We start from the raw sequence: 102376 nt of genomic DNA on the forward strand, positions 1-102376 counted from the left end.
CGCCTGGAACGGAAAGCGACGGTTGTCAGGGGTTCCCCATTTATTCTCCAACCAGAAAGGGACTATCACAGAAAATCAGTTTTCACTGACTTTCTGGACAGCCCCTTTTTTACACTTGACCCACTAATGAAAAAACAAAGTATATTACTATTAGAAAAATCACTAGCGAAAGCACTGTAATATACTTAAGGAAACCTTTTTCCTTGTTTTTAATAGCTACAATTCCCATCGAAAACCCTACTATATAGAGTAAAATCCCGATAAAAAATGTATACCAATTCATCAAAAATGGTATATTAAGAGGAGAAAAAATAACCGTAGAAAGAAACAATCCTACTACTAACATTAATGACCAGATATTATTCATACTTTTCCCTCCCTGTTACGTAGCTGTTACGTGGAATTCAACAGCCCATTAAATAAATTTGCTCCATTGTGACAAGTAAAAAGAAAAAGTCTTGTTCATTAACATCCCATTTTCTATTAAATCATTTGTATTCAATGAGACAAGCTTAAGTAGTAATGCCGTAAAATAGTTTTTCGTATTCAGACTATAACATATTTTCAAAATTAATTATTGCTCGTCGTATGTGTGGTGTACCCTTATATCTCTTTTGACATTCGGCACAATGATGTAATGATAGATGGCAATTCATATGTCACAGCCATAAAATGGATGCTCCTTTTAAATTTATACTCCGGCTCCCATGCACAATCTATATCCTCTTTCCTCTCATAGCACATATCCATCTTTTTCAATCAAATCTTCTATTACTCAATCTTAACGAAACGCTCCCAATCATAATTTAACGTTTTATTAATAGGTAAATCTAAATAGGCCGTCATGATTTGCCCAACAATCAACGGAGCAAAGGCGAGCTTTTTTGGTCCCTTTGAATTAATCCACTGCCATAACACGGGTGGTAGGATCGAGTTCACAACACCACAGAGCTTTGCATTTCTATTGTTTTTTCCCAATTTAATAAATTCTTAGTCTTTGCTACATTAAAGTTGTAATTGAAAATGACTAAGAAAAGAGGAGATGCAATGAAGAAACCGTTCAAACTGCTCGCGGCAATGGCAATTGTAGCAAGTATGTTCATGCCGGGAGGAGAGGTATTTGCACAAGACAGCCTCGACGATTTTAAAGAGGAACAGATTAAACATCGGGGCGAAACGTTCCGGGTACTGATCACGGCAAATTCTGAGCAAGAAGTGCAGCAACTGCAACAAAGCTTTGAGTTACGCAATGAATTCGAAGACCATTCTTTCACTGCAGATGTGACAGAAAAAGAATTTCAAGCTTTGAAAAACATGCCTCACATTACTGTAGAAAAGGTGGAGATCCTTTCCATTCAAATGGAACCATCCTCTTTGATAGTAAGTGACGAAGTAGATGCGGCGGCAGCAAGCCAATCTGTTCCTTGGGGAATAAAGGCGATCTATAATGACAATAATTTAACTTCAACGAGCGGCGGCTCCAATATACGAATCGCAGTGCTTGATACGGGGGTTAATGTTAATCATAGCGACTTGTATTACACCTCCGAACAGTGTAAGGATTTCACACAACAAGCTCCAATCGTAAACAATACATGTACCGACCGCAATGGACATGGCACTCATGTAGCCGGAACCGCTTTAGGTGATGGCGGAGACGACAAGAAAGGTGTTTACGGAGTTGCTCCAAACGCAAAGCTTTGGGCATATAAAGTTTTGAACGATAGCGGAAGCGGCTATGCCGATGATATTGCAAATGCAATCCGCCACGTAGCAGATCAGGCATCTTCGCAACGTGTGAAAGCTATCATCAATATGTCCCTCGGCTCGAATGGAGAAAGTTCGTTGATTACAAATGCGGTCAACTACGCAAATGATCGTGGCGTATTAGTTGTCGCGGCTGCAGGAAATGATGGCTACTCCCCAGGTTCAATCGATTATCCCGCAGCATTACCATCAGTTATCGCAGTAGCGAATCTTGAAAATCGCTTAGAAAACGGCACATTCCGAGTTGCCAATTCTTCATCCCGTGGATATACAAGTAGTGCAGGCGACTACGTCATCCAAAGAGGAGATATTGAATTGTCTGCCCCAGGCACATCCATCTTCTCAACTTGGTACAATGGCGGGTATGCTACAATTAGCGGAACATCAATGGCGACGCCACATGTTGCAGGACTGGCAGCAAAAGTTTGGGCAGAAAATCCAAGCTTCACGAATGCACAGCTGCGTGCAAACTTACAAAACCGGGCGAAATCTTATGATATTCTTGGCGGCTATTACGCAGGAATAGGAGATGATATCGCTTCTGGGTTTGGCTTTGCAAGAGTACGTTAATCATAACTTTCAATCAATTCCCATATATTAGGCACGAAAACAGTCCCTCACTCCCCTGGGACTGTTTTCTCATGTATTCAGCAAGAAGACATGGTACCGTTTGAATAGCTACATATCAAAGGGGTGACGAATTTGAATGTTGGATCCATCCTAAAATATTACCGCATGAAAAACAATCTGACTCAAGCTGAACTTTGCGATGGGATCTGTTCTGTCTCCCATTTAAGTAAAATCGAGTCAAATAAATACATTCCTCACAGTGAAACACTAAATGAGTTATTTAATCGGATGGGCATTGAGTGGCAGCAGGAAATGGATATATACGAAATGTGGAATGCAAAATTGGAAACCTTTATTTCCTATTCCGTTTACTACGATTTAAAATCGATGGAAACGCTGTACGAAGAGCTCGACAAAAACGAAGAGTATTTCCAATCAACGGATTTAGTAAATCGGTACGAGCTGTATAAATTGCGCTTTTATTTATTCAAACAAGACGTACGACGCGCGAAACAGCAAACAACAATTCTAAAGCGTTTGGAGCCATCATTCAACGACTATGAAAAAAACGTCTCCGAAGTCATTTACTTAATGTATGATATCTTCTCACAAAACATAGAGAGTGCGGAAAAACGGCTTGAGCAAATTAGAGAATCCAAAGAAAGGATTCCGTACTTGTTCGAAGGAGAACTGTTTTACCAAAAAGCCTACTTACTGCATATGAGAACGTTGTATGAAGAGTCATCCTATTATGCCGAATTGGCCGTTGATCATTACAAGCAGACTTGTAATTACATCCGTTTACTGCATGCGCAAATCTTATTAGCGATCAACTACACGCATCGGGATTTCATTTTGCAGGCAGATGACTTATTTAAAATCGTGCTTCGGAATTCCAAAATGATGGAAATTGATTCGCTGTATCAAGGTGCTCTTTACAATTATTCTGTTCTCCAAAACAGAAGAGGACTCCATCATTCTGCACATGAGCTTTTATCGGAATTGAAATCAATCGTTGAACCTGACACTGACTATTACAAATCCGTTCTGATTCATTTATTGCATACATCTGTTGAAGCAGAAATGGATATTTCATCTTTGCTTGCACATTTAGAAGAAGCAAACGATAGGAAAAAAGATCCGTATACAACAATCCAAATTACGTACTTTAGAAAGATGAAATTATCCCAACAAGAACTTTTAGATTATTGCGAACAAACTGCATTCCCTTTTTTCGTCAAACATGGTTATATAGGAGAAGCAAGAAGCATTGCTTGGAAACTAGCAAACTATCATCGCTCACTCGGAAATTACGAAAAAGCTGATGAATTTAGTTTGTATCACTTTGTGAAAGGAGATGAAAAATCGTGAAACGAAAGCTTTCCATCCTTTTGCTTGCTGCTATGTTTACCGCAAGCGTCGGTGCGAACAGCGCAATGGCTGCAGTAGAGCCGAACGACAACGTATCCACAACTGCAAAAGGCAAGGACAATATGCATCCCCCATCCATCCTTCCACCACAAGTATAATGAAAAGGTGTTCCAACCGTTTGGACTTGGAACACCTTTTTTAATGTGTGCAACTGATCTACCCAATAATAACTAACCGACTGCTTCTAAAACATGCCGAACCTCCTGTTTTATCCTACATTTGAAACCCATTCAGAAATTCTTCGTATGACAATCAAAAGGGGGGATCCGATGAAGAAAATTTTCAGTTTTGTTTTACTGCTGTTCCTATTCTTTCCTGCCAACGCAGTTGCGAAATCGTTCACGGTAGATCAAGTGCAAATACGGGGCTGGGTGCAATCGGACGGAGACATGTTAGTCAATGAAGTGTTCACATATACATTTGATGGCTCATTTTCAAGGCTAACACGTTCATTCCCCGAAAAGCATATTGGGCAAATTACAAACTTTGAAGCATATATCCTTAATGATCCAAATCCAGTTGTCGGGGAAATTGATGGTTCTATCTTGTCGCAAGTGGACGTTACTGTTAAAGGCAATACTTATTCAACTTCTATTCGAGCAAAAAATGAAACGCTGTCTGTCCTCTATTCTTATAAAATGAAAAATGCAGTAACGTCTTACGATACATATAGCGATCTTGCCGTCACTTATTTTGAAGATGGCGAAAATCACGATGAAGACTACAATGAACTGCATATTTCATACGCATTGCCCGGTGATGTCGGGAAAGATCAAATTTATGGGTTTATCCATGACCGTAAAGGAGTCGTGGATAAGGTTTACCGCAACGGCATTTCATTTTATACAGCGAAGTCGATTGCGTACACAGATACTAAAACACGGATGTTTTTCCCATCGGCCATAATGAGCGAGCAACAGAAGCTTCCCGCACCGATTCCAATCGAGGAAGCGATCAAGCAAGAACAAGATACAATCGATAAGAATTCTCTTCGATGGTCGAACATTCCTGTTGCGATAAAATTGGCGGATGGATTACAAGTGGCATTCATCGTACTGATCGTTATAGCTCTTTTAATGAGACAGCGGTTGATTCCTTTATTCGGGAACATTGAACTAGTTTTGCAGACAGACCCGATGTATTTGGCATTTGTCGATCAGAATGGGAAATTCAATAGAAAAATCTTTCTATCCGGCTTATTTTCGCTCGTTGAAAAAGGGCTTGTCAAAGTTGAAATGGCTGATTCGGCAACGCGTTTTCAAGGTGAGAAAGACGCGCCCGAAAAGACTTTAGTCTTTCATCTTCAACAAAATGAACAACTGAATCATTCAAAAGAAAAACGTTTGCCGCATGAACAGTATTTAATCACTTGGCTGTTCAAAGGGCGTGCTGGCTATCGCAAATTCCATTTGCATGATATGGCAGGACCTTCAGTTGAAAAAGTAAAAGGAAGTCATGCGCAAATACGTAAGCAAATGAACTTCCAACAAAATCACGAAGAGTGGCATCGGATGGTACTGAAACTTATGAAAGAAGCCGGAGCACTATCGACAAGGCTCTCAAAAGGATTGAAATTGTCGGTCTTTTTCCTAATCACAATGATTATGACATTTGCATTTTACGCGGACGGAGCAGGTGCCTTAGGAATTGCGTTTCCTGCTATTGTCACTACCATTGGGACTTTTTTGTTTATCGCGAATCCCGGCAAAAAGTGGCCTGCAGTCGTACTTTTTATTGGATTGTTTTTTACAGGTGCACAAACCGCGGACGAAGACTTGACGAACGCGACTCTATTTGCACTCATCATAGGTGCTATACTCTACCCTATTATCCCAAAAGCAATTCCAAGTTCATTGACAGCATACTATACAAAAATGAGCATTTCGAAATTTAGGCTACGGACGAAATTCGGCATTCCACCCCACCTTCCAAAGGAAGACATCGACCGCTGGATCGCGCGGGCATATTTGCTGAATAAATCGAAGAAAAAACTCCCGCAACTAAGCGGAAGTTTGCCAGACTCATACCCATTGGCTCCGCTTTTCGCATTACAAACAGACCCGCTTCACTTCGCTTATTCAACTTGGAGCCCTGCCTCTTCATTCGGAAGCAAAGGCGGCAGTGGCAGTTCCTCTGATGGCGGAGGTTTTTACTCCGGTGGAGGAGATGGAGGAGATGGCGGCGGTGGAGCAGGTGCAGATTAAACACGGCAAAGCACCAGATGCTCGCGATTGCAACTCGCAAGTATCTAGTGCCTTTTACATTTATAGTACGATAGGATTATACCTTATGCGCAAAAATCGTTCAAAAATGGATTAACGAATCCACTTACGCATAAATTAACCGCAAAACGTATATGCCGCTTCCAATCAGCATAACGAAATACACAAACGCATAAACACCTTCAAAAACTCCTAATTCTCGCCACTCACGCATAAACTGCAAATCCGCTAAGCTCAGCCCTATCAAATCCATTCAATCCTTATAAGGATCAAATTCGTTTGCACCAGCCATACAGACCCCGACCGGTTTCAGCACGTGTAACACTTCAATCGTATCTTCATGCGCATCCAATACGGATTGCAATTTCCGATAGACGAATGGACTTTCATCCGTTCCGCCTCCGCGCAGCTCCACACCGAATTTCTTCACCGCTTCATCCATTTGCTGCTGGGAAATTTGGCCGCCAGTACGGACTCGCTTCTTCCAATTCATCTTTCCAGCAGCCTGTGTCCTGCTCATAATTCGGCCTGCTCCGTGGACTGTGCTGTAAAAAGCATTTTCATTTGCCGCATTATCCTTCCCTTGAACGATTACAGAAATATCGCCCATGCTACCGCCAATGAAACATAGTTGTCCCGGTGCAGACGGTGTCGCCCCTTTTCGAACAACAATCCTTTCTTTGCCAAAATGAGTTTCCTTCCACGCATAATTATGATGGTTATGCACTTCGAACTCAGTTGTTGCCCCAAGAATGCTCAACACTTCGTCAATCACAGCATCCATTCCTGCATACGCATATTTGCCTGCCAACGTCATCGCTCGGTAATAAAGATCGCCAAGCTCCGTTTCCAAATCAATTAGCGTTGGTGGCTGCTCCATGCTCTCGCCGGGCGCTTTATCAGAAAAGCCTCTGCCGTTCGCCAAATTTAAAAAGCCGCTTGCTGTCTTATGGCCGAATCCTCTGCTTCCAAAATGATTCGCAATCCAAACGTCTCCCGTTGCCTCTTCCACTAAAACATCGACAAAGTGGTTGCCCGCTCCGACAGTGCCAAGCTGATCAATCGCTAACTTTTTCAAACGGTCATGCTCCTGTTTGCCGATCTGTTCAAAAACATTCCAGTCGGGATCATCAAAAAGTTCGTGATCCATCCTCTTTTTGTTTTTCCTGCCTACGCCAAATGAAATCCGTTTCGCCATTTCATCCATCAATAAAGGCAAATCATCCTCGATATCTTTATACTGCAAATTTGTACGGACCGCTTTATTTCCACAAGCGATGTCGTAGCCGACACCCGAGGGAGAAATTTGTCCATCATAGACGACTACGCCGCCAACCGGCTGACTATAGCCGTAATGACCGTCAGCACAGAGCACGCCTCCTGCCACATTGCCGACAGATAGACAATTATCAAACTGCCGTATTGTTTTTTCATCATGATCTCCAAAAATTATACGATTCAAGAAAAAGAACTCCTTTCCTTTGTAAAGCATATCGTTCGGCTAACTTCCGTTAAATTTAGTGCAATGCAAGCTGCCTAAGAAAAGTATCTGTAATTACAATTCTAAAAAGGGATTGTATCTCTCTGTAACCTCAACTTAGGTCTTCGTATGTCCACTTTCAGCAACCCACAGCTCCTCCCCCTATTTACTTCGACACTATGCTTCAGCTATTCTGATTCAAGTAGTCAGCTAGTTCGCTTATACTGTTTGTTTAGGAACAAATACAATCATTCAAAAACCTCCGTAAAAACACAAGATAGAAGCCGATTCAATCGGCCTCCATAAGATTTCAATTCAATAATGCTGTACGAATCGTTTACTGTACAAGTTCCGGCATTTCTGCAACACTATTTTCCATATCATATATTTCACGTAATGCATCAAAAAACAACTCTGGCTGGTCCATCATCGTCATATGCCCCGCATTCGGTAAAATAGTAATCTTTTTATTTGGAGCTTCAATTTCGTCAAGATATTTTTGGGCAATGACATATGGTGTTTGCCAATCTTTCCCGCCTAAAATATAGTAGATCGGAACTTCAAATACCGATGGTTCATCACGCAAGTCATAATCACCTAAAAACTTATGCACCTCACCATTTGCTTTCGAGATCTTCATGAAAGCGATAATATCCGACCATTTGAAAATGGGACTTTTAAATACGGTGAACCAAATTGACATATCCATTTTCATCCCTAAACCATACTTGCCTTGCAACTTTCTCACCTTATTGACCTTTTTCAAAAATTCCTTATCAAATGTAACTTTACTGCCGGGATATTCGCCTACAGAATCAAGTTTCTTCAGCGACTTTCGATCATCCGCCTGAATAATCAATTCACGAACTTTGTTATAGCCGACTTGCTCATTTTCCACCATGCTAATAACCTGCCCTACACCGATGTAATAGTCCACTTCATCAGGATATTTGCGAATAAAGAGCGTGCCTAACACACTTCCCCATGAATGGCCTAGTAGCACAATCTTGTTTTTACTATATTTTTTCTTCAAATGCTGGATCACTTCAAATAAATCCTGCAGCATCAACTCAGCAGTCGGTAGCTTATCGGGATTTTTCATCAACGTTTTCCCCGCACCACGCTGATCCCAATGGACAACTGTATAAAGCTCTTCCCATTTTTCCTGAAATGCTTGCGCAAGCAATGATTCAGCTGACCCAGGCCCGCCGTGCAAAAACAACATGACAGGGTGATCATAATCTGTTCCTGAATGAAACAAAAATTGTTCAATACCATTTATCATTACATATTCTGTTAAATAAATCGAACGCCCTAATTTATTTTTCACCTATCGACCCTCCATTTTTAAACATTCACTAAGAAATAAATGACTGCAGGATATCCGACTTTCAGCTTTTCATTCAAACACGATCCACCGAATACTATGCAAAGATTTATAAAATGAGGACATCAGGAGTTCCTTCAGAATACCCTAAAGGAGCAGGAAAATAAGGAGAGAAGCATATTGCAGATTCATGTTGTTAAACAGGGGGATTCATTATGGGCCATTGCCCATCAATATGGTGTTACGGTAAATCAGATTGTGACAGCGAACGAGTTGGAAAACCCGAACGCGCTCGTCGTAGGGCAAGCACTTGTCATTCCGACTGTCTCCCGATCGCGCGGCGCAAAGCCAGTCATTGACGTCAATGCTTATACAATTAATACCGGAGAAACAGGAGCAAGGGAAATTCAAGAAGTAGGCCGTTACTTAACGTATTGGATGCCATTTGTTTATACCGTGAAGGAAGATGGCAGTTTATCTGCGCTCGATGATGAGGAAATGCTTAAATCTGCGGCAGCAGAACGAATTGTGCCAGTCATGGCGATCACAAACTTCAGCGCCACAGCTGCCGGATCTGACGTCGCCCATACTGTCCTTTCAAGTAATGAACTTCAAGAAAAGCTCATTACGAATGTGCTCGCTGTTATGAAAGAAAAAGGCTATCAAGGGTTAAACATCGACTTTGAAAATGTATTCCCTGCCGACCGAAGACATTACAATCAATTTTTACAGCTTGCGGTCGATCGATTGCATCCGCAAGGGTATTTCGTTTCGTCGGCTCTCGCTCCCAAAACGAGTGGCGAACAAAAAGGGCTGCTATTTGAAGCGCATGATTACGAAGCTCACGGAAGAATCGTCGATTTTGTTGTACTCATGACATACGAATGGGGCTATCGAAAAGGACCTGCCCAAGCGATTTCGCCTATTAATGAAATCAAACGGGTCCTTGACTATGCAGTCACCGTCATCCCACGAGACAAAATTCTATTCGGTTTTCAAATTTATGCGCGCGACTGGCTACTCCCTTTCGTTCAAGGCGAGGAAGCCGAAACATTCAGCGCACAGGAAGCCGTCCGCCGAGCGATTCAACATCAAGTCGCCATTCAATACGATCCAGTCGCACAAGCCCCGTTTTTCCGTTATACCGATGCAGAAGGGCGCACCCATGAAGTGTGGTTCGAAGATGCCCGCAGCGCACAAGCAAAATTTGACATGGTGAAAGACTATAAGCTTCGCGGCATTAGTTATTGGGTATTAGGCTATCCCTTCCCTCAAAATTGGCTATTGCTTGGCGATAATTTCACAATCAGGAAACGAGCTTAATCGAAAACAAGAAGTTCTTAGGGTACGTTGTTTAAAATGACATATCTTATCTACTACTTGGGTACAAGGCCTCCGTTCAATTAATAGATGTTGAATCGTTCAAATGATCAAAATCTGTACTTACGTTGCACACCCTTTATTCCAATCCTCTTTGTACCTTTTCTTCGAGCTACAAGCTAAGAGTAATCCAAAACAACCTTTTTACATCGTTCACATAAATAAGCATCAACATTGCTAACAAGAAAACGGCTTTGTTTTGATAATAAAACAGAATCCTTTATGAAACTTGGCTCAATTATCGCCTTTGACACTCTCGGAACCCAAGCAAGCCTCGTTCCACTTTGGATATATCCTTTTTTCATTTCACCTTCACAAAAAGGACATTTGAAATTCTGAACATGATTTTCCATCTTCATCCCCTATTTTCAAATAAAATCAAAATGCGGATTTTGCAATTAGAGCCCCAAATTCTTTTAACCACCATAAAGGCACCGAAAATCAAGGTGCCTTTACGTTTGTATCGTCTCCATCTTAATTTACTTTTTCGTAAACCCCTTCATTCACATAATAAAAGAAATTATCATCAGACATGAGCAAACGCCACTCCTTTTCGTAATCGCCCATGGCTGCATCGCGGTACATGAGCAGCTGTCCTGTTTCCGTTGCTAAAAAGTATTCATCATCACTTTCTGTATCCTTGTAATGGTCTCCTTGGAATACCTCCGAAACTTCCTCATACTTGTTACGATCCGTACCAATGAGAATTGCTACTATTTTTTCATCCACACAACTAATCGTCATATCAGGTTCCGGAAAATAGTAAGCACTTTCCGGCTCCTCATCTAACATTTCCGAAGCTCCCCATATGCTTTCAGCCTTTGAAAGAGAATCTCCCAACGTCAACCCGTAAAGGAATAAATTGCCGTTTTCCGCAAAAAAGAGCGGTGGCTTTTGTTCCGTTTCCGATTCTTGCCCTTCATCCTCCTCTGACTGATTCTCCTCCTTCCCATCCTCTACTTCCACACGATGTGGTTGCTCGTTTTCCTTCTCATTCGGTTCCTCTTTTAGTTGTTCTTCCGTACAGCCCACGGTCAATAATGTTAAAGCTATTACCATAAACGACAGCATGCATTTCATTGAAAACATCCTTTCAACAGTTCGTAAAGCTATTGCCTTGTTAACAGAAAATATACAGGAGTTCTCCTTTATTATCAAACTATTTAGGAACTAATTGTTTCGGTAATACTTCTCGTCCTCTAAACAGTTTGGATGTTTTTCTACCTTCCCCATCTCATTTGGAAACTTGATATGATTTTCAACCGCTTCACTTACCTTCTCCCAACTTTGATGTTTATTAAACAAACTGACAGGGTAGAACCTAAACATTGAAAGAGTATGAGAAGGAATGAACAGAACACTGTTTTCTCTTTCTTTCAACTTCTCTATACCGGCGTTTTGTGGCTACATAATTTGCACAATGAAGCTTACCGATTTGTTTGCGAGGAGGAATGAATTACTAAAACTACAGCTTCACTTCCATTCAGAGGTCGTTTGATGGGCAAGTTGGTCGTTCCCTAACGCTCCAACATCTTGGCTTATGGGAAATTTGCTTGTCGTATGCGCGGAAAATCCGTCGCAACACGGCAGCAACTATCAGCATTTATAAATACCGCAGGAAACTTGCGGAAGACAAATTTAAAAGGGAAAGGTTGATTACTATGAATCTTGCAGCGATCGGAGTACCGGGACTTATTATTATTCTTGTCATTATCCTTATTATGTTCGGACCACGCAAGTTACCAGAAGTAGGATCTGCTGTCGGAAAGACATTGGCAGAATTCAAGAAATCAGCGCGAGAAGTTTTGGATGACGAGAACAACCAAGATGATGTAGACGCCAAGAAAACGTCTACTATCGAAAAGTAGGTGAAAATATGGATCCATACCGCAATCACAACAAGAAAATTGGTAGCCCATTGAATAAAAAGCAAGCGAAAGATTCGGCGCCTTCCGAGTCTTCTGCCCATGCCTCAGTCAATGAAAAGGTAGTGGACCCACCGACCGAAAAGACAAAAAAGCAAAATGTACGACATCATACGGAAAAAGAATCTGTTGACGAAACGGTTCAAGAACCGACATTCATAGAGCATGTGAGTGAATTGAGAAAACAACTCATTAAAAGCGTCGCTGTATTCTTATTGTTTTTCATAGCGGCCTTCAGCACAATCAATATATGGTTTCCATACATTACGCGTGGCCATCAATTAGTCGTGTTGAGCCCAATGGAAGTCATTTCATTTTATACGACGATTTCCGCCGCATTGGCGTTCGGATTGGCAATTCCGTTCCTCTGTCATTTTCTATGGCAATTCGTGAAGCCGGGCTTGACAGAAAAAGAAGGTCATTACCTCAGTTTGTATTCGCCCTTTATCCTTTTATTATTTTTAGCAGGGCTCGCTTTCGGATATTTTATCGTCAATCCACTAAGCTATAATTTCTTAGTAAACCTCGGAAAAGCAAATTTCGACATGATGATTTCGGCAAAAGAGTATGGTCGCTTCCTAATGCTGACGACAATGCCGATTGGACTGCTGTTTGAATTACCGCTGGTCGCGCTATTCTTATCCTCTATCGGCATTTTGACATCCAATTCGATGAAAAATCTCAGAAAATGGTCGTATGTACTATTGGCAGCTGTCTCTGCTCTTATTACGCCACCCGACTTCATTAGCCAACTTATCATACTTATTCCAATGATCGTCCTCTATGAAGTGAGCATCTTCCTCGTTACCCGAACCGAAGCCCGAATCACTTCAAATCATGTTGCATCTTAAAAATTTCATTGTCAATGGAAGACGCCAGACTCCCACCAATCGTCAAAGGGAATCTGGTGTTTTTCTACATTGCAATGAATCTGCTTTCACCTGTCTTTTGGCACATTGAAGAACATTCCTATTCCTTCGCCTTTCTCTCACCAATTGTAAGTCCGCCAAATACGCTGAGCACCAGCCTACCAACACAGTTCAAACTATGTCTGCTCCATTCATCATATAGATTCGAAGTTTACAAAGCTGTATAATGTATCTATCTGTCTATTTCTAAAAAAACAGAAAACGTCAGTTGAACGAGGGGGAAAATAGATGGTTGCGCATTTAATTTTATATATGATCGAGAAAGTCGGGATCATATTGATCGTCGCTTTTCTCTTATCTCATATGAGGTCGTTCCGTCAAATTTTCCATGAAGACAATACGAAACTTGAAAAAGGCGTGCTCATTTGCCTGTTTGGCGGATTCGGCCTCGTCAGTAATTACACCGGGATCGAAATTTTTCAAGATACGATTTCCAATCAAGGAATTCTTCTTGATATCGAGCCGGAAAATGCGATCGCCAATACGAGGGTGATGGGGGCTGCGATCGGTGGACTGCTTGGAGGGCCGGTTGTTGGGCTTGGGGCTGGCTTGATTGCAGGCATCCACCGTTATACATTCGGCGGATTCACCGCTTTCGCCTGTTCTCTTGCTGTTGTAATTGCGGGCGTGGTGGCCGGCTATGCGGGACGCTATCGTCTGAAACACGGAAAACGGATTACAGCGTCCTTCGCGATTAAAATCGGAATGCTGCTTGAAGCGCTGCAAATGGTCCTCATCCTTCTCCTTGCCAAACCGTTTGAACAAGCGTGGCATTTGGTGAAAATCATCGGGCTCCCGATGATTACAATTAACGGGTTAGGGATTCTGTTATTCATGCTAATCATGCAATCCATTTTGAAGGATCAAAATAGAGCACGGGCAAATCAGACGAGCCTCGTTTTCTCCATTGCGGAAAGGACATTGCCCTATTTCAAACAAGGGTTGAATGGGGAATCCAGCAAAGCGATCGCCTCCATTCTTTTGGAAAGCACTGACGCCGATGCGGTGGCCATCACGGACACTAAGCGCGTCTTGACCCATGTCGGCGTTGGCACGGACCATCATATACCGATGGGCGAATTAATTACCCAGTTGACAAAAAACGCTACTGAGAAAGGGCAAATTTGTGTAGCACATACTAAAGAGGAAATTAATTGCAACTCGCCTAATTGCCCGCTAAAAGCCGCCATCGTATTGCCCTTGAAAGTGCAGCAAAATACAGCAGGCACCTTGAAAATGTACTATGCAGATCGCTATAAATTAGACGCCGTCCAACAGCAAATGGCTGAAGGTCTTGCGAATTTATTTTCCACACAACTGGAGCTCTCCGAAATGGAGACGCAAGCTAAATTGCTGCAAGATGCGGAAATTCGGGCATTGCATACACAAATCCATCCACATTTCCTATTCAATAGCTTGAATTCAATCTCTGTGTTGTGCAGAACAGACCCTTTAAAAGCGAGAGATCTAATGCTGGAGCTCAGTTCTTTCTTCCGCAGCAACCTTCAAGGAGCTCGCCAAATGTTTATCCCTTTAGAACAGGAGCTTGAGAATGTAACAGCTTATCTTTCTTTGGAAAGTGCTCGATTTCCCGATAAATATGATGTCAATATTACAGCAGATGACACTTTACTGGATGCCTATATACCACCTTTCCTCCTACAGCCATTAGTTGAAAACGCAATTCATCACGGATTGGCAAAAGGAAAGAATAAGGGGACGATTTCTATTAACATTACAGAACAGAACGGCAATATAGAAATCATCGTTCAGGATAATGGGAAAGGCATTGCACGAGACAAACTAACTATGTTAGGCAAACAAACTGTCCATTCTGACACTGGTGCTGGCACGAGCATTGCCAATATTAGCAAACGATTGGAAGGCCTTTATAATGGCCAAGCTTCCATCTCCATTCAAAGCCACTCGCGCACTGGAACTGCAGTATTCATTTCCATTCCACTGCATTTTAAAGGAGGGAACATGGCAATTGCTGAAAGTATATATAGTTGAAGATGAACCGTTAGCAAGAGATGAATTGCGATTCCTCCTTACAAAGTATGCATTTGTGGAAATTGTGGGAGAATCGGAAAATATGAAGGCGGCCCGGGAAGACATTGCAGCTTTGCAACCGGATCTTGTGTTCCTTGATATCGAGTTAGCCGATGGCAATAGCTTAACTCTCGCAAAAGATTTGCAAACGATTCTGCCAGCTCATGCGGCCATCGTCTTTGCGACAGCCTATGATGAGTACGCACTTAAAGCATTTGATTTGAATGCGGCCGACTACATTTTAAAGCCGATCGCTGAAGCCCGGCTTGAAAAGACGTTGAACAAAGTGAAAGCAATGCTCGACAGACAGAAATCAAATCGGTTTCATCCGCCTCGACAGGAAGCTGGCCATAAATTGGTCGTCTCCGTTGAAGAGCGTATTGTACTTTTGGAGCCAGAAAAGATTTTATATATCGAATCGAACGGGGGAAAATGTATGATTGTCACTTCCGATCAACGTTTTGAAGTAAAAGAGTCGTTAATCAATATGGAAAAGAAGCTGATCGATTTTACTTTCATGCGTGTACACCGCAGCTTCCTCGTGAATATGCAACATATTTGCGAAATCCATCCATGGTTCAACGCAACTTATAATTTAGTTATGAAAGACGATTCTCGAGTTCCCGTCAGCCGCTCTTTCGTCAAGGACTTAAAACAATTGTTCGAATTTTAAGTGCTTTATGCATTTCATATTCGTTTTCTTGCATTCTATGACGGATTCCAAGCAATTCATTTCGAAATCGCTTACATTCTCTTATTTACCAGTAGAATCATAGAAGGCAAAATAAGAGAGGAGATGTTAAGTACATGAATGGAATCACAATTGTTATCGGGTCTGTCTGTATATTGCTAATCGCCTACAGATTATACGGTACGTTCATGGCAGCGAAAGTTTTGAAGTTAGACGATCGACAGCCGACACCCGCACACACATTGGAAGATGGCAAAGACTATGTCCCGACGAATAAATGGGTAACGTTCGGGCATCACTTTGCTGCCATTGCAGCTGCCGGCCCACTTGTCGGTCCAATTTTAGCAGCACAGTTCGGCTATTTGCCAGGCTTGATTTGGTTATTGGTCGGTGCCGTAATTGGCGGTGCCGTCCATGACATCGTCGTCCTTTTCGCTTCCATGAGGCAAAACGGACAATCGTTGTCGGAGATTGCAAAAAAGGAGTTAGGACCGGTAGCAGGATTTTGCACAGGTTTAGCTATGTTATTTATTATTACCATTACGATGGCCGGCCTTTCATTAGTCATTTTAAATGCATTGAGCAACAACCCGTGGGGAACGTTTTCTGTTGCAGCAACAATTCCGATCGCGATGGGAGTTGGCTTGTATCATAAGAAAACAGGCAACTTAAAGCTTGCGACAACGGTCGGGTTCATCCTTATTTTAGCGGCAATTGCTGTGGGGCCAAGCATTCAAGGAACAGCTTTGGGCGACTTTTTAACATTGGAGCCGAGCACAATTGCCCTTGCACTGCCGATCTATGCTTTTTTCGCGGCCGCGTTGCCAGTATGGCTATTGTTAGCGCCGAGGGATTACTTAAGCACGTTCTTAAAGTTAGGAGTATTTTTAGCGTTAATTGTAGGGGTATTCTTTGTTAATCCTACTGTTCAATTCCCGGCATTCACGGAATTTATTAACGGCGGTGGACCGATTATTGCTGGCCCGGTATGGCCGTTCGTTTCCATTACAATTGCGTGCGGAGCCATTTCAGGATTCCATGCCTTCATCGGTTCCGGTACAACGCCTAAAATGATCAACCGTTGGAGCGATATTAAAGGGGTAGCGTTCGGTGCGATGCTCGTTGAGTGTTTAGTTGCCGTCATGGCTTTAATTGCAGCTGTATCGTTAATGCCAGGCGATTACTTCGCGATTAACTCGACTCCAGAAAAATTTGCAACGTTAGGAATGGAAACTGTCCATTTGGATCAATTGAGCAATGAAGTCGGAATGGACTTGGAAGGTCGAACAGGCGGCGCGATTTCACTTGCAGTCGGCATGACGTATATTTTTACGGAAATTCCTTTCTTTAAACATTTGGCGACCTTCTTTTTCCAATTCGTCATCCTATTTGAAGCCATCTTTATCTTAACTGCAATCGACTCTGGCACACGGGTTGCACGTTACTTAATTCAAGACTTCATCGGAAGCTTTATCAAACCGTTGAAGAATCTCAACTCGACACCTGCCAATATCGTAGCGAGTCTATTAGCTTGCTTCATGTGGGGGTACTTGCTCTACACTGGCGACATCAGTTCGGTTTGGGCCCTCTTCGGCGTATCGAACCAATTGATGGCTTCCATCGGATTAATTATCGGCGCAACAGTCATCTTAAAAATCGCGGATAAGCGTATCTATGTGTTAACTTGTCTCATTCCACTTGCATACCTTTACATATCCGTAAACTATGCAGGTTTCTGGATGGTGAAAAACGTCTATTTAAACGAGGCCAATGCCGGCTACAACGTATTGAATGGAGTCTTATCCATCATCATGTTAGTGTTAGGCGTTGTCATTATCGTAGCAACCGCTCTTAAATGGAGCAAACTGTTGAAGTATCCACAAAACGTATTAACGGATCGTGTCAGAGCAGGCACACTTTAAAGATGCCTAAAGTAATCGTAATGCAAAGAGCCAACCGATGTTCATAAGGTTGGCTTTTGGCATTTAGAAAACGCATTGTTTTGCCAAATGTGAATGCGGACTTTGTAAAATTTCAGGGATAAAATGCAGAGTGTAAAATAGGCAAGCATGATAACGATGGACTTTGTGTTGACAGACACCCTCCCCCTATTTCCTATATAATAGGACAGAACTGATCAATAGGAGGAATAACGATGGAATCCAACAATATCGACAAACACATCATTCAAAAATATAAAGATGACGAAAACCTGATGATCCGCCTTTTTGTGCAATGGTGTGCGAATCATGAGCTTGATCCACAAGCGCTTTACCAAAAAGCATATCCAGAACAACCTGCAAATCTTGCATTATTGGAAGTAATTGAAAGTGATGAAGGATTTGATGAATTCCATATCGACAACGAAACGATGCTTGACGTACTTCAACTATTCGGCAATGAAGACCTCGCATTTACTGTCGCTGAGGAAATTCAACGTTTGGAGAAATAACAGTCAAAAGGCAATTTGACCTAACTGCAGCAAGTAAATACATAACATTAGACCCCCGATTTCCAACGTGATACATAGTACCTATTGAATATGGTTCACCTTCCAATAATTAGCTATACTGTCGTGGGAGGTGAAATTTATGAATTATGAAAGTACAATGACTTCTTCGTTAGATCGTAATATAGAGAATAATGCGTATGCTGGTTTTTGGATCCGATTCGGAGCATCCTTAATTGATGGCATCGTCTTAGCGATTCCGCTTACAATTCTTGCTATGATTTTCATTGGCGTTGCTACTGCAAGCGGATCCGACGCATTGGCTGTTATTCTACCTTTGCTCTTGTATATAATTATCTTTGTCACAGCCGCTTTATATTACGTTCTTCTCACGAGCAGTAAATACCAAGGGACTGTTGGAAAAATGATCGTCGGCGTGAAGGTTGTTGACCCTGAAGGCAATCGGATTGGGAAAGGCCGTGCGTTAGGTAGATTCTTTAGCTATTATTTATCGGGCATGTTTTTTAGCATCGGTTATATCATTGCCGGGTTCACACCTAAGAAACAAGCGTTACACGATTATATAGCCTCGACTTATGTTGTAAAGAAATAACGATCACCACTGCTCAGCTTGTCATTTTTCAAGCAAAGCTGAGCAGTCACTAACAAAAAAGACTGTAGGCAAAGTTAAAATCTTTTTCTACAGTCTGCAGGCTTTTTCAAGTAGTTATTCATCCTTCTCCAATTCGGCGTACCATTTCTCTTTCCACGCTTCCACTTTTGCGTCGATTTCATCTCTTGCCTGTTTCGCTTCTTCACTCTTCTGCTCTTTTAATTCATTGAAATGCACGGACCTCAGCTCACCCATTTCCTTAGATAGCTCAAGCACCTCGTTCGCTAGTTCATCCTCAATGAGCTCCTTCTTTTTCAACAAATAAACGGCATCGTTGATTCGCGTAGTCTCTCGGTCGGAAATATTTTTGAGCGGTTCGTGGATAGCAATAAGCGCCTCCTTTTGATGGACCAAATCTTGCAACATGACGCCTTGCTGGCTCATCACTTGCATCATGCTTGGCTTCCATTTCTTAATGAGGACCCCTTCAAATTCGGAAGGATTCCGCACCGTCGCATATTCACCGCCGCCTGCCTCCGCCACTGTTTTCAACTCATTTTGTCCTTCATCATCAACGTCGAAGCCAATTATATTCACCTTCGCCTCAATGTCGCTATCATGCAGCTTTTTCGCTGCAGCAACAGGATCTCCGTCACAAGTTTCTACACCATCACTTACGATATATACAATATTCCTGTAATGCTCTTTATCATAGGATGAAAGATACTCATGCGCCGTTTCCATCGCTCCGGCTAGTGGCGTCCAGCCACTCGCTCCAAAAGAATCCATCGCTTTTTGGAATGAACCCGCCTCATATGCACCTAACGGATAAACTTCTTCGATCGAACTACAAGAAAGCTGTTTATCCGCCTCCGTCCCGGCACCTTTATGGCCATACGCAAATAAGGAAACATTGACATCATCGGACAGCTGGCCAGTAAAATCTTCAATCGCCTGCTTCGCAAGTGCCATGCGCGACTCGCCACCAATTTCCGCCTTCATGCTTCCACTAGCATCCATCAAGATGACGACATTCGTCTTTTGTCTTTTCGCAATCTCAATTTCGTCCTCGCCTTCTGGCAACTCAGGCATGACATACCCATGAGTATACGATGACAACTGGTCATAAAATGTAGCATACTGCCCCGAACCTAATTGATAAACGAGATAATCATAAACTTCATCTGCGTTCAAATCCGTATGTTCCTCGAAATAGGCAGGTAGCTCATCCTCCATAATTCCTTGAAACGTATCTTCATAGAAGCGATGATAATAAACCCAATCGACCAACCGAGCTGCCTCCACATCCGGCTTCATATGCGCTTCCACCAATTTCCCGGCAGGTTGTAAAATCATATCCTCTATCGTACGCGCCGCCACAGGGATTTGCTCATCTGCAGCTGCCTTCGTTTCTTCATCCGGAATCGAGCCCTCCGACTCCACTTCAGGTTCAGGCTTTTGCTTTTCACTGCATGCCGCAAGCATCATAAGGCATGCAACGATCATTGCAACATATTGATAATGTATCCGCTTCACCAAATCCACTCCCTTTGACAGAACTATCTGTTATACGATAATGAACCGTAACCGTTCCTATGTATAAACACCTATATTATGGAATAGGCCGTTCCATCCAGTTATATTCGGCATTTTCCTGAAAAAACATTCCCCCAAATGCCTATTTGCGAATGAAAGCGCTCATAAAAGCTCGTAAAAACGTAGAACTCTCACGCCCCACGCATAAATCCAAACAACTACTTATAAATTAATGAACACACGCATAACTGCTCACAGAAACGCAGAACTCCCACACCCCACGCATAAAAACAACCAACAACTCATAAATCAATAATTACAAGCATAATTGCCCACGAAAACGCAAAACTCCCACACCCCACGCATAAATCCAAACAACAACTCATAAATCAATAATTACAAGCATAATTGCCCACGAAAACGCAATACTCTTACTCCACACGCATAAACACAACCAACAACTCATAAATCAATAATTACAAGCATAATTGCGCACGAAAACGCAATACTCTCGCACCCCACGCATAAACACAACCAACAACTCATAAATCAATAATTACACGCATAATTTCCCACGAAAACGCAAAACTCTTACGCCACACGCATAAACACAACCAACAACTCATAAATCAATAATTACAAGCATAATTGCGCACGAAAACGCAATACTCTCGCGCCCCACGCATAAATCCAAACAACAACTCATAAATCAATATTGACAAGCATAATTGCCCACGAAAACGCAAAACTCTTACGCCACACGCATAAACCAAAAAAGAGACTCATAAATAAATCGATACACGCATCACCCACCCGTAAAAATCCATTATTATATGAAATCCATGCCACGAAAAAACAGCAGCCCTCTCCACTTCAATCAGAGATAGCTGCTGCTATTGAAGAATTTTAAATTGCATTCGCATCCGGCACCTTATAAATTGCCTTCTTGTTATATTCAACATATTTCATAAACAAAGCACCTAAATACCTTGTAGCCTTTACAGCCAAAGGCAATAGCGCCATGCCAATGAATAAGAGTACAACGCTAAAAACCGTTTGCAAAACACTAAATGGTTGTAAACCAATTACGTTTGACAACAATAATAAAATTGGCGATACAGCAAATGAAACGACAATCGTCCATAGGGAAAATAATAATCCTGCTACTGCAATGGCCACTCCAGAAAATAAGACAAGATTAAAAAATATCACGCCAAACAAAGCGAAATAGTTAATATTCTTCACCGAACTCCCTCCCTATCGTTATATTAATTATAGGCTACATTCGAAAATAGTATTCGGACTTTAGTCTGATTTCGTATAAATGAAACTGTTATCTCAATAAACAGTCTATACTTTTCTACATTTATAAATGATGCTTCCCTACTCTATATTGCATCACTTCAAACTGATTTTAAATCAGATTCGTTACTAAACCTTAAGGGAGTAAATTAGATTTATCAATTATTAACACCTCACCCTTTTATGGTCAACTTGAAGTGTCAGTCAAGAAATGTGTATACAAGTTAGAATGTCACAAAACAGCTCCCTATCTCGTTATATGGGAAACGAGATAAGGAGTGATCATTATGACAATACGAACTTGTGTAGTTGTAGGTGGCGGATATGCAGGTATCCATGCATTAACATCCATTCAAAAATATGTTACAAAATCTTCCAAACAGAAGCTTCGACTAATATTAATTGATAAGAATCCGTATCATTTACGAAAGGTTTTACTTTTTAGGCCGGCAATTGGGGTAGAGGAAATAACAATTCCTTTAAAAGAACTATTTCCAGAAGGGGTTGAAATAGTTCAGGCTACGGTAAAAAACGTTGAGGCGGAAAATAAAAGTATTCATTATCAAGACAATTTGAGCAAGGAGCATATACTTACTTATGATTTCCTCATCCTCGCTGTAGGCAGTAGTGTTCGCAAACCAGATCCTTCACAAGGTGGCATCGCTTTAACTGATATAGAGTCCGCAAGAGAAATCCAAAAGAAGTGGCGTTCCAATCTTCACAAGGCAAAAAATGAACAAAATCCGGTATTGCGGTCTTCCCTCATGACAATTGCTGTAGCTGGTGCTGGCATTAGCGGCATAGAGACATCTGCTGAACTATCATATTATGTCCGGGCAGATGCAAAATCGTTAGGACTTGACCCTAATGAGGTGAAGATCGTTCTTTTGAACTCGCATCATCGACTCTTTCGGGAAGGGCCGACTAAAGTAGGGGATGTATTAGAACAAGAGCTTGTAAAGAGAGGCGTAACAATTAAACACAATTGTAAAGCGTTAAAGGAAGAAAACGGCATCATTACGCTTTCGACTGGTGAAACGTTACCACTTGGTCTATGCATCTGGACATTGGGACTTGTGCCAAATCCATTTGTCAGGAAATTGGGGATGCCTCTCACTGATGAAGGGTGCGTAATCGTAGATGCAAGTTATCGCGTAACGGGATTTCAAGACGTATACTGTATTGGAGACTGTGCACAAATTGTTGATCCGATTAGTGGCAAGAAGGATGGTAAGACATGCAAGGAAGCTTCCTCACAAGCCTCTCGACTTGGCCGTATCCTATTGGCGGATTGGAAAGGCGCACAGGCACCTTTGCATAAAAGTTATATGGATTTCTACTGTATTAGTCTTGGTCCGGGATATGGCATTGCATGGTTCCGTAGATGGGGGCTATCCATTACGGTATCTGGGATAGTAGGTTGGATGATTCGAAAGTGGACATGGGATATTGCAAGTTTGATTAAAAGATAGACAGGTCGTGGGAATAACTTGAGACATGATGAAATTGAAAACTATTATATTCAATATAGAAGACTTCTTTTCACGTTGGCTTATCAATTAACCGGCTCTGCTGTTGATGCAGAAGACGTGGTACACGATGTTTTCCTGAAATTACATGACGTGAAACTTGAGTGTCTCGTTGAGCCAAAAGCCTACTTATGTAAAATGGCTACAAATCGCTCTCTGGATGTACTAAAATCCGCTAGCCGAAAGCGTGAACAGTATGTTGGTCATTGGCTGCCGGAGCCCATTCGTTTATCAGATGATGAACTGGTGGAATCAGTTATCCAAAATGATCTATTATCGTATGCAATGATGATTGTGCTTGAGAAATTGACACCTATAGAACGGGCAGCATTCGTACTGCATGAAGGGCTCTCTTTTAACTACTCGGTAATTGCAAAAATCATCGGTAAAAGTGAAGTGAATTGCAGGCAGCTTGTCAGTCGTGTTAGAAGAAAGATAGGTGTTCATGCCAATGGTCCAATTCATGAGGAAGCAATCGATAGAAAATGGATTGAACGGTTTCTTTCAGTCCTTGAACAAGGAGATATGAATCAAGTCATTTCCATGTTAGCAGAAGATGTTACGCTGATTTCCGATGGAGGTGGAAAAGCGTTGGCAGCTATTCATCCGATTCAATCGAGTAACCATGTTGCCCGGTTCCTTTTAGGGATTATGAGAAAAGCGTCAATAGGTAATGGTAATGTCGAAATTACAGAATTGAATGGTCAAGTCGGCATTATTTACCGCAACGATCAAAAAGTCGACACCGTTGTATTTATGCACGTTCAGAAGAAAGTCGTTCGCAACTTTTACTTCATTAGAAACCCAGACAAATTGAAGCATCTTTAAAAGAAACAGTGAGTGTTGTACAACATGTCAAAAATGAAAATGGAAGCGGCATCCTCGAAAACGGAACAAAAGCACCAATCTCCTATCCGTTCACATCCCGCTTCCCGCCACTCCCCTTAAATCTGCAACAGCTCTTTAATATCCTCCTCTGTCAACGAACCAACGCCCGCGTCATCCTCACCGAGGATTTCTTGAATCAAATTCTTCTTCCGCTCTTGCAATTCATTCATTTTATCCTCAATTGTTCCCCTTGCAACAAGCTTAATGACTTGAACGGCTTGTTTTTGTCCGATTCGGTGTGCGCGGTCGGCGGCCTGTTCTTCGACTGCGGGATTCCACCAAAGATCATACATAATGACGGTGTCCGCCCCTGTCAAATTCAACCCGGTTCCGCCTGCTTTCAAGGAAATGAGGAACAAATCGCGCTCTCCGGCATTGAACCGATTGCATAGCTCCAACCGTTCTTCTGATGGCGTTTGCCCGTCTAAATAAAAATACGGTGTTCCGTCCATCGCCAAGTCCTTGCCGATCATCTCAAGCATTTTCGTGAACTGCGAAAAGATGAGCACCCTTCTTCCCGCTCGCTTCGCTTCCTCGATGAGCTGCTTCAGCTGTTCAAATTTCGCTGAGCTTCCTTTATACCCATCTACGAACAATGCTGGGTGGCAGCAAATTTGGCGCAACCTCGTCAGTCCCGCCAAGATTCGTATTTTATTTTTCCGCAGTGTGTCCTTATCCAAATGCCGCAATGTATCATGCCGCAGTTTCGCCAAATAGGCCGCGTAAAGCTTCTTCTGTTCCGGCAGTAATTCCGTTGACTCCATCAATTCGATTTTATCCGGAAGCTCATCAAGAACATCTTCCTTCACCCGTCTTAATAAAAAAGGACGAACACGGCGAGCAACCGTTTTTCTTGTAAGCTCACTAAATTGCTGAAGTCCACCGAACAATTCCGGAAAAACGACATGGAAAATCGACCATAATTCCTCTAACGCATTCTCGATCGGCGTTCCTGTCAAAGCAAATCGATGAGTCGCCTGCAGCTTTTTCACTGTTCGCGCCGTTTGGGTGAACGGATTTTTAAAAGCTTGTGCCTCATCAAAAAACACTGTATGGAAGTCCTGCTTTTCATACCATGCAATATCTCTCCGAATTAACGGATAAGATGTGATCCAGACATCCTTTCCAACCGCATTAGCCTGTCGTTCGAATCGCTCTTTTTTAGTGCCATCCAAAACGATCGCATTGACGTCAGGAGTGAATTTTTTCAACTCACTTAGCCAGTTGTACGTTAAAGAAGATGGGCAAATGATCAATACCGGCCGTTTTTCCTCTCGAATCTTAGGAAGCTCGGACACGATGAACGCGATGCTTTGCAACGTCTTGCCAAGCCCCATATCGTCAGCTAATACACCGCCGACTCCGAATTCCGCGATTGTTTTCATCCATTGGTAGCCGATTTTTTGATAGTCCCTTAACACCGTTTCCAATTGCGCGGGCACTTCCACCCCCGAGTTTTCAGGGCTTTGCAGTCGTTCAAGGAATGCTCGAGCCGATTCCTCCACGGAAAAAAGTTCGTCTTTGTGAATGGTTTCTAAAAAGCGGATACCACGTACAATCGGGACATTCAACCCTTTTTCCAAGTCCTCAAGACTGCCCGGAACTTCATTCAAAAAGCGTTGGATTTCTTCAAATTCCCTTGTCTCCAATGAAAGAAGGGCACCGCCTCGCAATCGGTAATACTTCCGCTTTTCCTCCAATGCTTTAAGAATGCCGCGAATCTGATTGTCAGGGATGCCATCCATACTGAATTTGAACTCCAGCCAATTCGTCCGTTCTTCGTACGCTTTGACGCGAATACGCGGTTTAGGAGCTTCTCTGAAAATCCGAACTCGAATCGAAGTCGTTGCATACACATGCACTAATTTTTCTAACTTCGGGAGAATGTGATAAAGAAACTCATATTCCAATTCCTCATTGTGCAAAACATACCCTTCATCGGTCTGAGCAAATGAACTTTCTTCCATTAATCGCAAAATTTCTTTTTCCTTTTCCAAGTCTCGTACTAGTACAGAGCCCGACGGTTCATCACGCTCCGTCAAAGGATTGATTGCGATATGATCGTATTGGAACTCGAGGCTTGCCAATAATTTATTGTTCACCCGGTCAAGGAAGAGTTTCGCCTTTAGCGGTGATTTTACAAGCTTGTCTAAAACCGTTTCATCCAACTGCACTTCGCCGATCCGCCGCAAGCCGGGAACGACCTTCTCGATGAAAAAGCCGATTTGTTCAGTGGAGATTGGTAAATGACGGGTCCCTGACGTTTCGACCATCCGCTTCAAATCAGCAAGTCGTTTACAATCCTCGCCGCTCATCTGGAACAATCGCCCGTCAGTCAGGCAGATCCCATAAGCTGGCAATACTTGCACATAGCCTAACCCATCCATTTTCAACGAGTGACCGTGTCCCGGGCGATTTTCAAAATGAAATCGGACAGGCAATATGTCATCCGTTACTTGGAAAGCCGTTTGTTTGCCGCCGCTTCGCAATGAAACACTCTGTGCTTCATTCAAAACCTGCAAAAGCCTTGGCCATGATGAAGGAGGGATGATCAGTGTATCTGAACTGATTGCGCGATGCCGAAAAGCTTTGCTCCCATGATGAATGTCAATCAGTTGCCGGAAGACAGCATCTGCTTCATAGCTGAAGCATTGAAGTTTAGCATCAAACGTGAAAGCTGGTGTCAGCTTGCTCACCCGCCCTTCATTCACATCCTCCAAAAATTGTTGAATATCCTCCACTGGATCGTTCTCCACTTGCAGCTCAATGCCAAGCATAACTTCCTTCGACACGGCAACAGGGCGCAATATAAACGCCAGATCGACAACTTCCCTATTTTCAAAATGCAGCTGATGCCCGCTTGACCTCGGTTTCTCATTGAAAAGGGAGAGCAATCCTTCCGTCAATTGCTGTTCACTGACAGGCTCCCGCCGTTCATTGATGGCAATTAAAACAGCCGCCACATGCTGGCATTTATATCGATAGAAAGGAAGATCAGGACAACTGCATTCCGTCACTAACTTATCATTTTCCAAGCCGACCGTTACATGAAATTTCTCTTTACCAGACACAACCGCTTTGCAACGCTGATCACTATATTGTTCAATTATGACATGCCCCGCGCGGTTAAACATTTCGCCACGTTTGAAAGAGACGGCGCCGCACAGGCTCATAATTTCCTTTTCTGTTACATGAATACTCAATTAGCTTGCCTCCTTATCGGCAGCAGTATCGATCTAAACAATTTATATACACTATCTTATCATTTCTGCAATTAACTCAAGCAGTAAAATTAATCCTTCTCGTGCTTCCGCTCCGAACCTGTGATAAAAACTTGAAACAAAAACCAATCCACTCGGCGCATAACAGCCGTGAACAGCTCATTTTCATAGTCAAAACGCATAACGACATAGGAAGGGCGAATAAACAGCCCTTTTCTCATAGAAAAAACCACCTAATGTTGCTCATTAGATGGTTTCTACTTGCACACTATATCGTTACATTTTCATCCGTGACATCACTTTTGGACAGTGTCTCCTGTTTCTCCTTGCAATGAAGTGCTGCAATATAGCCGAATGTCATGCCTGGGCCGATCGTTGCGCCGGGTCCAGGATACGATTCGCCCATGACGGCTGCCGAGCAGTTGCCGCAAGCATACAACCCTTCGATCGGAATACCGTCTTCTTTTAATACACGGGCATACTGATCAATGACGACCCCGCCTTTCGTTCCGATGTCACCCGGATATACTTTTAATGCATAAAAAGGCGCTTTGTCAATCGCATCTAAATTGGGATTGTCCAATGTCGGGTCGCCATAATATCGGTCATGCTCCGTTTCGCCTCTGTTGAAATCCAAGTCTTTGCCCGTTTTGGCAAATTCATTGAAACGTTCTACCGTCTGTACTAAATTTCCTGTCGGTATATTCATCTTCTCTTCTAAACCGGCAATAGTATCGCTTTTCAATACGACATCATGATCGTAATACGCTTTCGGGAAGTCCTGTCCCGGGAAAAGGCCTGCAAAAAGATGCCTTTTCTTCGCTTTATGGTCTAAGATGATCCATGAATGGATTGCTTTTCCGCCTGTTCTTTCATGATGCTCATACATTTTATCGACAAACTCATGATACGGCGTCGGCTCGTTTATATATCGGTTTCCATCTTGGTCTGTAATGATCATCGAAGGAATCGCCCTATCAGCAACTAAGAAAAAAGGTGTCCCCGTATGATCAATGATGGACGGCGCCCCCCACACTTTGTCCATAAATCCAAGCTTCGCACCCAATCTTAATGCAGGAGACAGCAAATCACCAGTTTGCCCTTCCGGCGAAGAAGTCCAAGCCTGATCCGTCGGAGCCGGAAGATACTTCTCGCGATATTCCTGCTTCCTCGAAAAACCGCCTGAGGCAAATATGACACCTTTATTTGCTTTCACATTCGCTTCCTTGCCGTCTTTCATAATTTTAATGCCAACAACCGCTCCGTCCTCAACAACGAGATCAACAAACGGGCTATTTAGCCAAAGCTCGCCTTCTAACTCCTTATAAGCTAAAGCAAGCCTTCCAATTAAAGCTTGGCCTAAAGAAGAATAACGGGTTCTGAATATCAAATATTGCACAAGCCTCCAGCCTAACGTCAAACTCCTCGCCTTGCCTTTCCAAGTTCTCGTTATCATATTAACATGGCGGAAATCTTGTCCCGTCATGACAAATCCCTTCGTATCCATCGCCGGAGGCTTCATCAATTTCCGCCAGTCTCCAAGCTTGTTCAAGTTGAAAACCGGGGGTTCGATTGAACGACCTTTCCCTTTTCCGCCCTTCAATTGCGGGTAGTAATCTGAATAATCCTTTGCATACGAAAATCTTATATGCTCCGAAGTGTCATGCATGTAATCCAACATTTCTACACCGCGCCTTAAATACGTCTCTTTCATCTCGTCCGAAGTTTTGTCCCTGACCGTCTCATCCAAATACGTTTTCGCATCCTCAAAACTATCCTGTACACCCGCCTCTTTCAAATACCGATTGTTCGGAATCCAAACGCCTCCGCCAGAAAGCGCCGAAGCTCCTCCGAAATATTGCTCTTTTTCAATTAATACTGTTTTCAAACCTTCTCTTTTTCCTGTAATCGCCGCAGAAAATCCCGATGCCCCAGAGCCTACTACAACCAAATCGTATTCATAATCCCACTCCACGAAAAGCCCCCCAGACTGTTTTCAATTTCGTATTGAAGATTTCCCTAACGTTCTGCCTGCCGTTTAATAGTATGTATTCCTGGTGCTTTTTATTATCCTCATCATTTCAAACACGCAAATAGAACGCTCCCGCTCATACAATTTCCCTCTTGTTTCTTGCAACTGCCATTCGATTTATACGTTAAATTCCTACTCGTAAAGCGAAAATAAGCAGTACACATCCCCTTTCATTCAACAAAATAACACCCTCTTCCAAAACTATTAAATATTCATTATTCAGACTATCACTATTAATGTATCACATATATTCCTAATAGTCTTTCTTTTCAATGAAATATCAGTGCCATGTAAGACGCTCCTTTCGTACCAAAAAAGCGTTAGATCCCCGTAATAAAGGATCTAACGCTTGTCATTCTATTTATCGATTATCAATGTTTTCCGGATACATATCATGCTGCATAAGCCGGTTTTTCGCCATCTCTTCAAACACTGTGCCAGGCTTTCCGTAATTGCAATACGGGTCAATGGAGATGCCGCCGCGCGGAGTGAATTTTGCCCACACTTCAATATACCGCGGGTCCATCAATTCAATTAAGTCTTTCATAATAATATTTACACAGTCTTCATGGTAGGCTCCATGATTCCGGAAACTGAACATGTATAATTTCAATGACTTGCTTTCGACCATGCGCACATCCGGAATATACGAAATATAGACGGATGCGAAATCCGGCTGTCCCGTCATCGGGCAAAGACTTGTAAACTCAGGAATATTGAACTTTACAAAATAATCGTTTTCTTGATGCTGGTTTTCAAATGTTTCAAGCACTTCCGGATTGTAATCATAAAGGTATTCCGTATTTTGATTTCCAAGCAGCGTAAGATCTTTCGTATCACTTTGTTTCATTCGATTTGTCCTCCCTTATCGTGTTGCCCGCACTGTTTGCGGAACTGTATCGTTAACGTCTGATATATTCGGTTCATAAATGCCCAATTTCATAACAAAATGTCTAATGCCACCGGCTACGACTAGTTGCATAAGCGTTTTCGCTACCCACTGTCCCGCAATCGCATACGGAACGAGCTCCCACGGAACAAACTTGAGACCTAAAGGACCGATTCCGATAATGACGAACACGGCCGAATCAAGAAAGCCGGCAATAACGCCCGAATACATGACACGCTTCACAAAAGGAAGCTTAAAACGTGTATAGATTTCCGTATCAACCGTTTCAGATATAATAAAGCTTAGAGTCGATGCAAATACGACCCATAGCGCGTCGCCAAGCAAGTGGCTTGTAATCGCAGACAATGCAAGCGCAGCGACAATCCACATATACGTTTTCGCGCGGCCGTATCGATTTTGGACCATATCCCGCATAACGAGCGTCAATCCAATGAATAGTGTTCCATAAGGTATGATGAATAAGCCTAATTCAAGCGGCGCAAATTTCGCTGTAACCACATTGGCAGCTACAATTGAAAGCATATAAATAAGAATTCTAAGCATATATACGGCCCCCTGATAGGTAAGCTTCAAGACCGTTCTTTCGTAATTTGCATGAAGGACACTCCCCGCATCCATCACCGATGATTCCGTTGTAACAAGTCGTCGTATTCGTTCGAATATACTCCAACATGCCCATCATATCCGCCATTTCCCATACATCCGCCTTCGTTTTCCACATTAACGGCGTATGGATCTCAAATCTTGTATCCATCGCAAGATTCAGCGTCAAATTCAAGGATGCAATAAAATCATTCCGGCAATCGGGATAACCGCTGAAATCCGCCTCACTGACACCCGTAATGATATGTCTCGCTCCAATACGCTTTGCGTAAATGGCAGCGAAAGATAGGAAAATATGATTTCTCCCTTCGACAAACGTATTCGGAACTTCGCCCGCCTCGTCAATCTCCATTTCACTTCGGGTCATGGCATTCTCCGTCAGCTGATTCAGCAAATTCAAATCCATGATCGTCTGGCGAACGCCTAAATCCTCAGCAATCTTCTTCGCCGAACCTATTTCCGAACTATTTCTTTGGCCATACAAAAAAGTGACGGCTTCAACTTCGTCAAACGTCTCCAATGCCCAAAGGAGACACGTCGTTGAATCCTGCCCGCCACTAAATACGACTACTGCCTTTTCCATATGTACTTCCTCCCTAGTTTTTATTATAGAGGGGATGGTTTCGAACCCTCTCACTATGAGTATACATAGTTTTGTCATTTGAAGATACCGTTTGTTGGCACGACATGATGATAGACAGTATTCGCGTGTACTGTTCAGAGTTAAAATTAGGTTGGCCATCAAACTTAAAAGCACCTCTGAACTAGATCGCAAACTCACCCTTCAAGCTTTACAAAAGGAGGCTACTCCTACTGGAATAGCCTAATAGATCGAAGATAGTTTCATCAGGTTTTCACTTATAGAATGAGCCTCGCCACCATTTCATCTTCCTCTTCATCCATGCCGATCTCCCGAAAACCAAATTTCGCATAAAGATGTCGAGCAGCCTCGTTTTCAGGGGCGTAAGAAAGATAGACAGCGCTTGCTTCTCCTTGAGGATATGACCGAATATACTCAAGAACCTTTTGAAAAGCTTTCGTTCCAATCCCTTTGTTTTGGTACCGCCGATCGATCATGAAACGGAGGATTCCATAAGCTTCTTCTTCGCCATACTCATTTTCTTCTGCGGTGTCGTGATACACCATTACAAATCCGATCATCGTTTCATCGTCATAAATTGCAAAAGTCATTGCCGGCAATTCATCATTTAGCAAAGCAACATATGATTGCGCAAGACTATAGACATTCGATGCCAAGAAGCCTTTCTGTTCCTCTGTTAACTGTAACTGAATGCACTCATCAAAATTCTCCCAAGTTATGTTACGTAATTCAATCATCATGTACCTCCTGTATGTGTTGTTTTTATTGCATACGTGAAAACAAACAACGCAGGAGGTCCACGTGAATAGTTTTAAGCTCAATTCGTCTTAAACACTATAATTCCCGCCTCTCTACTATTTGATTTCATTTTGAAATTTGCCTCAATAAAAAGACCACATCTCGTCTTTTCGATCTTTCAGCTCTTTCAACACAAACGCCCGGTACTCGACCAATTCTGGAAACTGATAAAAGAAGTTAATCTTTTCTTCTGCTACCGTTTGTGGACTGTCATTGTACGGCGTTAACATAAAATGAGAGAAAGACTCTGCAATGTCTTCATATGGTCTTACCGTAGCGTAAGTTGTCACAAAGGATTCCTTATGCTCTTCATAAAAAGCAATTCTCTCCTCAACAGTCCCATAACCAGCATGAAGCCACTGCTCCTCATAACCCTTCCAAAAAGAATGATAAAAAAGATTCATATAACTGTTAGCGTTATAGCACTCCTCGTACCGTTGCAAAAAGAATTGATCTGCTGGACAGGTATCCGAATTGACAAGATTCTCTTGATTCATTGTCAGCAAATGGCCATACTCATGAATCAGTGTGGCTACCGTGTCGAATTGAAACCACCGTCCAATCCAGTTAGAAGGCATCCCCAATTTCCCCTCTTTTACAAAAACATGCGGGTACACATCCTCTCGAAAATCAAGGACTTGGAAATTTACTTTATTTCGATCGTACAAGGTATGCACAAGATCAGGGATACCTTTGAAGATGCTCATTTCTTCACCTTTTGTCAAAATAAGTTCATCTTCTATAATTTCATAGCGAGCAATAATGAGATCTTCATCTTCCCAATCAAATTCGGCAAGAGAATTTTCATCTTCTTCCGTGCCTACATCCAGGTACCACATCTCGTTTGATCTTTCAATTCCTCTTCTAAAGTCAGTAAAATGCTCGCTTCCGTATGTATCTCCTAAATCACGACATTCCCATATCGTTTTGCAGATCTCCGAATCAATTGGCTGCGACCAGTACTCATCAACTACTGTTTCATCTTCTTGATGAGCCTCGACCTCTTCAACTTTTTCCGTCTCCACCAAATCAGCAACCGCCTTCTCTTCCTCCTCACATCCAGCAAGTAAAACCACAAACGCAACGAATCCTCCTATAATCATCCTCTTTACCATTCCCATCTCCATCCCCCCCGATTCCTTTTATAAAAACGACAAGATTGCGTTAATAGCCATATATAAATTGTATACGGATAATTCTGACAAAAGTTTTGAAATGTTAAAAAGGGAATAGTTAAATATGTTAATCTCTACAAGAAAAAACATGGCTCACCTTTACACGGCCCGCAAGATGTACTTTTTTTGTCATGCGCTTCATAACCTCGTTAGTAGTAACTATCGTAAGGAGTGTTTTCAATGAGAAAAATAATGGCAGCAATAATGGTACTCATACTTGGTTGTTCATATGCTTTTCCTCTGCACACTACCGTAGCAGCGAAAACCGAAATGTATGTCAATGCGAAAAATGATATTATTCTGCGTGTAGAACCAAAACAAAATGGTAAAAGGATTGGTACAATTACTAATCACTCAAAAGTAACCGTATTGTCTTCATCAAACGGATGGTCCTATGTACAAAGTGGAAAAAGCAAAGGATACGTGTACACGTCCGCTTTATCGAAACAAAACCCGCAAGCCGCACTAACGACTATCACTGGTGGCCTAACGCCTAAAGATGGTCTGATCCTTACGTATGAACCATCGTTCTTAGAAAAGAAGAAAGAGACATTTCATGTGGAAAAAGAAGATGAATACACGTACTTATATAATAAAAAGAGTCATCTTTATCCGGATTTATCGAACTTTACCTACATCGAAGACGGAAAAAGACTGCTTATGGGTGTATCGAGTTCCGACTTCATCTTCGTCAACGTTCCCTTGCCATTAAAACAAGGAGCTTACACAGTAGATTCTTCTATGATGTTTGAGGAGCAAAAGGTTTTGGTTGAAAGCACAACGAAAACGATATCCGTGAAAGCGGGTACATTTAAAAACGTTGTCATCCTTCGTTATCCAAGTGGCTCGAGAGTTTACTTCGCAAAGGGAATCGGAGTATTAAAAATTACTGGTAAAAATGGCGAGACTTTTACGGAGTTGGTGTCTGTGAAGGAAGGAAAATAAGATCCCTACAAAAGATCGACTTGCAGGAAAACAACCCATCTTTGAGCAGCTTTTGAATAGACTAAAAATAATTTGAGGATGTTATGTTCAATAGATGAGCATATATCCTTTTTTCTTTAACATGTTTGATTTGTTGTTTAGATATTGAACATATAGTTTAATATGTATACCATAAAAGGGAACGTATGTTTTTAACAGTTGACGTAGCCTACAGCGAGGGATGTATGGAGCATTACTATGATTTTAGGGGGGAATATGAGGGTACAAGAGGTTCTCATAGAGAATACAACGAAACAAGTAAAGTGAGAAATGAATGAAAACAACAAGGATGCCCTTATTACATCCCTAAAAAGAAAAAATCAAAAGCCGAAAGAGAAAAACAAGCAATTTAGAAATCAACTGAAAGTAGCTTATGCAAATGTTTATAAAAAGTTATAAGGGAGACAACCTTTTTTCTCCCCATCTTCTTTAACTAACGAGGCAGGTTAGATGAAGAAGGGATGATAGTAACTGAAGAGGACAAACTAAACCTAAATATAATTTAGGGTGATGAAATTGGATAAAGGTAAACCTCTTCTATTGGTTTTATTTAACATACTAATTTGTGGATTGTATTATGGAACAGTAAATGCAAAAGTGAACGATACTACTCCTTCCTTTGAGGAAAAAATTATTGAAGGCAAACAACTCACTCCTTTAGAAAGCCAATTAATGTCTTTTCTGAATGGTTTGATGGTAGGCGAACCGAAACAAGCCGTTGAATTGTGGATAGTAGGCGTAAATAATCGAAGTGGTTCTGTTCAATATGCGATGTTGTCCCCTTCACTTCGAAAACAATCAAGGAGTAAATTTGAGGAAACTCACTGGATAACAGGTCAGTCAAGCCCATCGGTTACAAACTTTCGTATTACCAAAGTAGAAAAGCTTAACGAATCCAAAATGCGGTATACCGTTAAATACGATTTATGGGCATCATATGGAGATTTTGGAGGCGGGGAGAAGATTATAATCGTGGAAAAGAATTTAGAACCATTTAAAGAGTATTGGTTTATTTCATCAATAACAACGAAATTTAATCCATGGGAAGCGTTTACCCCAGCCGAGACAGTTTTAAAATGAAAACATTGCAGTTAACAATCAAATAAAAGGCAAAGTTTGTGAATAAATGTACTTAAACTAACGGGCTGCTCTAGTTGAAAAAGAAAGGACATAACTTATTCAGACTGTAGACAAAGTATCTTTTTACTTTGTCTACAGTCTTTTTAAGGTTTGTAGTCATGAGATAGGTGCTTGCCCAGCTTGGCTTGAAAACGCTTGTCACGTGGAAGGCAGTCTAAATTCGCGACGTCCTGTCGCAACGACTGCATGACCTGCATCGTGCAGGCCCGCGCGAAGTTGAGCGAAGACCCGAATCGAACTTAAGGTTCATGAGGGGACGAGCGAGACGAGCAACGCAGTATGCGAGCGTTTGTCAACAAGCTGAACTTATTAGTCATATATAATATGTTATGCCCTTTAATTTATTTTCCTTTATTAAATTTTGGTCTTGATAACTTAGCTCAAGGATGGGTTATTTTGATTTCTTATCGCAATCTTCGGATTGGATGTATATACAATTGTAGTAAACAGGCGGAATAATTTCCTGTACAGGTACCCGAATTCTCTACTGAACAGGTAAAAATGCCACTTGCCAGATTCCTTCTTCGTTTCGAATCAGAGAGAAGCCGGATTTCTCTTCGCGATCACTGTTTGGGTAAAATTCAATATATCCCTCGTATTCACCCGTTTGGACAAAAGACCCTTTTTCGATATTCCGAAATGTTTGCAGTATCTTTTCTGGTGTTCCGCGATCGGATAAAGGGATTTTTTCATCCTCTTCCTTGCTCCATAAAATATGATCCTCCCTATCCGTGTAAAGTGCGTAAACCGTTTCAAAGTCTTGGTGGTAACTGGCGTATACATATAATTTTGCAATGCTAATTGGCTCCAAACCGGTTAACTCATTGACATCTTGGTTGAGCTTAAATCGATCATAAACCTTCTGCTCGAAATTAAATAGACCTGTGACGCTTTTAAACTTTTTCACCCACTCACTGTCATTCCAAATATCCGGATCGTCAATCTTTTGTTGATCGCCACGTACTACGTAATCATACGTATCTTTCCCACCTGTATACCAATCGACAATGGCCAACTTACCATCAATGTTCCGAAGTAAAAATTCAGTGACCTCCCCATATCCACCTCCATGATGCTTTTGGATTGCGACAGGGACTTCCAAATACAGATAACCTCCCTTTTCATCGTCCGAAAACTTCACTTCCCAATCGCCAATTTCAAGGCGTTCCACCTTGCTGTCCAAGGAGCCATACTTCTTGTATTCAGATTCGACCTTCGTTTGCATGTACAGTTTAAGGTTCTCGTTTCCGATAAACTGATCAAGGTCAATATCCGTGCCGTTCCAAATTGCATTGTAATAGTGCGTAAGCGCATCGACACACAGTTCATACGCTGTTTCAGCATCTAACATGGATACTTCATTTTCATTCTTCGCAGCATATACGGGATTGGCTTGCATCCCCTCCCGACCATGATTTGGTGGAATTTCCGTAGTAATAGGACCATTCGGTTCAGTTGCAACCGGGCTTTCGCTTCCTAATTTTTCCGACGCAAAATAAATACCCGCCGATGCCAATACAGTGAACAGCAACCCACCAACCAATGTAGGCAGAAGATAAACTTTTTTCGGCTTATGAATCTCTTGAAAGACCGCATTCTTATTCTTCTCCGTGAACTGTGGATTTTTAAATACAGTCGCATCTAACGACTTTTTAATATCCTTCATAGGATCTTTCAAGAAAATCACTCCTCTCCATGTTCTTCAATAATGCTTCCCGTCCTCTCCTCAAACGGGTTTTGACTGTATTTGGATTGGACTTTACTACATAACTGATTTCCTCAATGGACAGATCATCATAATAAAAGAGCAAAATGACTTCTTTGTATTTCATCGGCAAAGATAGAACAAGTTGCGCCAACTTTTCATTTTCGCTTTTTGTAATAGAGGCAATTTCGGGCGATGGTTGGCCAGATTTTTGATTATAAAATACATCATTATTTATGATCACTTTCTTGAACCATGAAGTCCTTAAAACGTCTTTGCACCGATTCACAGTGACTCTGTATAGCCACGATTCAATGGAATTTAGCTCCAACGCTTGATGACGTTTCTTATAACAGGTGAGAAAAACATCTTGTACGACTTCCTGCGCTTTCCCCCAATCTTTCAAATAGCTGAAAGACAGCTTCGTCAAGCGTTCGCCAAGTTCATCCATCAATTCGGATAGCCATCTCTCTTCTTCGGAATGATTACCGGCACTTTTAATAAGCATCTCCACTCCCACCAACCCTCACTAAAAAAACATTCTCACCTCTAAGACGAGTGCAAAGGTACATAAAGTTTCAAAATTGACCGATGTATTAAAAAACATCTTTTTTCTTGATGAACGAAAAAGATGTTTTCAGTTCTATATTCAACAATTCGCCATGCCTAAATTCCCACGGTACTCGTTGAATGAGTCGCAAACAGCAACATACTACCGAATAAACCTTCTACACTTTCAATAAGGCGATTAGGAAAGAAGTATGGACACGAGTTCGTTTAGTCTTTATTCTATTAATGATGCAGGACTGTCCGAATTAAAATAAAAGCGGCACAAAACAAAAACGTCTGAGAAACGACATCGTCAGTACAACGACAAGCTTCTCAAGAAGATGAAAAAATATAAGGAGGGAAACCGACTTGTCAAAACGTGCAGTATTCTAAAAATAAAATAGACATTTGTACGTTTTGGCAATCGATTTAATATGACGCAGAATAAGATCAGTGTAATAGTAGAAGATATTAAAGAAGAAACACCCTTCGTCAAGTCTTTTAAGCTATCCTCTAATGATGGCTATGAGTTGCCTATCTTTAGTGGAGGTTCATACATCACTACATATATCGATCTTCCGAATGGAGAAACAATGGTACGCACGTATTCACTCATTAACAACTCCAAGAAAACAGGATACTATCAAATTGCTATTCAGCTTAACGAGGCGTCAAAAGGAGGTTCTTTTTATTGGCATCATCATGTAAAAATCGGTGACTGCCTACAAATTAGTTATCCAAGTAATTATTTTCTCCTTAGCTTCCAAGCGAAGCATCATGTGTTTTTTGCAACGGGTATTGGGATTACTCCCTTTCTATCGATGATCGAAGAAATTGAACACAATAAAGAAACGTTTGAATTGCACTATGCGGCCAAATCCGAAAATAGCTGTGCTTTCTATCAATTCCTGAAATCCAATTACCCGGACCAAGTGCACTTCTACTTTTCTGAAGAGGGAAACAGAATGGACAAGGACTTGCTAACAAACCTTCCCATTGACTCACATGTTTATTTTTGCGGAACGGAGGAAATGATAAATGAATTTTCCCAAACCGCAAAAGCGTTAGGTTACCCGGAAAAAAGTATCCATTTTTATTGATTGTCAACTCCCCCTACAGTTTCTTTGTATTCGCGAAAACACACAATAGCATCTCGAACGATTGGACAGTTTACTTACGGAATCGTGTCTCTGAAAGATAGAAAGAGAGGACAATTTTTTCATGAATGGTGTTTTGGACTTATGCCGATTATCAGGTTTATCAAATGAACAGCGTAAAATCATTTTAAGTGTGGCACAAAACCTTCAACTCATTGCTGATATTTCACAGGCAGATTTATTTATCGATTGTCTTTTGGAAGAGGAAAATGCGGCTTTAATAGTCGCGGAAGCGAAGCCTGCCACTACTCCATCTTTGTATCAAAAAAGCTTATTAGGGCAAATAGCGTATGAAGACATGGAACCAGGTGTATTCTTTAGTTTAAAGACCGGAAAGCCAATATCCGGTTCAAGAGGAATCACAGAGGAATCCGGCGTGATGCAGCAAGACATTGTCCCAATCAAGGACTCAGCCGGTGAGACGATCGCAGTTTTAATTAAAGAAAAAGACATCTCACGGGAAGTGCAGCAAGAAAAAAATCTCGGAAAGCTGATGAAAACAACCGAAGCTATTGAAAAGCAAGATGTCATTAAATCCATTATCGTTCAGGAAATGCATCACCGGGTTAAAAATAATTTACAAGTTATTTCAAGTTTACTCCGCTTACAAAAGCGGCGAACGACCTCGGAAGAAGTAGCGAATGTATTTCAAGACAGCATTTCCCGCATTTCAAGTATGGCCTTAGTTCATGACTACTTGGCGCAAAGCGGAATTGATGAAGCCGATGTCAAAACGTTAATTAAGCAAGTTGCATCATTGCTCGTCACTTCTTCCACCACTCCCGATCAAAAAGTAATCGTATCAGTCGAGGGGGAATCAGTATTCTGTCCATCGGATAAAGCGACAGCCGTTGCGCTCATCGTAAATGAATTAATACAAAATAGTATAAAACATGCCTTTCTTTCACGCGAAGAGGGACAAATTGATATTACAGTAACCCTTCGCAAACAGATGGTTACGATTATCGTAATGGATAATGGCTGTGGAATCGGTGATTCTTTTTCACATAGTGAACCATCCTCTTTAGGATTGCAATTGGTTGAAATGTTGGTCGAAGAAAAGCTGCAAGGCGTATTTGCATTCCTGCACTCTGAAGAAGGAACAAAAGTATCCATAACTTTCCCGTTAATCGGGAGCCAAGTATAATGGTTTGACGATATCTTTTTACCGATTGAGGATAAGGTTGTTAATAGGCTTGTAGGCAAGCGCTCTTTTTAGTGTTTGTCTACAATTAACTGCTCTTTTTCTTTCATGAAAAGACAGGTATTCACAGCGACAATCATGTAAGATATTCCCAAATTGTAAAAAATGGAGGTTAACTCTTTCAATCCTTTATTTTTTAAAAATAAAATTTGAACCGTAACTTGTCAATCTTCTATAAAAACAGTTACAATATGAGGATTTCCGGTAAACCTTTTCTTTTAAGTAGTTCGTATAAATTGCATTAGCAGACTTGCTTCTCCAGACTTCACAAAAATAGTAATGATTTGATTTACATGCTTTATTTGAAAAAAACACTATTTGCAAATTCAACAATAGTAATGTAAGATGAAGAGGATTAAAAACAAAATGATAATTGAGGCAAAGGCGCCTTTCACGTCCTAAAGAACTATTTTTTTAGGTTTACGTGAAAGCGCTTTTTTTCGTTATCTTTTTACATCTTAAAACTCCCACCTCTGAAGGTGGCACTAACGCCAAGGTGTAAATAGGTAGCGTTATTTATACATAAGGGGTGTTGAAAAAGTGAAATTGTCTTGTGTAATCAAAGGTACACACTATTCGTTTACGTCTGTAAAAGACGTATTGGCAAAAGCAAGCGAACCGAAATCGGGTGATGTCATGGCGCGGGTAGCAGCAGGATCATCGTTAGAGCGCATGGCAGCTAAAGTAGTGCTCAGCGAAATGCAGCTGAAAGATATTTATGAAAACCCGGTCATTCCGTACGAAACAGACGAAGTGACACGTCTAATTTACGATGATATTAGTGAGACGATTTACAAAGAGATCCAAAATTGGACAGTTGGAGAATTAAGAAATACGATCCTTTCCTATGAAACAGGCACAGATCAACTTGTGAAACTTTCAAGAGGATTGACAAGTGAAATGATTTCGGCTGTCGCCAAGCTCATGTCGAGTATTGACCTTGTATTGGCATCACAGAAAATAAGACCTCAAGCTCATTGTAACACTACAATCGGGGAGCCGGGCCGCTTAGCATTCCGCTGTCAGCCCAATCATCCAAATGATGTGCCGGAAGGAATCTTGTATTCCTTGAAAGAAGGTTTGTCTTATGGAGCGGGTGATGCGGTGATCGGCATTAATCCGAATGTGGACACGGTCGAGTCGGTCAAAAGACTCCTAACCTTGTCGCATGAATTTATGGAACAATGGAAAATACCGACGCAAAACTGTGTGTTAGCCCATATAACGACACAAATGGAAGCTTTAAGACAAGGTGCACCTGTTGCACTTATGTTCCAGAGTTTAGCCGGTACACAAAAGGGTAACGAAGCATTCGGTATTTCGAAGAGCATTATTGATGAAGGCTATGAGATGATGGCTCGCTATGGTACATCTGCTGGACCGAACTTTATGTATTTTGAAACTGGACAAGGCTCAGAAGTATCGCTAAATGCGGATCACGGTGTTGATATGCAGACGCTTGAAGCAAGAACGTATGGCTATGCACGCCACTGGAAGCCTTTCATGGTAAATAACGTTTCCGGATTTATTGGACCAGAAACTCTTTATGACGGACGCCAGTTAATTCGAGCGGATCTTGAAGATTTATTTATGGGTAAATTGCACGGCTTGCCAATGGGCATCGCGCCAACGTATACGAACCATATGGATGCCAATCAAAATGACCAGGAAGTGGCCGGCATGCTAACCGCATTAGCAGGAGCTAATTTCTACATGGGTGTGCCAGGTGGAGATGACGTCATGCTGAACTATCAAGATACAAGCTATCATGATGATGCAAGTTTGCGTGAGCTTCTTGGATTGCGCCCGCTTCGTGAATTTGAAAAATGGATGGAAAATATGGGCCTAATGGAAAACGGCAAACTGACAAAACATGCAGGAGATTTATCGATCTTTGGCTAAAGGGGTTGGGGTACAATGGATATTCAAGAAATTGTTCGAAAAGTAGTAGAAGAACTGTCGAAGGAAAAGGAATTACCAAAAAACAATGTTGTACAAACGCAAGAGTCGGAAGGTACGATTAACTTTCCAGAAGAACGGATAATGGGAGTAGAAGAACCGAAAAACGCTGCTTCTATTAAAAGAGCCCAAAGTATTTCACCTGCCCGAATCGGAATCGGCCGATCGGGAACCCGTAAGAAGACAACAAGCTATTTGCAATTTTTAATTGACCATGCCGCTGCACAAGATGCGGTTCTAAAAGACGTAAGTGATGATTTTCTTCAAGAAATGGGTTTGCATAAACTGAACACACAAGCTCAGGACATGAAGACCTACTTAATGGACTTGGATGCTGGCCGTAAGCTGTCGGAGGAATCCGTATCATGGCTGAAGGCAAATGCCGACAAAGGAAAAGATGTCCAAATAATTGTATGTGATGGCTTAAGCTCCTCGGCAGTAGAAGCTAATATAAGAGACTTGCTCCCTGCTTTAATGCAAGGGTTGCAACTAAAAAACATTAGCGTTGCCAAGCCGTTTTTTATTAAGCGGGGGCGTGTATGGGTTCAGGACGAAGTAGCATCTATTGTCGATTGCAAGCTTGTCATTTCATTGATCGGCGAACGTCCTGGATTAAATACCGATGAAAGCTTAAGTGCATACATGATCTACCGACCGAATGAACAAACGGTCGAGGCAGATCGGACGGTTATTTCGAATATACATCGAGACGGCCTAACGTCAGTTGAAGCAGGAGCACATTTATCCGAGTTGATTGAACAAATGCTATTGGCCGAGTGTACTGGGGTTGCTTTTGCCCGGAAAAGCGACAACAAATGAAATTGATTTGTTTGATCACGGCGGACGCATAGCTGTTTAAAACGATATTAGAAAAATATTGAACTGTTTGGAGGAAGCGACGATGAATCATGAAGGTACAGCATTAGGAATGATTGAAACAAAAGGGCTCATCGGCTCAATTGAAGCAGCCGATGCAATGGCCAAAGCAGCAAATGTTAACCTAATTGGAAAAGTGCACGTAGGTGGCGGGATTGTTACGGTCCTTGTCCGAGGTGATGTAGGGGCTGTAAAAGCAGCAACGGACTCCGGAGCCGCAGCAGCACAACGTGTAGGAGAGTTACTATCTGTACACGTCATTCCAAGACCGCATAATGAATTAGAAATGATTTTGCCAAAAGGACAAAACTAAGCAGGATCCTTTAGAAAGGCGTGAACGATATGGAGAGGCAACAGATTGAACAAATCGTCGCTGACGTGTTGACGGAACTCAAAGAGACTACAGTCCCTGTGTCGCAGCATAGCATGATTCCTGTTTCAGTTTCAGCTCGCCACGTTCACCTGTCCCCTCAGCATATTGAAGCACTATTCGGCAAAGAATATGAGCTGACGAAACAAATGGATTTGTCCCAACCAGGTCAGTTTGCGTCAAATGAAACAATCATCATTGCGGGGCCGAAAGGGAGTCTTCAACACGTACGTGTCTACGGCCCTTCCCGCAGGTCGACACAAGCTGAAATTAGCCGGACCGATGCCATAAAAATCGGCATTCGACCGCCAATACGTCAATCCGGTGATATTGCAGGATCCGCTCCATTTACCCTCATCGGTCCAGCTGGAAGCGTCTCTCTCACCGAAGGCTTACAGATTGCCCAAGCACATATTCATATGTCTCCTCGCGATGCGCAAAACTTCGGCGTAACGAACGGAGATTTCGTGTCCGTCGAAATTCGCGGTGAACGGCCACTTACAATCCACCAAGTGCTCATTCGTGTGTCCGATCGCTTTCGCCTTGAAATGCATATCGACACCGATGAAGCCAATGCAGGATTTATTAGATCCGGTGCTCCGGGACGGATTGTTCCCGGTCAAGCGGTTGACCGTTTGCGTTGGTGAGAAAAAAGCTGAAAGAATAGCGCTTTCTCTACTCTTAACCGAATACTGATTTTCCGGGGGCTTTCCAAAAGGTCAGGCATAATAGACTTTATGGGAAGCCCTTGTAAAATTGCGGGTCTTTATTCATTTATAGAGTGGAAATAGTAGAGGGGATATACGCTCATCCATTATTGTTTTGCATAGAGTCTACTCTTCTTCTAACAAATCAGTATTGTACATTTGAATTTCCTCTTTCAAACTACCGCTTCATTTAAAACCTCAACCATTCAAGCAATTCTCTCCCGAACAGCTACGTATTCCGCGACAGACACCAACTCATCTATCGTTACTTTCAACTCTTCGGTATTCTCCGTATTCTCAACAGGCATATTATTGCAAGGCGTTTTTTTCTTTATAGAATTTTTTTCATAGTAATTTCATTTCGCCATATAGAACTGTTCAATAAAACTTGCTGTCAGTAAAGGACTGCAAATGTTCTGCCTTAAGACGCTTCCTCTCACTTTTATCTTGAACCAAGGGTCCCGACTTCATATTCCCAATTACCTGCAAATAGCATTTTACTTTACCTTATTTCAACTTACCTACCTGCAATAAAAGGTGATTGCCGGTAATAAGTCGTTTCGTTAATTTGGGCAATTAGAAAACGAGCATTGTCACCATTTGTTATTTTGCTCCCTGGCATATCAATCAAGTTTTCTCTGACCTCTCCTTTTCCTGATCCTTCGACGACGAATGGCAACCGGACAAGCGTCCAATTCAAGTCGGTTTGCTTCAAAATCTCGTGTTCTTTTCGTTTATCGAGGATCATTTTCGCAAAGCAAACTTCAAATAGTTTAGCCCCCATTCGATTCATGATGCTTTTGCGGTCTCCTTCAATCGTAAGCGATCCACCAGTCACTCCGATATAACGTTGGATTCCCTGTTCTTTCATGTTAGTAAGAATGAGTTGTGTCACTTCACTATAGTATGGATCCGCCTTCGCAGGTTGCCCAAATGCGTTGATGACTACCTCACAGTTGTGAATTGTCTTCTGTATCGATTTGGTATCTAGTGCATCACCGACGATAAGTTCCATACCATCTCGTCTCACTTGGATACGATCTGGATTCCGCACAAGCATCCGTACGGCGTATCCTCTTTCCAATGCTGTATCCGCTATGTATTTCCCCACTTTGCCTGTTCCGCCAATTATCGCAATGCATTTTTGTTTCAATATAGTTCCCCCTTACTCCAAACTTTTAAAAAACGGAGCCTCTCAAAACGTAACCATTTGCTTCACAAGCAATCGCCTTCTCTTCTCCCTCATCCCGCAAGTAAACTACAATAACTGCAATCCCCCTCCGACGCTCCCATTAGAAAGTGCCGAGGCTCCACCGAACAGTTTCCCCTTTTCAATTAAAACCGTTTTCAAACCTTCTTTTTTACCTATAATTGCCGCAGAAAAACCGACACACCTCAACCTGAAAGCACCCCTTTTCTATTCGTTTTCATTATCCGAACAGAAAGTTTACCACCATCCCACAGCGGTTTTTTCCAAAAAGACGGTTGCCCGATCATTGCACTCAATTCCTATAGGATTATAATTACATTCGCCGTCATGTTATAATTACCCTTTAAATGAACGCCCAATTTAGATAACATTCGATTGTATGTAATTGCAAGTTCCCTTCCAATGGAATTAGCTATCAAATTATCCATTGCGACTTTCATCTCTCAGCATCCTCTATATTCTCAACAGACATTGCCTTAAAAGTCGCTCTCTATCATCCTTCCCTTTCCAACACCAGCAAGAAAGTCGACAGCTTCCTTATGATTTTTATAATGAGCCATCCCCTTCTCATTCAGCTCATTATTTTGAACCAACTGATCCTCTAAAATATCGATGTAATAGGAAATGAAAGAATGCACGTCGGGATGCATATACTCTTTATTCGCATCCGTCATATTGTTAAGGATGTCCAACACATCCGAATAGCCAAGCATCAAATAGTCCTCATGCGTAGGCTCCTCATCCTGCAACGTCAAAAACACCGGAATGATTTTATAGCCATCATAAGCCGTCCGAACAAACTTGATATATTCCTCAAGCTGCCCCTCCGATTCATTGGACCAAAACTTGTTTTCAATCAAAACCGCAACTTGATGCAAATCGGAGACAGCCAACAAATCGATCCGCTTTCGGTTAGCTGTCCCCAACTCCTTATACACAACAAGATCATGGTACGAATGACGGCTCAACTGTAAGACATCATAATTCGCAAGTTTATCCTCATCCTCATAATTGGCAGGATTGACAAAGACCTTTGCAATAAGCTTCTTCATGAAATACGAGCCCAAGTCATGATTCTGCTGCGGATCCATGAGCCACGCCAACACATTGGAATGGCGAATCTCATAATTATCGACTTGCAGCACTTTGAACGGATTGAAACGGTTGAAATGGTTATGTAAATAGGTAAAATCCTGTGAATCCTCGATGAGGGAAAGGATTTGTTGTTGGTGGTTGGGCATAGGGTTTCCTCCTGAGTCAATTGATTTGGAAAAGTACATTTATTGTAATGAAGAAAAAACTGCATTATACTAAATAATAACAAACATATACTAAAAAGGACCACCCAATGCGTCAACATCAGGCGGTCTGTAAAGTGTAATAGCAGGTTCCCTTCAAGGGGGATCAGCTCGAGTATGATAATAATCCATCCATTATGAGCGGACACTCAAGGATGGATTATTTTTTGTTGTTGAACGACAGGGTGAAAGGAACCAGGTTCTAAAACAATTCAAATTTCATTGAGAACCTGGTACTCAAAACACTTACCTAAAGCTACACGATAAATGCAAAGTATAGGATAAATAACAAACAAAGCACATACATAATTGGATGAATTTCTTTATGCCGCTTTTGTGCTACGAAACAAAGTGGATATAGAATAAAGCCAAATGCAAGGCCCATTGCCACACTAGAAGTGAGGGGCATCATGATAATGGTTAAAAAGGATGGAATCACAATTTCCAGCCTGCTCCAGTCTATTTTTCTTATTTCCATTGCCATTAATGCTCCGACAATAATTAACGCAGGGGCTGTTACTTCCAATGTAATAACAGATAATATCGGTGAAAAGAATAAAGCAATCGTAAAGCAAGCAGCAATAACGACAGATGTAAAGCCTGTTCTACCACCGACTGCAATGCCAGCAGAAGATTCAACACTCGTCGCAGGTGTGGATGTTCCCAATATAGCTCCAACTGCACTAGCTGTAGAATCAGCAAGCAATGCTCTTCCTATATTCGGCACCGTATTCCCTTTCATCATTCCCGCTTGACTGGCCAGAGCAATTAAAGCACCCGCCGTATCAAAAAAGGCAACAAGTAAAAAAGTGAAGATCACTGCCAATAATTCAGGGGTGAACACCTGGTCTAAATGGGAAAACACGACGCCAAATGTTGGTTCCAAGCTCGGTATACTTCCAATGATTTTTGAAGGACCATTTATTAATCCGACCATCATCCCAATAATCGTGGTAATGATCATTCCATAAAAAATTCCTCCACGTATTCCACGTACTAACATGACAATCGTAAGTACCAAGCCAAAAATGGCGAGTAGGGTCGTAGGTGATGTTAAGTTTCCAATCGAAACAAATGTATCAGGATTGGAAATAATAAGTCCTCCATTTTTCATCCCAATAAATGTAATGAAGAATCCGATTCCAGCAGCGATAGCATATTTTAAATCCAATGGGATGATATTAATAATCTTCTCCCGGATTTTCATTACACTTAAAAGCATAAAAATAATTCCTGCAATAAAAACACCGGTCAACGCGACTTCCCATTGTATGCCCATCCCGATACAGACAGAAAAAGTGAAAAATGAATTCAAACCCATACTTGGCGCAATCCCGATTGGGAAGTTCGCAAGCAACCCAATAAGCAGTGTGCCGATAATCGCAGTAAGGGCGGTTGCCGTAAATACAGCCCCACTATCCATCCCAGCTTGGCTGAGGATAAGTGGATTGACGACTAATATATACGCGATGGATAGGAAGGTTGTCACACCTGCGAGTGTTTCCTGCTTATAGGATGTGTTCCGTTCAGCAAATTTAAAAAAGTTTCTCATGTTGTAATCTCCTATTTGCTAAATTAAAGAATGAATAGTCATGGTTTCAAGGACCATTTTTCAGCCAGTTCATACTAGTATGCCCGATAATATAAAAAAACTTTGACCTAAGTGAGGACAAAGTTTTTTCTACAAAAAGGAATAGTAAATTGCATTACTTTCACATTCCTTGTAGACGAGCCATTTATGGTAGCTGGTAGAAACTTTCAAGCCGTATTCTTGAAATTATACAAGGTATTCTATTCTTTTTTTAAAAATAATAGATGAATCATAACAAGTTTAGAATGGAACGTCAATAAACGATTTTTATGTTTAAAATAGGTTCTGAAAAAATTATATCAATGTGAACCTCCTAGAAGATGAGATGCATACGCCTTCATGCATTCATCAAATGACGAGAAACTCGTAGACCTGGATGCCCACTCCGCTTCTACAAGATCCGTCCATCTCACAGCAATTCTACCTTCAACAGGTGTTACATACAATTCTCCCAAGATACCTAGCGAATACCCTTCGTCATCTTCCATAAACACATCGATACGAGCATCCAGCATCCCGTTTACTATTCCCTCGAATCCCTCCGCATTGAAAATAAGCCTGTCTCCTAACCGGCCGTTCTTCGTCAGATTTTCAATCATGAACTTTGTGCGTTGAGCACGGGTTTCGAACGCTTGAATGGAATCATCGCTTTTGTGATAGTAACCATCAGCCATAAGTGACGGGTACCAGATTCTTAAACAAATCGAAATTCGATGATTACCTGGCACTTGAAACGGTGTATTCAGTGCGATCACCGGTTCCAACTTCGCGTATTGAATTCCATCTCGATTTTCTCTTTCCACTTTTCGCTGAGGGCATCTGTATGTAAATAGGAGGAGATTATCAAATGGGAACCTACAAAGCCATTCAAGACTTTGTCAAACAGCATGGAATTTCAATTAAAACGTGTTGGATTGCTCATATGAAAGAAAAGCACGGATAAAATCCTAAGAAGTCACCAAATAGAATTTCCGAGAACTCAAGGAAATACCCTTGACGACCTGATAAGCAAAAGTATATAACCGATGCATTCAAGCACTATAATTTGATTTAAACTATTAATTCCTTCACCACTCGTTGAATCGGTAGACGCGCTCGTTGAATACGATTCCCATTTTAGTAAATCAAAATAATCCATCCTTAATAATGAGTTGCACTTAAGGGTGGATTACTTTTCAGTATTATTTTTGTCGAATTCGATTTCAAATGGTTTTTCTTCACACTCAGAAACATCATACTGATCAATTACCTGATAACTACTAGAGACTTCATCGTCCAAATCAACCTTTTGGGAAGGAGAAGCATATAATGCATCTGAAATTATTTTTAAAAGGTATTTTGGCTCAGGAGATTCTTCTACTGCGGCAAGTACTAATGCACTTCGCAAGTATGCTGCATTCACTGAAAGTAATTGGTCATTAAAATTCAGTCCTTTTGTTTCAGCGAACAGTTTCATAAAAACTGAAAATGTTCGTGTATATCCTTCGCGATACGGATGGACACACCATATTTTGGTCATAAGGTTTGAAAAGTCTTCTACTATTAGAGAGTTTGAATAACTCCATTCTATCCTATTATCCCATTTGAAAATCGATTCCAAATCAGATTTGATTTCTTCCTTATCGCTGTAAATTACAGATAATCCATTTAACACATGTTCGCTTTTATAAATATTAACAGTGCGGAACTCACCTGCCCATGAATATAGATCATAGAAAAGAAAATGATGAATAAGTTGGATACTCTAAAGTTTTTGAAAGTCAATCTCTTCATCAAGAGAAGAAATATCTACAATTCCGGCAATTAATAATTGGGCTTCCACATCTATTAATTCTTGCTCATCTCGAATATCTAATTTGTTAATTAAAATGTTTGTATTAGGATAGGTATACGGATGCATAACTACTGGGAAGACCTTGTATACTTTTTGACAATGGCTTACTTTAATTGACTGGAGGTTAATTCACCATTTTCATACTGCTCTAAGAGTTTTTTTGTAAATGAGCTCGGTTTTCCACCATCAATTCTGCCATACCAACCGCGAAATGGACCTTCTTTCTATGTTCTAAACGTGTCTCTTCTTGCATCTAAACCACCTCGCATTTTAGTTAGTATAACCATTATAACAGCTTTCACGCATCAGAAGTTATGCTGTGCGACTCTTAGATATTGTATTCAAGCCTCTGCCCGATTCGCTAAGCATCTGTAAGAATCTGGAGTTCCTGTGTGGGAACCAAACGTGATATTTAATTATCGTGCAAAGGCATCCTAAACTACCGCCGCACAAACTCAAATATGTTTCCATTTAAGTCGTGCGATGGTAGTTAGCACCATTTTCAATTTAAAATAAATTCATTTGTTCGGTTTCGATGAGCCGTTCCATTGTCTGTGGTTCGAAATCACGCAAATATGCTTTTTTAATATTCTTCTGAGGATTTACGATCTGTTTGCTTGTACCGGATACCTGCCGCAGTCTGCAACTGTAGACAACCGGAAAATAGTCACTTAGAAATTCGCCTTCCGCATGGGCAGTCAGCGTGATGAGCTGGAATCCAAGCTGTTCGGCAATAAAGAAAACCGGTGACAGAACATGTCCGCTCGATGCTTTTCCGAACGGGTTATCCAAAATGACAGTTCGATGTTTTTTCAGATGCGCTTGGATATGCTGCTTCTTCTCTGCAATATAATTCAACAGACCAAGGAACAGTGACATGTTTTTGCTCCACTTCTCACCGCCGGACCAATCATTGGATTCTTCCCAACTGGTTGCGATAGAGGATAACTTATGATCGTTTGTCACTTTATAGCAAGAAATGCGGATCTGTTTGTTTTGCAAAACTACTTGGAGAAGTTGACGGGAGTGCAGCCATTTTTCCAAGTTCTTTCGTATTTTCGCCATATCGAGTCCGTCTTCATCCTGATATGCATCACGTTCCAGCTGACTGAGGATCCAATTCATATGGGATCGCAGAAGACGCTTCGCATCGCTTTCTGTCCATTCCGGAACGGTAATCCGGAAAATCGGCTTTAATTTGTCCTCAATCTTCACTGCAGTCTTCTTCGGAATCAAATGAAGTTCATCACGCAATGCACTAACATGAGTCATCATATGCTTCAAGAATAATTCAAGTTCCTTATCATGCGATTGGATATGTTCATTGGCGTATTGCTCCGCCAGATGAAGGCTTTTCTCCAACAATTGTTTATACGCCAGAACTTCTTCGTAGGTTTCCCTTGAAGTGATCCCCTGCACGGCTGTCTGCTGCATGCGTGCGTCTGAGATGGAGGAGCGGCAGAAATTCACATAGCCATCCCTCTCTTTTTGTACACGTTCGACCTCCTTCGAATAGTGGCGCCCGCTATTATCGAGGCCGGCAAGAAGAGCATCGATGATTTTGCCGCTTTGATAAAGGAAATCGGTTCGTTCCTGCTCAGTAAGAATAGCTGCTTTGACTTGGGAGGAGAGGCACTGGTGTTCACCTGCTTCTTTCTCCAGTTTGCGTATCAGACTGAGCCAATTATCCGCTTTCGATTTCGCAGCATCCTTTTGTTGCAGCGTGGCCTCATTCGTCTGACGGAAAGAGGACCATTCTTCTTGCAGTTGTTTCTGGACGATTGCAAGAGGTTCATGGAATATGACAGGATCTGTAATGTCCCGTTCTTTCGCCTCTACAACACCTGACTGCCTCAGGAAATCATCTCTTTTCTCCGTCTCTGCCTTAAGAACATCTTTACTGGAAGTTTTCAGCTGACTTAAATCACTCATTAGCCGTCGGATTTGTCTCTGGCCATCTTCAGGGAAAAACTCATCTGCCAAGATACCCGGATATTCGTGCTCCAACATCTCGATTTGCCGGTTTGCTTCTGCTAGCTTTTGCTTCATGCTTGTCAGGGAATTTTCAATGTCTGCCCGTTTACTTTGGAGCCCGTCCACTTTTCGTTGAGCAGCATGGAACCGTTCGGTCAATGCCACGATGGAAAGAGTGCAGGACAATGGCCGTTCATCTTTCACCATTTCATACAGATGATGTGAATGAACTTCTTTATCTACTGCAGCCTTAAGGCGAAAGCGTTCACCTTTGCAAGACTCCAATTCGTGTTCAAATTCTTTTACGGTAGACGAAACACGACGAATTTCAGAGGCGATCGTTGCGCGTTTGTTTTGGAGCTGCAACTTCTCCTCTTCGTGCTTTTGCATCTGCTTCTTCTTCTCCATAAAAGAGCGGCCAGATGTTAGTTGACCGTCAATTCCTTTTGATTCATCACGCCAGGAAGTGATATGAGCCAGATTAGCCTCCTGTTCGTGGTCATAGGAAGCCAAATCCTTCTGGATGAGTACGCATTCCCGGTCCAGTTGGAATGCCAGCTGCTGCAGTCTTGCTGTTTTTTGCTCCAGCGACTGCTTTACACTTGCCGGATATCGAGCGATGAATCTTGAGAAATCCGACTGAAGCTGCTTCCACTGATCGATCTCCGAGCCAAAACGATTGCGCTCAGTCGATACCGCCTCCGCCTTCATCTTCAGTGTTTCTTTCCATTCTTCAAAATAACCAGGGTCTACCGCGGATTCGAAATGACCAGGGACAATCCAATCTTTAGACGAATGTCCACCTCCCCGGATCAGTTCTGTCGCTTCGTCCAATGTGAGTACATTTACAGGGACATACAGATCGTCACGCATACGTTCCAGCTGTTCAATCAGTGCCGGGGCATCCTTTCCTGTGGTAATCAATGCGGTGGACCAGAAAGGGTAAGAATTGGCAGCTGCTTGATCGGAAGCTGCGACGTATTCACTTCCCGTCTTCAAATAGCTGAAGTTATGTTTGAGCCGCCGGAGCTGGCCATTCAGGAAGGGATCTGCAAAGAAATTTGACTGACCGTTGTAATCATCATTCAGTCGGTTGGCAAGGCGCTCATCAAGCAGGAACTGCTCATAGCGGCGCCGTTTTTGTTCCATTTCATCTTGCAACGAGTTCCCGATGGAATCTTGCCGGTCATGGACGGATAGGAGGCCTGTCCAAGAGCCGGTAATCGTCTGTAGATTACTGATCAGTGATGCTTCCTCTTCTTTCAGGGTCTCGAGACGGCTGGTTGTTTCGGACAAAGAAGACTTTGCTGCCACCCGCGCATCCTGTTTCTCCTCCAATAAAGCCCTTTTCTGTTCCTGGAAAGCTTTTAAGGCAGTGTTCCGATTTATCGTTTTGACAATCAATTCGTCTAGCTCGGAAGATCTTTCTGTCCATTGCCGGATAAGCGTTTCAATCGGGAGGTCGAAGCCATCCAGATTTAATTCTTTACGGATCCTCTCCTTATCCCCCTGCAAAAGCCGAATGCTTGTTTCTTCCCCTTTTTCTTGCAGTTCCACGTCCTTCAGTTCAGCTTTCAATCCCTCGAGACGTTTTGCTTCCGTAGTAGCCAGCCGTTCATATTGATTGAAACGCAGACCGGCCTCTGCCAATTCTTTATTCAGCTGTTCTTCCCTTCTGGAAAACGCATCGGCAAGCTCCCGTTTCACTTCAGCGAAATCATTCAGGACATTTATCGCTGTCCGGTCGTCATCGATCGCATCCAATTCCCGCTCATATTGCACGATCTGTCTCTCAGCAAATGAATGAGCATCATTTTGCTCAGCCAGCCGAAGCCCGATAAGTCGCCGCTCCGTCTCTTCCACTTTCGAATTCGCATAGGATAAAGCCTGTTTTGCAATTTCGTGTTCCTCTTTCAAAGCATTCAAGGTTTCGCGTTCTTTCGCCAAGTCATACGACTTTTCGCGATGCCTCAGCTCTTTTTCCTGTTCCAGCAAAGAGGAGAGCTGCACATCCAGTTCATCCGAGAGACGGGTATACCGTTCATGTTCCTGTTTGCCGATTTCGTAGAAAGCCTTCGCTTTTTGCTGATTCATCCGATAATCGTTCTGGCGTTTGTCCAATTGTTCGAAGTGCCGCGCGAGCGTATCAACTTGGTGCTGGATCATCCGGTACTCTGTCAGCTGCTCCTGAAACTGTTTATACTGACGGAATGAATCCAGGCGCGCTTCGAAATTTTCCGCAAACCGTCCTGATTCAAATCCTGCCATTGAGTCCTCGATATTCGGGATCAACAGGCGGTCAACAAGCTGGCCGGACGTGTTGCATTGTTCAAAGAAACGTTCCACATCGCCTTCTGCTCCGTTGATCTTCACAATGCTTTCCCATTCGGAAGAGATGATATGGAAGTGCTCCTCCAAATGCTGTTTGTATTTTCCGATCGTATCGAATGTGTGGGCATTCAGATGTTTTCCGGCCATCCGCTGATAGTATTCTTCCATCTCCCCAAGACTCGCCGGACGTTTGCCATGTACGAACGGAAGATCCTCGATGCGGTCTGCGCTTCCCGGTTCGTATTCATGCACATATTTCAGCGAATCCAGTTTCCCTTTCGATACATACAACGTTACACAAGTGAGTGCGTAGCGGCGCGGACGCTCATTTAAAATCCATTCAATCGCGATATGGGCCGGTCCATCTTCCAAATGAAGCGTCTTTTTCATCTTCCGGCCGGCAACTTCGACATGCGGGATGATCGCCTGCAGTACCGTTTGGATGAAGACAGTCTTTCCGCCGCCATTTTCCAGTACAACTGCGCCGTCGTGGCCGTCGAACAGGAAAAGCTCATCATTATATCGTTTATCCCCATTTTCATAGACGACATTTGTGAATCTAATCTTCGAGATTGCCGGCATTGCTATTCACTTCCTCTCCATCGTTTTCAAAACGGTATAGAAAATCGAGAATCCCGCGATTAAATTCAGAATCCATGAAATAACGCTGAACTACGGTCTTCGCTTTCTCGGTAAGTTCAACTTCATAATTGCCAATATCCGCAATGAGCTGCTGATCTACGAGGAAACGCCTCACCGTGTCGAGAAAACTGAGCCGGCTGACCGTATTGCCGGACTGCCGTTTTGCCTGTTCCTGCAAGTCATCCATCTGGTTCCATTTCTCAATAATCATCGGCCAGTTATAGGAAAACTCGGAAGCCAACTCTGCTAAATCCTCTTCGCTATGTTCATTCAAGGCATCGATCCTCTGCTGGACAGCCTGCACCCACTCTGCCATCGGCAAGAAGTCCTTGGTCGGTTCCTTCGATGTGTAGCTATTATAGAACTCTCCGAGCAACACGATCGTTGAGAAATACAGTAAGTACAGATCGGCATTCGTTGCTTGCGTTTTCAAATACGTCTTGCGCAAATATTCATTTGAAACGTGAAAAGGTGAATCCCCGGTCGTCGGGATCATCAGGAGCTCCTGTCCTACTGTGATTAGGTCGCAGTCCACCGTGCGGATAAACTCATCGAGCAATCCCCGCACATCGTCATCCGTCAAGTATGTATGATAATGTTCTGTTCCAGCTTTGCCATCACGAGTCAACAGCCTGAAAATCGAAAAGGCACTTTGTACAGTTGCCGCTTCATATAGCATCATCATCCACCTCCTTGATGGTCAGTTTCATATTTTGGATAGCAAATCGGGAGTGCGGGCGGATGACTTCTGGAAGTTCCTGCACCGTCAGTGTCCGTGTCTCCAAAAGTTGTCGGACTCCATCCAATAAATGAGCTTCACCGTCTGCTGCCTCAATCTCTTGTACGATCGGCGAGCGCTGGTGCAGAAGCAAGAAGAAATCATAATACAAACGAATACTTGTCAATTCGGAATGCCCGGAAGCGAGCAGGTGATCCGTAAACTGTTCCAGCGTGACCGTTCCTTCTTCGCCGATAAAGTCCACCAACAGACGGAAGACAAACGTGTAATGAGTTCGCAAAAGATGCCGGTACTCAGTTTCGTCCGTGTCATCTGCCTCAAGGAATTCCGGCTGCTCCCTTTCTTCACGTTTACCGCGTACTTGCTGAGGAGCGAATAAAGTGAGCGGCGACCAGATCCCGGCTTGTTCAAGGGATAGAAAGGGAGCGAGCAGTCCTTTCATCGACTCCATAGGCAGCGGCGTGCTGATGATACGTGAAGTAATATCCTGATCGAAATTGAAGGAATCGATTCCGACGAAATACAATGCCTCTTGGGCCGCCCGCAGTGCATTCGTCTTCAATGTCGTGCAGGAGTTCAACAGGTTCGTGTGCTGATGGTGGACTTCCTCCAGTCCGGTTGAAATTTGCAGGATCAGCGTGTAAGCCTCTTTCTCCTTTTTTGTGTGATGCTCCATATGGAGAGCCTCTTTCGTCTCTTTGACGAACAGTTGCAGTGCTTGGAATTCATCATGCTCCATACTCAGCCGCAGGAGCATATCGTCGATCAGCCTGGCGTATCGCTTGAAAGTTTCCTCAGAAGTGATGTTCCGTTTCAGTTCGTGGGTAAGCCTGACATTTCGTTCTTCCAATGACTCCACGTCCATCCGCATTTCATTAAGCTGGCGGAGAGCTCCTTTGAACTCGCCCTTCTCCAACTGCTTTCTTAGTAACAGCTGATTGATAGACAATTGAAACTCGCTGTAGAATTCCTTCGTCGCGAAGACGAGTTCGAGTCCGTCATCATCCAGCGTGTAATATTGCGTGTTGGTGGCCATATCAAAAGAACTCGCTTTAAAGAATGAAAATGTCAATGATTCATCAATAAGCGACTCCCAATTAAAATAGGATACCGTGAACTTTTTGCCGGAAGGAGGCCGGAACTCGTTAATAGCTGTCCGGCTAATCAGCTCCCATTTATCCGGTGTGAATGAATACACGGAAGAAGCTTTGTTCATCAAATAGACAGCGAATTCCTTCACTCCCGCTTTCGGGTTCCGGATGAGCTTCTGTTCAAAGAAATAAAGCAGGCACAGCAGGCCAATCCCTTCATAATCGAGCGGTTTCCCGTTATCGTCTTTCAGTTGTTTACGGCTCAGTCTGTCAAACGGTTCAAACAGAGCCCGCCGTGAGAAGCGTTCCGCGTATCCTTTTGTCAGTTCATCGAACTCCATGATAATGACCTCCAGCATGCTTGTAATTCATTCGTCGCAGCAATTTCCTGCGGGTAATAAAGCCCGGCCTCCAAAGAAGTCTGTATTTGATTCGCCAGATGTTCCGAAAAATGACGGGTAAAGGCTTCAAGTGCTTCTTCATTAGGTGTTTGATTTGTTTTACCGGCAGGCGGCTGCTTTGAGAGAGTCAATTCATAGAAGGGCAATGCAGGCTTGACAAGTTCTTTTTTGCTTAGGCGATGCCAAATCGAAATGCCCGCATGGTCGATATCACCAAAATAATGAAAATGATGGTGTGCATCCACCGGCAGCTGATGATGGAAGTTCTCGATGCTTTTAACGATCTTGTTCCCGACTCCATAGATCAGGGTTGTGGTTTGTGTGTCGCGCAAAACAGGCAGCAGAGCTTGATACGTCGTTTTATTTTCTACGATTAAATGATGGAGGTCGGAATCTTGGAGGCATGAAGGATTGATGGCAAACATTAGAGGATCTGCTACAGGCAGAATATAAAGTTTCGTCCATAGACCGATTCTATCTAGCAGTTCCTTTCCTCCAAAATCCGTTATCCATTTCTCGTTTCCGACCAGTTCAAAAGAGCGTTCCGGAGCAGGTACGAAGTTGTCAGGCAACGAATGGTTCTTTAAATAATAGTCGATTTTCTCGATATATGGAAAATCAGCTTTCCAGACCGAGTAAGGCAGCTTCAGATACCGTTCCAGGCCAATGTCGGGATGTAGAATGATTTTGGCATTCACCAATTCGGAATGAAGGTCCTTCTGCAAAGGCTCGATTCGTATCCTATATCCAAGAGCCAGCATCGGATGTTTTCCATTTGTGCCATGAGATTTGATGGGTATCAGTACGCCTTCCGTTTCAAGAGAAAGGATGGTATCCGCAAATTGTGCATATGTATAACCTGAAGGCGACAGATCTTCCAGCTCAGCCAGCCGCAATGTTTTTTTGCTTAGTGTCAGTAAATAATTTTGTATTTCCGTTCGCATGGTTATCACCCCGTTTTCTTAAGTATAACATTCGTGTAAGGCGCGCTATCATGAAAATGTCGTGCAATTTTTTATAAGCGGGACGGCGAACCCATTTCCCAACTGGAGCTGACCGTCACACCATCAAAGGTATCTTTATTCCTTTGTACATATACATTTACATTTGGAACCTAACGAAGTTAAAATTAATTAAACCTCTCCGTATACCGACACGCCGGAAACCCGCTACAGCCGTAAAACTTGCCATACCGACCTGTTTTCAAATGTAGAGTTCCCGCACATTTAGGACAAGTCTTGATGGTGGTAGAAATAACCGATTGGCCAGCTTTTACAGTTTGACGATATTGATCAGCTTGTCGGCAAATTTCGCTTCCAATGAAATCAATTCGCCGCCGAACATATGGAACATCTTCCTCATATATTCCTGCAAATTGAAATAAGGGTCGGGGATAAATTGCTCGTCCCGCACACGCACACTTCGCATCCGGTCCACCCGATATTGCCGGATTTCATCTGCCGGAGGGGAAATAGGCAACCAAATAATAGCGGTCTTTGTTCCAAACGAGACCAAGCGGATGGACGAGATAGTCCTACCCTTCATTGCTTAAATGGAAGTTGAGGTCTGTTCTATAACGGCCGTATTGAAAGGCGACGATGTGTTTGTCGTGGATTGCTTCATGCAGCAGCTGGACGTCGGTTTCATTGCGTGAGATGAATTTTGCAGCACTGATGGCATCCATGAGCAAGCGAAGTTCGTGGATTTCAAACGGCCTGCTGTCATAATAATAGTGTTTCGGCATCCCGGGTTTCTCTTGGTTCGCAGAAACCGAAAAGAACGATGGATTCTTCGCGGACAGCTACATCATCCCGCACCGCCCCGATGCCTACCTGCATGTCCTCCGGGAATTGGCTATGTATATCATGAATCGACAGCATATCATCTTCGTCAGTATAGGTATGCGGATTACTTCGAGAAGATGTTCCCTTGCGCCCTTACCTTTAAAAACAAGGGTGTGCCAACCGTCCATCCGCTATATGTGTCGCTACTATTAGTCTATCATACAGATGATTACTTTCCGATTGGATAGTAAGTACTTTTAAGTCAAAGCATTATGGAAGCACCTCTTCTGCTTGGTAGTGTTTTCTCGACAATCACACTATACCAAAGAATGAGGTGTTTTTTGTATCTAAAAAAGTTTGTCAAGGTTCTTATTGAAATCGAGAAGAACCAAATAGTGCCTACTGCTGGACCTAATTATTTAGGTGCGAAGTTTGAGGTAGTAATATGCAAACTCCGTTTAGTTGTGGTAAACTGAGCATATAATAAGAAAAGACCAGATGCTGGAACATCTGGTCGGTGCAACGGACATACCGCAAGAAGTGCGGTTGACCAGTAATAATGATATTTGCAAAGGAGTAACTGCCCTGCTTACTTGGACGTTAGCGGAGGGTGGTTACTTTTTTCTATTGGTGTACAGAGCAATCATCGCTACAACTGTTGCTGCCGCTGTTGCGAGGAATATTCCAAATTGGAACATCATGTTTATCGCTTCGTATGTCACCACATAAACACCCCCTTTCCAGGGAGTGTCAACCGCCCATCCGCTATATGCCGTTGCTACTATTAGTCTACCATAAAAGAATTTAATTATCGTTTGAATAGTAAGAAAACACTTAATGTCTCCTACACGAAATGATGAAGAAAGGGAAAAGAGTAAGAATCATGCCATTACTCTATGCCGCAACTGCTTCCGGGTAATTAACCGTACCCAAAACTTTCCGGTGCATTGATTCGTTGCATCTTGTCACTTTCAGCTTATCTGCACATCCTTAATGAAGGCATAGTCTCCGGAGCATTTCTGGTTGTTTGAAGTTTTATTGCTAAAGGAGGATTCGAATTGAGTAAGAAACAGGGACGAAAAAAGCAGGCTAAAAAAGAATTGTATATTGCTGAGTATGGTCAGAATGAACATTTCTTTTTCATTACAGGTTTTACAGAAGGCTGCGTTCCGTACGGCGTTACTTGGGAAGAGGCTTATGCGCACGGATTGGTGGAAGAAGACGCACCTTCCGAAGTCAGCAAGAAACGGGATGACACTTTACCATTTTAAAGACTTAGAATAGTTCAATGCTCTCCAGACTACCATAATGTTAGTAGTAAAGAACCCAAACCGGCATTCGTTTGGGTTCTAAAAAACAAGATCTATTCAGCTATTTTAATACCCCTAATTTTGCTTCTAACATCCTTCGGATCATGAGAAACAATGAACGCTTTTGAAAATTGATGATAATATTCATCTTCATGTGCTTTCGGAGACAAGATGATCAGTTTTCTTTGCAGTTTGTTAGCATACAGTTCAAATACAGCGGATTTACGTTTTTCATCAAGTGCACTATCAAATTCATCGAGGACGATAAAGCCGGCTTGGTTTTCCAGGTTTTGCAGCAGTGACAGCGCAAATAGGAGTGAACTTAACGATTCTTCACCACCCGATACACCTTTTCCAACCCGACCGCCTCTCGCTTTCAAGCTGACATCCTCAAACTTTCCTCGATGCCCTTCCTTCCGCACATATATGAACAGTTTGAAAATCGGCCGTCCTTTTTTATCGGTTACTTTTTCGTATTTAATTTGACCTTCGAATTGAAATTCGCCCATATACTCTTGAAATAGCAGGTTAATTTTCGTCACTTGCATTTGGATTGCTGTTTCCAATCTCTGTTCGTTAATAATGGCACGCTCTTCGTTTTCCTCTAGAAGACTTCTTGCAGATTGAAGCTCCTCTTTTTTTCGTTCAAATTCCTGTTCGAGCGTTTGATAATTTACAACGGCATTCGGGTCGATATCCTTTTCGTTTCGAGCATGTTCAAATTCGATCTTTGCCTGGTTCTGTTTCATTTGCAGATCGTATTTTGATAGTTCGATCTGTTCTTCTTGCAACGCTTTCCGTACCAGATCAGGAATCAGCTGTGTTAGTTCAAGCATCTCTTTTTCATAGTCCAAATAACGATCCAATAGGGAATTTTTCTCGTCCTCTTTATCACTTTCCTGTCTACCTAATTGCGCTAATCTACGCTTAGTCGCTACTAACTTATCCTCGAGATCACTCATTTCTCGCTGATGTTTTTGCACAATGCTCTGTATATCATTCAAATTCTTATGGGTAGCTTGAATCGATCGTCGGATTGCTTGAGAATTTTGAACCAGCTGTTTCAGGAGTTTTTCTTGCTCTTGTAAGTGACTAATCTTTTCGGATTGTCTTCCGAATTGCTCGTAGACCTCCATGTACGTTTCAAGGCGCTTGATAGCTTCCTCTTCTTTGTATTTATCTTTCCATAGAGCATCCTTCTTTTCCTCAAGATCTTTTTTGTGTTTTTCCAGTTCACCATGTTCGTTCGCTAAAGAACGCAGTTGATCGATTCGGTATTGATGATCCGCTTTCGTAGATAAAAAAGCTTCCGCGTCAATCACTTTTTGTACGTCTGCGTTCCAGACGCGATACTGATCGTTATCCTTTTCAAACTGTTCTGACAGCTGTTGAATATCATTCCGAATTTCAATGATTTGCCGCTCCAGCGTTTGTCTCCTTTCTGTTAGTGCCCTCTTGCTTAAAATAAACGTATTTTGTTCTTGTGGCCCTCTACTTCCCAAACGATCTATCAGCAACCCCTTATGGATAGCCGGGTAATCCGGGTCAAATAATCTCTCAATCCACCAAAGGACGCGTGCCGCCTGATTTTGCTCATGAACAGATAGATTCTCCTGCATCTCCAAGCCATATTGGGGAAGATTGATAATGGAACGGTCCGGCACCAATTTCTCCAAGGAGACATGATATAAATCATTAATCGGCTTGCAACTTGCTGCTTCATAAAAGACCGTATATTTAATTGCATCAAATAGACGCTCACTTTCAATCGGAAGGTGATCCTGTAATTTCACAAAATGCCTGAGCGGATATGCTCGGATTCCATGTTGCTTAAGATGACGAATTGCCTGGGTTTGCCGTTCTGACTCAACTCGATTTTGGGTTAACATGGAGAACTCCTCTTCCATATTCCCCAACTCTTTTTCCTTTGTAGCCTTCAGTTCTTTTATCTTTTCCAATTCTTTGGATAATCCTGTAATATCCTGTTTCAACTGGTGGCTGGATATGTATCTTTCAATCCATTTTTCTGATTGCTTCCTTTTTTCCTCCCATTGCTGGACAGCAGCATTTAACTCCGCGTGCTTTTGGCGATTTACTTTAAGTACGCCTGCGACAGCTTTCAAATCTTTTTCGACCTCCTGCTCATCCATTTCCAAGTGCTTTACTTTTTCGTTTGCATTCGTCATCTTCTCTTTCGTCTCAGATTCCGTATAGGGCAGTTTTGCATAGGCATCTTTTAGTTCACTTAATTCATTTTGAAGGGCAGACACTTCTTCTAGTATTTTTTCTTCTTTGCCTTCCTCGGTGGACAATTGTTCTTCGTATAATTCGAGTTGCTTTTGTTGCTCAGTTTGCCGTATATTTGCATCCCGAAGCTGTCCCCTAACCCGTTCCAATTCAAAAGTGTCATGTTGTACCTCTTCAGCCACTTCTTCCTGCTCGTTTTTCCGATCTTCGATGTACTTTTCCGCCTCTTCCATGTCCTTCTTAGTGGATAATTGAAGGAGATGTGTCGTGAGCGCATACGATTTTCCGTGTTCCTCAATTCGCTTTTTATTGCTAACAAAGCGATCTCTCTTATTTCGTGCTATGTCTAAATCCATCTCATTAAATTTCTGTTGGCTAGACGCCGTCTGATACGCATCCCGAGCTTCTTTCACGACTTCTAAACTCGTTTCCCAATCTTTTTGGATTCGGTCAATCTTGTGCATTTCACTAAAAATACGAAACCTCTCTTCCGGAGCCATAACCGAAAATTGGTTCACTTCTTGTTGGTACCATATTAAATAGTAAAGATCAGGGTGGATTTTATATTTGAATTCAAGTTCCCTTTTATAAGCTGTGAAATTATTTTTCTTCGCATCCCCTGAGCGAAATGCTTGCCGGAGCTCCAACACGTCTATTTCGTCTCCGTCATGAATTTCATAACGCAGCTTTAGCAGCTCATTCGGGGCCTGTTCGATTAGTAAACGAAATTCGATGAAAAGAGGGGCATCCACTCTGGAAATCCCTTCGTTTTTAAATAACAGATGAATCGCTGCTCTCCAAGTTTCATCAGCACGGAGATTCTGAGATTTCAATCCTTCAATCTCCACTTTGCTGGAGCGTAAAACAGCTCCCATGCAAAACGAAATGGTGGACTTCCCGGCTCCGTTCGGTCCTGTTATTAAAATATGTTCATTCGCTTGATCTAATAACATCTCCTCCGAGCCGTAATCCCGGACTCCCGCAAATTGTAAACGCCATGGTATCAAAGGAACCCCTCCCCTTCATACAAATTATATCTGTTAAAGAATTTCATAACGTCTTCTTTCGATAACTGACTTGAATGACTGAATTCCACCATTCGATGCAGAAACGAATCCGAAAACATATGGACGCCGATTGCTGTTAAACCGTAGGCTTCTTCCTGTTCCGACAATTGGTGGGGTTCGACGGCTCCAATTTTTCGTAATGTATCGATGGCCAACTGGATACGCCTACTGCCTTTTTTCACTTCATGTCCAAATGCCTCTAACAGTTGGGTAAGCAAGGTAAATTCATGTTTTAACACTTCTTGTTGATAAAAAATGAACAATAATACGGCAAGGGATTCTTCCGACAATGTATGGCGCGCTGACCGTGCCGGAACCCGAAGCATAACTACAACTTGATCCCGCTCTTCATCGTAAATAAGACGATAATATCTCCCAACTGCCTGGTTAACACGTGAGAGGAACGAAAAAAAATACGCATCATTTCGAGTAACTTCCAATAACTTTTCTACTTCTTTACGGGATAGCCCAAAATTATTCGCTCGTATTGTTGCACTTGAAGAAAATAGAATGGACATAAATGCTTGTTCCTCTCGAGAGGTCAAAACACTGCGCAACGTTTGGAGACTATTTAATGAAACATCTTCATTATTATCGTTTTTGGATGTTGAATTTTCGATCGTCATCTTCAATCCACTTCCATTCCTTCTCAAATTCAATTACGTCTTGCTTGGATTCCATCCTAACTTTTTTATTGGCCTCAAGCGCTGCTATGCCAAGTAATTGCCGTATCGCATCTCCCCATGAATCAGAGCCCGTTTCAATAATGGCTTCTTCCAAGTCTGCCTTCCCCTTCTCATCCAAGTATCTTTCAATTTTCTCAGTATCGACCGCTGCTTTCGTCATCAGCCAGCTAGCCTCCTCCACCAACTTTTCAATTGACTCCCTATCCACTAGTTCTTCCTTGAACTCAATAACAGGTTCATCGACTATCTCAGATACAACCGGCTCATAGTTTTCCAGAAAATCTATCCCTCGTTCAATTTCGGTAGGTGCTAGAGGACTTGCATATTTGACAGGCATCCAAATTCCATCCAGCTCCTCCCCTTCATACTGACCTTGATCCATAAAACTGAATAATTGATGGGCATTCGGGATTTCGGATTCTAAAGGTGGATTGTACATCTTCGTTATGAACAAACGCACTTTTTCTGGTGAAATGGCAGTCTTTAGGGGCGTTTGCTGGACATTCATGAATTGCAGATATTTATTGATCATACCTATAGATAGACTTGTTCCTTCCGTCATAGCTGCCGTGCCGCTTTGCATCAGATGACTCAGCACAAGGCTGTCTTCAATCGTTTTGAATTGCTTGAGGCGATCATCTAACTTCTGATCCAAATCTTCCATTAACGTATGGATCAGCCGCAATTGAGGCAACGCGTTGCGCTCAGCCAGAAGCTCCAACTCCCGTTCTTTCAACAAGTCTATGGCGTCTCTCACATTACGAATCATGCTAGCAATGACATTTCCTCCCGAAATACCTTTATCATCATAGGCTTCACTAATTTCGGCATCACGTCTTGCTTGGAATAAGGAGCGGCCAATATCGTCTTCTAAATAATAGGCAAGCGAATCATTGGCCAACCGAGTTATTGCATGCATCATCCGCTTACCGACACTCATCATCTTAATTTGGTTCGATTGTTTACTGACCCAGTTATTCGTTGAAAGAATAGTAATGATTTGGGCGACTCGTGACTTAGTTGGCGGATCTCCGTCCTTAAACCTGTCCAAGTAGCGGTAATATAGTGTTTCTGCATTATCAATTGGATCTGAAAGGCCATATGCTTCTTCATGGATCAATTCAATAATCCGTAAAAAACGAAGCATTTCTAACGGCGTGTCGAACACCGCTTCACTTGATAGATCTTTCATCACTCCAGCTAATGAGATAATATCCCTCATAGCACGTGCCATTTCCGGTTGCTGATGATCCGCTTGGAAGATTGAAATTATTGGTTGATTAGCATTTTCCACTCAGCTGGCCCTCCTAAAGTCATTTCCTGTTCCGCGTCATCGAAGCTATTCACCCAAGCCGAATATTCTTCATGATCATAAAACACCTTTCCATCAGTACCTACAAAGCGGACACTTATTCCGGCTACGATGCCGGCTAGCTCCCGTGCAATAACAGTGCCTGCATCATCGTAGTCCACCCAAATCATAATTTGTTCGATGGATGAATTTCTGAACAGTTGTTGAATCATCTTCCTATGTGCCCCTCGGACTTGGCCATCCACACCTATGACAAGAGAGGAAGTTGATTTGATAAATTGCCTTTCTGTTGCCATTCTCGTCAGAATCGCTCTGTTTTCAACGAGCCATAAAATGTGTGCATTCGTTCGATATTCTTCGACTGTGACTGCATTTTCCGTTGTAGCATGCACAACACCGATGGAATACATGGAGAATTCCCCTGTAACGTCCCCAGTGAAGTAAATCGGTACAATTGAGCCTGTACTTACGATTCCGATTTCACTAATTGGTACTTCAATCCATTTCTCAATACGAGTGATAAATGCTTCTCTATATGTATCAAATTCTTTCGAGCCTCCGATTCTTCTATAATAGGTGGCTCCTATTTCTTTATATTCCATTTGCTTTTGCTGCTTTTTCAATTGAAGGAAGGCGATTAGGAAATGGGTGAACTTATAAACACGCTCTTTGCCCCAACCTTCGCTATCGACTTCTTCAAGGGCAAATAACTCCATCTCTTGCATCAATTTTTGCGGTAATATATCTCGTGATGTGCTGATTTCGCTAAGTAATTTTTGAGTAAGAAGTCGATTGGCTTCCGAAGCTTTTTCCAGTTCCCGTCTTTCATACTCATACAAGCCTGCCCCCATGCGATAGACAATTGATGCTGGTGTTCTCCCGTCAGGTTTGAAACGGATTTCCTGAATGAGCCAACCTTTCCGTAAAGCTTCACTTTGCAATTCAGCAGAAATAGGCAATTCAGTTCTTCGTGATTTAGGTTTCAAACCTAGTTGGATGAGTTCCTTAGCCGGAGACATATCATATTCAGGAGATGCTAGTACATTGCCCAATGTCTTAAACGTGCGCGCCGTCCATCTTTGGATTTCCCATTCCTGATCGCCAACTGGATGGATGGTTTCCCCCGCTTTGCAAATAAACGCTTCTAAAAATTCTCTTACCGTTATCATGACTACCCTCCTGCTCCTAAACTATATGATGATTTACATTTATCATAACTGACCGGATAATAGAAGAGGAAGCCAATCAAAATAGGCTGATTGGCTTCTCAATATTCATTATTCGCTTTGATTTAATTCCAAACTCTTCAAATCGTGGATTTCTTAATTCAAACATAATTTCTTCAGTGCCTGTCTGTTAAACAATCATATTAGCTTTTGCTCGAAGTAATTCTTTCGTAGCCGCTTTAGGATTTTCAATGACCATTTATTAATGCAACATCCGTCACGATTTTTTTGTCATCTTCAACATGAAAGTCAAGGATATTTAGTTTTACATATTGATTCGGGTATGAATTACGAACCTCTTCCCACTTCATTTGTAAAGCCCTCCTTGTTTCGTTACTTAGCATTATCATAGCATAATCCGTAGTATGTCTATATTGAATACCGCACAAAATTCCCTATCTGTTACTGAACTAAAAAGAATACCGGCGATCCTTCACTTGAATCATAGGAAACCTTGAAGTCATCCCCGATTTTCACTTGGTTGACGATATATCCTTCGGCTGTGCCGCCATTGAATAGCTCCTTGGATAGCTCATTCGGAATGACAGCCGATGCCCAGTCGTATACTTCCCCTTCATTTGAAACGAAGTTGAAATTCATGCTGCTGAAGTAGAGGCTATCGTCTTCTGTTTCGGACTCTTTCAGAAATCCTTTCACTTTCACTAATGCATATTCGAAGCCTTCATCCGCCGGGTCATTGAACTGATTTTCATTTTGGATGATTGTCCATGCTTCTTCGCCGCGGATTGTTTCGAGAATCGTGATCTCGACAAGGGATGCATAGGAATTGAAGCTGTCATCGTATATATTTTCTTTCACAGTGATCGTATCGCCGAATGGCAGTGGGTTGGAACGCGTGCCGATTGGCTTTTCTTTTTCTTCAACTTCTTCTTGTGCCGTATCTTGAGATTCTGAAGCCACATCCCTATTAGACTTCACTTCTCGAGTATTTTTTTCGTCAATATCCCCACATGCCGCGAGGATTACCAACAATAGCATACTGCACAACATACTTATTTTTTTCATCAATATGCCCTCCTTTTTCTTACTCCTTTATTGTAAGGGCATATGAAGAAGAACCTTTTCGGATATCCACAAAGGTTCATTGATATTGTTCAGATAGCTTCTTCGCTTCTTCTTTCATTCTGCTTACGAGCTGCTGGGGATGAATGACTTTTACATCGCCGCCCCACCGGAGAATCCACCGGACAAGCCCTTCACTCATGGCCACTTGCGCTTTCAATAGAAACGTTCCATCCTCATTGTCTTGGATATTTGCATCCAAACCGAATCGGTCGATGACGATATTGATCAGCTTGTTGGCAAATTTTGCTTCCAATGAAATCAATTCGCCGCCGAACATATGGAACATTTTCTTCGTATATTCCTGCAAATCGAAATAAGGGTCGGGGATAAATTGCTCGTCCCGCACACGAACGCTTCGCATCCGGTCCACCCGGTATTGTCGGATTTCATCTGCCGAAGGGAAATAGGCCACCAAATAATAGCGGTCGTTGTTCCAAACGAGACCAAGCGGATGGACAAGATAGTCCTGCCCTTCATTGCTTAAATGGAAGTTGAGGTCTGTTCCATAACGGCCGTATTGAAAGGCGACGATGTGTTTGTCGTGGATTGCTTCATGCAGCAGCTGGACGGTCGCAACGATTTCAACCGCGTCTTGAGCGGAAGGTTCCGCCACATGCAATTCATTCGTCAATTGCTTTGCCAATCTTCGGCTCGTCAGCTTTCGGATTTTCATGAGCAAACGGTCGGTTTCATTGCGTGAGATGAATTTTGCTGCACTGATGGCGTCCATAAGCAAGCGGAGTTCGTGGATTTCAAATGGCCTGCCGTCATAATAATAATGCTTCGGCATTCCGGTTTTCTCTTGAACGGATGTGACCGGGAAAACGATTGATTCTTCTAATGCGGCCACATCATCACGGACTGCCCCGATGCCGACTTGCATGTCACCGTCGAAATAACTATGTATATCGTGGATGGACAACACATCGTCCTCATCCGAAAACGCTTCTAAAATACGGATCACTTCTAAGAGGCGTTCTCTCGCCGTCAACGGATTCCGGGTCATTGTTCTCACCTTTCTGATGCTGTAGTTTCTTTACATTATACAGTTTGTAAGAACGACCGCTCAATTAGGCGGAGGTCGCTACTGTTATACAATTTCAAAAACCACGAAACTCCATCCCCCTTTCTACGTATACTCAAGTAACCCATTAACAATCATACAACCTGTTTTATTCATAATAGGGGAAAACAAATAAAAAGGGGAATAATGATATGGTGTATGGTTTTTGGATCGTGATCATTTTTACGTTATTGTATGAGCCCATTATTGGATACTTTGATTTTCAAAAGTTTAAAGTGGAAGTAAAAAGAGATGATAATGTACGGTTAAAGTATTATAAAAACATCATCACTACTTTATGGGTTCCTACTGTTTTCATTTTACTGCTTGTTGCCTTTACGGAGCTTACGTTAACAGATATCGGTTTGACTATGCCAAGTTTGAACACAGAGCTTTTAGGGCCGTTCGTTACGTATTTTGCATTTGCAATCGGGCTTCTTTATGCATGTGGAATCTTGTATTATTCAATTGGCTATCATGTTAGTGATAAAATCCGAGAGAAATTGGCGGTGGTAAGGGCGAAACAAATGGGAGAAAGCAGCTATTCAGACATCTTGCCCGTTACACGAAAAGAGAAAAAAGTTTGGAATGCTGTTTCGCTAACGGCAGGAGTGACGGAAGAAATCATCTATCGAGGTTTTCTATTGTTTGCTTTTACCTATCTATTCCCTACAATGTCAATTTGGATCATCGTTATCATTTGTTCCTTGTTGTTTGGTTTGGGCCACACTTATCAAGGGTTCATAAAGGGAGTTCTAAGAACAACTATATTCGGGGTTATATTTTCTATCCTATTTATTGGAATGGGGTCGATTATTCCGCTCATCATCCTTCATTTCCTAATCGATTATATGGCGAAATTAGGAGAGTCATAAAGTGCCTCTGGTTATGCCTATTTCATAGAGACGCAAAAAAGCCAACCGGCAATTCATACGGTTGGCTTTTCATTCATTTTATCCAATAATCAGTGCACAGACGCCAAAACTTCAGACAACCTACCCCATATAAACACTTTCACATGTTCCTTCTGCCGGTTCATAGAAACAATGATTTTTGAATTGGCCAGTAAAAGGTTGCCCGTACCATGTCGGAGGACAAGGCGCGTATGGGTTAAAGTACCACAGGGCGTATTTCGCAGGATGTTGTCTCCAATGCTCCAAATTTTGTCTTGCTAATCTTTTTTCAGAAGACCTCGCTCTTTGATAAAATAAATTTCCCTTCTGAACAGCTTCAAAAGAATAATTTCCTCCTTGTACTTGGAAAATGACATCTTCAATTGATCTTACATCTCTAAAGTCTAAGCAATCCGCGACGGCACGGTTCACAATTACATTGCCAACATATAACATCCCCTGATTTCCTTCACCCTCGGCCTCTGCTCTCATCATCCTTGCCATTAAACCAACGTCTGCATCTCGATATTTCACTCTCGGCATTTTTCCACCCCAAATATATTGTATGAAGCAAAGCCTATCCTTATCACATAAGTATGCAGACAAAGGGCTTTAAATGTATAGTTCGTATTCACCTACTACACCTCACACGGAAAACCGATCATATTTACGTGATAAGTGCACCAACCGCCTTATGGGAGCCTCTTTTCTTACTATGTAATGATGATGCGTTTGACGTTCAATTTCATTTTTTCCGGTAAAGCAAAAGTCGATAGCTTTCGTTGAACTTACGAACATGCTTTTCATCTCTCCCCTACAGGAACTTGCCAAAAATCTCCCCCGGCAATCCTCCAATTTCACAAACCTGTTCCGATGTAAAACCATGCTTGAGCAAGATTTTTCTTGAAGGAATATTGTTCGGGTCGATAACTGCAGTAAGCTTCTTTACGTTTGTCCGCTGTGCCAATTCGATGAGAGCGCCGGCAATGAGAGTGCCATATCCTTTGTTCCAATAGGCTGGCAGCAACATGTACCCGATCTCCGCTTCATCCGGATTGTCTTCATTTACGGTGACATGACCGAGGCCTATATAGTTACTGTCGAACACTTTGTAGGAGCCAAACAACTCGTGTCTACCGTTGCGTTCTAACAGTTTTTGATAGTTCACTTTCGCCTCGTCAATTGGAATCGCCCGTTCCGTAATTTGTGCCATGACCGATTCATCGGATACTAATCCAAAGTACTTCTCAAAGTCTTCATTTGTGTACTTCTCTAATTTCAATTTTTTCAATTTCATCATCCCCTATATCCAATCGCAACATCTTACGCTCTTACATCCTTTATTTCGTTGCTACGCCCTAAATTCCTTTATTCTCTTTAAACAATTGAATGGTCTCATTCCACACAACACATTCTCCTTCCCCGGAATCATGAGCAGAAATGCACGATCGTAACGGCTTCGTATCGCAATGTAAAGCCTTCGCAACGCAACGTAAAGCCTTCGCATCACAACGTAGCTCTCGCGCAACGCAATGTAGCAGTCGCAACACAATCAATTGGCTAGGCCCATTTCGATCCGCAAAGTTATGACTTTACTCGATAATACCCTCTGCAAAATATTGAGTGCTTTGGTTTTATTAAAATCAAAAACGAGTTCACAACATCGGAGGCAGAGATGATTAAGTTGAACCAACTAATAAATAAAAAGAGTGCTTTAAGATCACCTGTTACAAAGAACGAAGCAATCGCCGGAATACATGTTAATCCGATAAAAGGCAAGCTCATAAAGATCCAAAATCTCTTTTTCGAAAGAACTGCATTTGTATGGATCCAAAAATAAATTCCTCTGAACGTTAAGCTCATATCGCCTTTCTTGTTGATGACAACCATATGAAGGGCCTCGTGTATAACGAAAACAAAAACAATGATGAGAAGAAGTGGAAACTTTGACAGGGGTTCGAAGCTTCCTTCGAAAATCCAATAGGGTACAAGAAAAAAAGCAGCCATTAATAAGTAAACAAACTTCATATATTGCTTTCGAAACCACGTATGTTGAATGAAAGGTTTCCATTCTGACAAATCAAGCGTTGGCTGTGGTAAATGCCGAAACCACAATATCATAGCGTTTTCCGCCTTTCTTCTCATCTTTTTTGTGCATGTAAATCTAACTCTTTGTCATTCCATCCACTATATGCCGTCTTCAAGTCTACTCTATTGTTTATTGAACATTCGAACATTGTCAACAGTATTCTTTGCGTGTGCACTACATATGTAACAAGGAATTTAACGGGCAGACCCTCAAAATATAAAATCGCAAATTTGGACAAGTTGGCAATTCTCCCTTTTCCTATAATCGAGTGGAGGGGGAAACATTATGAGGACATTCAAATGGAAAGATCCGTATGTCGTTTATTTGTTCATATGCTTTTTATCACAACTTTTTTTCACTTTTATCTTTACGGTGAACTTGCTATACCACGTGCAAGTTGTAAAGCTTGATCCACTCCAGCTTGTGTTGGTCGGGACCGTTTTGGAGCTGACCGTATTCCTGTTTGAAATCCCGACCGGCGTAGTGGCAGACGTCAAAAGCCGAAAGCTTTCACTTATCATCGGCTACTTCTTAATGGGAATCGGATTTATGGCGGAAGGAATATTCCCTTTGTTCGCCGCTGTCATCTTCTCGCAAATCGCTTGGGGAATCGGTTATACATTTACAAGCGGCGCCCAGCAAGCTTGGATTGCGGATGAAATCGGAGAGGAACGGGCGTCGCTTGCGTTTATAAGAGGAGCAAAGTATGGAAAACTTGGGCAAATCATCGCAATTCCTTTGAGCATCCTGACAGGTTATTTCATGATCAACTTACCGATCATTATCGGCGGCATGTGCATGTTTGGTCTCGCCATTTACCTGCTCTTTTTCATGACGGAGAAGAATTTCAAACCGCTACAGACAGGTGAAAGAGCTACGGCGTGGAACAGCATGAAGGGGAATATGAAGAAAATCGTCGTTTATTCTAAAAGTAGCTTTGTCATGAGAATGCTGCTCTTAATTGCGTTGTTTATCGGTTTGTATAGCGAAGGATTTGATCGTTTATGGATGACGCATTTCATTGACGTATCTTCACTATCTTCCTTATCGAATGAAGAGTTAGTTTTGTTCATGGGCGGACTTCAATTCATTGTCGTCCTACTTTCATTCACAGTGCTTCACTTTATCAACCGAAGTACGATCCATTTAAACTTGAGACATATTTATATCGCTTTATTCATTGGCAGTTCACTAATTATCATTTCACTCATCGGCTTCGCGTCTTCGGCTCTTGTCACTACTTTACTCGTCTGTTATGTCATGATTGAAGTGACAAGGCAAGTCATGTACCCATTAGAGGATATTTGGCTCAATAAAATCATCCCTGATTCCTCGACACGAGCGACCTTCTTTTCGGTAAAAGGCCAAGTCGATGCGATCGGTCAAATTGGCGGTGGTCCAATCATTGGCGTGATTGCATCACGATTCGCGGTGAAAACCGCAATTATTGCAAGTGCTTGCTTCATCATGCCCGTTTTGTATCTATATACAGTCGTCTTGAAAAAAGAAAAAACGTAATCAATGGTTCTTTCAACTTTATTTGGAGACACAATTCACTTATGGATTGGTGTCTCCTTTTTTGTTTATTCAACTAAAGGGATCGATTCGTCAAAGAAGGCTTAGTAAGAATTTTGAAGAATATAGATAATACTTCAGAAAATAATTTTAAATAATAGTCACCAAATGGACTCTTCATGTGTGTTAGAAGTGAAAGGGGTTGATGGGGTGCAACAAACGGTTTGGTCGACTGAACAAGATATAGAACGAATTGTTGATACATATGGCAATATGCTTTTTCGAATATGTCTTGTCATTCTATGCAACGAGAAGGATGCAGAGGATGTCGTACAAGATACTTTTATTACTTATCTCAATAAATCACCAATTTTCAACGATGCGGAACATGAGAAAGCATGGTTCATTACTGTTGCCACGAATCGCAGCAGGAATAAGAGACGGTACAATATACTTCGTAAACATATGGATATCAGTGATTTACAACTATATTCCATGGATGATGCAAATTATGATTTACTAGACCAGCTTATGAGATTGCCAACTAAATATAAGATTGTCTTGTTACTTCATTATGTCGAGGGCTATAAAGTAGGTGAAATATCAAAAATAATTACTATTACTCCATCAGCAGTAAAAAAGCGATTACAACGAGGAAGAGAACTTCTTCGTGAAACATATCGAAAGGAGAATGAATATGGATTTTGAGAAGATTAAAGATGCTGTTACTTCTATTGAAATGTCAAAAGCTATGGAAGATCGTGTAAAAGAAAAGGTCAGAAAGAGAAAATCGGTTCAAGTGAACTACAAAAGGTGGATTCCGGTAACGAGTGCATTGGCAATCCTACTGTCCATTATGATTGGCATTCCATATTTTAATAAGAATGGAGAGCTCCAAGTTGCAAATTTTACAATAACGGCTTATGCATTAAGTGATGATGAGAATCAGCTGAATACACCTATTACATCAGAAAAAGCTACTATTGAATCAGCAGAAGGAGTTAGAATGGGTGTTGTTAATATAAGTGGTGGTGGAGCTAATTTAATTTTTACAGATGTTATGCTCAAAATAACTGGAGAACAGATCGACTCAGTTACTTATACTTTAAGTGAAGGCAAGTTTGTTGAGGATGTTACATTTACATTAGAAAAGTATGTAGACAGAGACTGGTTAAAATCGGAAAAGATCAATTTCATTGGTAGTACGCCCGGTTCAGGTGTATACGAAGGTATAAAGGAAATTGGGAATACGTACACAGTTAACTATAATGAACAGGAAGAACACAACTATACCCTTGCCATCCCTCATGATGGTAATGGAGTAATAGGTGATGACATTATTATTAATGTAAATGTAACTTATACAGATGGAAGCACTGAACAACAAGATATAGTTGTAACGCAAGAAGCGGATTCTATTTCATTAATGCTTAAATAACATTGACACTAAAAAACGCTCATTTCGAGCGTTTTTTGTTGCCGATTATTGTTAGTTTGGCGTTGAAACATAACTTATGAACCAATTTACATGTTGTCTTTTTCTTTGATCGGCACATAAATTTCCATCGTGATTTTCTCATGCAACCAGTGATGGCAAAGTTCATCGTAATACTCAAAATCATACCCTACCTCATCGACTTCGTACGATGATTGAGGCAGCCAATCCTCCAGTATGAATTTCCACGTGCCTTTGATTGACGGGACGAACTGCTCCACATCGACTGGGGGAATTTTGAAAACCGCATACGTTGCCGGTTTTATGTATAGCTTCGTCAGCCCTTCGGGAAGTTGAATATCTTCACGGTCACAATCCACTGCAAATAAATAAGTAAACGTGCGGTTCATTTCCCTGTCATTCAGGTTCACGCAATACTCCCCATGCTTTTTCGGGAATAGTTTTTCATACAACATCGTTTCGATTGCCTCTTCCGGCGCGATGCGCTGATCCCAAAATGCTGGGGCATCCCTCGTGTAAAACACATTGTCCAACTTGCTTTCATATGTTTTACCGGCAATCGTAAAGCCTTCCTTCTGTACAATTTTCGGTTGCATGACGATGCCGCCTACTTCTTTTTTGTGCAAGTTTACTAAATTTAGCTTCGGTGGCAGTGAGGTCGGACAATGCAATCGGTATAAACTCGGAGGACTTCCAAAAACCCGTTTAAACGCTTTCGTAAAGCCTGAATGGGTTTCAAAACCATATTCAAGCGCAATATCAATCACTTTTTTACCGTTCACCAACTCATATAACGCATACTGCAGCTTCCGTTTCACGACATAATCCATCACCGTATAGCCGATATGCTGTTGAAAGATCCTGTAAAAGTGATAAGGAGAATATCCAGCCATCTTTGCCAAGTCCTCAGGTTTAATCTCTTCCTTAATACGGTCTTCAATTGTATCAATGACCTTTTGCAATAACTGTATCTGCTGAATCGAAAACGCCCGCCTTTATCATTTGTTATCTCAAACCATCATTCATTTACTATATCATGAAATCGTTGCCCTCTTTCCGTCCAGTAGCAATTCGCCCAATTCCCCATAATATAGATGATAACGATAGTTTTTAAGAAAAGGGGCATATGATGAATAACTCTTATTTTCGGGCTGCAGGGAATCCTATAGTTGTTGCTTCAGCTACTGGAGATGTAACGGGTGACCGGGTAATTGATCACGTCTATCTAACTGGCACAAAAACACCGGATAGTCCGTACATTCGAAATATCGTTCTTCACGTTCAGGATGGTCGAACAGGAGTAGTGACAAGTCTTCCGCTTCATAACAATGAAGGCTATAATCCGACTCTGTTCTTGGGCGATTTCACAGGCAATGGCGTAGAGGACATATTAATCGGTATGGCTACAGGCGGCAGTGGTGGAATTATTAACTATTATATTGTTTCGTTTATCGGAAACAAAGCAACCATCCTTTTTGATTCGGATGTTTATAATAACCATTTTCAATACGATGTCACTTATCAAGATCATTATAAAGTTGAAGTAATTAGCAGACCAAATAATGAGAGGTATATTATTGATATTTCCACGAGAGATCCAAGCTATTTAAATGAAATATATGATCCGAATGGCAAGTTGAAAACGCCAATCACCGGTTTTGTCGATCCTTTAAGTGGATTGTATCCAGTGGATTTTGATTCGAATGGAGTCTATGAACTGCTAGCGTATCAAAAAATAGCCGGAAGATATCATGCGGATGGATTAGGTTATATGTTGAATACACTCGGATGGAAAAATAACGGATTTGTATTGCAGGAGCAGTATTTAGGTATATTTGGGGCGCAGATGTAATGCTTTCAAATGGGTACATCCAACATTTTTAGGATTGAATCAATTTCCCTTTTGAAGGAAAAAAATAAGGCTTGTTTTTATCATCAAATATGAGTAAAAATGGCTTGTCACCTTCCGGAATAATAATAAACACTTCACCAATCAACGAATTGACCCATTCATTTTTCAATTGAAGAGATGGGGTCAATGGGATTCTCAGCATATAACCTTTGTCTGGAAATGGATCTAATTTTATAACAATCGTATCAATTTCTTTTATAATTTTCTTAGCTTCCAATTGTATTTTGGGATATGCTTCGATTGTTCTGATCTCATTTGTTTCAATATCCAGAAGTTCAACATCTACAGTGCTTTGCGCACTCACAATCGACTTGGGATGGATGGACTTACTGCTAACAAATAAGCTTAAAACAATTAAAAAACAAACAATATAAGTCCTTGTCTTTAACATCATTAAATCACCTCACACTATTATCTGCTTTTACGATGGAGCTATGCATTCGATTCGTAAAAACAGCTTGCAAGAGCACGGATTTATAGTTGTTTCAATCGCTTCTACACAAAAAAACGCCTCCCGAAAAAATTCAGGAGGCGTTCTTTAATCCCATCATGCTTTACGTACAACAATCTCTTCATCCACAACATCGACATGGACTTTTTCAATCTGGTCTTCTTCCAAAATGAGATCTGTTAATGGATCTTCGATTTTGTCTTGGATGACTCTGCGAAGTGGTCGAGCCCCGAAACGTTTGTCGTAGCCGATTTTCACCAATTCGCGTTTCGCTTCATCAGAAATAGAAATCTCAATGTCATTTTCTTCAATCGCTTCTTCTAAATCAACGAGCATCAAGTCGACAATGTCGAGCAAATTGTCTTCAGTTAATTCATTGAACTGGACAATCGCATCGAAACGGTTCAAGAATTCAGGCTTGAAGTAGTTTCCAAGTGACTCCAGCATGGAGACGGATTCATGTGTCGTTTGATTGAACCCGACACTTACTTTTTTCTCCCCTGTTCCGGCGTTACTCGTCATAATGATGACGGTGTCTTTGAAGCTGACTGTTCGACCGTGTGAATCGGTCAATCGACCATCTTCCATAATTTGAAGGAACATATGTTGAACATCAGGGTGCGCCTTTTCGATTTCATCAAGCAATACAATCGAATACGGGTTGCGGCGAACTTGTTCCGTTAATTGGCCTGCTTCTTCGTGGCCCACATAGCCCGGAGGTGAGCCGATAATTTTAGAGACAGCGTGTTTCTCCATGTATTCGCTCATATCGAGACGGATTAATGTGTCACGGGAACCGAATAATTCTTCCGCCAATACTTTTGTAATTTCCGTTTTACCGACACCTGTTGGGCCGACGAATAAGAACGATCCGATTGGACGATGTTTTGATTTCAAGCCTGCGCGGCTTCGTCGGATTGCCTTTGCGATCTTTTCGACCGCTTCTTCTTGTCCAATTACTTTTTTCCGTAGGTTGTCGGATAGGTCTTTCATTTTTGCCTGTTCAGAAGCTTGCAGTTTCGTTACAGGGATGCCTGTTTTCTCTTCGACGATCGCTTCGATGTCTTCAACGGTCACTTCATACATTGAAGCCCCGCCTTGTTTCGCATTTTGTAGTTGTTGTCGCAATTGAATTTCTTCCTGGCGCAATGTTGCAGCCTTTTCATAGTCTTCCATTTCTGCAGCCTGTTCTTTTTGTTGAACGATTTGTTCCAATCTCTTGCCGATTGAATCCGCATCTGCTGAAGACTGTTTCAAATTCAAACGTGCTCCCACTTCATCCATCAAATCAATTGCCTTATCCGGCAAAAACCGGTCTTGGATGTAGCGCTGTGACAATGTGACGAATGCCCGGATCGCTTCATCCGAATAACGTACTTCATGGAAAGCTTCGTAACGGTCTTTAATGCCGTGTAAGATGGTGATCGCGTCCTCCGCAGAAGGCTCTTTGACAATGATCGGCTGGAATCGGCGTTCGAGTGCAGCGTCTTTCTCGATTTGACGGTACTCTTTTAACGTCGTTGCACCGATCAGTTGCATGCTGCCACGTGCCAATGCTGGTTTCAACATATTTCCGGCATCCATTTTGGAACCTTCCGCCGAACCTGCACCAACGAGAAGGTGAATTTCATCGATGAACACGATAACCTCTTTCCGGTTTTCGATTTCTTCAATTAACTGCTTCATGCGCTCTTCAAATTGACCGCGAATGCCGGTGTTCGTAACGAGTGAAGCGACGTCCAATACATAAACTTGTTTGTTCAATAGTTTTGCAGGGACATCGCCTTCATGGATTTTCAAAGCTAATCCTTCTGCAATTGCTGTTTTACCGACACCTGGTTCCCCGATGAGTACCGGGTTGTTTTTGTTTCTTCTATTTAATGTTTCAATAACGCGTTTCACTTCTTGATCGCGGCCGATGACTGGGTCAATTCGCCCTTCCTTGGCGTCATTCGAAAGATTTTTGCCAAGTTGGTCTAACAAGCCGTTTCCTTGATTTCCATCAACTTCTCTAACTTGTGTATATGCTTGAGGATTGCCGTTCGCTTGGAAAAATTGATTGGCATCATTGCCAAATGACGGCATCTTCATTTGACCTTGAATCTCTTGAAAACAAGTATGGCACAAATTCATTTGCAACCGTTGATGATTCATTTGAAGCCGTAAGCTCATTGTCGCTTCGTTTATACCGCAATGTTGACATTTCATAAAGCATTTCCTCCTTATCGTATTAATCATTTATGTTATTTGACATTGACTATCTTTGACTTATGACTTTATTATACTCTGACCTTTTTTGACTTTCAAGTTTTTTGATTGATGCACACTTTGTCATACTGTCCAAGTACTTTTATTTCTACTCCATATGCTGTTTGAGAAAGTAGGTGATAAAATGAATCGCGATGGATATAACGAGTTACGTATAAATCACACAAGTCTACAATCAGCACATCAAGAGTGTATCGATCGCGCCTATCGTATCCCGGTCTTTCTAAGTACGACAACTCACTTAAATGGCTACCAACAAAAATTTCTAAACCGTTAAATTGAAGAGATCGAGGATGCTTTGTTCTTTCCGCGTACATTACCGTTAAGTGAAAGTTACCCCGAAGCCATCTTAACTGATATTCGCCGATTAGTTTCATCGAGCTTTGGGCATGTTGGCGCTAAACCTTCGTCGCTTCAAAGTTCGTACGATCGAGACGAATACAGGTTCTCCCTGCAACATTTACGCCAGTCTGGCAAGGGTCGGTCTATTCACAAGTCGAACCTTCCATGGCTTATCAATTTGGACTCCCCCTTTTATTAGTAAGAGAAGAAGATAACGACGCGAATAACGGTATTTGGGCAGGAGGCATTGCCCCACTTAATCGATTCATCGTATGCATTCCGAAACGCAAACGGTTGAGCAATTCTTTGAAACACCAGAATGGAGATCAGCGTTCGCCAATTGGTGCGCACACGTGAGAAATTTCAAATATAAATGCTAATGGTGCCTTCCGGAATTAGCCGTTGCAGCAAGGCATCCGTATTATGAGGAGGCGCATCTGCTATCATCGTTTTATTAGCGGCCCCGATGTTCATCGGTATGCGTTCATCAATATGATCAATGATGCGTACATTCCGCGGACTATCAATTCGGTCTATGAGACTAGAGACATGATCGTTCGGTGTATTAAGGTATACGGTTTCTTCTACTTCCTTTGCCAATTTCAGTGTATACGGATACTGAACCTACAGATGGATGGGTCTATACAAATGAAACGATTGAGGAGATAATAAATAAGCAAATGGTGCCTAATTCTAACCGGTTTTTATTTGTGCCATATTTTTTAATGTATACAGAAGTGACAAGGAACGATGGAAGTGTCACCAATAGATAAAACAACTTCGTAAGAATTACTATTTCAATTAGCAGCGTAATCCTTACAGAACTTGGGAGTGCATTGTGAGTAATAAAATGAAAGTATTTGATTGGTGACAAGAAGACCGAATGAGTAACGCAAGGAATAAATATTATTTATCCACTTTACTACAGGGGGTACTTATGAAAACTCACTATTATTTAGGTTGGTTTAATAATTTTTTCCCAGAGAATTTGGCTAGGGTGTTACAGGAGGATATAGCTGATAGAAAATCGCTTGTTATGATTAGCTCAAATCCGTCTGTTTTTGAAGATGATGGTGCTACTGAACGCTCATGGCTCGATCAGGCTGGCATTACGTTTGATGAATATCATTTAATTAATTACCGCGTACAGAAGGAAGATGCCCAAACGATACTTCAAAACGCTTCCGGCATTTTCTTGTTGGGTGGCAGTATTCTTAATCTAAATCGTTTTTTGAAGGAATATGAATTATCGGATTCAATAAAAAAAAGCAGCGCTGTTGTGATGGGAGCAAGCGCTGGTGCAATCAACATGTCTGCGAAATGGTTATGCTCGAAAAACTTTGGAGATGACGTTGAAATGAGCTCTGTTTACGACGGAATCGGTCTTGACAATTTTTCCGTCCTGTCTCATTTTGATCTTGAAAATAATATGGACCTTGTTCAACGCGAACTATCTCCCCTATCGGAAGAAATAAATATTTATGCGTCGAACAAAGATTGCGCTGTACGTGTAAAAGGAGATAAAATCGACATTCTTGGAAATGTTTATTTAATTTCCAACTCAAAGATTCAGAAATTGGATGAGACGCTCTAGTTGTATTGAATGGCTGTTGGCTTAATTGAATTAACTCCTAAATACAAAGTCTCTATTTTACATTTAGCAAAGAGGCTGAACTAGGTTTGAAGAGGTTTCCCCCTAGTTTCTACATTTGTATCTGTTGGTATGCTCTGTAAGATCGAATTGTGGAAATTAATATGGTGAAGAAAAGAATCGTGAAAAAGCCAATAATCAGCAAGTATCCTGGTAGAAATACACAAAACAGCATTGCTATGCCTCACCGCAATTTCGATAAATAATAATGCGTGCGGCTCCGACCTATGGACAACGTATTCCGTATCGTGCCATATTGAAATTCTTCGCCAATAAAAAAACTAATAAAAGCGCCGATGACGAGTAAAATCCGTTTTTATCAATCATTAAAATTCCGGTAGCGCCATTGACAACGATATCTTTTGCTTGGACGAGCTCATTCCCGTATTTTACGTTAATCATACTATTGGCGACTTGCAGGATAGGAAGCAGAAATAAAATACTTAAACTAATCCATATTTTTTTACTGCGGAATAATTTGATGTTTTCAGCTGCTAACAAATTAAGCATGTGGGTTCCCTCCCGTTAATTGCAAGAAATAATCTTCTGATTTTTGTCTGGATGTGCCAATCCGTAATACGTTTACATCCGACAGCACCAAATTGCGATTGATTAATGCCACATCATCTAACCGTTCATAAATATTGATTTCAGTTCCCGTAATCACTTCATAGTCTTGAATGCCCAACCGATCGAGTATGACGACTGCTTGCTCAGCTTCAGTCGTTTCGAGTTCAATGAATTGGCGAGTTTTACGCGCCAACTCTTCCCTTGAAAGCTCATTAATAACTTTTCCATCATGTAAAATGCCGTAATGAGTCGCAATTTGTGAAAGTTCATCCAGCAGGTGACTTGACAGTAAGACCGTAATCCCGCGCTCTGTCACAAGCCGTTGTATAATTTCCCGCATTTCAACAATACCGGAAGGATCCAGTCCGTTCGTCGGCTCATCTAAAATTAAGAACTCAGGGTTTGTAATCAGAGTCGAAGCAATCGCTAACCGTTGACGCATTCCTAATGAGAAATTCTTCACTTTCTTCTTGCCTGTATGACTCAAGTTCATTAAACGAAGCAACTCATCGATCTCCCGTTCACCGACACCCCCGTTTGCCGCTTGGACACGCAAGTTCTGGCAGGCGTTCAATTCTGGATAAAGTGCTGGTGTCTCAATGGACTGCCCTATTTTTCTTCTTGCATGCTGCAGTCCTTTCATGCCGGTCTCTCCAAACAACTCGATAGCTCCCCCATCAATCATGATCAATCCCATAATCGTAGAACTATCTCTTAATAAACAAAAAGAAGCCTACCATTTGTTCAAACAGTTGGCTCCTCAATTTTTATTCAATTGATGTGCTGTTGGACAGGCACCCATCGGGATGGGTGCTAAGTGCTTTTAGGACAAGGCGGTAGTAAATCTATACGTTGAAACCATTGTGCACTGTCCGCTCCATCGATATACAGTCTTAAATCGAGACAAGTATCACTTTATTGTCGGCAACTTTCCCGAATCACAATTGATATCTACACACTCCATAACATTTCCATTGATTCTATTTTGCAGGGGAGCTTCCTATAATGGATCGTATTTTCTCTCCAATAACCCCATGAAGTTTTTTCGATAGAAAAACAATAAATAGCCAAGGGCAATGGCGAGTAACATAGCAAGCAACAGTAAGGAATGATCGAGGAACACGTGAAGTAATAAAATATTAACGACAATCGGAGATAGAATTGAAATGGCCAACGGAACGAATCGGTTTGAAAGCAACAGAATGCCACCTATAACTTCCAATGATTTGACTACGACTAAAAGATATTTAAATTCAAATAACACTATTGCGTCGGGGCTCATTGCGATAAACGGCTCCAAACCGAAGATGAAAAAATAACCATTTGTTCCACCTCCTAAAAAAACAATGCCCAAAAACAGCCTGCACAGATGCATGAAGAAATTTGCCAATTTACACACCTCCCCTCAGTCCATACATCTCTATTCTACGAAATAGAACGACGGTAAATGAAGGTGAAATAAGTGAAAGGCCACCTTTCCGTTTCCTGCTGGCTATCTTATTTTCATTCATCTGCCAGACAGACATTCATCCATAAAATAATGTGCCTGCTACTGAAGAGTGTTCGAGACAGGCACATTTTTCATTTCACAACGGTTACAGGGCAGTTTACATGCTTCATCACTTTATGGCTGACGCTTCCAAGCACCATTTCTTGGAACGCGTTCAACCCCCGACTGCCGATGACGAGCTGGTCCATTGCCTCGGAGTTCACGTACTTTATGATTTCTTGGCACGGGTTCCCTTTCAAGAGCGTCATTTTTGCTCGTACGTTAGCATCTTGTGCCAATTCCAAAACGGGATCGATTTTTTGCTTTCGTTTCAGCAAAAGGCTTTCCTCGCTTTGTGATAAAAGCCGCTCGTCTTTCGCTTTATCGTAATCCGCTACATAGATGATATCCAATTGCGTTCCCGGGAAGTGTTGGGCAAGCGTAATTGCATGTTTTGCGGCACGCAGCGCATTTTCGGATCCATCAATCGCGACAGCAATTTTCATGTTCATTCCCTCCCTCAAAGTAGCTTTTCGTATAATTGTTCACTTGAGGAATTCAGCCCTTTTATTAACACTGCCACCTCATCTTCCTCAAGCTTTTGCTTCACTTTGGCTACTGCCCCGACAGCAGATTTGTCCCATGCATCTAAACGCTTGCTTCATCCATTCCCGTTTGATCCCCCCTCAATCATGTTCAGAATTGTCGATTATGCACCTGCTTCTTTCAAAATACGTTCAATTTCTGTAAATCCACGTCTTTCCGCATGTTGTAAAGGGGTAACCCCATCCCGATCCGTAATATGAACATCAGCACCGTGGTCTACTAATAATTGCACGATTTGTTGATAGTTTTCCTTGCCATCCCCTAAAATGACCGCTTCCAATAATGCCGTCCAATGCAAGTTATTCAGGTGATTCACGTCCGTGTCAGAGTTCGTTAAAAGCTCCTCCACAATATCTACATGTCCTCGATCTGAAGCCGGAATGAGCGCCGTTCCCCCAAAACGATTTGTTATGGTTGTATCAGCACCGGCTTGAACGGCAAGCTTCACAATTTCCAGCAAGCCTTCCGCTCCTGCATATAAAAGTACATTGTCCATATTGTTATTGCGGATGTTGATGTCTGCGCCTTGTTCAATAAGTGCCTTAACTGTATCAACCTTGTTTTTTTGCGTCGCAGCCATTACCGCTGTATCGCCTTGATGATTTGTCGCATTAATATCGGCTCCGCCTTCTAACAATTTTAAAACGGTGGTTGTATCTCCTTCTGCAGCTGCAGAAATGAGCTGTTGATCCATATTCGTTCCCTCCCCTTCTTCGTGTACAGGTGAACTTTCCTCGATGTCTGGAGTCATGCTACATGCCGCAAGCATACCTACTACAAAGAAACTTATACCTATCACTTTCAGCTTCAAAATAGCCTGCACCTCCCTTTCTAAACATGTTATCATGGGGATTTTTATATGAAAAATATTAATAAAGTTAGTTTTACTTATGTTTTTCATATAATAGCTAAGAGGATGGTTTACATCCGAGGAGGACCTTTGTTGAGAATCGTTAAAAATCGCCCCTACTTGTTGAGCAAACCGACATAAAAAAGAATGCTTATTATTTTTTATAATAAACATCCTTTTCACTCGATTAATACTTTTTAGGAAAGATCAAACAGCTCGGTTCATTTTATATCGCACGTTCTGCAAAGTATTTGGCGAAGATTCGGCCTTTCTTTATGGTGTTCAGTTTTAAAAGGAAACTCGATAAATCAATTATCTTCTCGCTAAAAAAAGCTAATTAATGGATACATATTTATAATAAAACATCTGCATCTTTGAACGATAACGCTACTGTTTTAATGCTTTACGCAATCAAGTTTGCTGCCATCAGTATATGGATTCACTTGAATATAAGTATCGCATTCGCTATAATGAACATAACTATAAGAGAGAAGTGCGTCAACACCTCTCTCTACAACTGCTACCGTTAAGGTGGTGGTTGTCAATTACACATCATTTCTTTCGAAAACCACCCTTTTGCTTCCTACGGCACAGGGTGGTTTTCTTGTCTCCTAAAAATTCTTTCTGGAATATATGCGCCGTCGCACCACGCACGATTCCTTTCAAAACTTCTCTCAGGAATTCAAGAAAAAGCTCCATCGGCATCACCTCCTTTCCGTAAAAGGAAAAGAAGAATGACGACCGACCACCCTATGCAGTTGCCCTTTCATTCTATCACAATAATCAAAACAGACATAGATTCCAAATGACTGTTGTGGGTATGTTAATCATCAATTAAACCCGGAATCTTTCCGACAGATTCCGGGTCAATAAGTTCTTATTATTTCATATGTGTAGTCGTTCAAATGGCTCAATTTGAATGAATATATTTTACCAACAAGAAGCCTGCTCTATTGTTGTGTAAAAAGATAGTGGCGATGACGGGTAAAGCAATACGATCGACTCGCTATCCTGTTTACAGTAAAAGCAACTTAATACACTTTGAAAAATTTGGCGAAGACGGTGGCGAGTCCTTTTCTTCTATCTTCTTCTGTTCTATCAATAGGCGTTTCTTGTTCGACATAAATCTCTTCTTTATCAATTGCGTAGTCATAAGCTACGACAAGTCCAATTTCAGAATTATGCTCAACATTTGTGACGATTGTATATTTGGCATTATATTCGGATGCAATCTTTGTATACTTTGACAGGACGGCATAGTTTATATTTCCGTTTAAATATAGACGGGCTGTACGGTGTTCTATGATTGCTTCCTCGACTTGTTTATAAATACCTCGTTCCCGCACTTGTTCTTGGGTAAGCGCGATTACAATGCGTTCACGAATGGTTCCGAGAAATTTTTTACGTTCCGATCGCTTTGTTTCCTTATGGCCATACAATCCTTGCTGTATATAATCATCAACGCTGTTTGACACCGATACATGCCTCCTACCAAATCCGATAGATTTGCGAATTACTTAAGACCTATTATCCAACAAGGATGTACATCAAGCAAGCTTTCAAATTATCAACAAAAAAGTTATAACCAACACGATGCAAAAGATTAGAGCAACCGTTCTCAAATTACAATGGGATTGTAATGGCCTTACAAAAAGCTGGTCCGTACTCTTTGCTCTCCTTCTATTACTCACCTTTATAATCACCCTGTCCTAATCTTTTACTGTGTCGACAACTTCACTTTTTGTTAGGCTTTTCATTCAAAATGGAACGCAATTCTTGAATCTCTTCTTCTGACAAGGAATCATCCTCTACAAACTGAACTAACATCGATTTTAACGTTCCGCCGTAAATTCGTTTAACAAAAGAACGTGCCTCGGCGCGTTGACATTCATCTTGCGAATAAAGCGGAAAAAAAGTATAGACCCTTTGATCTTTATTGACACCAATCACTTTTTTGTGAACGAGACGATCCAAAAGGGTGCGTACAGTTTTCGGCTTCCAATCGGTCCGCTCCTGCAAAGAGGTAATAACGTCATTGGCCGTTATCGGAGCCTTGTCCCACAGAACATTCATTACTTCCCATTCTGATTCTGAAATATTCGGGATCTCCTTCGTCAACTTTATACCCCTCCTTCTGTCGGCTGACGTTCAAACCGCTTCATTGTAACCTTAATAAATTCCTTTATCTTTCAAAATGGATAACGTAATTTCCGCTGCCTTGCTTCCTAAACTATTATCGTCATTTTGTATAGTTGTTGCAAAGAAATACGTATTGTCCCTATCCTCCACATATCCAATGAACCAACCGTTACTATTTTTGCCATTCACATTACCCGTGCCTGTCTTACCGGAAAGGCGGTAGCCATCATCTTCCTCTACTATAAGGGAATTTTTAACGGTTTGGATATTGCTGTCCCCGAAACCAAATTGATTTGTAAAAAACGCCACTAGCAATTGTACTTGCTCAACTGGAGAAATTTTCAATGAAGATTCCAGCCAAAAGTCCGACCCACCGGAAAGATCCTTATTTCCGTAATCCATCTGTTGTAAGTAAGCTTGGATCGTTTCACGCGGGATTCTTTCGCTTAATTCCTGGAAATACCAAGATACTGAATGACGCATTGCAGATGATAAGTTTTGATCCCTATTCCAAGATTCATAAGGATAGTTCTTTCCATTCCACTTCATTGTTGAATGGTCACTCGTAATGACATCTGACTCCAATCCTATTAAGGCGCTATAGATCTTGTAAGTAGAATCTGGAGAAACTCGTAGCGTGCTTTTATCCTCATTATAAATTCGATATTGATCAGCTTGCATATCGTAAAATACAAAGCTTCCATCAAACTCATCAAAATAAGCGCTTAAATCTTCATATACCGTGTTTTTACTAGTAAAATTGTAATGATCTTCAGTAGTTGCCATTGCAGAAATAAACGGAATCTGACTTGCAACCAATACCCCTATTAGTGTAAAGATTGTAATACTCTTCAGTTTCATCCATTTCGACTCCGTTGTAAAAGAGGCAATTTTTTCAATCCGTTTTTTCATTTGCTTCTTTGGTCCATTAAATTGATTAGCCAAAGCAAAATCTTTTGATTGTGAAGATATGACTGCAAAATTAATAATTGCATTTCCATACTCTGCGTGACATTGCTCATCTAATGAGTTCAAAACAGCTATATCACAAGCTATTTCACGGTCTAATCTCATTTTCTGAAATGCAATCCATACGAGAGGATGAAACCAATATAAAATTTGGAAAATGACCATGACGTAATTTGTCACGATATCTTTGTATTTATAGTGATGCAACTCATGCATAAAAATGTATTCAATATCTTTCATAGACATCCGTTCGTCCAGATGTACAGGGAGCACAACATATGTCCTCAATAGACCGAATGTCATTGGAGATTTGACAAGTGATGATTCCCCTACAATTAAAGGTTTTGAAATATGCAAATGGCGCTTGCATCGCTCGAATAATTGGAGAAGGTCCTTATTGCTCAAGACGGTTGTCGTCCTTTGGATTTTCCTTAATTTCACTGCCGCATGAAGGAATAGGAGAGCCACAACGACCATTCCTGCAATCCAAACACTTGCTACACCGACATTTAAAAATTTCAGATTTAAATGATTGACAGGTATTATAAAATCTTGCATATCGTTTGCGCTAATTGAATGATTACCTGTTGCAGTGCTCATAGAGGCGTCACCGCTTTTATTGCTTTGATGAAAATGAAATTGATTTTCAATATGAAATAACTGCTTCGGTATAAATGGAAGCGTCAAGGCGATGAATAATAAAAACCATAAATTGTATTGCCATTTTGCTGAAAGCTGCTTAGAGAATAATTTCCTGCAAATCAAAATGACAGTGATCGTAATAGTCGATACAACAAAACCTGCAATAATATTGGTGAGAGCCATACTCCTTAACCTCCGTTTTCTGAAGTATCACGGTGGACTTTACATTCCTCTATTTAGAAAATTCAACGACGTTTCCTATGATTTTTTACATAGAATTGACTCTATTTATTAGTATTCGAAGTTTAACACTTCAATATTGTTTTATCAATTCATCAATCAATTGTACTGAGTTTTATAATCTTTCCCTATCTACATGAGTGAGAAATTATTTTTGTTTTAAAGATTGACATTCATTGATTACAATTGTAATATCAGACTACAGTTGTAGTCAACTGGCGAAAGGAGGGAACTTGTAGGTTAGCTGCACCTGTACTTTGAAATTGATAATCAATAGATCAACAAGAGAAAGAGGGAATGAATGTGATCAAGACATACAGCAAAAAATTCAGCATACAGCATTTCACATTACTTATGTTACTCGTAGCAGCGCTTACACTTACTGCTTGCGCAAATAAAGACAAGCCGACTAGTGATTCGTCCAAAGAGGAGAAAGAAGTAGGACAAACCGTGAATACAGATGAAAAGTTTAGCCAACTCGAGAAGGAGTTTGACGCTCGAATCGGAGTTTATGCAATTGACACTGGCTCGAATGAAACAATTGAATATAAACCAGAAGAGCGTTTCGCTTTTGCCTCTACTTACAAAGCTTTAGCCGCAGCGATCTTGCTGCAGCAAAACTCTTTGGAAAAGCTTCAGGAAGTGATACCTTTCAATGAGGAGGATTTAGTGACGTATTCTCCGGTTACAGAGAAATATGTCGACACAGGGATGACGCTTTTGGAAATAAGTGAGGCTGCGGTGCGGTTCAGTGATAACACCGCGGGAAACCTTTTATTTGAAGCAATAGGAGGCCCTGAAGGATTTGAACAAGCCTTGAGAGAAATCGGAGATAAAATGACGGAGGCAGATCGCTTAGAACCGGATCTAAATAACTTCACTCCGGAAGATACTCGTGACACGAGCACACCGAAAGCCCTTGCCAACAGTCTTCAAGCGTTCGCAGTAAGCGACTTGCTAACCGAAGAGAAACGGGAATTGTTCACGGATTGGCTAAAAGGCAATGCTACGGGAGATTCACTCATTCGTGCAGGCGCACCTGAAGGCTGGGAAGTCGGTGACAAGAGCGGAGCCGGAGCATATGGAACAAGGAATGACATTGCCGTTGTATGGCCGCCTGACAGGGAACCAATTGTCATTGCGATTTTGTCTCGACATGACACGGAAGATGCAGAATATGACGATGCGCTCATCTCAAAGGCTGCTGAAATTGCACTGAACGCTCTACAGGAAGTTGAAGACTAATTCATTTCGTCTTAAAAAAGGTAAAGTGTTTTCATCGACACTTTGCCTTTTTCTTTTGTTAGCAATTAATTAGGGAACCTAAATAGCTGCAAACCGTACATTAACTATACGAAGAAGTAAAAAACGTAATATTTTAGGAGTGATTCCATTGACACTTTTAAATACAAACTCCCAATACATACGAGCCATACGACTAAAGCAAGAACAGCTGCCGCATGGCGTATTTCCGTTTACTCTTCCCTTCATTCAAAATATGCATGAATTGGAATTTCATCCGAATATCACATATGTGATTGGTGAAAACGGAATGGGCAAGTCGACATTGCTTGAAGCGATTGCCATCGCATATGGGTTTAATCCGGAAGGTGGAACCTTGAATTTCAATTTCTCAAATTTTGATTCCCACTCAATATTGGACGATTATATCCGACTTGTGAAAGGGGCAGAACGGGCGCGGGATCATTTTTTCTTCCGGGCGGAGACATTTTACAATGTGGCAACGAATATCGAGCAGCTTGACGAAGAGCCCGGCTACGGTCGGCGGGTCATAGATGCTTTTGGGGGCGTGTCCCTTCACGAACAATCGCATGGCGAATCTTTTTTCGCTGTATTCCGCGAACGGTTCAGAGGAAATGGGTTATACATTTTGGATGAACCTGAAGCCGCACTGTCTCCGCTCCGGCAAATCTCATTGCTATCTCGGATTAACGAACTCGTCACAGAAGGATCTCAGTTCATCATTTCAACCCATTCACCGATCATCATGGCCCACCCGCTCTCAAAAATCATTCTAATTACCGAAGACGGGATGCAGGAAACAACTTTGGAAGAGACAGAGCATTATGCCATTATGAAACAGTTTTTCGATGATCGCGACCGACTGTTGCATCATTTATTCCAGAGCGACGAACATTGAAGAAATACCGTGAAAGGGGGTAAACTGCCTTGCTAATTGAGGTATCGGATTTTAAGGTGGAAAAGGGCTTATCTATCACCCTTCTCCAACTTAATAGTATTAAAGCCAACACAAAAGTTGACTGTAATGCACAATTGTTCGTCTGCAGCTCAATTGCTACTCGCTTTAAACGAATGGGCAAATCCATAGTTGGTTGCTTTCTTGATTATGTTTTGTAAAACAACGTTCAGGTGGCTCGATTGCTTAACACTCTACACATATATCGGTGTCATTTTCTTGTAGTGCTTCATTTAAAGTTAGATCTGGAAAACATAGTGGACCTGTCATGTTGTGCATCCTTTAGACAGAAGGTGGGAAATAGCCCTGCTCGTTACTGTATAGGAACTAATATTTCACACAAATGATTATGAATCATTTGTGAAGTATATCTTTCGATAATTGGTTGTTCTCTTATTGAAAGATTGTTTCTTTCGATCTCTGAAAAAATATTGCCCCAAAATTCACTCACTGCCTCTTTTGTATGGTCAAGTAAGAAAACAGCATACTTCCCACCAGAAAACTCACCAACATGAGCTGGTTTTTCCACATTACAATCATTATTTATAACAACGCATACATCATAACGACATTCTTCTTTAGGAGTAATCTCTGGGTTATCTTGCGGGATACCTAAAATTGTAGAATGATCAAATACACCATTCGATTTTAACCACTTCTTAAAACTCTCCATTAATTCCTTATTTTCCTTTTCACCATACTCCCCAACATTTCGGAAATAAGCAACCCTTGATTTAGGTAATTCTTCAATAGTTAATTTCATATTTTAATCCTCCTTTCTTAGATAAGGTAATTCGATATAAAATGTTTTTCAAGTTCTTTTTTTAAAAAAATTGAATTTAGTTTCGGTTTGAATAATCCAATATTCCATTACATATTCCGAAGACGCCAATTTATTGAACATATTGTGATTCATAAACAATTGCTCGTACAGTTGTTACTCCACTTTTCAGAATACAATTGAAACCTTTCATACGATAAAACGTAATACAATTAATGATACTTTATACGAGGATAGAGCTGTGAAGGATTTGTACATAAAATTTCACTTCTATGGAGAGATGAATTATGTATAACGTATTGTCCAATAAAAAATTTATAAATACGAAAACTCTGTTTCATGCTTTCATTGCTGCAACAGGATTAGTTAGTGTACCTTTACATATACTCTTCTCTCCCGACCCGATTGTATCGATTACGAAGTTCACGATTCATTCCAACATAATTGTAGCTTTACTATTTACAGTAAGTACCTTTATTCTTTTGCTAAAGAATAAAGAAAGCCGTCTGTTGAATTTATTGAAACATGCTTCACTTCTATATATGATGGTCGTTTTGTTATCTTATCACTTCCTCCTATCAAGCGGCGGGGAATATAGCGGAATTAGAGTCATTACAAACTTCACACTACACTACTTAATTCCAATACTCGTCCTATTAAATTGGATTATTTTTGAAGAGAAAAAGTGGCAAAATTATACTTCTATCTTGTATTCGTTAATTTTCCCAGTTCTTTATTGCCTTACTTCTTTAATGAGAGGACTGTATGATGGCTTTTACCCATATTTTTTTCTGAATCCGAATGAGCATATCCCTGTCGGAGTTGGAAGTTATGGAAATGTCGTTCTATTTATTATAGGTTTTACATTTGTATTTATTATACTTAGCTTTCTAATTACCTCGATAGATCGAGGTATTTTCAAATATAAAAATAGGATTTCTTACAAAGTGAAAATATAAAGGGTTAAGCGGAGCAAGCAGAATTATACAATCAAAGACTTTCATTTCCTTATCGGGAACACTGTAAATAGTGAAAGGGGTGTTTCGATTGTTCGAAACGATCGTAGGATATGGCGTTGCGATTTTTATTTTCCAACCTTTAAGTGTTCTGATCCATGAAAGCGGGCATGCCTTCTTTATTAAGCTGTTTGGTGGAAAGGTACATAAATTGGAAATTGGTATAGGGGATCCTCTATTTTCTATCGGTCTTGTACAAGTGAACAAACAATTTTTCATTATGGGCATGTGTAGAGGGGATAGTAATGTAAATCAAAACGAAAAAATCAAATTATCATTGATCGCTTTAGGCGGCGTCATTTTCAATTTGATTTCGATATTCCTCTTAATTTTAATTAAAGTTAATACGAAACATCACCATTTCCTCGATGGCTATTTTTTCGGCTTTACAAGTATATTAATACTTTCCGCGCTCGTTCCTGTAACGTATTTTACTGGATACAAAAGTGATGGCCGGGTTTTAATGGATATATGGAAAAAGCGAAAAAGCGAGATAGGATAGGGAAAATTGGCAACCGATAGGAAGGAGTATGAGGCAGATGTTTAAAACAATTATTTTGCTCATCTTTATAGGGCTACTATATGTATTACTAAAACAAGATAGGAAAAGTGTCAAATATGCCTTTCTTATCTATTTTTCATTGCTCTCAATCGTTTTTCTGAGCGGTCTTCATCATATTATATCAACGTATCAGTTGTATGATCATCCAGCAGTTGGCGGGTTTGAAAAGCTGTTTTCCTATGTAAATCTATTCCGATATTTGTATTTAATCCCGCTCTTTATTTTAATTGCATACAAATTAATAACATTTACGCTCAAATCATTCAATAGTCTTCGAGCTAAAATTGCTATGTCACTGTTATGGATCGTTGTGCTATTAGGCGCTATGTATGTATCATCCTTCCTATTTATTTTACTTTTTTATGGATTTGCGCCTTAAATATTTGTTCGACAACTGTTCTGATTAAACAGAAATAAGGAGGCGGATTCTTAGTTGATTGGAGTGGAAGCCGGCGACTCCTTGGGGATTAGCGTGACAGGTGAGACCCCGCAGGAGAGCGAAGCGGACCGAGGAGGCTCACCGCACGCCCCCAGGAAAGCGTCCTGCTGGAACGCAAATCAACGGGTGTTAATGCTTTTCCAGATTCCCCGAATTTCCGAATCCTTCACAACTCTTGATAATCTTTCATGAACCTGCCGCTTTCTTTCACTTCGGCGTGATATAACGCCTTCAATGCAAAGCTCTTTTCCAATTCATGCTCCTTCATAATTTGCTTGAGCCGTTTCGTCAATTCTGCGTTGTTTTTCACAAGCTGTTCCATTTTCGACTTTGAATATTGCATGTCTCCCCCTCCTTTCATAATGAATTTTCAGGACTCCCTTTCCTTCTTGAAATCGATCCTACCTAATTTCCTCACCCAGTCCTCTGCCAAAAGGAAACGCATGAGTCGACTGTGTATTTACCCAGCATCTTCATTTCAGTCACTATAGTTCATTCGCTAACTTATGATTGACCGATTACCTTCTCGATTTCAATTCAGGGCACTCGTCTTTATTCATCCGAATGTCTCTTTCCTTACGCACGAATCACTCCGATAAAATGCTTTAAAATCCTTGCTGTCATCCCCCATATCGTATAGTTTTCATATTCAAAAAACCACTCTTCGATCGAACGGGCTCGCCACTTATAGTTGGTGCCATTTTGGATTTTATCATATGGGAAGTCCGGTGTTGGAGAGAGGCTCATATGAACTTTATGCATATAGGGTTCGTGTCCTAACAGCCACTTTAAGGGCACAGTGAATACTTCTGCGACTTCGTCTTGATTATAGGAACGAACGATTTCCTTATAATTCACAATGCCGACGAATGGATAAACGACAAATGATGGGGATGCGATGTACGGACTTAACGAACCCAACACTTCCACCCGATCAGGGCTTACGCCAAGCTCCTCATGCGTCTCTCGCAAGGCTGCGAAAAGAGGTGATTTGTCTTCGGGATCAATTCGGCCGCCCGGAAAACAAACATCCCCAGGCTGCGTTCTCATCGTTGAAGCACGGATTTCAAACAGCACATGCCATTCCTCATCCACCTCGACTAACGGAATTAGAACAGCTGAACGAAAAGCATTTGCTTCACCGATGAATAACTCTCCATTCTTCAACAACTGTTCTTTCCACTTTTCCTTATCCATGAAATCACCACGCTTCCTACTGACATTTACTCCTTCCTATTATACCAATGTCGGAAAGAGAGTAAAAAGGGTGATCAATACAGCTTCATTCGTAGTTGGCGAATAATGCATGCACCTAACACTTTTATTTTCAGTATTTGCTTTGAGCGATTGCCGGGAGTACGACATCACAAATTTTATCGATCGCTTCTTCCGTCGTGTTCGCATGAATGTCGATGTGTCGCTCGGGATTTCTGAATGCAGAATGCTTATATCTTGGGTCATAATAATGAAGGAGGAGCAATTCTGCAACAGCGTCGAATTCTTGCTTTTCCATATGTTCCTCAATTGCAAGGGACATTGCCGGTGTTAATCTTTTTTTGATCAACTGAAATGCCTCGAGGAACAGGTCTGGATATTTGTGAGGCTCGTAGTCGCGAACAAGATTCGCTACACGCTCCTCAATCGGCAAATGAAGTATAATCTGCTTTCCAGCTTCCTTTTTATCAAACAGTAAAGAAGGGATAACCACTTTGCCGATCCGTTTGCTCTCTCCTTCAATAAAGATAAATGGTTCAGTTTTCAGCTTGTCCATTTCTTCAACAAGTTGCGATTCAAATTGCTTTTGGCTGTTCGGCTTCAATCCAATCTGCCCGAAGATGGATCCGCGGTGACCTGCCAATTGTTCCAAATCGATTACGGGATGTCCCATTTCTTTCAGCTTTCGCAAAATGGTTGTCTTGCCGGAGCCTGTATAGCCATTTAAAACAATAAATTGAGGACCAAATTCCTGCTCTTCAAGCTGTTTTACAACCCATTGGCGATAGGAACGGATGCCGCCTGTCAGCCGGGTCGTTTCGATGCCCATTAGTTCAAGTACCGTTGCTGCTGTCTTGCTTCGCATGCCACCGCGCCAGCAATACACAGTGAATGGCCTTTCGATGGCCTTGAATTCGTTAATGAACGATGGCAGCTTACGCGAAAACAATTCCAAGCCACGCTCTTTCGCGGCTTCCGGGCTCACTTGTTTGTATAGCGTACCAATTTCAGCGCGTTCTTCATTATTGAAAACGGGTATATTCAAACTGTTAGGTATCGCCGATTCCTCAAATTCTTTTGGAGAACGGACGTCAACCGCAATATGCTGCCCGCTGCGAATCCGCTCCAACAATTCCTCCAATGCTATTTCTTGTACCATCCGATCACCTTCCGAACTTGCAGTTTATATGACGTGGATCCTCTTTTCATCCGCTTGTGTGACACTTCCGATCTGGCGCGCATCAATGCCTCGATCCTGCATTTTGTTAAGGAGCGATTCCGCTTCAGCCTCGCTCACCGCAATTAACAAACCTCCCGAAGTGACTGCATCACAGAGGATCAACCGGCTGATCTCATCCATTCCTTCCATGAAGGCAACATCATCTTCAACATGCTTATAGTTATTTTTCGTGCCGCCCGGAATTCTTCCGGCATTCGCCAATTCACGTGTTCTTTGAAGGATAGGTACTCGTTCCGCCTCGATTCGAATACTTACATCGCTCGCTTTCGCCATTTCTGTCGCATGGCCTAATAACCCAAATCCCGTCACGTCTGTTACGGCATGGACATCGAAGTCTGCCATTACTTCAGCTGCGTTTTTATTGAGCGTTGCCATGATTGCGGTCACTTCCTGAATCTCCTCTTTCGACAGTTCTCCATGCTTCAAAGAAGTTGTGTAGATGCCGACACCGATCGGCTTCGTCAATAAAAGTACGTCTCCCGGCCTTGCACCGGCATTCGTCCGTACCTTTTCAGGATGTACAGTTCCCGTGACGGATAGTCCAAATTTCGGTTCTGGATCATCAATCGAATGACCGCCAATTAATGCAACACCTGCTTCTTTCAACTTATCGGCTGCCCCGCGCAAAATTTCGGACAATATTTCTTTGTCTAATTTATGAATGGGAAATGCCACAATATTAAGGGCAGTCAGCGGTTGGCCCCCCATTGCATATACATCGCTAATCGCGTTCGCTGCAGCTATTTGTCCAAAATCATAAGGTTCATCGACAATCGGCGTAAAAAAATCGAGCGTCTGTACAATGGCAAGTTCGTCCGTCAAACGGTAGACTCCTGCATCATCACTCGTCTCAGGACCGACAAGCAAATTGTCGTCATGTACGGCCGCAGGAAGTTTTTTCAGCACTTGACTAAGATCAGCTGGCCCAATTTTACATCCGCATCCCCCTTTCGTTGTCAATGAAGTAAGCTTTACAGTTTGAGAGCTTTCCATTTCATTTCCTTCTTTCCGTTGAATTTCTTTATATTTTATCATAGTGAATCTTGCCCAGCGTTGAATTTGAATTGGCCCCACTTGCAGCACATGCTTAACAAATACATTAAATGCCCCCAAAAAGACATCTATTATGTAAGATCTTCATCTGAATGTAATATTTAGAAATATTTTTCCATAGATCGTTTCGACCAATCCATAACCATGTCAAAAAAGGCTTACGCCTTATATGCGTTCTATGTTTTAAATTGATATTCGTATGGAATAATTTGGGTTTATACGTGCAAAATTATTAAATCCTATCCTTTTTTTAGTCTTCTATAGTATTACAAAGGTTAATATTTCCATGAATACTTGTTAGTTGGATGTAACACTGCTGTTATTTTCTTTTGTTATTGTAAGTAGCATGCAGATGGAGCACTGCCCACTATTCTAATGGAGATTTCAATACGGATAGTGAAAACCGGCTCCAATTTTCAGCTTGCGAAGGAGGCGGATGTACATAACGACAAAAAAATAGTATGTATGTAATTCATTTAGAAATCGGGTTAAAAAAACGTTAAAAAAGGAGTTTGATTATTCTTGGTTAAAGAAACGCATTCAAAAGGAAAAAACACGAAGAAGATTTTACCGTTTGTTATGTCTACCTCAATGATTACTGCTGCCATTTTCGGTGCAAGCGGTTCGGCTTTAGCTGCAAATAATAATGAAGACACAACATTCGCTAATCACGGTGCAGAAGTTTCCTCTTACGCAACAAGCATTAAAGGCTCACCTGAAAAAGGAAAATTAATGCGGACGATTGCAAATAAAAATGCGCTATCTTCAGTACCAAATGAAGAAGAATCAGAAAACCCCGCTCATGACGAAGATGCAACGACTGATGCTCGTGCTGATGTAGTAGAAAACGAAGATGCAACTACTGATGAACCTGCTGACGAGGTAGATGAGGCGGACGAAGACGGTATAACTGATGAACCCGCTGATGTAGAAGAAAACGAAGATAACCCTGTCGAGGAAGATGCAACGACAGATGTACCTGTCGGTGAAGAAGGTGAGGCGGACGAAGACGAAATTACTGATGAACCCGCTGATGTAGTGGAAAGCGAAGACACCCCTGTTGAAGAAGATGCAACGACAGATGTACCTTCCGGTGAAGAAGGTGAAGCGGACGAAGACGAAATTACTGATGAACCCGCTGATGTAGTGGAAAATGATGACACACCTGTCGAGGAAGATGCAACGACAGATGTACCTGCCGGTGAAGAAGGTGAAGCGGACGAAGACGAAATTACTGACGAGCCCGCTGATGTAGTGGAAAGCGAAGACACCCCTGTTGAAGAAGATGCAACGACAGATGAACCTACCGACGTGGAAGGTGAGGCGGACCAAGACGAAACTACTGACGAGCCCGCTGAAGTAGTGGAAAATGATGACATACCTGTCGAGGAAGATGCAACGACAGATGTACCTGCCGACGAGGTAGTTGACGCGGACGAAGAACAAGCGACAGATTTGCCAACTGGTGAAGAAGAAACGGTCAATGATGATGCACCCGTTGATGAGCAAACTGAAGATGACGAGGCAGCAAATGAATCTGATGAAACAGAAAAGCCAGCCGACGAGAATATCAATGAAGATACAACGTCAACTGACCAATCAACCAATTCTATTCTATCAGATGAACAAGTTAATGAATATAAATCAATCTTACAAAATTATGTTAGTTTAATTGATTATTATAATCTGTTAATCCAAGATCACCTCGGCATTGCTTTACCGGTGGAAGATCAAGAAAATGTACCAGCAGACAATGAGAATACAACAGAAAATCCTATTAATGAAGAGGAAGAGTCAGATACTACTGCTGACAATGAAGAGGTCGCTGATACTCCCGCTGAGGAAGAAGGAGCAGACACTACTGACGACAATGTAGTTGAGGTTGATTCCCCTGCTGAAGAAGTAGCAACAGACGATATTGACAGCAATGAAGCAGAGGCGGATTCCCCTGCCGGTGAGGATGAGGAAGCGGACGTACCTGCTAACGAAGAAGAGGTTGCCGAAATCCCAGTTGATGAAGAGAATGCAACAGAGGCAGATGATGAAAAGGCTACTGACAATCATCCGACAGAAGCTGCACAAACGACCGTTTGGGACAAGTTGGTCGACTATTATCAAAAAGTGGCAACAGCATACAGTTCTTTATTTAGTTCACTAAAAAAATAACAACAATACAATTGAATATGAATATATAACAGGGATCGATGTACAGATGCCTGCCTAAACCGTATATTTTGCGGTTCATCATTCTGATTTACGTTTGATAATCAAGTGAGCCCTTGAAACCTTACGATACGTTTTCAAGGGCTCCCTACATTTGGCTGACAAACTAACATTCATTTTGCCCTATCCCGAAACTGGATATCTTAAAAAGCTAAAGGAATAGGCCATCTTTCTTGCAAAATCGAGCGGCGGTTCAATGGACTGGATATGGATATACATAATCGTCGGGGTCGTATATAGCCAATGGTTATGCAATGCGCTAATGATTAAACCTTGTTGTGTCAAAGCTTGCATGAATGCGGGAACTTCTTCCTGTAAAACTGCGATTTCCGCCAAATTCAACGCCATTCCATTTTGATCGAGTGATTCAAACAAAACTCCAGCAGGCATGACAGACGTGCTCGGTTTTCCTTGTACCGTCGCTTTGAAAGTCCTATTCAAAGAGACCGTACATACACCTTTTTCCATTTTGCTATTTCCATGCAGTATTTCTCCAAATTGCTTACAGATCGTATCGACATGAGCCAAACTATTTGATTCCCCTTTTTCTTCATATTCCTTTATCCTACGAAATATCCTATGAATTCATTACGACTTGACGTAATTAGTTCGGGATTCCATTGCTCAATGATCAATGGACTTTGTTAGATAGCTCTCATTTACTCCCTCCACGGCACGATATCCGCTACATCGTCAAAGTAGAAAGGCCGCTTCCCTTTTTTAAGTAAAATGAACAAGACGTGGACAATCAATACCGCCCACATAACGATAAGAAACGCAAGTATGCCTACAGTAATCCAAACTTGATACACATAAAAGCTTGAATCTATATCCAATTCAATATCCGTAAAGATTTTTAAAAACGACGTTACCGTCAAAGGCAAATAGAGAGCAATTGCCCTTTTAAGCAATGACCATCTCGACGGTTCGCCTCCATCAAAATTACGAAGTTGAAATTGTAAAATATGCGTTCCAATTGTTTTGCCTTTCCATACGGCAGGAACTACAAAAAAGAGAATCCAAAAGAGGACCGTTGTATAGATGAATTCAACTAATCCGCTCGTTGTAACGAATCCACCGATAAGTTTCCAACTCATCTTAATCAATACGTAATCTATGAATACAGCCAATAACTGGGACAAAGGGGGAACGAGACGATACCCCCGCAGTTTTTCTCCTTTTTCGATCAAGCTTTTCCGTGATGGAAATAATGTTAGGATAACAGGGGCAACAAGGAATCCGAACAAAGCACCCGTACTATTTAAAATGAGATCATCTACATCAAATATCCGATATGGACAATTATAAATTCCGTAAATACCCGTTATTTGTGTAATTTCATAAAAAAGAGACAGCGCAAATCCAAAACTTAGAGCCCTTTTCCAATACCTTTTGTGATTGAAAAAATATCTAAGATACACACCGAAGGGCAGCAATAATATAAAATTGAACAATGCCTGCAAAAAAGCCCCTTGCTTCAATAAGCTTACATATGTCGCAGGCTGTGACCAAACAACCGAACTGCTCTTGATAATATCCCGGATAAAGCTGAATGGGATTAAAGAGTAATGCACCGTATCCGGCGACTGCATAGAACAAGTATCCCGAGTATTCGGAAGTGGCAATAAAACTAAAAACAAAGCCGCCAACATATAATAAATAAAGGAGTAAGCCACAATGGAAGCCCATAGACTGATTCGACCATATTTTCGATAACTGTAAATGAGCCAAGGAATAATTAGTAAAAAGCCAAATAAAATAAACATGATGAATGCAATTTTTATGGGAAACAAATAGATGCTCAAATTGCTACCACTCCCTAAAGACAATTCCTTTTCTTGTACAGCTTCTTTACACGTTTACTTCATCTCCCAAACCCGGTGATAATTCGTTATTGGGTTTAAACCTGCCATTGCTAAACCACTGGAGGAGCAACCAACGATGTTACATTGGGAGCGACTGAAAAGAAGTTCATTCAATCAAAATTGAGCGAATGAACTCCTTTTAATGACAGTCCTTATTCTATCCTCTTAAAAGAGCAAAATACGCTTTCGCTTTTTCAATTAGAAAAGCGAGCAGGCTCTTATATTTAATCCAGGATACGTATTTTCATTGAGAGATTGCTCTGCCTCCTCAAGTGCCATTTTCAAAAAAAACTTTATCCATTTCAGTAATCATAATGATCCACTCCTTTTATCATATAGCTTCTGAATATCTTTCCGTAATTCCTGCGTAATGGTTCACAACTAAATGTTCATATGGGTTTGCTTTATTCATGTAGGGGTGCGGAGCAATTACATCGTGTTGCGAGGATTCTACGTTGCGTTGCGGGCAATTGCAATTTACATTGTGATGCGAAGCAGTTTCGTAAGGTTGCGAAGGCTATATTGTGTTGGGAACTATTTAATTTCAATGCATTACATTTCATACTGCGCCAAAAAAAAAAACAGACCCCCAGTAAAGGCACTGCCTGTCGTTTTTGAGACAATAATAAAACACCTTCTAAGCAGCCTTTAGTCGGTATTCAACCGGCGATTGGCTGTTTAGTTTCGCTTGAATTCGGATATTGTTAT

General features: G+C 41.6%; 96 protein-coding genes, 2 pseudogenes and 1 riboswitch. Of the genes and pseudogenes, 37 read left to right on the forward strand and 61 right to left on the reverse strand.

Annotated features, from left to right (window positions below):
- Positions 1-109 precede the first annotated feature (109 nt).
- Positions 110-367 (reverse strand): hypothetical protein, encoded by a 258-nt coding sequence (locus WFH04_RS03550; protein WP_336822685.1) that lies wholly within the window; start codon positions 365-367, stop codon positions 110-112.
- A 680-nt stretch (positions 368-1047) separates the two neighbouring features.
- Here WFH04_RS03550 and WFH04_RS03555 point away from each other — a divergent pair.
- From WFH04_RS03555 to WFH04_RS03570, 4 genes are all read left to right on the forward strand, one after another.
- A complete protein-coding gene (locus tag WFH04_RS03555) occupies positions 1048-2337 on the forward strand; it encodes a S8 family peptidase (protein ID WP_336822686.1) in 1290 nt (429 codons plus the stop codon).
- Between the two features lie 132 nt (positions 2338-2469).
- Complete coding sequence (locus WFH04_RS03560; RefSeq protein WP_336822687.1) at positions 2470-3708, forward strand: helix-turn-helix domain-containing protein; 1239 nt, start codon at positions 2470-2472, stop codon at positions 3706-3708.
- The gene (locus WFH04_RS03565) at positions 3705-3866 is read left to right on the forward strand and encodes a hypothetical protein (protein WP_336822688.1); all 162 of its coding nucleotides are present in this window, start codon (positions 3705-3707) and stop codon (positions 3864-3866) included. The genes WFH04_RS03560 and WFH04_RS03565 overlap by 4 nt, the downstream gene beginning before the upstream one ends.
- A 171-nt stretch (positions 3867-4037) precedes the next feature.
- Positions 4038-5972: a DUF2207 domain-containing protein gene (locus tag WFH04_RS03570; protein WP_336822689.1), complete on the forward strand. Its 1935-nt coding sequence runs from the start codon at positions 4038-4040 to the stop codon at positions 5970-5972.
- A 271-nt stretch (positions 5973-6243) separates the two neighbouring features.
- Here the strand turns inward: WFH04_RS03570 and WFH04_RS03575 are convergent, their stop codons facing one another.
- Together WFH04_RS03575 and WFH04_RS03580 are read right to left on the reverse strand one after the other, a co-directional pair.
- A complete protein-coding gene (locus WFH04_RS03575) occupies positions 6244-7443 on the reverse strand; it encodes an RtcB family protein (RefSeq protein WP_408020166.1) in 1200 nt (399 codons plus the stop codon).
- Positions 7444-7807: 364 nt separating this feature from the next.
- Positions 7808-8800, reverse strand: a complete 993-nt coding sequence (locus WFH04_RS03580) for an alpha/beta fold hydrolase (RefSeq protein ID WP_336822690.1) — start codon at positions 8798-8800, stop codon at positions 7808-7810.
- 177 nt (positions 8801-8977) lie between these two features.
- Here WFH04_RS03580 and WFH04_RS03585 point away from each other — a divergent pair, with 177 nt between their 5' ends.
- Positions 8978-10120 (forward strand): glycosyl hydrolase family 18 protein, encoded by a 1143-nt coding sequence (locus tag WFH04_RS03585; RefSeq protein ID WP_336822691.1) that lies wholly within the window; start codon positions 8978-8980, stop codon positions 10118-10120.
- A gap of 176 nt (positions 10121-10296) precedes the next feature.
- Here WFH04_RS03585 and WFH04_RS18305 read toward each other — a convergent pair whose 3' ends face one another.
- Together WFH04_RS18305 and WFH04_RS03590 are read right to left on the reverse strand one after the other, a co-directional pair.
- Complete coding sequence (locus WFH04_RS18305) at positions 10297-10536, reverse strand: PF20097 family protein (RefSeq protein WP_408020162.1); 240 nt, start codon at positions 10534-10536, stop codon at positions 10297-10299.
- A 115-nt stretch (positions 10537-10651) separates the two neighbouring features.
- The gene (locus WFH04_RS03590) at positions 10652-11257 is read right to left on the reverse strand and encodes a hypothetical protein (RefSeq protein WP_336822692.1); all 606 of its coding nucleotides are present in this window, start codon (positions 11255-11257) and stop codon (positions 10652-10654) included.
- A gap of 581 nt (positions 11258-11838) precedes the next feature.
- Here WFH04_RS03590 and tatA point away from each other — a divergent pair.
- From tatA to WFH04_RS03625, 7 genes are all read left to right on the forward strand, one after another.
- Complete coding sequence (tatA, locus tag WFH04_RS03595) at positions 11839-12045, forward strand: twin-arginine translocase TatA/TatE family subunit (protein ID WP_336822693.1); 207 nt, start codon at positions 11839-11841, stop codon at positions 12043-12045.
- 8 nt (positions 12046-12053) lie between these two features.
- Entirely contained in the window at positions 12054-12953 is a 900-nt protein-coding gene (gene tatC, locus WFH04_RS03600) for a twin-arginine translocase subunit TatC (protein WP_336822694.1), read from the forward strand.
- Between the two features lie 306 nt (positions 12954-13259).
- Positions 13260-15044 carry a LytS/YhcK type 5TM receptor domain-containing protein gene (locus WFH04_RS03605; RefSeq protein WP_336822695.1) on the forward strand — a complete coding sequence of 595 codons (1785 nt, stop codon included), beginning with the start codon at positions 13260-13262 and terminating at the stop codon, positions 15042-15044.
- Positions 15022-15756, forward strand: a complete 735-nt coding sequence (locus WFH04_RS03610) for a LytR/AlgR family response regulator transcription factor (RefSeq protein WP_336822696.1) — start codon at positions 15022-15024, stop codon at positions 15754-15756. Before WFH04_RS03605 ends, WFH04_RS03610 begins: the two co-directional genes overlap by 23 nt.
- 134 nt (positions 15757-15890) lie before the next feature.
- Complete coding sequence (locus tag WFH04_RS03615; protein WP_336822697.1) at positions 15891-17696, forward strand: carbon starvation CstA family protein; 1806 nt, start codon at positions 15891-15893, stop codon at positions 17694-17696.
- A gap of 233 nt (positions 17697-17929) precedes the next feature.
- The gene (locus WFH04_RS03620; protein WP_336822698.1) at positions 17930-18226 is read left to right on the forward strand and encodes a hypothetical protein; all 297 of its coding nucleotides are present in this window, start codon (positions 17930-17932) and stop codon (positions 18224-18226) included.
- A gap of 139 nt (positions 18227-18365) precedes the next feature.
- Complete coding sequence (locus WFH04_RS03625; RefSeq protein WP_336822699.1) at positions 18366-18836, forward strand: RDD family protein; 471 nt, start codon at positions 18366-18368, stop codon at positions 18834-18836.
- Positions 18837-18950: 114 nt separating this feature from the next.
- Here WFH04_RS03625 and WFH04_RS03630 read toward each other — a convergent pair whose 3' ends face one another.
- Positions 18951-20372 carry a vWA domain-containing protein gene (locus WFH04_RS03630; protein ID WP_336822700.1) on the reverse strand — a complete coding sequence of 474 codons (1422 nt, stop codon included), beginning with the start codon at positions 20370-20372 and terminating at the stop codon, positions 18951-18953.
- 906 nt (positions 20373-21278) lie between these two features.
- On the reverse strand, positions 21279-21617 hold the full coding sequence (locus WFH04_RS03635) for a DUF1700 domain-containing protein (RefSeq protein WP_336822701.1): 339 nt from the start codon (positions 21615-21617) through the stop codon (positions 21279-21281).
- A gap of 344 nt (positions 21618-21961) precedes the next feature.
- Here WFH04_RS03635 and WFH04_RS03640 point away from each other — a divergent pair, with 344 nt between their 5' ends.
- On the forward strand, positions 21962-23146 hold the full coding sequence (locus WFH04_RS03640; protein WP_336822702.1) for an NAD(P)/FAD-dependent oxidoreductase: 1185 nt from the start codon (positions 21962-21964) through the stop codon (positions 23144-23146).
- 18 nt (positions 23147-23164) lie between these two features.
- Entirely contained in the window at positions 23165-24031 is an 867-nt protein-coding gene (gene sigJ, locus WFH04_RS03645) for an RNA polymerase sigma factor SigJ (protein WP_336822703.1), read from the forward strand.
- A gap of 116 nt (positions 24032-24147) precedes the next feature.
- Here sigJ and WFH04_RS03650 read toward each other — a convergent pair whose 3' ends face one another.
- From WFH04_RS03650 to WFH04_RS03685, 8 genes are all read right to left on the reverse strand, one after another.
- Complete coding sequence (locus WFH04_RS03650) at positions 24148-27294, reverse strand: DEAD/DEAH box helicase (protein WP_336822704.1); 3147 nt, start codon at positions 27292-27294, stop codon at positions 24148-24150.
- An 89-nt stretch (positions 27295-27383) separates the two neighbouring features.
- On the reverse strand, positions 27384-27533 hold the full coding sequence (locus tag WFH04_RS03655) for a hypothetical protein (protein ID WP_336822705.1): 150 nt from the start codon (positions 27531-27533) through the stop codon (positions 27384-27386).
- Between the two features lie 47 nt (positions 27534-27580).
- Positions 27581-29287 (reverse strand): FAD-dependent oxidoreductase, encoded by a 1707-nt coding sequence (locus WFH04_RS03660; RefSeq protein WP_336822706.1) that lies wholly within the window; start codon positions 29285-29287, stop codon positions 27581-27583.
- 418 nt (positions 29288-29705) lie between these two features.
- Entirely contained in the window at positions 29706-30194 is a 489-nt protein-coding gene (queF, locus tag WFH04_RS03665) for a preQ(1) synthase (protein ID WP_336822707.1), read from the reverse strand.
- A gap of 15 nt (positions 30195-30209) precedes the next feature.
- Positions 30210-30797: a VUT family protein gene (locus WFH04_RS03670; RefSeq protein WP_336822708.1), complete on the reverse strand. Its 588-nt coding sequence runs from the start codon at positions 30795-30797 to the stop codon at positions 30210-30212.
- Positions 30790-31440, reverse strand: coding sequence for a 7-cyano-7-deazaguanine synthase QueC (queC, locus tag WFH04_RS03675; RefSeq protein ID WP_336822709.1), 651 nt, complete (start codon positions 31438-31440; stop codon positions 30790-30792). Before queC ends, WFH04_RS03670 begins: the two co-directional genes overlap by 8 nt.
- Before the next feature lie 275 nt (positions 31441-31715).
- Positions 31716-32195 carry a GNAT family N-acetyltransferase gene (locus WFH04_RS03680; RefSeq protein WP_336822710.1) on the reverse strand — a complete coding sequence of 160 codons (480 nt, stop codon included), beginning with the start codon at positions 32193-32195 and terminating at the stop codon, positions 31716-31718.
- 144 nt (positions 32196-32339) lie between these two features.
- Positions 32340-33377, reverse strand: coding sequence for a hypothetical protein (locus tag WFH04_RS03685; protein ID WP_336822711.1), 1038 nt, complete (start codon positions 33375-33377; stop codon positions 32340-32342).
- Positions 33378-33611: 234 nt separating this feature from the next.
- Between WFH04_RS03685 and WFH04_RS03690 the strand changes: the two genes are divergently transcribed.
- The 3 genes and pseudogenes from WFH04_RS03690 to WFH04_RS03700 all read left to right on the forward strand — a co-directional run bounded on the left by WFH04_RS03690 (position 33612) and on the right by WFH04_RS03700 (position 35495).
- The gene (locus WFH04_RS03690) at positions 33612-34376 is read left to right on the forward strand and encodes an SH3 domain-containing protein (protein WP_336822712.1); all 765 of its coding nucleotides are present in this window, start codon (positions 33612-33614) and stop codon (positions 34374-34376) included.
- A 306-nt stretch (positions 34377-34682) separates the two neighbouring features.
- A pseudogene (locus WFH04_RS03695) lies at positions 34683-34814 on the forward strand (DUF6262 family protein); the annotation flags it as partial.
- A gap of 111 nt (positions 34815-34925) precedes the next feature.
- Positions 34926-35495, forward strand: coding sequence for a hypothetical protein (locus WFH04_RS03700; protein ID WP_336822713.1), 570 nt, complete (start codon positions 34926-34928; stop codon positions 35493-35495).
- Positions 35496-36039: 544 nt separating this feature from the next.
- Here WFH04_RS03700 and WFH04_RS03705 read toward each other — a convergent pair.
- Complete coding sequence (locus WFH04_RS03705; protein ID WP_336822714.1) at positions 36040-37233, reverse strand: hypothetical protein; 1194 nt, start codon at positions 37231-37233, stop codon at positions 36040-36042.
- Positions 37208-37768 (reverse strand): sigma-70 family RNA polymerase sigma factor, encoded by a 561-nt coding sequence (locus WFH04_RS03710; RefSeq protein WP_336822715.1) that lies wholly within the window; start codon positions 37766-37768, stop codon positions 37208-37210. Before WFH04_RS03710 ends, WFH04_RS03705 begins: the two co-directional genes overlap by 26 nt.
- 475 nt (positions 37769-38243) lie before the next feature.
- Between WFH04_RS03710 and WFH04_RS03715 the strand changes: the two genes are divergently transcribed.
- From WFH04_RS03715 to pduL, 6 genes are all read left to right on the forward strand, one after another.
- Positions 38244-38909 carry a ferredoxin reductase gene (locus tag WFH04_RS03715; RefSeq protein ID WP_336822716.1) on the forward strand — a complete coding sequence of 222 codons (666 nt, stop codon included), beginning with the start codon at positions 38244-38246 and terminating at the stop codon, positions 38907-38909.
- 121 nt (positions 38910-39030) lie between these two features.
- A complete protein-coding gene (locus WFH04_RS03720; RefSeq protein WP_336822717.1) occupies positions 39031-40113 on the forward strand; it encodes a sensor histidine kinase in 1083 nt (360 codons plus the stop codon).
- A 597-nt stretch (positions 40114-40710) separates the two neighbouring features.
- On the forward strand, positions 40711-42072 hold the full coding sequence (locus WFH04_RS03725) for an ethanolamine ammonia-lyase subunit EutB (RefSeq protein ID WP_336822718.1): 1362 nt from the start codon (positions 40711-40713) through the stop codon (positions 42070-42072).
- Between the two features lie 15 nt (positions 42073-42087).
- Entirely contained in the window at positions 42088-42948 is an 861-nt protein-coding gene (eutC, locus tag WFH04_RS03730; protein WP_336822719.1) for an ethanolamine ammonia-lyase subunit EutC, read from the forward strand.
- Between the two features lie 82 nt (positions 42949-43030).
- Positions 43031-43318, forward strand: coding sequence for a BMC domain-containing protein (locus tag WFH04_RS03735; RefSeq protein ID WP_336822720.1), 288 nt, complete (start codon positions 43031-43033; stop codon positions 43316-43318).
- Between the two features lie 29 nt (positions 43319-43347).
- Entirely contained in the window at positions 43348-44022 is a 675-nt protein-coding gene (gene pduL / locus WFH04_RS03740) for a phosphate propanoyltransferase (protein ID WP_336822721.1), read from the forward strand.
- Positions 44023-44599: 577 nt separating this feature from the next.
- On the opposite strand, the gene WFH04_RS03745 is transcribed toward pduL, so the two are convergent.
- The 14 genes and pseudogenes from WFH04_RS03745 to WFH04_RS03800 all read right to left on the reverse strand — a co-directional run bounded on the left by WFH04_RS03745 (position 44600) and on the right by WFH04_RS03800 (position 59702).
- Positions 44600-45235, reverse strand: coding sequence for an NAD(P)-dependent oxidoreductase (locus tag WFH04_RS03745; RefSeq protein ID WP_408020163.1), 636 nt, complete (start codon positions 45233-45235; stop codon positions 44600-44602).
- A gap of 105 nt (positions 45236-45340) precedes the next feature.
- Positions 45341-45481, reverse strand: a complete 141-nt coding sequence (locus tag WFH04_RS03750) for an FAD-binding protein (RefSeq protein ID WP_336822722.1) — start codon at positions 45479-45481, stop codon at positions 45341-45343.
- Between the two features lie 287 nt (positions 45482-45768).
- Positions 45769-46533 carry a PDDEXK-like family protein gene (locus tag WFH04_RS03755; RefSeq protein WP_336822723.1) on the reverse strand — a complete coding sequence of 255 codons (765 nt, stop codon included), beginning with the start codon at positions 46531-46533 and terminating at the stop codon, positions 45769-45771.
- A 313-nt stretch (positions 46534-46846) separates the two neighbouring features.
- Entirely contained in the window at positions 46847-48142 is a 1296-nt protein-coding gene (locus tag WFH04_RS03760) for an NCS2 family permease (protein ID WP_336822724.1), read from the reverse strand.
- A gap of 152 nt (positions 48143-48294) precedes the next feature.
- Positions 48295-48395: riboswitch (purine riboswitch) on the reverse strand.
- A 954-nt stretch (positions 48396-49349) separates the two neighbouring features.
- Positions 49350-49922, reverse strand: a complete 573-nt coding sequence (locus WFH04_RS03765) for a Fic family protein (protein WP_336822774.1) — start codon at positions 49920-49922, stop codon at positions 49350-49352.
- A 600-nt stretch (positions 49923-50522) separates the two neighbouring features.
- Positions 50523-54902 carry a coiled-coil domain-containing protein gene (locus tag WFH04_RS03770; RefSeq protein WP_336822725.1) on the reverse strand — a complete coding sequence of 1460 codons (4380 nt, stop codon included), beginning with the start codon at positions 54900-54902 and terminating at the stop codon, positions 50523-50525.
- Positions 54880-55647, reverse strand: coding sequence for a DUF6063 family protein (locus WFH04_RS03775; RefSeq protein ID WP_336822726.1), 768 nt, complete (start codon positions 55645-55647; stop codon positions 54880-54882). Before WFH04_RS03775 ends, WFH04_RS03770 begins: the two co-directional genes overlap by 23 nt.
- Entirely contained in the window at positions 55631-57133 is a 1503-nt protein-coding gene (locus tag WFH04_RS03780; protein WP_336822727.1) for a replicative DNA helicase, read from the reverse strand. The genes WFH04_RS03775 and WFH04_RS03780 overlap by 17 nt, the downstream gene beginning before the upstream one ends.
- Complete coding sequence (locus WFH04_RS03785; protein ID WP_336822728.1) at positions 57115-58137, reverse strand: Wadjet anti-phage system protein JetD domain-containing protein; 1023 nt, start codon at positions 58135-58137, stop codon at positions 57115-57117. The genes WFH04_RS03780 and WFH04_RS03785 overlap by 19 nt, the downstream gene beginning before the upstream one ends.
- 185 nt (positions 58138-58322) lie before the next feature.
- The gene (locus tag WFH04_RS18310; protein WP_456242989.1) at positions 58323-58523 is read right to left on the reverse strand and encodes a topoisomerase DNA-binding C4 zinc finger domain-containing protein; all 201 of its coding nucleotides are present in this window, start codon (positions 58521-58523) and stop codon (positions 58323-58325) included.
- On the reverse strand, positions 58466-58621 hold the full coding sequence (locus WFH04_RS18440; protein ID WP_486377082.1) for a hypothetical protein: 156 nt from the start codon (positions 58619-58621) through the stop codon (positions 58466-58468). The genes WFH04_RS18310 and WFH04_RS18440 overlap by 58 nt, the downstream gene beginning before the upstream one ends.
- A gap of 25 nt (positions 58622-58646) precedes the next feature.
- Positions 58647-58721: pseudogene (locus WFH04_RS18445) on the reverse strand (hypothetical protein); the annotation flags it as partial.
- A 6-nt stretch (positions 58722-58727) separates the two neighbouring features.
- Complete coding sequence (locus WFH04_RS03795) at positions 58728-58937, reverse strand: hypothetical protein (protein WP_336822730.1); 210 nt, start codon at positions 58935-58937, stop codon at positions 58728-58730.
- Positions 58938-59591: 654 nt separating this feature from the next.
- Positions 59592-59702 (reverse strand): putative holin-like toxin, encoded by a 111-nt coding sequence (locus WFH04_RS03800; RefSeq protein WP_336822731.1) that lies wholly within the window; start codon positions 59700-59702, stop codon positions 59592-59594.
- A 333-nt stretch (positions 59703-60035) separates the two neighbouring features.
- On the opposite strand from WFH04_RS03800, the gene WFH04_RS03805 reads away from it, so the two are divergent.
- Positions 60036-60248: a hypothetical protein gene (locus WFH04_RS03805; RefSeq protein ID WP_336822732.1), complete on the forward strand. Its 213-nt coding sequence runs from the start codon at positions 60036-60038 to the stop codon at positions 60246-60248.
- A gap of 92 nt (positions 60249-60340) precedes the next feature.
- Here the strand turns inward: WFH04_RS03805 and WFH04_RS03810 are convergent, their stop codons facing one another.
- The 7 genes from WFH04_RS03810 to WFH04_RS03840 all read right to left on the reverse strand — a co-directional run bounded on the left by WFH04_RS03810 (position 60341) and on the right by WFH04_RS03840 (position 68917).
- Positions 60341-63541 (reverse strand): AAA family ATPase, encoded by a 3201-nt coding sequence (locus WFH04_RS03810; RefSeq protein ID WP_336822733.1) that lies wholly within the window; start codon positions 63539-63541, stop codon positions 60341-60343.
- Positions 63538-64227 carry a hypothetical protein gene (locus tag WFH04_RS03815; RefSeq protein WP_336822734.1) on the reverse strand — a complete coding sequence of 230 codons (690 nt, stop codon included), beginning with the start codon at positions 64225-64227 and terminating at the stop codon, positions 63538-63540. The genes WFH04_RS03810 and WFH04_RS03815 overlap by 4 nt, the downstream gene beginning before the upstream one ends.
- Positions 64193-65581: a hypothetical protein gene (locus tag WFH04_RS03820; protein ID WP_336822735.1), complete on the reverse strand. Its 1389-nt coding sequence runs from the start codon at positions 65579-65581 to the stop codon at positions 64193-64195. The genes WFH04_RS03815 and WFH04_RS03820 overlap by 35 nt, the downstream gene beginning before the upstream one ends.
- On the reverse strand, positions 65557-66768 hold the full coding sequence (locus WFH04_RS03825) for a hypothetical protein (protein ID WP_336822736.1): 1212 nt from the start codon (positions 66766-66768) through the stop codon (positions 65557-65559). The genes WFH04_RS03820 and WFH04_RS03825 overlap by 25 nt, the downstream gene beginning before the upstream one ends.
- Before the next feature lie 245 nt (positions 66769-67013).
- Complete coding sequence (locus WFH04_RS03830; RefSeq protein ID WP_336822737.1) at positions 67014-67136, reverse strand: hypothetical protein; 123 nt, start codon at positions 67134-67136, stop codon at positions 67014-67016.
- Between the two features lie 91 nt (positions 67137-67227).
- On the reverse strand, positions 67228-67851 hold the full coding sequence (locus tag WFH04_RS03835) for a hypothetical protein (RefSeq protein WP_336822738.1): 624 nt from the start codon (positions 67849-67851) through the stop codon (positions 67228-67230).
- 76 nt (positions 67852-67927) lie between these two features.
- Positions 67928-68917: a helix-turn-helix transcriptional regulator gene (locus WFH04_RS03840; RefSeq protein ID WP_336822739.1), complete on the reverse strand. Its 990-nt coding sequence runs from the start codon at positions 68915-68917 to the stop codon at positions 67928-67930.
- 209 nt (positions 68918-69126) lie between these two features.
- On the opposite strand from WFH04_RS03840, the gene WFH04_RS03845 reads away from it, so the two are divergent.
- Positions 69127-69849, forward strand: a complete 723-nt coding sequence (locus WFH04_RS03845) for a CPBP family intramembrane glutamic endopeptidase (RefSeq protein WP_336822740.1) — start codon at positions 69127-69129, stop codon at positions 69847-69849.
- A gap of 120 nt (positions 69850-69969) precedes the next feature.
- On the opposite strand, the gene WFH04_RS03850 is transcribed toward WFH04_RS03845, so the two are convergent.
- The 3 genes from WFH04_RS03850 to WFH04_RS03860 all read right to left on the reverse strand — a co-directional run bounded on the left by WFH04_RS03850 (position 69970) and on the right by WFH04_RS03860 (position 71988).
- Complete coding sequence (locus WFH04_RS03850; protein ID WP_336822741.1) at positions 69970-70410, reverse strand: cell wall hydrolase; 441 nt, start codon at positions 70408-70410, stop codon at positions 69970-69972.
- Positions 70411-70681: 271 nt separating this feature from the next.
- Positions 70682-71158: a GNAT family N-acetyltransferase gene (locus WFH04_RS03855; RefSeq protein ID WP_336822742.1), complete on the reverse strand. Its 477-nt coding sequence runs from the start codon at positions 71156-71158 to the stop codon at positions 70682-70684.
- A 293-nt stretch (positions 71159-71451) separates the two neighbouring features.
- Positions 71452-71988, reverse strand: a complete 537-nt coding sequence (locus tag WFH04_RS03860; RefSeq protein WP_336822743.1) for a DUF3267 domain-containing protein — start codon at positions 71986-71988, stop codon at positions 71452-71454.
- 253 nt (positions 71989-72241) lie between these two features.
- On the opposite strand from WFH04_RS03860, the gene WFH04_RS03865 reads away from it, so the two are divergent.
- From WFH04_RS03865 to WFH04_RS03875, 3 genes are all read left to right on the forward strand, one after another.
- The gene (locus WFH04_RS03865) at positions 72242-73474 is read left to right on the forward strand and encodes an MFS transporter (RefSeq protein WP_336822744.1); all 1233 of its coding nucleotides are present in this window, start codon (positions 72242-72244) and stop codon (positions 73472-73474) included.
- 180 nt (positions 73475-73654) lie between these two features.
- Entirely contained in the window at positions 73655-74179 is a 525-nt protein-coding gene (locus tag WFH04_RS03870) for an RNA polymerase sigma factor (protein WP_336822745.1), read from the forward strand.
- A complete protein-coding gene (locus WFH04_RS03875; RefSeq protein ID WP_336822746.1) occupies positions 74169-74909 on the forward strand; it encodes a hypothetical protein in 741 nt (246 codons plus the stop codon). Before WFH04_RS03870 ends, WFH04_RS03875 begins: the two co-directional genes overlap by 11 nt.
- Positions 74910-74995: 86 nt before the next feature.
- Here WFH04_RS03875 and WFH04_RS03880 read toward each other — a convergent pair whose 3' ends face one another.
- Positions 74996-75889 carry an AraC family transcriptional regulator gene (locus tag WFH04_RS03880; protein ID WP_336822747.1) on the reverse strand — a complete coding sequence of 298 codons (894 nt, stop codon included), beginning with the start codon at positions 75887-75889 and terminating at the stop codon, positions 74996-74998.
- 167 nt (positions 75890-76056) lie between these two features.
- Here WFH04_RS03880 and WFH04_RS03885 point away from each other — a divergent pair, with 167 nt between their 5' ends.
- Positions 76057-76779 (forward strand): VCBS repeat-containing protein, encoded by a 723-nt coding sequence (locus WFH04_RS03885; RefSeq protein WP_336822748.1) that lies wholly within the window; start codon positions 76057-76059, stop codon positions 76777-76779.
- Between the two features lie 28 nt (positions 76780-76807).
- Here WFH04_RS03885 and WFH04_RS03890 read toward each other — a convergent pair whose 3' ends face one another.
- Positions 76808-77230: a hypothetical protein gene (locus WFH04_RS03890; RefSeq protein WP_336822749.1), complete on the reverse strand. Its 423-nt coding sequence runs from the start codon at positions 77228-77230 to the stop codon at positions 76808-76810.
- Positions 77231-77386: 156 nt separating this feature from the next.
- Positions 77387-79498, reverse strand: coding sequence for an ATP-dependent Clp protease ATP-binding subunit (locus WFH04_RS03895; RefSeq protein ID WP_336822750.1), 2112 nt, complete (start codon positions 79496-79498; stop codon positions 77387-77389).
- A 567-nt stretch (positions 79499-80065) separates the two neighbouring features.
- Between WFH04_RS03895 and WFH04_RS18315 the strand changes: the two genes are divergently transcribed.
- A complete protein-coding gene (locus tag WFH04_RS18315) occupies positions 80066-80257 on the forward strand; it encodes a hypothetical protein (protein ID WP_408020164.1) in 192 nt (63 codons plus the stop codon).
- 6 nt (positions 80258-80263) lie between these two features.
- Here the strand turns inward: WFH04_RS18315 and WFH04_RS03905 are convergent, their stop codons facing one another.
- Positions 80264-80506 carry an IclR family transcriptional regulator domain-containing protein gene (locus WFH04_RS03905; protein WP_486377083.1) on the reverse strand — a complete coding sequence of 81 codons (243 nt, stop codon included), beginning with the start codon at positions 80504-80506 and terminating at the stop codon, positions 80264-80266.
- 331 nt (positions 80507-80837) lie between these two features.
- Here WFH04_RS03905 and WFH04_RS03910 point away from each other — a divergent pair, with 331 nt between their 5' ends.
- Positions 80838-81494, forward strand: coding sequence for a Type 1 glutamine amidotransferase-like domain-containing protein (locus WFH04_RS03910; RefSeq protein WP_336822752.1), 657 nt, complete (start codon positions 80838-80840; stop codon positions 81492-81494).
- Positions 81495-81776: 282 nt separating this feature from the next.
- Here WFH04_RS03910 and WFH04_RS03915 read toward each other — a convergent pair whose 3' ends face one another.
- The 9 genes from WFH04_RS03915 to WFH04_RS03955 form a co-directional block, all read right to left on the reverse strand.
- The gene (locus tag WFH04_RS03915) at positions 81777-82061 is read right to left on the reverse strand and encodes a hypothetical protein (RefSeq protein ID WP_336822753.1); all 285 of its coding nucleotides are present in this window, start codon (positions 82059-82061) and stop codon (positions 81777-81779) included.
- Positions 82054-82818, reverse strand: a complete 765-nt coding sequence (locus tag WFH04_RS03920; RefSeq protein WP_336822754.1) for an ATP-binding cassette domain-containing protein — start codon at positions 82816-82818, stop codon at positions 82054-82056. Before WFH04_RS03920 ends, WFH04_RS03915 begins: the two co-directional genes overlap by 8 nt.
- Positions 82819-83121: 303 nt before the next feature.
- On the reverse strand, positions 83122-83511 hold the full coding sequence (locus WFH04_RS03925) for a hypothetical protein (protein ID WP_336822755.1): 390 nt from the start codon (positions 83509-83511) through the stop codon (positions 83122-83124).
- A 191-nt stretch (positions 83512-83702) separates the two neighbouring features.
- Positions 83703-84116 carry a universal stress protein gene (locus tag WFH04_RS03930; protein ID WP_336822756.1) on the reverse strand — a complete coding sequence of 138 codons (414 nt, stop codon included), beginning with the start codon at positions 84114-84116 and terminating at the stop codon, positions 83703-83705.
- 203 nt (positions 84117-84319) lie between these two features.
- Entirely contained in the window at positions 84320-84967 is a 648-nt protein-coding gene (locus WFH04_RS03935) for an ankyrin repeat domain-containing protein (protein ID WP_408020167.1), read from the reverse strand.
- Between the two features lie 651 nt (positions 84968-85618).
- Positions 85619-85765: a hypothetical protein gene (locus WFH04_RS03940; protein ID WP_336822757.1), complete on the reverse strand. Its 147-nt coding sequence runs from the start codon at positions 85763-85765 to the stop codon at positions 85619-85621.
- Positions 85766-86097: 332 nt separating this feature from the next.
- A complete protein-coding gene (locus WFH04_RS03945; protein WP_336822758.1) occupies positions 86098-86541 on the reverse strand; it encodes a YueI family protein in 444 nt (147 codons plus the stop codon).
- A 259-nt stretch (positions 86542-86800) separates the two neighbouring features.
- On the reverse strand, positions 86801-87184 hold the full coding sequence (gene blaI, locus WFH04_RS03950; protein WP_336822759.1) for a penicillinase repressor BlaI: 384 nt from the start codon (positions 87182-87184) through the stop codon (positions 86801-86803).
- 51 nt (positions 87185-87235) lie between these two features.
- The gene (locus WFH04_RS03955; protein WP_336822760.1) at positions 87236-88999 is read right to left on the reverse strand and encodes a BlaR1 family beta-lactam sensor/signal transducer; all 1764 of its coding nucleotides are present in this window, start codon (positions 88997-88999) and stop codon (positions 87236-87238) included.
- Between the two features lie 354 nt (positions 89000-89353).
- On the opposite strand from WFH04_RS03955, the gene bla reads away from it, so the two are divergent.
- Both bla and WFH04_RS03965 read left to right on the forward strand, forming a co-directional pair.
- Entirely contained in the window at positions 89354-90301 is a 948-nt protein-coding gene (bla, locus tag WFH04_RS03960) for a class A beta-lactamase (protein ID WP_408020165.1), read from the forward strand.
- 148 nt (positions 90302-90449) lie between these two features.
- Positions 90450-91217: an AAA family ATPase gene (locus tag WFH04_RS03965; protein WP_336822761.1), complete on the forward strand. Its 768-nt coding sequence runs from the start codon at positions 90450-90452 to the stop codon at positions 91215-91217.
- A gap of 370 nt (positions 91218-91587) precedes the next feature.
- Here WFH04_RS03965 and WFH04_RS03970 read toward each other — a convergent pair whose 3' ends face one another.
- Entirely contained in the window at positions 91588-92037 is a 450-nt protein-coding gene (locus WFH04_RS03970) for an AraC family transcriptional regulator (RefSeq protein ID WP_336822762.1), read from the reverse strand.
- Positions 92038-92342: 305 nt separating this feature from the next.
- Between WFH04_RS03970 and WFH04_RS03975 the strand changes: the two genes are divergently transcribed.
- The 3 genes from WFH04_RS03975 to WFH04_RS03985 all read left to right on the forward strand — a co-directional run bounded on the left by WFH04_RS03975 (position 92343) and on the right by WFH04_RS03985 (position 94012).
- Entirely contained in the window at positions 92343-93014 is a 672-nt protein-coding gene (locus WFH04_RS03975) for a Pr6Pr family membrane protein (RefSeq protein WP_336822763.1), read from the forward strand.
- An 88-nt stretch (positions 93015-93102) separates the two neighbouring features.
- On the forward strand, positions 93103-93573 hold the full coding sequence (locus WFH04_RS03980) for a site-2 protease family protein (RefSeq protein ID WP_336822764.1): 471 nt from the start codon (positions 93103-93105) through the stop codon (positions 93571-93573).
- Between the two features lie 37 nt (positions 93574-93610).
- Complete coding sequence (locus tag WFH04_RS03985) at positions 93611-94012, forward strand: hypothetical protein (RefSeq protein ID WP_336822765.1); 402 nt, start codon at positions 93611-93613, stop codon at positions 94010-94012.
- A 226-nt stretch (positions 94013-94238) separates the two neighbouring features.
- Here WFH04_RS03985 and WFH04_RS03990 read toward each other — a convergent pair whose 3' ends face one another.
- From WFH04_RS03990 to selD, 4 genes are all read right to left on the reverse strand, one after another.
- A complete protein-coding gene (locus WFH04_RS03990) occupies positions 94239-94415 on the reverse strand; it encodes a hypothetical protein (protein ID WP_336822766.1) in 177 nt (58 codons plus the stop codon).
- Positions 94416-94648: 233 nt separating this feature from the next.
- Positions 94649-95269: an NUDIX hydrolase gene (locus WFH04_RS03995; RefSeq protein WP_336822767.1), complete on the reverse strand. Its 621-nt coding sequence runs from the start codon at positions 95267-95269 to the stop codon at positions 94649-94651.
- A 130-nt stretch (positions 95270-95399) separates the two neighbouring features.
- Positions 95400-96446, reverse strand: a complete 1047-nt coding sequence (gene mnmH, locus WFH04_RS04000) for a tRNA 2-selenouridine(34) synthase MnmH (protein ID WP_336822768.1) — start codon at positions 96444-96446, stop codon at positions 95400-95402.
- 24 nt (positions 96447-96470) lie between these two features.
- On the reverse strand, positions 96471-97520 hold the full coding sequence (selD, locus tag WFH04_RS04005; RefSeq protein WP_336822777.1) for a selenide, water dikinase SelD: 1050 nt from the start codon (positions 97518-97520) through the stop codon (positions 96471-96473).
- Between the two features lie 582 nt (positions 97521-98102).
- Between selD and WFH04_RS04010 the strand changes: the two genes are divergently transcribed.
- Positions 98103-99746 carry a midas domain-containing protein gene (locus WFH04_RS04010; RefSeq protein WP_336822769.1) on the forward strand — a complete coding sequence of 548 codons (1644 nt, stop codon included), beginning with the start codon at positions 98103-98105 and terminating at the stop codon, positions 99744-99746.
- Between the two features lie 180 nt (positions 99747-99926).
- Here WFH04_RS04010 and WFH04_RS04015 read toward each other — a convergent pair whose 3' ends face one another.
- Together WFH04_RS04015 and WFH04_RS04020 are read right to left on the reverse strand one after the other, a co-directional pair.
- Entirely contained in the window at positions 99927-100331 is a 405-nt protein-coding gene (locus WFH04_RS04015; RefSeq protein WP_336822770.1) for a DUF1259 domain-containing protein, read from the reverse strand.
- Between the two features lie 131 nt (positions 100332-100462).
- Positions 100463-101608 carry a VanZ family protein gene (locus WFH04_RS04020; RefSeq protein WP_336822771.1) on the reverse strand — a complete coding sequence of 382 codons (1146 nt, stop codon included), beginning with the start codon at positions 101606-101608 and terminating at the stop codon, positions 100463-100465.
- Between the last annotated feature and the right edge of the window lie 768 nt (positions 101609-102376).

Source organism: Sporosarcina sp. USHLN248, from assembly GCF_037144575.1.
Taxonomy (GTDB): domain Bacteria; phylum Bacillota; class Bacilli; order Bacillales_A; family Planococcaceae; genus Sporosarcina; species Sporosarcina contaminans.

Bases quoted from the DNA above. Each gene is read 5' to 3' on its own strand.
- WFH04_RS03615 (WP_336822697.1), top strand. From the start codon at position 15,891: ATGAATGGAATCACAATTGTTATCGGGTCTGTCTGTATATTGCTAATC.
- WFH04_RS03985 (WP_336822765.1), top strand. From the start codon at position 93,611: ATGTTTAAAACAATTATTTTGCTCATCTTTATAGGGCTACTATATGTA.
- WFH04_RS03885 (WP_336822748.1), top strand. From the start codon at position 76,057: ATGAATAACTCTTATTTTCGGGCTGCAGGGAATCCTATAGTTGTTGCT.
- WFH04_RS03770 (WP_336822725.1), bottom strand. From the start codon at position 54,902: ATGCCGGCAATCTCGAAGATTAGATTCACAAATGTCGTCTATGAAAAT.
- WFH04_RS03830 (WP_336822737.1), bottom strand. From the start codon at position 67,136: ATGAAGTGGGAAGAGGTTCGTAATTCATACCCGAATCAATATGTAAAA.
- WFH04_RS03655 (WP_336822705.1), bottom strand. From the start codon at position 27,533: ATGAGAAAAGGGCTGTTTATTCGCCCTTCCTATGTCGTTATGCGTTTT.
- WFH04_RS18305 (WP_408020162.1), bottom strand. From the start codon at position 10,536: ATGAAGATGGAAAATCATGTTCAGAATTTCAAATGTCCTTTTTGTGAA.
- WFH04_RS03690 (WP_336822712.1), top strand. From the start codon at position 33,612: ATGAGAAAAATAATGGCAGCAATAATGGTACTCATACTTGGTTGTTCA.
- WFH04_RS03890 (WP_336822749.1), bottom strand. From the start codon at position 77,230: ATGTTAAAGACAAGGACTTATATTGTTTGTTTTTTAATTGTTTTAAGC.
- WFH04_RS03710 (WP_336822715.1), bottom strand. From the start codon at position 37,768: ATGCTTATTAAAAGTGCCGGTAATCATTCCGAAGAAGAGAGATGGCTA.
- WFH04_RS03620 (WP_336822698.1), top strand. From the start codon at position 17,930: ATGGAATCCAACAATATCGACAAACACATCATTCAAAAATATAAAGAT.
- WFH04_RS03920 (WP_336822754.1), bottom strand. From the start codon at position 82,818: ATGGGATTGATCATGATTGATGGGGGAGCTATCGAGTTGTTTGGAGAG.
- WFH04_RS03785 (WP_336822728.1), bottom strand. From the start codon at position 58,137: ATGCGAACGGAAATACAAAATTATTTACTGACACTAAGCAAAAAAACA.
- bla (WP_408020165.1), top strand. From the start codon at position 89,354: ATGAATGTGATCAAGACATACAGCAAAAAATTCAGCATACAGCATTTC.
- WFH04_RS03815 (WP_336822734.1), bottom strand. From the start codon at position 64,227: ATGACGATCGAAAATTCAACATCCAAAAACGATAATAATGAAGATGTT.
- WFH04_RS03825 (WP_336822736.1), bottom strand. From the start codon at position 66,768: ATGATAACGGTAAGAGAATTTTTAGAAGCGTTTATTTGCAAAGCGGGG.
- pduL (WP_336822721.1), top strand. From the start codon at position 43,348: ATGGAGAGGCAACAGATTGAACAAATCGTCGCTGACGTGTTGACGGAA.
- WFH04_RS03680 (WP_336822710.1), bottom strand. From the start codon at position 32,195: ATGATTGAATTACGTAACATAACTTGGGAGAATTTTGATGAGTGCATT.
- WFH04_RS03940 (WP_336822757.1), bottom strand. From the start codon at position 85,765: ATGGAGCTTTTTCTTGAATTCCTGAGAGAAGTTTTGAAAGGAATCGTG.
- WFH04_RS03570 (WP_336822689.1), top strand. From the start codon at position 4,038: ATGAAGAAAATTTTCAGTTTTGTTTTACTGCTGTTCCTATTCTTTCCT.
- WFH04_RS03555 (WP_336822686.1), top strand. From the start codon at position 1,048: ATGAAGAAACCGTTCAAACTGCTCGCGGCAATGGCAATTGTAGCAAGT.
- WFH04_RS03975 (WP_336822763.1), top strand. From the start codon at position 92,343: ATGTATAACGTATTGTCCAATAAAAAATTTATAAATACGAAAACTCTG.
- WFH04_RS03755 (WP_336822723.1), bottom strand. From the start codon at position 46,533: ATGCCCAACCACCAACAACAAATCCTTTCCCTCATCGAGGATTCACAG.
- WFH04_RS03930 (WP_336822756.1), bottom strand. From the start codon at position 84,116: ATGAAAATTGCTGTCGCGATTGATGGATCCGAAAATGCGCTGCGTGCC.
- queF (WP_336822707.1), bottom strand. From the start codon at position 30,194: ATGAAACAAAGTGATACGAAAGATCTTACGCTGCTTGGAAATCAAAAT.
- WFH04_RS03990 (WP_336822766.1), bottom strand. From the start codon at position 94,415: ATGCAATATTCAAAGTCGAAAATGGAACAGCTTGTGAAAAACAACGCA.
- WFH04_RS03670 (WP_336822708.1), bottom strand. From the start codon at position 30,797: ATGCTTAGAATTCTTATTTATATGCTTTCAATTGTAGCTGCCAATGTG.
- WFH04_RS03910 (WP_336822752.1), top strand. From the start codon at position 80,838: ATGAAAACTCACTATTATTTAGGTTGGTTTAATAATTTTTTCCCAGAG.
- selD (WP_336822777.1), bottom strand. From the start codon at position 97,520: ATGGAAAGCTCTCAAACTGTAAAGCTTACTTCATTGACAACGAAAGGG.
- WFH04_RS03605 (WP_336822695.1), top strand. From the start codon at position 13,260: ATGGTTGCGCATTTAATTTTATATATGATCGAGAAAGTCGGGATCATA.
- WFH04_RS03735 (WP_336822720.1), top strand. From the start codon at position 43,031: ATGAATCATGAAGGTACAGCATTAGGAATGATTGAAACAAAAGGGCTC.
- WFH04_RS03775 (WP_336822726.1), bottom strand. From the start codon at position 55,647: ATGATGATGCTATATGAAGCGGCAACTGTACAAAGTGCCTTTTCGATT.
- WFH04_RS03860 (WP_336822743.1), bottom strand. From the start codon at position 71,988: ATGATATTGTGGTTTCGGCATTTACCACAGCCAACGCTTGATTTGTCA.
- WFH04_RS03915 (WP_336822753.1), bottom strand. From the start codon at position 82,061: ATGCTTAATTTGTTAGCAGCTGAAAACATCAAATTATTCCGCAGTAAA.
- mnmH (WP_336822768.1), bottom strand. From the start codon at position 96,446: ATGGTACAAGAAATAGCATTGGAGGAATTGTTGGAGCGGATTCGCAGC.
- WFH04_RS03625 (WP_336822699.1), top strand. From the start codon at position 18,366: ATGAATTATGAAAGTACAATGACTTCTTCGTTAGATCGTAATATAGAG.
- WFH04_RS03720 (WP_336822717.1), top strand. From the start codon at position 39,031: ATGAATGGTGTTTTGGACTTATGCCGATTATCAGGTTTATCAAATGAA.
- WFH04_RS03795 (WP_336822730.1), bottom strand. From the start codon at position 58,937: ATGCCGAAACACTATTATTATGACAGCAGGCCGTTTGAAATCCACGAA.
- WFH04_RS18315 (WP_408020164.1), top strand. From the start codon at position 80,066: ATGGCTTATCAATTTGGACTCCCCCTTTTATTAGTAAGAGAAGAAGAT.
- WFH04_RS03780 (WP_336822727.1), bottom strand. From the start codon at position 57,133: ATGGAGTTCGATGAACTGACAAAAGGATACGCGGAACGCTTCTCACGG.
- eutC (WP_336822719.1), top strand. From the start codon at position 42,088: ATGGATATTCAAGAAATTGTTCGAAAAGTAGTAGAAGAACTGTCGAAG.
- WFH04_RS18440 (WP_486377082.1), bottom strand. From the start codon at position 58,621: ATGCGAAGTGTGCGTGTGCGGGACGAGCAATTTATCCCCGACCCTTAT.
- tatA (WP_336822693.1), top strand. From the start codon at position 11,839: ATGAATCTTGCAGCGATCGGAGTACCGGGACTTATTATTATTCTTGTC.
- queC (WP_336822709.1), bottom strand. From the start codon at position 31,440: ATGGAAAAGGCAGTAGTCGTATTTAGTGGCGGGCAGGATTCAACGACG.
- WFH04_RS03550 (WP_336822685.1), bottom strand. From the start codon at position 367: ATGAATAATATCTGGTCATTAATGTTAGTAGTAGGATTGTTTCTTTCT.
- WFH04_RS03685 (WP_336822711.1), bottom strand. From the start codon at position 33,377: ATGGGAATGGTAAAGAGGATGATTATAGGAGGATTCGTTGCGTTTGTG.
- WFH04_RS03845 (WP_336822740.1), top strand. From the start codon at position 69,127: ATGGTGTATGGTTTTTGGATCGTGATCATTTTTACGTTATTGTATGAG.
- WFH04_RS03835 (WP_336822738.1), bottom strand. From the start codon at position 67,851: ATGAAAAAAATAAGTATGTTGTGCAGTATGCTATTGTTGGTAATCCTC.
- WFH04_RS03760 (WP_336822724.1), bottom strand. From the start codon at position 48,142: ATGAGAAACTTTTTTAAATTTGCTGAACGGAACACATCCTATAAGCAG.
- WFH04_RS03640 (WP_336822702.1), top strand. From the start codon at position 21,962: ATGACAATACGAACTTGTGTAGTTGTAGGTGGCGGATATGCAGGTATC.
- WFH04_RS03715 (WP_336822716.1), top strand. From the start codon at position 38,244: ATGACGCAGAATAAGATCAGTGTAATAGTAGAAGATATTAAAGAAGAA.
- WFH04_RS03840 (WP_336822739.1), bottom strand. From the start codon at position 68,917: ATGACCCGGAATCCGTTGACGGCGAGAGAACGCCTCTTAGAAGTGATC.
- WFH04_RS03995 (WP_336822767.1), bottom strand. From the start codon at position 95,269: ATGGATAAGGAAAAGTGGAAAGAACAGTTGTTGAAGAATGGAGAGTTA.
- WFH04_RS03590 (WP_336822692.1), bottom strand. From the start codon at position 11,257: ATGAAATGCATGCTGTCGTTTATGGTAATAGCTTTAACATTATTGACC.
- WFH04_RS03955 (WP_336822760.1), bottom strand. From the start codon at position 88,999: ATGGCTCTCACCAATATTATTGCAGGTTTTGTTGTATCGACTATTACG.
- WFH04_RS03875 (WP_336822746.1), top strand. From the start codon at position 74,169: ATGGATTTTGAGAAGATTAAAGATGCTGTTACTTCTATTGAAATGTCA.
- WFH04_RS03865 (WP_336822744.1), top strand. From the start codon at position 72,242: ATGAGGACATTCAAATGGAAAGATCCGTATGTCGTTTATTTGTTCATA.
- tatC (WP_336822694.1), top strand. From the start codon at position 12,054: ATGGATCCATACCGCAATCACAACAAGAAAATTGGTAGCCCATTGAAT.
- WFH04_RS03935 (WP_408020167.1), bottom strand. From the start codon at position 84,967: ATGACTCCAGACATCGAGGAAAGTTCACCTGTACACGAAGAAGGGGAG.
- WFH04_RS03895 (WP_336822750.1), bottom strand. From the start codon at position 79,498: ATGAAATGTCAACATTGCGGTATAAACGAAGCGACAATGAGCTTACGG.
- WFH04_RS03700 (WP_336822713.1), top strand. From the start codon at position 34,926: ATGAAATTGGATAAAGGTAAACCTCTTCTATTGGTTTTATTTAACATA.
- WFH04_RS03970 (WP_336822762.1), bottom strand. From the start codon at position 92,037: ATGAAATTAACTATTGAAGAATTACCTAAATCAAGGGTTGCTTATTTC.
- WFH04_RS03850 (WP_336822741.1), bottom strand. From the start codon at position 70,410: ATGCCGAGAGTGAAATATCGAGATGCAGACGTTGGTTTAATGGCAAGG.